General features: G+C 38.6%; 113 protein-coding genes and 2 tRNA genes (1 of these 115 running past the window's edge). 50 read left to right on the forward strand and 65 right to left on the reverse strand.

Annotated features, from left to right (window positions below; translation table 11 throughout):
* The 10 genes from B9A58_RS16655 to B9A58_RS16700 form a co-directional block, all read left to right on the forward strand.
* The coding region (locus tag B9A58_RS16655; RefSeq protein ID WP_139793951.1) for an Ig-like domain-containing protein at window positions 1–1,280 on the forward strand (1,280 nt) is incomplete at its 5' end.
* Between the two features lie 334 nt (window positions 1,281–1,614).
* Window positions 1,615–1,929, forward strand: coding sequence for a helix-turn-helix domain-containing protein (locus B9A58_RS16660; RefSeq protein WP_084374029.1), 315 nt, complete (start codon window positions 1,615–1,617; stop codon window positions 1,927–1,929).
* Between the two features lie 228 nt (window positions 1,930–2,157).
* Window positions 2,158–2,355, forward strand: coding sequence for a hypothetical protein (locus B9A58_RS16665; RefSeq protein ID WP_084374030.1), 198 nt, complete (start codon window positions 2,158–2,160; stop codon window positions 2,353–2,355).
* Window positions 2,352–2,861, forward strand: a complete 510-nt coding sequence (locus B9A58_RS16670) for a hypothetical protein (RefSeq protein ID WP_084374031.1) — start codon at window positions 2,352–2,354, stop codon at window positions 2,859–2,861. The genes B9A58_RS16665 and B9A58_RS16670 overlap by 4 nt, the downstream gene beginning before the upstream one ends.
* Entirely contained in the window at window positions 2,854–4,104 is a 1,251-nt protein-coding gene (locus B9A58_RS16675; protein WP_084374032.1) for a VapE domain-containing protein, read from the forward strand. Before B9A58_RS16670 ends, B9A58_RS16675 begins: the two co-directional genes overlap by 8 nt.
* A gap of 446 nt (window positions 4,105–4,550) precedes the next feature.
* Complete coding sequence (locus B9A58_RS16680; protein WP_084374033.1) at window positions 4,551–5,315, forward strand: hypothetical protein; 765 nt, start codon at window positions 4,551–4,553, stop codon at window positions 5,313–5,315.
* An 11-nt stretch (window positions 5,316–5,326) separates the two neighbouring features.
* Complete coding sequence (locus tag B9A58_RS16685) at window positions 5,327–5,734, forward strand: DUF5675 family protein (RefSeq protein WP_084374034.1); 408 nt, start codon at window positions 5,327–5,329, stop codon at window positions 5,732–5,734.
* Window positions 5,721–5,969, forward strand: a complete 249-nt coding sequence (locus B9A58_RS16690; protein ID WP_084374035.1) for a hypothetical protein — start codon at window positions 5,721–5,723, stop codon at window positions 5,967–5,969. The genes B9A58_RS16685 and B9A58_RS16690 overlap by 14 nt, the downstream gene beginning before the upstream one ends.
* 35 nt (window positions 5,970–6,004) lie before the next feature.
* A complete protein-coding gene (locus B9A58_RS16695) occupies window positions 6,005–6,226 on the forward strand; it encodes a hypothetical protein (protein ID WP_317042075.1) in 222 nt (73 codons plus the stop codon).
* 2 nt (window positions 6,227–6,228) lie between these two features.
* A complete protein-coding gene (locus B9A58_RS16700; protein WP_084374037.1) occupies window positions 6,229–6,420 on the forward strand; it encodes a hypothetical protein in 192 nt (63 codons plus the stop codon).
* Between the two features lie 98 nt (window positions 6,421–6,518).
* Here the strand turns inward: B9A58_RS16700 and B9A58_RS16705 are convergent, their stop codons facing one another.
* The 23 genes from B9A58_RS16705 to B9A58_RS16825 all read right to left on the reverse strand — a co-directional run bounded on the left by B9A58_RS16705 (window position 6,519) and on the right by B9A58_RS16825 (window position 27,059).
* Entirely contained in the window at window positions 6,519–7,136 is a 618-nt protein-coding gene (locus B9A58_RS16705) for a hypothetical protein (protein ID WP_084374038.1), read from the reverse strand.
* A gap of 915 nt (window positions 7,137–8,051) precedes the next feature.
* Complete coding sequence (locus tag B9A58_RS16715; protein WP_139793952.1) at window positions 8,052–11,171, reverse strand: hypothetical protein; 3,120 nt, start codon at window positions 11,169–11,171, stop codon at window positions 8,052–8,054.
* A gap of 949 nt (window positions 11,172–12,120) precedes the next feature.
* A complete protein-coding gene (locus B9A58_RS16720; protein WP_084374041.1) occupies window positions 12,121–12,768 on the reverse strand; it encodes an HNH endonuclease in 648 nt (215 codons plus the stop codon).
* Window positions 12,769–12,773: 5 nt separating this feature from the next.
* A complete protein-coding gene (locus tag B9A58_RS16725) occupies window positions 12,774–13,562 on the reverse strand; it encodes a hypothetical protein (RefSeq protein ID WP_084374042.1) in 789 nt (262 codons plus the stop codon).
* Between the two features lies 1 nt (window position 13,563).
* Window positions 13,564–16,407, reverse strand: a complete 2,844-nt coding sequence (locus tag B9A58_RS16730; RefSeq protein ID WP_084374043.1) for an ATP-dependent helicase — start codon at window positions 16,405–16,407, stop codon at window positions 13,564–13,566.
* Window positions 16,408–16,466: 59 nt separating this feature from the next.
* Window positions 16,467–17,786, reverse strand: a complete 1,320-nt coding sequence (locus B9A58_RS16735) for a hypothetical protein (protein WP_084374044.1) — start codon at window positions 17,784–17,786, stop codon at window positions 16,467–16,469.
* The gene (locus B9A58_RS16740; protein ID WP_084374045.1) at window positions 17,783–17,998 is read right to left on the reverse strand and encodes a helix-turn-helix transcriptional regulator; all 216 of its coding nucleotides are present in this window, start codon (window positions 17,996–17,998) and stop codon (window positions 17,783–17,785) included. Before B9A58_RS16740 ends, B9A58_RS16735 begins: the two co-directional genes overlap by 4 nt.
* Window positions 17,999–18,146: 148 nt before the next feature.
* Window positions 18,147–18,410: a helix-turn-helix domain-containing protein gene (locus tag B9A58_RS16745; RefSeq protein ID WP_084374046.1), complete on the reverse strand. Its 264-nt coding sequence runs from the start codon at window positions 18,408–18,410 to the stop codon at window positions 18,147–18,149.
* A 265-nt stretch (window positions 18,411–18,675) separates the two neighbouring features.
* The gene (locus B9A58_RS16750; RefSeq protein ID WP_084374047.1) at window positions 18,676–18,921 is read right to left on the reverse strand and encodes a helix-turn-helix domain-containing protein; all 246 of its coding nucleotides are present in this window, start codon (window positions 18,919–18,921) and stop codon (window positions 18,676–18,678) included.
* A 382-nt stretch (window positions 18,922–19,303) separates the two neighbouring features.
* Window positions 19,304–20,410, reverse strand: a complete 1,107-nt coding sequence (locus B9A58_RS16760) for a hypothetical protein (protein WP_084374049.1) — start codon at window positions 20,408–20,410, stop codon at window positions 19,304–19,306.
* A 22-nt stretch (window positions 20,411–20,432) separates the two neighbouring features.
* Complete coding sequence (locus tag B9A58_RS16765) at window positions 20,433–20,888, reverse strand: hypothetical protein (protein ID WP_084374050.1); 456 nt, start codon at window positions 20,886–20,888, stop codon at window positions 20,433–20,435.
* A 217-nt stretch (window positions 20,889–21,105) separates the two neighbouring features.
* The gene (locus tag B9A58_RS16770; protein ID WP_245827102.1) at window positions 21,106–21,570 is read right to left on the reverse strand and encodes a VOC family protein; all 465 of its coding nucleotides are present in this window, start codon (window positions 21,568–21,570) and stop codon (window positions 21,106–21,108) included.
* Window positions 21,571–21,624: 54 nt separating this feature from the next.
* Complete coding sequence (locus B9A58_RS16775; protein ID WP_084374052.1) at window positions 21,625–22,362, reverse strand: hypothetical protein; 738 nt, start codon at window positions 22,360–22,362, stop codon at window positions 21,625–21,627.
* Window positions 22,363–22,485: 123 nt separating this feature from the next.
* Entirely contained in the window at window positions 22,486–23,052 is a 567-nt protein-coding gene (locus B9A58_RS16780) for a dihydrofolate reductase family protein (protein WP_084374053.1), read from the reverse strand.
* Between the two features lie 2 nt (window positions 23,053–23,054).
* Window positions 23,055–23,438, reverse strand: a complete 384-nt coding sequence (locus B9A58_RS16785) for a DoxX family protein (protein ID WP_084374054.1) — start codon at window positions 23,436–23,438, stop codon at window positions 23,055–23,057.
* 12 nt (window positions 23,439–23,450) lie between these two features.
* A complete protein-coding gene (locus tag B9A58_RS16790; protein ID WP_084374055.1) occupies window positions 23,451–23,963 on the reverse strand; it encodes an SRPBCC family protein in 513 nt (170 codons plus the stop codon).
* Window positions 23,960–24,292, reverse strand: a complete 333-nt coding sequence (locus B9A58_RS16795; RefSeq protein WP_084374056.1) for an ArsR/SmtB family transcription factor — start codon at window positions 24,290–24,292, stop codon at window positions 23,960–23,962. Before B9A58_RS16795 ends, B9A58_RS16790 begins: the two co-directional genes overlap by 4 nt.
* Window positions 24,293–24,596: 304 nt before the next feature.
* Window positions 24,597–25,034 carry an NUDIX domain-containing protein gene (locus B9A58_RS16800; RefSeq protein ID WP_084374057.1) on the reverse strand — a complete coding sequence of 146 codons (438 nt, stop codon included), beginning with the start codon at window positions 25,032–25,034 and terminating at the stop codon, window positions 24,597–24,599.
* A gap of 86 nt (window positions 25,035–25,120) precedes the next feature.
* A complete protein-coding gene (locus tag B9A58_RS16805; RefSeq protein ID WP_449421175.1) occupies window positions 25,121–25,351 on the reverse strand; it encodes a tyrosine-type recombinase/integrase in 231 nt (76 codons plus the stop codon).
* Entirely contained in the window at window positions 25,348–25,806 is a 459-nt protein-coding gene (locus B9A58_RS16810; protein ID WP_084374059.1) for a hypothetical protein, read from the reverse strand. Before B9A58_RS16810 ends, B9A58_RS16805 begins: the two co-directional genes overlap by 4 nt.
* A gap of 54 nt (window positions 25,807–25,860) precedes the next feature.
* Entirely contained in the window at window positions 25,861–26,238 is a 378-nt protein-coding gene (locus B9A58_RS16815) for a DoxX family protein (RefSeq protein ID WP_084374060.1), read from the reverse strand.
* Window positions 26,239–26,249: 11 nt separating this feature from the next.
* On the reverse strand, window positions 26,250–26,729 hold the full coding sequence (locus B9A58_RS16820; RefSeq protein WP_317042076.1) for an SRPBCC family protein: 480 nt from the start codon (window positions 26,727–26,729) through the stop codon (window positions 26,250–26,252).
* 12 nt (window positions 26,730–26,741) lie between these two features.
* Window positions 26,742–27,059 (reverse strand): ArsR/SmtB family transcription factor, encoded by a 318-nt coding sequence (locus B9A58_RS16825; protein WP_084374062.1) that lies wholly within the window; start codon window positions 27,057–27,059, stop codon window positions 26,742–26,744.
* Window positions 27,060–27,375: 316 nt separating this feature from the next.
* Here B9A58_RS16825 and B9A58_RS16835 point away from each other — a divergent pair, with 316 nt between their 5' ends.
* The 4 genes from B9A58_RS16835 (at window position 27,376) to B9A58_RS16845 (ending at window position 29,362) form a co-directional block, all read left to right on the forward strand.
* Window positions 27,376–28,230, forward strand: coding sequence for a sigma-70 family RNA polymerase sigma factor (locus tag B9A58_RS16835; RefSeq protein WP_084374064.1), 855 nt, complete (start codon window positions 27,376–27,378; stop codon window positions 28,228–28,230).
* Between the two features lie 82 nt (window positions 28,231–28,312).
* A complete protein-coding gene (locus B9A58_RS16840) occupies window positions 28,313–28,774 on the forward strand; it encodes a carboxymuconolactone decarboxylase family protein (protein WP_084374065.1) in 462 nt (153 codons plus the stop codon).
* A gap of 17 nt (window positions 28,775–28,791) precedes the next feature.
* Entirely contained in the window at window positions 28,792–29,028 is a 237-nt protein-coding gene (locus tag B9A58_RS20240; protein WP_139793954.1) for a putative antibiotic biosynthesis monooxygenase, read from the forward strand.
* Window positions 29,029–29,050: 22 nt separating this feature from the next.
* Window positions 29,051–29,362, forward strand: coding sequence for a hypothetical protein (locus B9A58_RS16845; protein ID WP_084374066.1), 312 nt, complete (start codon window positions 29,051–29,053; stop codon window positions 29,360–29,362).
* A gap of 54 nt (window positions 29,363–29,416) precedes the next feature.
* Here B9A58_RS16845 and B9A58_RS16850 read toward each other — a convergent pair whose 3' ends face one another.
* The 3 genes from B9A58_RS16850 to mnmE all read right to left on the reverse strand — a co-directional run bounded on the left by B9A58_RS16850 (window position 29,417) and on the right by mnmE (window position 32,522).
* Window positions 29,417–30,565 carry a site-specific integrase gene (locus tag B9A58_RS16850; protein WP_084374067.1) on the reverse strand — a complete coding sequence of 383 codons (1,149 nt, stop codon included), beginning with the start codon at window positions 30,563–30,565 and terminating at the stop codon, window positions 29,417–29,419.
* Window positions 30,562–30,921: a helix-turn-helix domain-containing protein gene (locus tag B9A58_RS16855; RefSeq protein ID WP_084374068.1), complete on the reverse strand. Its 360-nt coding sequence runs from the start codon at window positions 30,919–30,921 to the stop codon at window positions 30,562–30,564. The genes B9A58_RS16850 and B9A58_RS16855 overlap by 4 nt, the downstream gene beginning before the upstream one ends.
* Window positions 30,922–31,166: 245 nt before the next feature.
* Window positions 31,167–32,522 (reverse strand): tRNA uridine-5-carboxymethylaminomethyl(34) synthesis GTPase MnmE, encoded by a 1,356-nt coding sequence (gene mnmE / locus B9A58_RS16860; protein ID WP_245827103.1) that lies wholly within the window; start codon window positions 32,520–32,522, stop codon window positions 31,167–31,169.
* 135 nt (window positions 32,523–32,657) lie between these two features.
* On the opposite strand from mnmE, the gene B9A58_RS16865 reads away from it, so the two are divergent.
* Window positions 32,658–33,614 (forward strand): FKBP-type peptidyl-prolyl cis-trans isomerase, encoded by a 957-nt coding sequence (locus B9A58_RS16865; protein WP_084374070.1) that lies wholly within the window; start codon window positions 32,658–32,660, stop codon window positions 33,612–33,614.
* A 79-nt stretch (window positions 33,615–33,693) separates the two neighbouring features.
* On the opposite strand, the gene thrS is transcribed toward B9A58_RS16865, so the two are convergent.
* Complete coding sequence (gene thrS, locus B9A58_RS16870; protein ID WP_084374071.1) at window positions 33,694–35,631, reverse strand: threonine--tRNA ligase; 1,938 nt, start codon at window positions 35,629–35,631, stop codon at window positions 33,694–33,696.
* A 3-nt stretch (window positions 35,632–35,634) separates the two neighbouring features.
* Window positions 35,635–36,777, reverse strand: a complete 1,143-nt coding sequence (locus tag B9A58_RS16875) for a tetratricopeptide repeat protein (protein WP_084374072.1) — start codon at window positions 36,775–36,777, stop codon at window positions 35,635–35,637.
* A 472-nt stretch (window positions 36,778–37,249) separates the two neighbouring features.
* Between B9A58_RS16875 and B9A58_RS16880 the strand changes: the two genes are divergently transcribed.
* From B9A58_RS16880 to B9A58_RS20425, 5 genes are all read left to right on the forward strand, one after another.
* Complete coding sequence (locus B9A58_RS16880) at window positions 37,250–37,831, forward strand: SiaB family protein kinase (RefSeq protein ID WP_084374073.1); 582 nt, start codon at window positions 37,250–37,252, stop codon at window positions 37,829–37,831.
* Window positions 37,832–37,937: 106 nt separating this feature from the next.
* On the forward strand, window positions 37,938–38,501 hold the full coding sequence (locus B9A58_RS16885; RefSeq protein WP_084374074.1) for a hypothetical protein: 564 nt from the start codon (window positions 37,938–37,940) through the stop codon (window positions 38,499–38,501).
* Window positions 38,502–38,527: 26 nt separating this feature from the next.
* Window positions 38,528–40,426, forward strand: a complete 1,899-nt coding sequence (locus tag B9A58_RS20750) for a sensor histidine kinase (protein WP_084374075.1) — start codon at window positions 38,528–38,530, stop codon at window positions 40,424–40,426.
* A gap of 20 nt (window positions 40,427–40,446) precedes the next feature.
* Window positions 40,447–41,727, forward strand: a complete 1,281-nt coding sequence (locus B9A58_RS16895; RefSeq protein ID WP_084374076.1) for a response regulator — start codon at window positions 40,447–40,449, stop codon at window positions 41,725–41,727.
* 34 nt (window positions 41,728–41,761) lie between these two features.
* Window positions 41,762–42,004 (forward strand): hypothetical protein, encoded by a 243-nt coding sequence (locus B9A58_RS20425; protein WP_084374077.1) that lies wholly within the window; start codon window positions 41,762–41,764, stop codon window positions 42,002–42,004.
* A gap of 294 nt (window positions 42,005–42,298) precedes the next feature.
* On the opposite strand, the gene B9A58_RS16905 is transcribed toward B9A58_RS20425, so the two are convergent.
* On the reverse strand, window positions 42,299–44,098 hold the full coding sequence (locus tag B9A58_RS16905; RefSeq protein WP_084374078.1) for an acyl-CoA dehydrogenase: 1,800 nt from the start codon (window positions 44,096–44,098) through the stop codon (window positions 42,299–42,301).
* Window positions 44,099–44,370: 272 nt separating this feature from the next.
* Between B9A58_RS16905 and B9A58_RS16910 the strand changes: the two genes are divergently transcribed.
* From B9A58_RS16910 to B9A58_RS16920, 3 genes are all read left to right on the forward strand, one after another.
* Window positions 44,371–44,444: transfer RNA gene (locus B9A58_RS16910), tRNA-Asp, on the forward strand.
* Between the two features lie 113 nt (window positions 44,445–44,557).
* Complete coding sequence (locus tag B9A58_RS16915) at window positions 44,558–44,965, forward strand: hypothetical protein (RefSeq protein WP_139793955.1); 408 nt, start codon at window positions 44,558–44,560, stop codon at window positions 44,963–44,965.
* A gap of 135 nt (window positions 44,966–45,100) precedes the next feature.
* Complete coding sequence (locus tag B9A58_RS16920) at window positions 45,101–46,048, forward strand: polysaccharide pyruvyl transferase family protein (protein ID WP_084374080.1); 948 nt, start codon at window positions 45,101–45,103, stop codon at window positions 46,046–46,048.
* Between the two features lie 11 nt (window positions 46,049–46,059).
* Here the strand turns inward: B9A58_RS16920 and B9A58_RS16925 are convergent, their stop codons facing one another.
* Window positions 46,060–46,908 carry a glycosyltransferase domain-containing protein gene (locus B9A58_RS16925; RefSeq protein WP_084374081.1) on the reverse strand — a complete coding sequence of 283 codons (849 nt, stop codon included), beginning with the start codon at window positions 46,906–46,908 and terminating at the stop codon, window positions 46,060–46,062.
* A 136-nt stretch (window positions 46,909–47,044) separates the two neighbouring features.
* Here B9A58_RS16925 and B9A58_RS16930 point away from each other — a divergent pair, with 136 nt between their 5' ends.
* From B9A58_RS16930 to B9A58_RS16945, 4 genes are all read left to right on the forward strand, one after another.
* Complete coding sequence (locus B9A58_RS16930) at window positions 47,045–47,839, forward strand: glycosyltransferase family 92 protein (RefSeq protein ID WP_084374082.1); 795 nt, start codon at window positions 47,045–47,047, stop codon at window positions 47,837–47,839.
* A 192-nt stretch (window positions 47,840–48,031) separates the two neighbouring features.
* Window positions 48,032–49,447 (forward strand): FAD-dependent oxidoreductase, encoded by a 1,416-nt coding sequence (locus tag B9A58_RS16935; protein WP_176214825.1) that lies wholly within the window; start codon window positions 48,032–48,034, stop codon window positions 49,445–49,447.
* A gap of 149 nt (window positions 49,448–49,596) precedes the next feature.
* Window positions 49,597–50,013, forward strand: a complete 417-nt coding sequence (locus B9A58_RS16940) for a hypothetical protein (protein WP_084374084.1) — start codon at window positions 49,597–49,599, stop codon at window positions 50,011–50,013.
* A gap of 71 nt (window positions 50,014–50,084) precedes the next feature.
* A complete protein-coding gene (locus B9A58_RS16945) occupies window positions 50,085–51,677 on the forward strand; it encodes a capsule assembly Wzi family protein (protein ID WP_084374085.1) in 1,593 nt (530 codons plus the stop codon).
* A gap of 9 nt (window positions 51,678–51,686) precedes the next feature.
* On the opposite strand, the gene B9A58_RS16950 is transcribed toward B9A58_RS16945, so the two are convergent.
* From B9A58_RS16950 to B9A58_RS16970, 5 genes are read right to left on the reverse strand one after another with little or no spacing between them, the layout of a single operon-like run.
* Entirely contained in the window at window positions 51,687–53,054 is a 1,368-nt protein-coding gene (locus B9A58_RS16950) for an ArnT family glycosyltransferase (protein WP_084374086.1), read from the reverse strand.
* An 18-nt stretch (window positions 53,055–53,072) separates the two neighbouring features.
* Complete coding sequence (locus tag B9A58_RS20545) at window positions 53,073–54,086, reverse strand: hypothetical protein (RefSeq protein ID WP_084374087.1); 1,014 nt, start codon at window positions 54,084–54,086, stop codon at window positions 53,073–53,075.
* A complete protein-coding gene (locus B9A58_RS16960; RefSeq protein ID WP_084374088.1) occupies window positions 54,083–54,913 on the reverse strand; it encodes a DUF1647 domain-containing protein in 831 nt (276 codons plus the stop codon). Before B9A58_RS16960 ends, B9A58_RS20545 begins: the two co-directional genes overlap by 4 nt.
* Window positions 54,914–54,915: 2 nt before the next feature.
* Window positions 54,916–56,523 carry a cyclic peptide export ABC transporter gene (locus B9A58_RS16965; RefSeq protein WP_084374089.1) on the reverse strand — a complete coding sequence of 536 codons (1,608 nt, stop codon included), beginning with the start codon at window positions 56,521–56,523 and terminating at the stop codon, window positions 54,916–54,918.
* Between the two features lie 21 nt (window positions 56,524–56,544).
* Window positions 56,545–57,453 carry a Stealth CR1 domain-containing protein gene (locus B9A58_RS16970; RefSeq protein ID WP_176214826.1) on the reverse strand — a complete coding sequence of 303 codons (909 nt, stop codon included), beginning with the start codon at window positions 57,451–57,453 and terminating at the stop codon, window positions 56,545–56,547.
* Between the two features lie 40 nt (window positions 57,454–57,493).
* Here B9A58_RS16970 and B9A58_RS16975 point away from each other — a divergent pair, with 40 nt between their 5' ends.
* Window positions 57,494–58,096, forward strand: a complete 603-nt coding sequence (locus tag B9A58_RS16975) for a hypothetical protein (protein ID WP_084374091.1) — start codon at window positions 57,494–57,496, stop codon at window positions 58,094–58,096.
* Here B9A58_RS16975 and B9A58_RS16980 read toward each other — a convergent pair.
* Window positions 58,093–58,809: a phosphocholine cytidylyltransferase family protein gene (locus B9A58_RS16980; RefSeq protein WP_084374092.1), complete on the reverse strand. Its 717-nt coding sequence runs from the start codon at window positions 58,807–58,809 to the stop codon at window positions 58,093–58,095. The genes B9A58_RS16975 and B9A58_RS16980 overlap by 4 nt on opposite strands.
* A 171-nt stretch (window positions 58,810–58,980) precedes the next feature.
* On the opposite strand from B9A58_RS16980, the gene aepX reads away from it, so the two are divergent.
* The 4 genes from aepX to B9A58_RS17000 all read left to right on the forward strand — a co-directional run bounded on the left by aepX (window position 58,981) and on the right by B9A58_RS17000 (window position 63,506).
* Window positions 58,981–60,273, forward strand: a complete 1,293-nt coding sequence (gene aepX / locus B9A58_RS16985) for a phosphoenolpyruvate mutase (RefSeq protein ID WP_084374093.1) — start codon at window positions 58,981–58,983, stop codon at window positions 60,271–60,273.
* A gap of 4 nt (window positions 60,274–60,277) precedes the next feature.
* Complete coding sequence (aepY, locus tag B9A58_RS16990) at window positions 60,278–61,396, forward strand: phosphonopyruvate decarboxylase (protein WP_084374094.1); 1,119 nt, start codon at window positions 60,278–60,280, stop codon at window positions 61,394–61,396.
* Window positions 61,397–61,481: 85 nt separating this feature from the next.
* Complete coding sequence (locus B9A58_RS16995; protein ID WP_084374095.1) at window positions 61,482–62,561, forward strand: 2-aminoethylphosphonate aminotransferase; 1,080 nt, start codon at window positions 61,482–61,484, stop codon at window positions 62,559–62,561.
* 138 nt (window positions 62,562–62,699) lie between these two features.
* A complete protein-coding gene (locus tag B9A58_RS17000) occupies window positions 62,700–63,506 on the forward strand; it encodes a phytanoyl-CoA dioxygenase family protein (protein ID WP_084374096.1) in 807 nt (268 codons plus the stop codon).
* 84 nt (window positions 63,507–63,590) lie between these two features.
* Here B9A58_RS17000 and B9A58_RS17005 read toward each other — a convergent pair whose 3' ends face one another.
* Window positions 63,591–65,321: a hypothetical protein gene (locus B9A58_RS17005; RefSeq protein WP_139793957.1), complete on the reverse strand. Its 1,731-nt coding sequence runs from the start codon at window positions 65,319–65,321 to the stop codon at window positions 63,591–63,593.
* Between the two features lie 251 nt (window positions 65,322–65,572).
* On the opposite strand from B9A58_RS17005, the gene B9A58_RS17010 reads away from it, so the two are divergent.
* On the forward strand, window positions 65,573–66,883 hold the full coding sequence (locus B9A58_RS17010) for an LPP20 family lipoprotein (RefSeq protein WP_176214827.1): 1,311 nt from the start codon (window positions 65,573–65,575) through the stop codon (window positions 66,881–66,883).
* 16 nt (window positions 66,884–66,899) lie between these two features.
* Window positions 66,900–67,472, forward strand: coding sequence for an LPP20 family lipoprotein (locus tag B9A58_RS17015; protein ID WP_084374099.1), 573 nt, complete (start codon window positions 66,900–66,902; stop codon window positions 67,470–67,472).
* A 67-nt stretch (window positions 67,473–67,539) separates the two neighbouring features.
* On the opposite strand, the gene B9A58_RS17020 is transcribed toward B9A58_RS17015, so the two are convergent.
* Entirely contained in the window at window positions 67,540–68,301 is a 762-nt protein-coding gene (locus B9A58_RS17020; protein ID WP_139793958.1) for a hypothetical protein, read from the reverse strand.
* A gap of 244 nt (window positions 68,302–68,545) precedes the next feature.
* The gene (locus B9A58_RS17025) at window positions 68,546–69,184 is read right to left on the reverse strand and encodes a toxin-antitoxin system YwqK family antitoxin (RefSeq protein ID WP_084374101.1); all 639 of its coding nucleotides are present in this window, start codon (window positions 69,182–69,184) and stop codon (window positions 68,546–68,548) included.
* A 151-nt stretch (window positions 69,185–69,335) separates the two neighbouring features.
* On the opposite strand from B9A58_RS17025, the gene B9A58_RS20430 reads away from it, so the two are divergent.
* The 3 genes from B9A58_RS20430 to B9A58_RS17040 all read left to right on the forward strand — a co-directional run bounded on the left by B9A58_RS20430 (window position 69,336) and on the right by B9A58_RS17040 (window position 74,160).
* Window positions 69,336–70,241, forward strand: coding sequence for a hypothetical protein (locus tag B9A58_RS20430; protein ID WP_084374102.1), 906 nt, complete (start codon window positions 69,336–69,338; stop codon window positions 70,239–70,241).
* A gap of 117 nt (window positions 70,242–70,358) precedes the next feature.
* Window positions 70,359–73,394 (forward strand): ATP-binding cassette domain-containing protein, encoded by a 3,036-nt coding sequence (locus B9A58_RS17035; protein WP_084374103.1) that lies wholly within the window; start codon window positions 70,359–70,361, stop codon window positions 73,392–73,394.
* Between the two features lie 7 nt (window positions 73,395–73,401).
* Window positions 73,402–74,160, forward strand: coding sequence for a YdcF family protein (locus tag B9A58_RS17040; RefSeq protein ID WP_084374104.1), 759 nt, complete (start codon window positions 73,402–73,404; stop codon window positions 74,158–74,160).
* On the opposite strand, the gene B9A58_RS17045 is transcribed toward B9A58_RS17040, so the two are convergent.
* The 9 genes from B9A58_RS17045 to B9A58_RS17085 form a co-directional block, all read right to left on the reverse strand.
* Window positions 74,157–74,954, reverse strand: coding sequence for an SDR family NAD(P)-dependent oxidoreductase (locus B9A58_RS17045; protein ID WP_084374105.1), 798 nt, complete (start codon window positions 74,952–74,954; stop codon window positions 74,157–74,159). The two genes, B9A58_RS17040 and B9A58_RS17045, sit on opposite strands and share 4 nt — an antisense overlap.
* Window positions 74,951–75,457, reverse strand: coding sequence for a dihydrofolate reductase (locus B9A58_RS17050; protein ID WP_084374106.1), 507 nt, complete (start codon window positions 75,455–75,457; stop codon window positions 74,951–74,953). The genes B9A58_RS17045 and B9A58_RS17050 overlap by 4 nt, the downstream gene beginning before the upstream one ends.
* A gap of 1 nt (window position 75,458) precedes the next feature.
* Window positions 75,459–76,370: a methionyl-tRNA formyltransferase gene (fmt, locus tag B9A58_RS17055; protein WP_245827104.1), complete on the reverse strand. Its 912-nt coding sequence runs from the start codon at window positions 76,368–76,370 to the stop codon at window positions 75,459–75,461.
* A gap of 66 nt (window positions 76,371–76,436) precedes the next feature.
* Window positions 76,437–77,378 (reverse strand): fatty acid desaturase, encoded by a 942-nt coding sequence (locus tag B9A58_RS17060; protein WP_084374108.1) that lies wholly within the window; start codon window positions 77,376–77,378, stop codon window positions 76,437–76,439.
* An 84-nt stretch (window positions 77,379–77,462) separates the two neighbouring features.
* Window positions 77,463–77,684, reverse strand: coding sequence for a membrane protein insertion efficiency factor YidD (yidD, locus tag B9A58_RS17065; RefSeq protein WP_084374109.1), 222 nt, complete (start codon window positions 77,682–77,684; stop codon window positions 77,463–77,465).
* A gap of 1 nt (window position 77,685) precedes the next feature.
* Window positions 77,686–77,904, reverse strand: coding sequence for a hypothetical protein (locus tag B9A58_RS17070; RefSeq protein WP_084374110.1), 219 nt, complete (start codon window positions 77,902–77,904; stop codon window positions 77,686–77,688).
* 26 nt (window positions 77,905–77,930) lie between these two features.
* Window positions 77,931–78,485 (reverse strand): 1-acyl-sn-glycerol-3-phosphate acyltransferase, encoded by a 555-nt coding sequence (locus B9A58_RS17075; protein WP_084374111.1) that lies wholly within the window; start codon window positions 78,483–78,485, stop codon window positions 77,931–77,933.
* A gap of 9 nt (window positions 78,486–78,494) precedes the next feature.
* Window positions 78,495–79,442 (reverse strand): acetyl-CoA carboxylase carboxyltransferase subunit alpha, encoded by a 948-nt coding sequence (locus B9A58_RS17080; protein WP_084374112.1) that lies wholly within the window; start codon window positions 79,440–79,442, stop codon window positions 78,495–78,497.
* 104 nt (window positions 79,443–79,546) lie between these two features.
* A complete protein-coding gene (locus B9A58_RS17085; RefSeq protein WP_084374113.1) occupies window positions 79,547–79,762 on the reverse strand; it encodes a PspC domain-containing protein in 216 nt (71 codons plus the stop codon).
* Between the two features lie 140 nt (window positions 79,763–79,902).
* Between B9A58_RS17085 and B9A58_RS17090 the strand changes: the two genes are divergently transcribed.
* Together B9A58_RS17090 and B9A58_RS17095 are read left to right on the forward strand one after the other, a co-directional pair.
* Complete coding sequence (locus tag B9A58_RS17090) at window positions 79,903–81,681, forward strand: OmpA family protein (protein ID WP_084374114.1); 1,779 nt, start codon at window positions 79,903–79,905, stop codon at window positions 81,679–81,681.
* A gap of 203 nt (window positions 81,682–81,884) precedes the next feature.
* Entirely contained in the window at window positions 81,885–82,868 is a 984-nt protein-coding gene (locus B9A58_RS17095; RefSeq protein ID WP_084374115.1) for a pyruvate dehydrogenase complex E1 component subunit beta, read from the forward strand.
* Here the strand turns inward: B9A58_RS17095 and scpA are convergent, their stop codons facing one another.
* A complete protein-coding gene (gene scpA, locus B9A58_RS17100; RefSeq protein WP_139793959.1) occupies window positions 82,869–85,010 on the reverse strand; it encodes a methylmalonyl-CoA mutase in 2,142 nt (713 codons plus the stop codon).
* The gene (locus B9A58_RS17105; protein WP_084374116.1) at window positions 85,007–86,710 is read right to left on the reverse strand and encodes a methylmalonyl-CoA mutase family protein; all 1,704 of its coding nucleotides are present in this window, start codon (window positions 86,708–86,710) and stop codon (window positions 85,007–85,009) included. The genes scpA and B9A58_RS17105 overlap by 4 nt, the downstream gene beginning before the upstream one ends.
* A 303-nt stretch (window positions 86,711–87,013) precedes the next feature.
* Between B9A58_RS17105 and dnaA the strand changes: the two genes are divergently transcribed.
* Complete coding sequence (gene dnaA / locus B9A58_RS17110) at window positions 87,014–88,423, forward strand: chromosomal replication initiator protein DnaA (RefSeq protein WP_394334436.1); 1,410 nt, start codon at window positions 87,014–87,016, stop codon at window positions 88,421–88,423.
* Between the two features lie 27 nt (window positions 88,424–88,450).
* Here the strand turns inward: dnaA and B9A58_RS17115 are convergent, their stop codons facing one another.
* The 5 genes from B9A58_RS17115 to mce all read right to left on the reverse strand — a co-directional run bounded on the left by B9A58_RS17115 (window position 88,451) and on the right by mce (window position 92,850).
* Window positions 88,451–89,896: a S1C family serine protease gene (locus B9A58_RS17115; RefSeq protein WP_084374117.1), complete on the reverse strand. Its 1,446-nt coding sequence runs from the start codon at window positions 89,894–89,896 to the stop codon at window positions 88,451–88,453.
* A gap of 83 nt (window positions 89,897–89,979) precedes the next feature.
* Entirely contained in the window at window positions 89,980–90,408 is a 429-nt protein-coding gene (locus B9A58_RS17120) for an STAS/SEC14 domain-containing protein (RefSeq protein WP_139793960.1), read from the reverse strand.
* A gap of 120 nt (window positions 90,409–90,528) precedes the next feature.
* A complete protein-coding gene (locus B9A58_RS17125) occupies window positions 90,529–90,993 on the reverse strand; it encodes a hypothetical protein (RefSeq protein WP_084374119.1) in 465 nt (154 codons plus the stop codon).
* Between the two features lie 418 nt (window positions 90,994–91,411).
* On the reverse strand, window positions 91,412–92,446 hold the full coding sequence (gene thiL / locus B9A58_RS17130; RefSeq protein WP_084374411.1) for a thiamine-phosphate kinase: 1,035 nt from the start codon (window positions 92,444–92,446) through the stop codon (window positions 91,412–91,414).
* Between the two features lie 2 nt (window positions 92,447–92,448).
* Window positions 92,449–92,850: a methylmalonyl-CoA epimerase gene (gene mce, locus B9A58_RS17135; RefSeq protein WP_084374120.1), complete on the reverse strand. Its 402-nt coding sequence runs from the start codon at window positions 92,848–92,850 to the stop codon at window positions 92,449–92,451.
* A 147-nt stretch (window positions 92,851–92,997) separates the two neighbouring features.
* On the opposite strand from mce, the gene B9A58_RS17140 reads away from it, so the two are divergent.
* Complete coding sequence (locus tag B9A58_RS17140) at window positions 92,998–93,327, forward strand: HesB/IscA family protein (protein WP_084374121.1); 330 nt, start codon at window positions 92,998–93,000, stop codon at window positions 93,325–93,327.
* 47 nt (window positions 93,328–93,374) lie between these two features.
* Here B9A58_RS17140 and B9A58_RS17145 read toward each other — a convergent pair whose 3' ends face one another.
* The 3 genes from B9A58_RS17145 to B9A58_RS17155 all read right to left on the reverse strand — a co-directional run bounded on the left by B9A58_RS17145 (window position 93,375) and on the right by B9A58_RS17155 (window position 97,341).
* A complete protein-coding gene (locus B9A58_RS17145) occupies window positions 93,375–95,174 on the reverse strand; it encodes a 4Fe-4S binding protein (protein ID WP_084374122.1) in 1,800 nt (599 codons plus the stop codon).
* On the reverse strand, window positions 95,171–96,511 hold the full coding sequence (locus tag B9A58_RS17150) for an NAD(P)/FAD-dependent oxidoreductase (protein WP_084374123.1): 1,341 nt from the start codon (window positions 96,509–96,511) through the stop codon (window positions 95,171–95,173). Before B9A58_RS17150 ends, B9A58_RS17145 begins: the two co-directional genes overlap by 4 nt.
* 347 nt (window positions 96,512–96,858) lie before the next feature.
* Window positions 96,859–97,341, reverse strand: coding sequence for a deoxycytidylate deaminase (locus B9A58_RS17155; RefSeq protein WP_084374124.1), 483 nt, complete (start codon window positions 97,339–97,341; stop codon window positions 96,859–96,861).
* Between the two features lie 140 nt (window positions 97,342–97,481).
* On the opposite strand from B9A58_RS17155, the gene ggt reads away from it, so the two are divergent.
* Window positions 97,482–99,179 (forward strand): gamma-glutamyltransferase, encoded by a 1,698-nt coding sequence (gene ggt, locus B9A58_RS17160; RefSeq protein ID WP_084374125.1) that lies wholly within the window; start codon window positions 97,482–97,484, stop codon window positions 99,177–99,179.
* A gap of 261 nt (window positions 99,180–99,440) precedes the next feature.
* Window positions 99,441–99,809 (forward strand): hypothetical protein, encoded by a 369-nt coding sequence (locus B9A58_RS17165; RefSeq protein WP_084374126.1) that lies wholly within the window; start codon window positions 99,441–99,443, stop codon window positions 99,807–99,809.
* Between the two features lie 4 nt (window positions 99,810–99,813).
* On the opposite strand, the gene guaA is transcribed toward B9A58_RS17165, so the two are convergent.
* From guaA to B9A58_RS17180, 3 genes are all read right to left on the reverse strand, one after another.
* Window positions 99,814–101,343 (reverse strand): glutamine-hydrolyzing GMP synthase, encoded by a 1,530-nt coding sequence (gene guaA / locus B9A58_RS17170; RefSeq protein ID WP_084374127.1) that lies wholly within the window; start codon window positions 101,341–101,343, stop codon window positions 99,814–99,816.
* Between the two features lie 96 nt (window positions 101,344–101,439).
* Window positions 101,440–102,105, reverse strand: a complete 666-nt coding sequence (locus tag B9A58_RS17175) for a DUF6048 family protein (RefSeq protein ID WP_084374128.1) — start codon at window positions 102,103–102,105, stop codon at window positions 101,440–101,442.
* Entirely contained in the window at window positions 102,092–102,829 is a 738-nt protein-coding gene (locus tag B9A58_RS17180; RefSeq protein WP_084374129.1) for a hypothetical protein, read from the reverse strand. The genes B9A58_RS17175 and B9A58_RS17180 overlap by 14 nt, the downstream gene beginning before the upstream one ends.
* A 152-nt stretch (window positions 102,830–102,981) precedes the next feature.
* Here B9A58_RS17180 and B9A58_RS17185 point away from each other — a divergent pair, with 152 nt between their 5' ends.
* On the forward strand, window positions 102,982–104,733 hold the full coding sequence (locus B9A58_RS17185; protein ID WP_176214828.1) for a hypothetical protein: 1,752 nt from the start codon (window positions 102,982–102,984) through the stop codon (window positions 104,731–104,733).
* Between the two features lie 48 nt (window positions 104,734–104,781).
* The gene (locus B9A58_RS17190) at window positions 104,782–105,975 is read left to right on the forward strand and encodes an OmpA family protein (protein ID WP_084374130.1); all 1,194 of its coding nucleotides are present in this window, start codon (window positions 104,782–104,784) and stop codon (window positions 105,973–105,975) included.
* Here B9A58_RS17190 and B9A58_RS17195 read toward each other — a convergent pair.
* Window positions 105,972–106,970 (reverse strand): zinc-binding dehydrogenase, encoded by a 999-nt coding sequence (locus B9A58_RS17195; protein WP_084374131.1) that lies wholly within the window; start codon window positions 106,968–106,970, stop codon window positions 105,972–105,974. The genes B9A58_RS17190 and B9A58_RS17195 overlap by 4 nt on opposite strands.
* Before the next feature lie 15 nt (window positions 106,971–106,985).
* Window positions 106,986–108,563 carry a replicative DNA helicase gene (gene dnaB / locus B9A58_RS17200; RefSeq protein ID WP_084374132.1) on the reverse strand — a complete coding sequence of 526 codons (1,578 nt, stop codon included), beginning with the start codon at window positions 108,561–108,563 and terminating at the stop codon, window positions 106,986–106,988.
* Between the two features lie 246 nt (window positions 108,564–108,809).
* Between dnaB and B9A58_RS17205 the strand changes: the two genes are divergently transcribed.
* Window positions 108,810–110,171: a UDP-N-acetylmuramate--L-alanine ligase gene (locus tag B9A58_RS17205; RefSeq protein WP_084374133.1), complete on the forward strand. Its 1,362-nt coding sequence runs from the start codon at window positions 108,810–108,812 to the stop codon at window positions 110,169–110,171.
* A 35-nt stretch (window positions 110,172–110,206) separates the two neighbouring features.
* Complete coding sequence (locus tag B9A58_RS17210) at window positions 110,207–111,013, forward strand: 3'-5' exonuclease (RefSeq protein WP_084374134.1); 807 nt, start codon at window positions 110,207–110,209, stop codon at window positions 111,011–111,013.
* A gap of 2 nt (window positions 111,014–111,015) precedes the next feature.
* Here B9A58_RS17210 and B9A58_RS17215 read toward each other — a convergent pair whose 3' ends face one another.
* Window positions 111,016–111,543, reverse strand: a complete 528-nt coding sequence (locus tag B9A58_RS17215; protein WP_084374135.1) for a thioredoxin family protein — start codon at window positions 111,541–111,543, stop codon at window positions 111,016–111,018.
* Window positions 111,544–111,729: 186 nt separating this feature from the next.
* On the opposite strand from B9A58_RS17215, the gene B9A58_RS20820 reads away from it, so the two are divergent.
* A complete protein-coding gene (locus tag B9A58_RS20820; RefSeq protein WP_221407879.1) occupies window positions 111,730–111,897 on the forward strand; it encodes a hypothetical protein in 168 nt (55 codons plus the stop codon).
* Here the strand turns inward: B9A58_RS20820 and B9A58_RS17220 are convergent.
* Window positions 111,894–112,277 carry an START-like domain-containing protein gene (locus tag B9A58_RS17220; RefSeq protein ID WP_084374136.1) on the reverse strand — a complete coding sequence of 128 codons (384 nt, stop codon included), beginning with the start codon at window positions 112,275–112,277 and terminating at the stop codon, window positions 111,894–111,896. The two genes, B9A58_RS20820 and B9A58_RS17220, sit on opposite strands and share 4 nt — an antisense overlap.
* Window positions 112,278–112,398: 121 nt before the next feature.
* Between B9A58_RS17220 and B9A58_RS17225 the strand changes: the two genes are divergently transcribed.
* Together B9A58_RS17225 and leuS are read left to right on the forward strand one after the other, a co-directional pair.
* A tRNA-Met gene (locus B9A58_RS17225) sits at window positions 112,399–112,472 on the forward strand.
* A 174-nt stretch (window positions 112,473–112,646) separates the two neighbouring features.
* On the forward strand, window positions 112,647–115,343 hold the 5' portion of the coding sequence (gene leuS / locus B9A58_RS17230) for a leucine--tRNA ligase (protein ID WP_084374137.1). It continues 87 nt past the right edge of the window; the window shows 2,697 of its 2,784 coding nt (coding positions 1–2,697); its start codon is at window positions 112,647–112,649; its stop codon lies off the right edge, out of view.

Here is a 115,343-nt window from a genome sequence, read left to right on the forward strand (position 1 = left end):
CACAAGAAATCACGATTACCGCAGATGCTACTGGGCTCAATGGCGGCGAGTATTCTGCAGATATAGTCATAGAAAGTAATGACCCAGAAAATCCTACTTTAACTATTCCTTACACACTCACTGTGACTGGATCACCAAATATGGAAGTCAATACGAGCGAACTTGACTTTGGAGATGTATTCGTAGGTCGTGAAGTCAGTCTATTACTGCAGATTACCAATACTGGAACAGAAACCCTTGAGGTTTCCAATTTGATCATTAATGATGCAAATTATAGTACTGATGAAAATTCATTTTCTGTTGCTCCTGGTGAGTCCAGTATGATTGAAATATTTTATGAACCACAATCAGAGGGGAGCCATAGTGCCATTTTGAATATTGAGAGTAATGATCCTAATCAAGAAACTCTCACTGTCGAGTTATCAGCTTCAGGAGTTGTTCCTCCAGAAATAGTGGTGCAAACCACAGTGATAGAGACAGTAATATTACCAGGTGACTACAAAGCAAAATATTTAACCTTTTCAAATGTTGGACAAGCTGATCTTGAATGGACGGCAACTTTAGACTTCCTTAGTGATGATACTTCATGGTTATATTTATTTGAGCAAACGGGTTCATTATCTCCAGGTAGCGACAAGAGCATTGGTATCGGGATAGAGGCTCGATATTTGATTAATGGATTCTATCATGCCTCAATTTTAATTTATTCTAATGACCCAAGCAATCCACTAGAAGTGATCAACCTGGAATTAGAAGTGACAAACCAGAATATATTACGTCTAGGATATGAGCAAGTTGAAGTAGAGGCATCCGTCACAAACGTAACCATACCTATAGAAACGAATCAATATGACGTTCAGGTCTCATCAGTTAGCAACTGGATAGCGTACGAAAATCATCAGGATGAAGTAATTGTATCTTTTACAATAAATTCCTCTACTTCATCTAGAAATGCGAGTATTGAAGTGACTGCTGGTGAAGCTTCAGCCACTTGTACAATTATACAGAAGGCAAACACTGTATTGGATGTCAGTCCAGAAAACAGTTCTAATCTTAATTTATTTCCTAACCCAAACTATGGAGAGTTGAATATTTCATCAACAGAGATAGCTTCGCTTGAGTTAATGGACGTATCTGGAAAGAGCTATGAGCTGGATTATGTCAAAGATGCTGAAGTAATCAGAGTGAATCTCACCCAATTGAACAACGGGATCTATTATGTTAAAATAGCTATGAATGATGGGACTGTGGAAATCAAAAAAGTGATTCTTCAGAAGTAATCAATACAAGATCACTTCCCGATACAGAAAGTTCTTTCTTTTGATTATCAATTAGTTAAGAGTCTTAGGGTACAAATGAGGTACAAGCGAACTCCTATTTTTGACTATTTTTCTTTGTTTTTGCCTCGATTTGGCCGATTTCAGCCGTTTTTTGGCACAATATATGAAATCTGTGTTTTTGGCTAAAATCATGGTGCCTGATTATCCTTTATTAATAGCCAAGATAAGCTAATTCAAGCTGTCTTTTTCCTTCCTTTTCCCAAACCTACCCAAACTAGGAACCTATAAAAATCAAGTTCGAAATATTGCAAACAGAATCTAAAATAAGTATGCAATGGATAACCCTTTTCAAGAATTGTATGAGCGCCTCGATAGGATCGAAGGCCTCCTGGTAATTGTCAAAGACAACAAAGCTTCTGAGTCGGAAGACGAAGAAGAGCGCCTGTTGAATGTTCGGGAGGCAGCACGCTACCTGGGCGATGCAGTGGCCACACTCTATGGCCGGACCAGCAAGAATGAAATCCCATTTTATAAGCGTGGTAAGAAGGTCTATTTCAAAAAATCTGAGCTATTGGCATGGATCGAGGAAGGCAGAGTCAAGAGCCAATCTCAAATCATGGATGAGACTGCACTCCGGACGAATAAATGATTTGGTACTAAATGAATACTGAAAGTCATGAGCTTGCAAATGGTTTGAAGGTATTTGTAATGGTTTGAATCTGGATGAAAGGATTTGAATCTAATGAACCACTCAGTTTACCAAATCATTAAGCTTTAGCCGCTTTCAGAACGGTTTTTACTGTAATGTGTAAGGATGAAATCAAGTGGTTGAAACGATCCTTTTCATTTCCTAACCTTACCAAAAGCGCATATAACTATGGACGAAATAATAGCAACCCCTATGAGCTTATCAGAGTTGGCCAACGCCTATGATATCAGCAATAAGATTATGAAAAAGTGGCTCGCTCCCTATCAAAAAGAGATTGGCAAAAGAGTAGGTATTCTTTACACGCCAAAACAAGTCATGAAGATCTACGAATGCCTGGGCTACCCTCCATATCTCGATGTGAAATGAAAAGCTTCGATCAGGCAAACGAACACTTTGAAAAAGCAGTGAGGAAGCTCCAGGAAAACCTACAGTACCTGGCCGACCAGGGCAAGGTCAGCGATCGATTTCTAAACATGCAAAATAACATTTTGAAAACACTCATCAACTACCAACATGAAGTAATGAATACTCTGAATGCCTATGAGCAGCTGGCCATTGATCTATCCTTGAAAAACTCAATGGAATACAAGAAGCTACTTGATGCAAAAGAAAGCTTTGAAGCGATTTGTATTATCCATGGTATCATGGATTTTCCATGTTGGTTGGCGAAAGGAAAGAGGTACTTGATTTGCGAGGCAGTAAGTCATTATCGCAATGGTGAAACACAACTCTCCTCCACTGTTATGGAGTTGGTCAATGAGCTCCCAGCTCATGAACGTGATCTCCTGTGGAGTATTTTAAATAAGAAGGCTGAGGCCAAATGGGAAAGTGAGCTCCGCGCGCTTGGTATTGAAATCAAAGCCTATGCTTGAGCATCAGGAAGTCCAAAAGAATGTCAATGGCAAAAAGAAGAAACACCAGATTCTTGAAGTCAAGGATTACCTTGATCTGAAATATGAGTTTCGAAGAAACGACCTCACATTGGAGGTAGAATACCGAAAAGTTGAGGATAAGAAATTTCAGGTACTTGATGAAGCACGGATCAATTCGATCTGGATAGAGCTGCAGGTAGATGGTTTCAAAATATCGGATGCAGTGCTTATCAAAATATTAAACTCGCATCTGGTTAACAATCATCATCCGCTAAAGTCCTATTTTGATAGCTTGCCTAAACATGACGGAATAGATTACATTCAGAAACTTGCAGATAGCATTGAAATAGATGACGCTGCAGTCGAGAATATTCATCTGAAGGATCTCTGGAAACCTTATCTTGAAAAGTGGCTGGTAGGAAGCGTAGCGACTGTACTAGGTAAAGGAACGAACCAACTCTGTTTGATTCTGGCCGGAGGTCAGGGAGTTGGGAAAACGACCTGGCTCAATAAGCTCTGTCCTAAAGGGCTTGAAGACTTTCTCGTCTGTTCGCATATCAATCCTTCTCTCACTGATAACACTACAGCCAATTACCTGGCCGAAAAATGGTTTGTGAATATTGATGACCAGCTGGAAACGATCTTTGGCAAGGACTTCAACAGTATGAAGGCCATCATCACCGCTCCATTTGTGACAAATCGGAAGACCTGGCACAAGTTCAGCCGAAAGCGTGATCGGGTCTGCAGCTTTATGGGTAGTGTGAACAATACCCAATTTCTAACAGATACTGAGAATAGAAGATACCTAGTCTTTAAAGTTAGAAAGGTTCATTTTGAGCATAAAGTGGAAATGGTCAAAGTCTGGTCACAGGCCTTGCATTTACTGGAGCAAGGATTTACCTATTGGTTCCAGCAAGAGGAAATGCGAGTACTCAATGTGGTCAACAATATGTTCAGGCAAAGCTCTCCGGAGGAGGACTGGCTGATCCGATTGTATGAACCTTGCACAGCTGATAATCCACAAGCTACTTTTCTAATGCCCTCCGAAATCCTCACCAAACTCAATGCCTACTCCAATATGAAGCTTTCGATCAGAAAGCTGAACATGGCCATGGAAAAGCTAGGCTTTACCAACAAAGTATCTAAGCGGATCCACGGGCAACCTCGATACGTCCATCCTGTTATCGAACACCTGACTGGCTCAGACACGCAATATCAACACGATCTTCGCTCAGAAGTCTAGTAGTTGCTTCGACTCCATTTTACTACCATTTCATAGCTGTCATTCCTCCATATGAGTAAATCAGTTGCTTTTTGTAAGTGATTGATTATTAGCATATTTACACGATTAGGAGGTTCTCCTTTTAAGATTCTTGAAATCTCTTTACTACAATACTACTTTTTATATTAAATAATTGAATATCAATAGATTGAATGTAGTAGTAAGTGTAGTTGAAACGTAGTAGCAGTAGTTGTTGTAGTTATGTAGTTGGATCGATTTTGAAATACTGCAATCATGCACTATCCATGCCTAGTATATGGCTTTGGTATGCTTCTACTATACCTCACATAGCGTAGGTAGACAGCTTCTTTTGTCTATGTTGAGCCTCCTCATTCCCAAAGTGTACCAAAGTGGGAACCATGGTTTCTGGACTTCCGCATCTTGCCTGAAATCTAAATATTTTCAAAATGGCAAGACAAAAAGGAATTGTAAAACTGGAAGGAACCATCGGAGATGTTTCTTTCTACAAAACCTCCGATGGTTTTCTCGCTAGAGAAAAAGGAGGTGTGGACAAAGAGCGGATCAAGAATGATCCAGCTTTTCAACGTACCAGAGAAAACGGCAGTGAGTTTGGCAGAGCCGGACGAGCTGGGCGTGTGCTTCGAACGGCCTTTAGGTTGTTGCTGCAGAATGCAGCTGACAAGAAGGTGACTAGTCGCCTGACAAAGGAGATGATTAAGGTGATCCAATCAGATCCTACAAATGAGCGTGGCAAAAGAACTGTCACTGATGGGGATATGGGCTTACTGAGAGGATTCGATTTCAATATTAATGGTAAACTGAGTGCAACACTCTTTACTCCGTATCAGGTGAATGTGGATAGAGTCGCTGGTGAACTTTCTTTGAATGTTCCGGCATTCGTGCCAGGCAATACGATCATTGGTCCTCAGGGAGCGACCCATGTTAAGATTGTATCAGCTGGTGCCGCCATTGACTATGAAGCGGAGACCTTTGAAGTGAGCGTCACCAAGACCAATGATATTGCACTGAGTAATCAACAAGAAGAGGCTATTGATTTGGTCAATGCTGTTCCGGCTAACAGCGAATTGGGCTTATTCATGGTATTGGGCTTGGAATTCGTCCAGGAGGTGAACGGTGAAATGTATCCTTTGAAAACTGGGAGTTTCAACCCGTTGGCATTAGTGGCCATCGATCAGGTTCCAGCTGCTTAATCATTTGTTTTATGGAACTGGTACTGACACGCAAGTATTTCCCGAAAGGAACAAATGGCAGGTTGACTTTTGGTACAGCTATCATTTGCTATACAATAGAACTTCCCTGGTGGGATAACCAACGGAATATCTCTTGTATCCCTGAAGGGGATTACGTGTTGGCTAAGAGACATTCAGAAAAGCATGGTTTTCATATTATCGTCAAAGATGTTCCTGGAAGAGATGGAATTTTATTTCACCCTGCAAACAATGCTTTGAAAGAATTGGAAGGATGTATTGCTCCAGTCAGTGTGCTGACTGGTCCAGGTACTGGAGATTCTTCCCGAATCGCCTGTGACAAATTGAATGCTCATGTTTTTAGTGCCAAGCACTTGCGTGAAGATGTGTTCCTAAAAATTATTAGTGATGGAGGTAGTTAAGCTGGAAATCATTCTGAGTGGGGCTCTTACTGTTATGGTTGGACTGGTTGCTTATTTTCTAAAGCAATTGGTTTCCGATTTTAAGAAAGTGGAAAGTGACCTCACTCAAGTGAAGAATACAACAGAGATCATCCGAACTGAAAGTAAGGGGATGAATGATCTCATACATCAGCGGATTGACTTTCTGGAAAGAAGGGTCAATCGATTAGAAAATCAAACTTTTAATGAATCATGAAAAAATCAATTAAAGACTTAGGGATCGTCCAAAGGATGAAATCCCCAACTCCAAAATTCTTCCGGGTACTAAGGAATATTGGTCTTGCATTGGCAGCAGCTAGTGGTGCAGTGTTAGCCGCTCCGATTGCTTTGCCTGCTGCTTTAGTTACGGCAGCTACTTATGTGGCGGTCGCTGGTGGAGTGCTTACAGCTGTAAGTCAGGCCACGGTGGATGAGGAGGAGTTCAATCTTGATCAGGCCGTCAAGAATTTGTAAGGGTGGTCACAGCATTGCATCAAGGCAGGATTCGAAAGGGTTCTGCCTTTTTTATTCCCTATCATTATTATTTCCCAAAAGAGAAGAAAGAAAAAGAACCCACCGAAGCAGGCAAGAAAAAGAAAAAAGAGAAAGCGATTGCCCAGGCTGGAAGGAAGAAATGCAAGGAGGAACGGAATAAATGGATTGTGTGATGGGTTGAGGGTTTATGCCGTAGTTCCTTGCTTTTCTATGCGGGTTGGTTTGTGTGACAGCCTAACTTGGCGGCCTCTTTTTTGTTTGACATTCATCATCAGCCAATGTGGTTCTCCATTTTATGATCATTTAAATACTGATTTAATCGATCATATTTAAGGTCTTTCAGCTTATTCTTCTGCCTTAAAGTGTCGATCATTTGTCTTAATGATCTGTTCAACCCGTCTTTAGAAACCATATTGTTAAACCATTCTAGACCGTTTGTATTGGGGGTATCAGAAAACTTCTTGGTGTAGGTTATAATATCAACCAATCCGGATTCTGGAATTATATCCCAGGTAATGCATAGCATATTTATGGCTGATAGTAGTTCCTGGTTAAAAGGGTTGAGTTTACCAAAATTATCTGAGCCTTTGGATAAGCCTGTACTTGATGAAGAACCATTGCTATCAATAGCTAACGGATTAAAAAGAGTAAGAGCTTTGTGATTAATGATGTCCAAAAATTCATTGGCACAGTGAGTACCGACAAAGAAGTACTTCGGTTTAATATTGTAGTCTCCTCTTGGTCGATACGAAAAAATGTAGTATTTGTCATCCAAAGGCCCGCAACAACCTTCTTTGGTTTGACCTTCCAGAAGTTGAATGTAGTTTACTGGCTGGATATAGTACTGACTACAAATTTCTTCCTTTCTTTTTCTAGTTCTGCAATTCATATTGATTGATAATTCCTGTATGTATTAAGTTAGGTCGGGAACGCAGGAAAACCAAAAACGGCTGGGCGAAGGCTGTGGAACGTAGTGTAATAGACGAACGACCAAGCCAGCCGGAGAGAGCCTTTGGTTGGGGATGTGGGCAGGAAGGTGAACGTAGGCTTGCGAGCCGCCTGCGAGTGGAGCAAGGGTGCCAGGCCGAGAATTCCGCTTATGGCGGATGAAGGACTGGCTATGTGTGAAGTGGAATGCAGGGCTTTTGTAATTTTTTCAATCTTCACAAAAGCCCGGAGTGGAACGGAACTACACAAAGGCTGGCGTGATTTTTTGCCTTTTGCGCATTGGCCTGGTATAAGCGATGGATTGTGCCATGGATACCATAGGGTTGATGCAAAAAGCATGACAGCCTGCAGCCCGCAGCGACCCGCAGGCGAGCACAAACACTGGCAGCCGGTGGATGCGTTGCGGCTGAACGGAACGAAGCGTAGCGAAGAGTAGAGAGGCGGCAAAAGCAGACAGAGTAGGCTGCCGTGAGGATGACAACCGAGATGCAAGCAGCATGACAGGCTCGGAGCTTCAGCAGAGACCTGCAAGGCGGCATAGCTTATTTTCTGTCCTTTTAAAAAGATAACTCTTCCAGAAAATGTGCTGTGATGGCCTGGAATGATGCTATGCCGAGGGCGAAAGACGAACACCGCTTTTCCTGCGTGTTGGGGTGCGGTGGGAAAAAGTAAGTGTGGCACGGTATGGAATGCATCCCGATAAAGATCGGGAGGAATGGAGTAACGGGCTACTCTTGCTGTGGGTTCCTGGAGGCTTGTAAGTGCAGCGCAGCGGAATGAGCAGGCTGGAGGATGGGAATGGGCGGACTGTCAATCTCCTTAAAAAGGGATAACCTTAATATCCGATCTTAATAGTTTATGCTGCAAAGTAATTTATATTAACAAACACGTGATGAATCACAGTTTCATTTTCATGTACAGATCGTGCAATCCTAATGGCTGAATTCTGATAATTGAACAATGAAGTTACGTTCTCACAAGCTTCATACTCATACCCGATTGGATATTCTGCACTAGGTATTATGCTACTGATATATTTTTGCCAATTCTTTTTAGACTTATCCTTTGGATCTAAATCATAAACTAGAATAATGAAATTTTCTCTTTGGTGGTAATAATTAAAAATCTTTTCTAAATGACTTTTTGCAGGAGCTGGAGTTCTATATACAAAAGCTTCACAGACACAAAACAGTTCTTTATTAGCATCATGAATTGGCAAATCCCTTTCTCCTGGTTGCTTTTTTGTAGTCTTGTTTTTAGGATCGGAAAATGCTCCTCTAGATTGTGCTCCAACATACCAACCCCATGGATTTATTCTTGAATCCAAACCCAGCTCAATTATATCGTTGTACTTGTCTTCACTTCCTATATCAGATATAGAAACAACCTTGTCGAGCATTCTACTGGCAGCTCTCGCAACTTCTTTAGTCAGAAATGCTCCAAGAGTCCTATTACCATTTACATATTCCGGAAATATCTCAATTAGCTTAGAGGGAGGACTGGTAAAAATTCTTTTGTAGTATGCATTGAGTAATTGAACATCGTCAATACCTCCAACTTTAGCTTTAAGTGTTTTAATGAACTCAATTCCTTCATCTCCTGAAAATTGATGATAATTTTCAGCTTCATCCAGAATCATTGAAGCCTCTTCTATTTTTTTTCTTTCAATGAGGCTTTCAATTTTCACTTCAAGGACATCCGGTAACAATTGATATGGCATCTCCAATTCAGAAAAAACGCTATCCAATTCATCATGCTCGTCCAGTTTGAGCAGTATATATAATTTATTAGTAAAGAATGTTGCCCCTAAAGCCTCTATGTCTAGTTCTTGTTGTTGGGAGGAATATACTTTCCACTCTTCTAGAGCTTCTTTATAGATTTTTGAATCATCGCTGACTTTAGCTATATTAATTTTAGCTGCCATCTGATTTAATGCAAAAACAGCAAATTGAGGATATTGTTCACTCAATTGTTTGAATATGACATATGAGGATTTCGGATCTTTTTCCAGCCTTATTAATGCCCTGTAAAACTGCTTGTGATCACGATAGGACAGTCCTCTTACTGAATGGATTGGTGAGTCCGGTTCTTTAATGCTATTCAGTTCCTGTTCCTCATTCTGAAAGTAAGCCAACAGCATCTTGGTTTGATAAAGCTGAACCTCATATTCCCTGTTCTTTTTTGATACTTTCTTTTCCCAAAACTCAACTACCTGATTAATCTCATTAATCAATTGGGGATATTTGCTTATTTCAAGGAGGGTCTGTTGAACCTCTGGAATCCAACGAGTCTCTTCTAAAAAGGCTTTAATATCTGATTGTTGTATCTTCTCTATAAGTTTTTGTTTTACCCCTTCTGAAGTTACCCATTCTGCAATTGTTAATATTTTGACAATATCCTGCGTTTCTATGATGGCCTGAATAATTTGTTCTTTTCCGGAAAACCAATTTAACGCCCTGGCTACTTGTGGAAGTAACGCTTCTTTTTCAGAGTTCTTAAAAGCCAACTCTTTGTTATAATCAAACAGATCAACACGCCCTTCTTCCGGCACATCCTTGATATGACTTTTTAAATAATCAATAATCTGCTGTTCTACTCTTGATTTTATTTCCTGAATTTCATCTTTTTCAAAGCCGTAAGGAATGCTTGGCAACACCAATTGTCGAAGGACTTGAAGCAATACCCCAATGTGAGTTCTTAATTTATCAGCGGTGAAATGATTCTCTTTATTGTAGAATTCCGAAGTGGAGTCAAAATAAAATCGAGGTTCAAGAAAACTATTCAGCTTCTGTTGTTTATAAATGAAGTAAATAGGATAAATCCATTCAATGTATTCCAGTCTTTCAATTTTCTCGCTCCATAGGGGTAGCCCCTTTTCTTCTTTCTTCTCGAAGAAATTGTATTTTTCTATTTTTGTAACCTCTACGCGTTCAATATAAAGCTTGAAAAAAGAATTAGTGAGTGTATTTAAATCTGGAGGCTTGATCTCAAACTGACTTTTGTACTTCCAGTAAGTAGAGCATTTCATCAACCATGACAGCCCACCCCACTGAAGCATAGGAAAATTCACTGTTCCATTATTATGCCGTGTTTTGGATGGTAGATTGATGAAAAGTTGTACCAGCTCATTAAACAATCTGGGGAATAGAAATTGATTACTTACTCCGTGCACTCTATAATTATGTAGGGAGCTATCTTCAATCAAAGAAAGCACTGCTTTTTCTTTTTCTACTTTCTGTTTTTGACTTAATTTTTCTGCATGCTTCTGTCGGTTGTATGGTATATCATATTTTTGGGAATTAAGTTGTCTGTAAATCTGAAAGATTAACATAGAAGCAACACCATTCTTCACAACTGAACGAATTGAAAAAAGAGCCAGTTCCATGGATTTTGACCAGAGCTTTTTGTGGATTGTTTCTTTGTCTTCATGCAGTAGGTACTCGCCAATTCTATCAATGAATTGAAAAGCTAAGGAGGTGTATTGAGCGTCTTTTATTAGATAGGGTATAAACTCCCTTCGACACATGATAACAAAACATTTTATTTCCCAAAGCAGAGTTGGCTTGGTCAATGATTTTTCGAGAAGTTCGAAAATTCTTCGACAATGATAAATATTAGGATTGTCCTGATCTTCTGTATCCTCTCTCTCCAATTCATAATCATGAGTAACAATTACCTTTATTAGAAAAGAAAGTTCATCTCTTGAACTTTGCCCATGCAGATAGGTAGTATGAGCTTTTTCTTCCCAGTTGGCTAAACTTTCGAATAATTCAAAGTGATCTGTATTGTTTAGTGAAAAATCATCGTACTCTTCACGGCTATGGAATAAAGTTTGAACTTCACGTGAACCAATGTCTCCATCAATATTAACCTTTTTGAACTCTGATTCCGTTCCATCCAAATCGGACTCACTAATCACAAGATTACAAGCTGCATCTAAGAACTTCTTTTTTGATTGATCAATTACATGACTCAAAAAATTCGAGGACCATTCCCAATAGAGTATTTGTCTGAGAAGTCTTTTTACTCTTTCTTGGTCGTCAGAAAAACCATCATCCTCAACTAATAATTGCCAGTAAAAAGCAGTGATATGATCACTTAAGGTTGACCAGTAGCTGATCTTGACATTATGAAAATTTAAATAGTAGAACTCTCCCTTTTCTTTAATAAGTTGTTCTTCAACTAATTTTTTAATCGAGGCTGTTTTTGTATAAAATTGTTTATAAGTCTGGTGAAGCTCTTGAAAATCACTTTTAATAATTTTCAGTCCCTTGTCCTCATGGACAGATATACTTTCCTTGTATGCGGCAAGGAATTGAAAATCCTCCCAGTGCTCAAGGTAAGGCTTGAAGTAATAGTTGATATTGGAAATTTCTACATGATCATCAGATAAAGAAAGCCATCTGGATTCGAATAATCCCTTTTCGTCTAAAACCAGATTGTTTCGTTTTTCATATTCACTTCTTATTTCGTCAAATTCTGTTTTAGGTAATTTCTCTTTGCCTTCTTTACCTTCAGCAAATTCTTCAAACAGAAACTTTAATTCATTCTTGAAATCGGATATTCCACTAAAAGTGTGACAAGCAGAAGATACTGTCCCAGCTATTTTTATATTGCCCAGGACATTTCTCAACCAGTATTTTTGAAAGAGGGTGTCTATATCGATTTGTTTACCACTTCGCTCTTCATAGTCTTTTTTGAACTGGTTGAATTCTTCTAATGTAAGCTCTTGTTCCTTGGGTTTTGCCAGATGAATAGCTTTTGCAAAGAACAATGAGGCGTTCCATTTAAAATTTTCTTCTATAGCCTTTTGATCTGCATGATTAATACTTCTATCAATGGTATGGGTTGATATATAACTTATTAATTCCTTGAACTTTTCCTGTTGATCATAATTCATATTCTAAGCTATTTACAGTGTTGAATCAAATGCCATTTTTAACATTGAATAAGGAATTGTGGTGATTTATGAAATCATTTGAAAGTTCATGCCTTTTCAATTTAAGTGAATTGCGTTCTAATCGAATTGCTTTTAAGTCTAACTGAACATGATGATTGGGGCAAACACATATCATATTGTCAAGTCGATCTTTCCCATTATACGGTTTTCCTAGTGGCACTATGTGGTGTGCTTCTGAATAGAATCGTTTGTTACCTAAAGCTATCTTAGTGCCACATATTTGGCATGTATTGTCATAAAGCTTTTTAAGTCGATCGACTAAAGGCTTTTTCCTGAGAATGGTATTGACTTCTCTCAAAACTCTTACAGTTTCTTCAAAGCTGTCCTTAATTGTATCTTGAGAATCAATTCCTATAATTAACCTCTGTTCAAATGCGGTGAACTTTCGATATTCATCTAAGCTCTCTATACCATCTTTAATAAACAGATCTTTATTCGATTGCAAGTAGCGATGACTTGAATAGAGTTTTTCATTTTGGAATACTATATATCCGTTTTTATCAAAAAGAACTCCGGGGAATTTTTTCAGATTATGGTACCACTTTCCACTTTCATGATACAAAGCATGTTTGGCCTCTATTCTTAGGAGTTTGTTAAGATACTTTCCATCCATGTAGATTACTTGAATATGGAATATAATGCTAGAATCAAGCCTCCAAGAGTCGCTACCCAGCCAATTAAGTTGAATACGGGATGAGAGATGACATCCAAAAACATAGCATATCGATTTTTGTTCTGTATCGTAAGTTTCCTATTAATAAGTTTTTTAACTGCCTTCTTTAGGAATTCTACTTTACAATCCACTGAATCAATCACAGATTTAAAGTTCTTAGATTCAAATTCACTTGATTCAATCTCCTTAGCGAGATAAACAGGTTGTTCTACCCCTGAATTGTTGGAAGTCATCAGTTCCTTAAATTGATCTGGTCCATTGACGAATCCTTCTCCATACATGCCTTCTAAGATTATGTATAGGCTGTGTTTACTATGTGAAGGGATTTCATGGTAATCATTTAGCCCTTCAAATAATTTCTCATACCTATGCTTTATAGCCTCAAACCCAAAATGAATGTTTTTCATATCCCAGTGAACCCAAATGCAGTGATCATGTCTTTTGACAAAATCATTGAAGGATTTAAGAATGCGAAGTTCCAACTCTCTGTAAGAGTCCTGAATCTGATCTTTAGGAATTCCAGCTTTATCTGCTTCGAAATGAATAGCAAATTGTTTATCTATCTTGTCATCAAGTGATTTAATTACAATTGAGGTGATTATTGGAGAAATGTTGCCGTAATCATCATCATATGTTTGACTCTGAGAGTAGTGGACACAAAGAACTTTGGAAGGATCTTCAACCAGTTTCCCCAAATTCTTTAAAGCAATTTTTCGGTCTTTATATGCTCCCATACTATCTCTTGACCTTTATATCGTGCTGAACCCTATTGGAGCACAAACGAACCTGGAAGCATTCTTGACAAGTTTTCTTTTCTTCTGTCCTAAGAAATCTTTCTGACCAAATCAAGTCGACTGCATCCCTAATTTTACTCTCAATTGAATTCAGATCAGATTCATATAATTTTTCAGGGGTTTTAACCTTGTTTTCACCTATTACATAGGTCATGATGTAATCCGCTATTTCTCCTGTCAATTCTCTGTGACCCAGAGCATAAAGCTTCAATTGATCTTTCGTAATTGGTAAATCGGCACTTTCTTCATCACTTTTAAACTCAATAATGGTAGTCTCATATTTCCCATCACTACCCACTTTCTTTATCAAGTCAATTCTGCCTAAAACCAAAATGCTGTCATCGACTTTATATTGGATATCCTGCTCAACGAATTCTATATGAGAAAAATCATCCTTAGTATCCTCATAGTACTCTGTTACATTTTTTCTCACCTTATCCCATAGACGTGGTTTCAAAATAGTAGAGTTAGTCAAATAGGGGAAGTGTGTTTGTCTATCTACTACCTCGTTGACTTCTTCTTTACTCATTGATTCACCTTCCTTACCTCTCTTATGAAGCTCCATCAGGCAATTATGAAAAGATCGTCCTACTCCCATACGCTGATTTAATGGATAACGAAATCCAAAAACAGAAATAAGCTTGAACCGGTAAGGGCATTCAAAAATATCTTTGAGTGTGGTAAAATCTAAAGCAATATTTTTAACCTTTTCCTTGGACTGCTGATCGATTTTAGTAAAGCTCGAGAAGTCTTGCTTGTGATCTGAGATCAGAATTGGAAAAGAACCAATTTTTGCTCGAGTTAACTCCTGTATATAATCAGACTCTACTTTGTAGAGCCTATTATTAAGATCAGGTGCTTGAGATAAGAGAAGGAACTTTTGACTTCTAGTTAGAGCTACATAAAGGAGCCTTCTTTCGTCTTCCTTGTCTGGATCACCCTCATATCTAGATTGCTCTTCAATTAATTCTCTATCCAAGAAATGCCAAACATTTAAACCTCCTCTTTTTTTAGAAGGCAAGTAGTTATTATTTAAACCAGGTATTAATACTACCGGAAATTCCAATCCTTTTGCCTGATGGATGGTCATTATTTGAACGGCATTTGGTGTGGTATAAGGATTGTTTAGCCACCCCTCAGGATAGTAGTCTCTGGCTACATAATTGATAAAACTTAAAAAGCTGAACAAGTGAAAGCTTGGACTAGAGCTATTGAAATTAATCTCTTCAAAATCATTTATTACTTGACTGAATTTTCCAAGATTAAAGAACATGATTTCAGCCCTTTCTTTAGTTCTCTTATGAAGATCAGGGTCTGTATGATCAATGAATGAGTCTTCATATATTTCAGCAAGGCTTATGAAGTCCCAAAGAATATTTTGAAGTGAATATTCCCAATTAGTTTCGACTTCTGGCAGCTTCGGAAATTTTGTATCTAGGTCATTTAAGGCTATTTCAAGTCTATCATTATCAATATTGTTATTGGGAAGCTTTTGCCATAATTCCTTCAATTCCGATCTCTCCAAATCGCCATACAAGTAAGTAAATAAACCAAGGGCAGCTTCTATTTCTCTTGTTTCAAAGAGCTGGTTAACTCCAGCTGTGATATATGGAATATTATGCCTTTCAAGTGCCTCAACTATAGTTTCAGCCTTACTCCAAGTCCTTAGAAGGATACTGATATCAGAAAATGTAATACCACGAGTCTCTTCGTCATCCGTAAATGGCACACCTAAAATATTATCTATATAATTAGCTATAGCTTCATTTTCATCAGTCACAGAATCGTAACGGTTATAAAGAATGTCTTGACCTTTAGTGAAATTTTGTAGGCCGCCAGACTTCATCTCTTTATTTGGTATTCTCTTTTGGTTATTTGAAATTAGAGTCTCAGCTATCTTTGTTATACCATCGGAACTTCGATAATTGGTAGATAGTGGGATGCTTTTAGTCGCAGAATTGTCAAATTTCGATTCAAAATCAATGATGTAGCGATTATTACTTCCTCTCCATTGATAAATGTTTTGATCATCATCCCCAACTACAACGAGCTTACATTGACTTACTTCTTGAATCCTATTTATTAACCGTTCTTGGATTGGATTAATGTCCTGATATTCATCTACGATAAGGAATTTTAAATCACTCTTTATTCTAGCTGATAGGTTAGAGCTTGCCTCCATGCATTCCATGGCCTTTTCCATTATCATGGAAAAATCAAAGTACTTTTTGCTTTTAAGAGTCTTTTCGTACTGAGCCTTAGCTCGAGTTAGGTTTTCAGGAAGTTCCTGTCTATCGGACTCTCTGATGATGTCCATTATTTGGACAAATAAAGAAGTATCAATAAACCTCCTTAATGGAACAGTCGAGTTAGAGAGTTTCTTGACTTCTTTCATCCCAATTGTATCATAGTGCTTATCTATGAAAAGCTTGAGCTTTATTTCGTCAAGAACTGAGAAGCTCTGGTATTCATATTCATTTTCTTGAAGTGCCTTTAGACACCAACCATGAATTGTACCGATGTACATATTTGCCATACCCCGGTGATTCCCAACATTATTCAGAATTTTATTCTTTAATTCTGCTGCTGCTTTTTCAGTATAGGTAAATGCTATAATATTCTCAGGAGCAACATCGAATCCATTTATAGGATCAAGTAAATAAGCCACTTTACCTGCTACTGTAGTAGTCTTACCAGACCCTGCACAAGCAACAATTCTTAAATGCTTATCATTTGTGAGAATAGCATCTTGTTGATTTGGTGAATATTTGGATAAGTCTATCATTGAGTAGCGAATTATGGTATGCTAAGTGATCATGATAAGAACTCAGCAAACTGCTATGGTTAAGGAGTCTTAAAAATCAGTATTTTCTCTTTGCTCATTAGATCTGAAAAGTTGTTTCTACCAGGCATCCGTTTGCTTAATATGTCTCTTTCAAGGTCGGTGATAAGTTCTACCTCTTTTGTTCTCATAAGGTCTATTAGAATCAAGTCATTTTTGACGAGTCTTTTGTTGACATTGCGGTTACCAATTGTCCAAACCATAAAGGCTCCTTTGTGAAGCTTTGTCATCATGGTGTCTATTGACTTATCTAAGTCATGAAAGAAGTTGATAATTTTTCTGGCTTTCTTTTTTTCATCACTATCGAATAGCTCAAACAGTTGTTTCAGTGTTGGTGATGCTTTGAATAAACTCTCTTGTGTTTCCAGGAAATTAGGAATCATTTTGCCACCTAGACTATTTGAATCGATTTCCATTGTGGTCTTGAGGTAATTGAACTCAATATTTGGATCGATATCCTCGGAAGGAATCCATTGTAAGGGCAAAAAAGAGAATTGCCCATAAGTAACTGTAGTTTGATTGTCACCGTATGGCGGTGAAGTAACCAGCAAGTTGAATTTTTTATCAGTGTTCAGCTTTTTATGAGAATCCCCCCATACAACTTCGGCAGATTTCTTGTAATTATCATGTTCTATCAGATCATTTTCGAATAAAACGGAGCAATAATCATTGACATCTTTTATACTTCTTGTCACTATTGAGAAAAACATATCAATAGCGGACAAATCTCTGCTTTGGATCTCATCCAAAGACCTCATATGCAGTTTGAAAGTTGATGTTCTGTCATTACTTACCAAACGAACTACTTCAGCAAGTGCAACCCAAAAAAACTTTCTAATCTTCAAGGTAGGTTCCTGACAAATAGCTTGGTGAATTTTTGAGAGTTCAATCTGAACCTCCTCTTTGAACCATTTATCAATATTGTAAAAATGGACTTCACTAGAATTTGAAGTGTCAACATCTACTCTTACTCTTAACAACTCCTTTGCGTTTTCCAATTCAGCTAATGAATAATAACTGATTTTTACCTGGCTAATAAGAAGTGACAATGGGTTGATGTCTTGACCAAAAACGTTTAATCCATATTTCATGCCGGTGACAAGAGTGTTCGATGCTCCCATAAAAGGATCAATGAGAGACACTTCACCTGGAAAGGTTTCTGAAAGACTTTTGATAATAGGCTCTTGCACAGATGGCACCATCATAGCTGGATAATTCAGAATGCTTCGAGCGAAATCACCTCTATTATAGTTCTGGCCATTAAGCACTTCACTGCTTATTGCTCCTAATGTTTCTTTTATGTTTATATCAGATATTATCACCTTTGGTTAATTGTTGAAACGATCAGTTCCTTTACATCTACATTCAATGTATCCGCAATTTCTACTAAAGCTTCAAGCGAAGGTTGTCTTCTATTGGTACACCAAGTGGAAATCGTAGAAACATTCTTATTCATATTTTCAGCTAACCATTTATTCGTCTTGCCCTTCTCCGCTAAGACAGCCTTGAGTCTATTAATTGTCTTTTCAGCCATTTTAATTTGGATATTAAGCAAATATATCAATTAATGAAGGCGATAGCAAGCAGTTATTAAATGGGCGTTTGATTAATGATGGATCAAGTTTCTATTTACAAAAAGATACACAATTCATCCCCTTTTGAAAACGAAAACTACTGGCATTTCATACCTTATTCCTCCTAATCACCTCCACAATATCTTCGTACTCATAAAGGATCACGCCTGAAATTTTGGAGTGGGGTAGTATTCCTTTGTCACGGAGGTTGTGGAGAGTACCGGCACTTATACAGAGGAGGTCTTGTACGTCCTGGCTTCTGAGCCATTTGCGTTTTGGGGTTCCGTGGGTTTCGAATAAGTTCTTAATCTCCTGCAGGAGCTCTTCTTTGAAGAAGTATAGGTCTTCTGTGGTGACAACATTAGCTGGCATAGTCGGTTCATTTAAAAATAGCTATTAATGGTAAGTTCAAAAAAATGTTAAAATAATAACAGAAAGTGGGGTAAGTGCTTGGGGTGGTTGGGTTTGAGTAGAAGTCTTTTAAAATCAGGGAGTTACTTCTAAGCAAATTGAGACAAAAAAAGTAGAGGTGTGAAGGTGTCTGGATCCTGTATTCTTCCGGCATAGGTCAGCCAAGCAGGAATGACGGATGGAATTTAGAGGATGAACCCACCCCTTGCCCCTCCGAGGAGGGGAATTAGTCAAAGCCTTCTGAGAAAAATTCAGATGGAGTCATATCAAGTGCTTTGATGACTTTGAGTAGTGTGGTGTAACGGAGATCATTCCCTTTTTCATATCTGCCATATTGTACTCTATTGATACTGTTTTCGAAGGCAAATACTTCGTAACTGGTATAGCCTTTGGCTACTCTTAGGCTTTTGATGCGTTTTGCTAGTTTGTCTAACTCTATATCGAAATCAATTTCATTTTTGTCTCCTGGCATTATACAAAGCAAAGAGAGCAACCGCTCAAATGTTACCGCTATTTACATACCGCTTATTAGCATCATTGATGTACTATATTTATCTTTATATTGTGAAAAAGCTTCTTTCATTGACTCCTGAGTTACTTACTCGACCGGTTGTTGATTTACCCATTTCCGATAGACTCAGACGGTTTTTCGAGATTATGGATTTTGATAACCTCAAAGATCTTCTAGCAGCATACTCTGGTTCTCAGTTATTAAGCTTGAACGGTTTTGATTACCATTGTCTTACTGAAGTTTATTGGATGTTAGAAGAGGGTGGATGTGAGGAGATGTTGAGGGAGTAGATCCTTTGACAAGCTCCCCCCAAAGACGGATAAGCCAGGATGACATTGAAATGTCATTTACGATTGAGGTGATTGAGGAGGTGAATCACAATATCTTTGAGTGGCTCTTTGTTGCTGTGCTTTTCAAAGAACTTTCTTTGGATGCTTTGCTGAGAAATGCTGGGTTGGTTTTTAGAAGAGATATTCTGTGTGATCCACCTTACTGTTTGGTTCGCTCCCGTATTGATTACACCAGCATCATGTAGCAAACGAAAGAATCCAGAGACTACTTCAACTGAGTAGTTGAATTTGAGTTTGGTGCCGTTACCTTCAGATTTCTCTTTTGCGTTTTTCTTAATGGCCTTTTTTACATTGACAATTTCTTCCTGGATCCAGGTTTGCACCTGAACCTTTAAGTCATTCATATCTACATTATAAGGTCTCCTTGTACTTTGCGGAATGCTATTTAGTTGGTTTTTGGAGTGATATAGATGATCCAAAAGGCTTCTTTCATCGTCTATTTCTCCTTTCAAATTTTTGTAGTGTTCACAGATATAACAGAGCAGGGCGATGTTGTTGAAATTGAGTACATACAAGTATTGGAGGAGCTGCTGCTCTTCCACTTGCTGTAGGCTTTCCAGAAACTGGATTAGTTCATCGATAAATATAGTAAGGTACTCAACCCTTTGCTGGGACACTTCACCGTTTGATGTACTGGTAATGTTTTGGATCGGATGCAGGATCACACCTTTCAATTTCCTAGTAATTTTGTTTTTATCCAGTAGGGCTTCCAATCTCTCTTCTTTCACTTTTATGTCCTTGGATACTTGTAAGCGTGTTTTCAGAGAAACGGGTCTTGTACCATCTCGATAAACTGAATAGGTGGTTTCAAGATGATGTCTGATAGTATCGAGACTAGACAGACAATACTGGAGGTTCTTTGCTCTGGCTATACTGTCATTACTTTGAAGATCATTCTTTATTGAAAATTCATAATTTGCAATGGCCAATTCTACTTTCTGAATGTAAAATTCTGCCTGCGTTTGGGACTGCATAGCAAACAACTCTCTGTCAATTATTTGTATAATGGCAGTAACCTCCTCTTTAAGTTTTCCTTCCAAGCAGTCCTTACCTATCGCATCTCTGGTAAGTTGATTAAATGATTTGAAGAGATAGGGCATATAATATGGTTACCCACTTTCACTAATGGATTTCATAGGTCTTCTTTTTGACAATGAAAGTCAGTGGTAAACTGATCATGAAAATCAATATTAATACTGCTTTAATGGCAGTCCAGAAATTGAAAGGTATCGGAGGGGTTTCGCTCATCGGCACGATAACCAGGACTGTAATTATCCACATGAAAACACCATAAATGACGGCTGTAGTGATGGGATATGTAGACACAAGAGTTACTTTTTTATGCAGCCAAAAGAACAGGATGGTGAATGAGTAGGCTAATACATAATGAAAAAACAACCCCCACACGATCATTACACTGCCTCCAGTAAATGCCGCACTACCAAAAACACCACTTGCGATGTACCGTAATACACCTGTAGGGTCATTGCCGATAACAATGTAGAAATCAATGAAGGCGGCTAAAATATCTAAAGTACCCACTAAGAGTCCTGCCAAAAGTATTATTTTAGTTTTCATGTTTAATCGGTTAGGTATTTAAGCTATCCTGATATAATAGGATCTCTATTATCCGGACAACATATTTTACCAGTTCTACTTTTTGAATGTAAAATTCTGCCTGTGTTTGGGACTGCATTTCAAACAACTCCCGGTTGAATGTTTTGAATAGGTAGGGCATATGACTCTGCTATCCGAATTTTCCACTTTTATCAAAGGCTCGAATCATTCATTTTTTTCAGTCTGTAGGTATAAGTTCAGGATTGTAAACAACTTCCCAAAGGTGTCCATCAAGGTCTTGGAAATATCCGGCATAACCGCCCCAAAAAGTATCAATTGCAGGTTTGACGATTTTAGCCCCAGCTTTTTTTGCCATTTCCATTACTTCATCTACTTCTTTTTTATTTACAACATTGTGTCCGATAGTAAATTCCAATGCGGAAATATTCTGATCAGCTAACCCAGTATCATTGGCAATACTTTTTCTTGGCCACAGCGCCAATTTCAATCCGCTTTGAAGGTTAAAAAAAGCTACTGCTCCAAATTCAAATTCCTTTCCTATAATTCCCTGGGTCGGCAGTCCAAGTCCATCCCGATAAAATTCAACTGCCTTTTCCAGGTCAGATACCCCTAATGTTATTACTGAAATACTTGGTTTCATTTTTTTTTTAATTTTATACGTTTGCACAAAGTTTGCTCTCAATGACCGCCAATTTTAAATGATTAAGAACTCGTTCCATGTCCTAACATTGGATTTCTATTTACCATTTTCTCCATATTGACTCAAATAAGCATTGTAGCTCCATAATTCTTCAAAGGTTGACTTCACGCATAATTTGTATGTGTTTATTGATTGCTCCTTTAGTTTGGGTAATGACTCACTAAAATTAGTCTCGATTACACCAAGCTCTTCATACGAATTAGCACATAGAAATAAAACATAATTACCTGGACCTCCTGTAGAAGTTCTCATCCAGGCAAATGTTGCATTGGGCTGCTGCTTTTCCATTATGGGAGTTATCTCATTCAGCAGTTCAGAAAATTGAACCACCCGATCAGAGTAAACATCAAAATAGATCACCTTAAGTAGTTTTGATTTATACCAGTCTGGTCCGATGTTGCTTAATTTACTCAGAAGCACTCTGAAGGAGCCATTAGGATCACTAACATAGGGTAACCAATGAATGATATTGTGCTTTAGGTTTTCGGCTCCATTAATGTTCCATTCGTCAAAATCCTTCCATAAATGATTGGGTGTGGCATCAATAAAATTTCCTCTTCGATCACCGGTCATTACAAACCATCCTACCCAATCCCATGAATCATTCTTCTCTGCGTGCCATTCCAGATCCCTCTTGTAGCCATTGATAAAGTTCGTGAGTTGATACCCCTCCACTTTATACTCATAAAATGCAAAGACCGTTTTACCATTTTGAGCCTCTGAATCAAAATTGATTATGAAAAAGACGAGGAGTCCAATAATAAGTCTATTCATTGTTCTGTATTTTTATTAAGAAAAAATTAAAAGGTATAAATGTATTACTTGACCTATTTAACCCTGCAAAAAGTATGGTCTTGATTTCTATACCGTTATTTTCTATCGGAGGGTTTAGGCAATTTACCCCTTCTCATAGTGAAGTATGATAATCCCACTTTTGCAGGTTATTGACTTGATCAGCTTCAGTGGCTGCCATTGCTCTAGCATCGAGAAGGCAGATTCTCCCTTGCCAATCGCTATTGGGTTTACCATGAAATGAAATTCGTCAATAAGCCCTTCTTTGATTAATGAAGAAACAAAAGAACTTCCACCGTATACAATAATATCCTTGCCACTTTGATTTTTCAATTTGATAATTTCGTCCTTCAAATTGCCTTTTGCCAGCTTAGTATTCTCCCATTGCGACTTTTCCAGCGTTTTTGTAAATACTATCTTTTTCTGGTTTGCTTTAATCCTGGCAGCCTCATACAATTGCGATTCTGGTTGTGAAAGAGTTTCAGACCAAAAAGGGATATAATCAACAGCTAGTTTTCTTCCAATCAACTCAGTGTCACACGAATTGGCTAGATCGATGACATAATCTTTGATTTCTTCCCACGTCCATGTTACCCATTTTTGTTCATCATTTGGCCCGGTAGAATTAAACCCATCAAGGGATATCTGCATTTGTAATTTTAATTTTCTCATCTCTATGATATTTTGATTTCAGTTTGGTTTGATATTTTTTTATGATAATGATATGATACTAACAAGGAGGCCAGCACAAAGAAGGGAAAGGCAAGATCAGAACCCCAACCATATACTGACCAATAACTTATCACGGCAAATGCAGTGTTAATGAAAAAACCAGCATAAGCCCATTCCTTTACCCATAAGGGTATCTTTGGGGTAATAAGAATTAGAACCCCCACTAGTTTAAAAACAGACATAGCAACCCTAAAATATTCGGGGTAACCTAAATTGTACACAATGTCCTTAGCATACTGCTGATTGACTGTTGCCACATTGCCAATCCCCTCTACGAAAATGATGACGGAGGTGGCAATCCAAAAAATGAGTTTATCCTTTTTCATAATTTATTCTGTCTACAATGATTTTTCAAGATATGATTGAAGTTTGTCCCATGTCTTAGCGAATCCTTCATTCATACTAGGCATCAATGAATTGAATGCCTCTAATTCGCCTGATGTAGGATCTAAAGGTTCACCAGTAAGGTTAAGGGTGGTTTTACCTTTTTCTTTTTCTATGAACTCCAGTCTGTACAAGACCTCAAGCGGGAAGTTTTTGTCAAATGGAGCAGGTACCACGTTCGCATGTTCATCTGCAAAGGCATTTGTGAATTCCAGGTAATCATGTGGTTCTATTTTTTTGTAAAGGAACCGGCCATACATAATGTTACCTTGAAAGTTCATTTTAAAATGAAAAACCCCACCGGGTCTGAAGTCAAGACCCATGACCGTGTTTTCGCTTTCTGCCGGACCCCACCATTCGTTCAATGCTTCGGAGGTACTAAATGCATTAAATATGAGTTCTTTCGGAGCGTTGAACTCACGACTAAGCACCAGCCTGTCAGTTTGTTTAGATGGTTGTTTTTTCATTTGTCACTTTTGTTCTTTTGAATCTTTTCCAAATAGTTGTCCAGTGAATTGAATCTTTCAGTCCAGAACTGCTTGAACTGTTCAACCCATTGTGACACTTCTTTTAAGTTGTCAAATTTTGCTTCACAATATCTTTCCCTGCCTTGCTTGTTGATCGTGATAAGCCCACAATCCTGAAGGAATTTGACATGTTGGGATATGGTAGGCCTGCTCGTATCAAAATGATCCGCAATAGCATTCAAATTAAGGGATTTGTGTGCCAGCATATTGATTATTTCCCTTCTTGTAGGGTCGGCAATGGCCATGAATACGTCTCTTCGTTTTTCCATATATGTAGGTACTTACCTACAAATGTAATGAACATGTAGGTAAGTACCTACGTATTTGTTTAAATTTTTTTAACAGGAAATATCAATGACCCATTTTTGCCTCAAAATCGACATAAATATATGAATTGTCAGTATTCCAATTTTTCTCATTGGAAACAAGTCTAGGCGGAACATGACTCATGGTGGCCATCGGGCAGAATTTCTTCGAATACGGTTGATCCAGACTTTTCCTTGTCAGAAGGATTTGACCAAGGATGAAAGCTCATCGGGTCTATTGCTTGAATCAAAGATTATTGATCATTTGCTACCGAATGAATGCGCTTGGATCGGGATCTAAAGCGTCAGCCAGCCAGTTCGGATTGATAAGGTCTAAATCCAGAGGTAAATTATCAAGAGAAAAATACGCTATTTCTTCACTTTCAGCATTCTTAAATCCATCAGGAATTTGCTGCAACAATCTCACTTCAAAGAAGGTAACCACATATTGTACGTCTCTTTCAGGATAGTAGTAAGTGGTAAACTCCGGTACCGAGTAAACGCCAATCAATCGTTGCACCTGACTTTCCACTTCTATTTCTTCACGAACCTCTCTGACTATGGCTTCTTCAACTGTTTCACCAAATTCGACATGGCCGGATATGATGCACCATTTTTTCGTATCGGCTCTTCTTTGCATTAAAATGTCTCCCTCCTCATTAAAAATCACGGCTGAAACGGCTGGAAGTATTTCTTTCTTTTTCATGTCTTGTGTATTAATTCATTCACCAAGGTCATAACCATCCTAAGCTAACAAAATAAATATAAAGGATTAAGCAATACATTAACGTGTTATGCAATTTTCATCCCTTTATTCCCAAGTCCCAAATCAGGAATTCTCTCTGCAGCCTCCTTCCTTCGCTGATCAATCACTTTAGCATAGATCTGAGTGGTCTTGACATTCTTATGATTAAGCAATTTAGAAACGGTGTAGATATCTGTGCCCAATGAAAGTTGCAGCGTGGCATAAGTATGTCGGAAGCAATGAAAAGTGATAATTTTCGCATTTTTTATTTTTATCAAGGGCTCCAATCGTTCGTTCTTTTTCGAGCAACGATAACCAGTGGTAAACTGATCATGAAAATCAATATCAAAATGGCTTTAATAGCTCTCAAGAAAGTAAGTGGTACTGGAGGTGTGTTGCTTATTGGTACGATAATCAGGACTGTGATTATCCACATGAAAATACCGTATAGGATCACGGTGGTGATTGGATAGGTAGATAACCATCTTACATGCCGGTATAACCAAAAGAACAGTATGCTAAATGAATAGGCAATTAGATAATGGAAGAACAGTCCCCACAAAATCATGAAACTACCTCCTGAGAATGCCTCATTTCCAAAAGCACCACTGGCGATGTAGCGAAGTACACCTGCAGGGCCATTGCCAGTAGTGATGTAGAAATCAATGAAGGCAGCCAGGATGTCCAGGCTACCTATTAAGAGACCTGATAAAAGTATTGTTTTGATTTTCATTCAATTCTTATCAATTACTCGAATCGCCAGTCATTACTCTAAGTTTAATCTTATCTAATTAGGGCTAACCTGTATTTTCTGGTTGTAGATATACGATGTAGCCAATACGATACCCACTACAACCGGCATTACGATATAGCTGATGTTTTTGTCTACTATAATATGACTATATGTAGCAAAAATCAGGTTGAATGATAAGCCAGCGTATGCCCACTCTCGTAATTTTTGAGGCAGTTTTGGTACCATGATTGCTGTTGCACCCACTATTTTGCAAATGATCAAAGCATAAGCGAAATAGTCGGGATATCCCAGAGGTTTTGTTCCCGCATTGAAATATTCGTGAGCAAATAGTAGAGTGCCTAATGGCATTACAGCTTCCAATAGGAAGATGATAGTGGTGGTTATCCAAAAGATGATCTTGTATTTTTTCATGGTTTTATTTTTTATCGTTTAGTTAATAATTTGGCCAATGCTTCCAATGTGGCTGAGAACCCTTCTTTGAAGCCCATTTTTATATGCATTTCCAAATCATCTAATGTTTTGTGCTTGATCTGAACTTGTACGGTGGTAGTTCCATTGGACTCGGTAAAATTCACATTCCAATTTGAGCGAGACATACTTTGGTTTAGGTTTCCTTGTTCGTCACAAAAACCATCCAATAATTTAAAATTGGTTTTCGGAGTGATGGATGTATAATCAGCCAATGACCAATGTTCTTCTCCGTTTGGTCCTACCATTGCGTATAATCGTCTTCCACCTTCTTTAAACTCCATGGATTTGGTCACTGATTTCCATGGAAGAGGTGCCCACCATTGGTCAAGGATCTCAGGTTCCGTCCATGCGGCCCAAACATCTGATTGTGAAGCGTCAAACTCACGAGTTACATGAACTGTGCTGTTTTCTTTGTCTACTGTAAATTCCATAGTCATTTAATTTTATTTTTTAGATTTTAAATTTTTAAGTACGCTATCGAGTTGACTGAACCGGCCTTCCCAGATCTTTCGGAACTGCTCGAGCCAGTGGTCTATTTCTTTCATTTTGTCATGGTTTAGGTAATAGTGTATCTCCCGACCATCTTTTTGTTGCCTCAGCAATTCACACTCAGTTAAGATCTTAATGTGATTCGAAACAGCCTGTCGGGTTGTGTCAAAATGCTCAGCTATTGCATTTGGCGTCAATGCTTGTGCTGCAATCAAGACCAGTATTGCTCTTCTTGTTGGGTCTGCTATAGCGTGAAATGGATCTCTTCTCATGATTATATGCAAATGATTGATTGCAAATATATATGCAAATGATCGTTTGCGCAAAATGATTTCCGGATTTTTTTCACTGGGTATTTGTTCAAGAAGAGCAACTTATTGCCGAGTAGGATGGCATTATAGTCTGTGGTGGTGCTTACGCCTTTCCCAATCTGATTTTCTATATGGTAGAAAAGTTTGGCGGATGGGAGCTCCCCAAAAATGGCAGAATCGTTTTGCAGTAAACGCAATACATAAAAAAATAACCCACTCTTGTCACGGATTACCAGAGTCAATTGTTAAGATTAATATTAGAGTCTGATATTTGCTAATGGAGTTTCTCAATGAGTACCAAAAGAAGTTATTTCCGTATGCCTACAACATTCTAGGTTCCGTAGATGATGCACTTGATGCAGTGCAAGATGTAATGTCTAAGTTTGAAGCGATCGCGCAGAAAGGTTTTCAAAACGAGATTGGATATTTGATCAGGAGTGTTGTAAATACTGCCATTAACATTAAGCAGAGGAATCAAAGACTTAGGCACGGTGTTTGGTTGCCGGAACCAATTTCCACTGATCGCGCTGACAAGAATATCGAGCGTGAGGAAATCATAGGGTACTCTATGATGGTGTTGTTGGAACACCTTAACCCTAAGGAGAGAGCTGTATTTATCCTTAAAGAAACGTTTGATTACGCACACGAAGAGATCGCAGATGTTCTGTCAATTACAGTTAATAACTCTCGAAAGCTACTAAGCCGTGCAAAAAGCACTCTCCAAACTCATAATCTCCAACGGTCTCCTACCGAATACTCTTTTAATAATTCTATTGATTTGCAGGAATACATCGACATAATTAAAGTGGGCGATGTCAAGGCTCTGGAATCCAAGCTTAACAAAGATATAGTCCTAATTGCAGATGGGGGAAAGAATGTATCCGTAGTACGTCAGTTCACGTCAGGAATTGAAAATGTCATAAAATTGATAACGCACTTATATGACACCTATCACAAAAACTACTCTTACAAGACTGGTATCGTTAACCACCAGTCAGCAATTCTCTTCTACCAACGACAACTGCTTGTCAATTGCCAAGTGTTTGAGGTAAATGGTGATCAGATAACTGGAATTTACTCCATTGTAGATCCTGCCAAATTGAAGAAGTTGGCAGCAACGTTTCCTGGATAGACAAATATTTGCAAAAAGTGGTCACGTTCAGCTTCAGTTGATTGTTTTCTAATCATAACAATCAAAATAAAAAACAAATATTATGAATGAGAGAATGACATTTAAAGATTCGCCTAAAGGTCTGCTGGACGGTATGTTGGTTACAGAAATGTTTATCAAAAAGTCCGGTTTCGACCTGAGACTTGCGGAACTAATTAAATACCGTGTCTCACAGATCAACGGATGCCTATACTGCCTGGTGTTGCACCACAAAGATTCGGTAAGCCTTGGCGAGACAGAAGTAAGATTACACTCACTGGCCGCCTGGAAGGAGGCCCAATACTTCAACGACAAAGAAAAAGCTGCGTTGCTGTACGCAGAGGTGCTTACCAATTCGAGCCAGGAAGATGTCTCAGACGAGGTGTTTGAGAATTTGACCCATCATTTTACAAAAAGTGAAATTGCTGTTCTCACAATTGTCGTAACACAAATTAATGTCTGGAACAGAATCAATAAAGCATTCAGAAGATCTCCAGAAGTTTCATTGTCACCTTCCCTCGTATAACCTTAAACTGAACTACAATGAACACAAAACAAAGTAACAAATCGGAAAAGCACAAAAGAGCGTTTATCATTTGGTTGGCGATCTATCCCCTGATAACTGGCCTATATTATTGTCTGGGAAATCTGATTGCTCAGCTACCTCTTCCAGTCAAAACGCTTATTCTAACCAGCATAGCAGTACCAATTATGTTTTATCTGTTGGTACCAGGGTTGAATCAATTGCTCCGGAGCTGGCTGGGAAAAACATCGAATTAAGTAACACTAAAAAAGTCATCAAATGAAAACTGTTAAAGTAACATATAAAGTAAGTTCCAACTTTGCTGTTCAGAATATGGATAACATCAAAGCTTTTATTGAGGACATTAAAAAAATGAATGATCCTGCTATCCGATATGTTAGTTATCTCGGAAGTGACAAGCAAACATTTACTCACATTGCCAGCTTTGAGAACGATGAGGCACAAAAAAGATTCCTTTCTCTTCCCTCATTCAAATCATTTCAAGTCAAACGTGATGAGAGCGGGTTGGAAATAGGTCAAGATATTGATGAACTATCTCTTGTCGCAGCGACTTATAAACTCTTCGACTAGTAAATCGGTAACGATTCCAGGTTAGAATAAAGGATTAAGCATATCATTAACGTGTTATGCAATCCTCATTCCTTTGTCTCCGGGTCCCAGGTCTGGAATCCTTTCTGCAGCCTCCTTCCTTCGCTGATCAATCACTTTTGCATAGATCTGTGTGGTCTTGACGTTCTTGTGGTTGAGAAGTTTGGAAACGGTGTAGATGTCTGTGCCCAGGGACAACTGCAGTGTTGCGTAAGTGTGACGGAAACAATGGAAGGTGATCTTCTTTGTGATGCCGGCACGCATGACCCATTCGGAGAGCTTGAGGTTTGTCCATGCTGAATACTTCAGTCCCTGAAAGATCTTGTCTTCCTTGTTCCTGGGATAGCCCAGGATGTCAACGGCCTGTTGCGCGATGTTTAAAGTCTGTGGTCGATCTGTCTTTTCATGGATGAACCGGATAAAGTGGCCGTTGATTTCAGAGTATTGTATTTCACCCCACGTCAGATTGGTTAAGTCGCTCCAACGAAGGCCTGTCAAGGCCGAGAAGATAGCTGCTACCTTCAGGACAGGGAATTCACATTCGGTACTAAACAGAGCTCTGAGTTCTTCTAATGTGAGAAACTCACGCTCTGTTTCTTTTTGCCTGATAGCATCCACCCGGAGCATGTAGTTCTCTTTGAGATAGCCTTTCTTGAATGCCTCCTCAACAGCCACTGAGAATTTGCTGAAATAGGAGGCTTGGCTATTTTGTGAGAGCTTCCTGGATTCGCTCTTGATGCTGGTAGTGGTTTGAAGGTAATTTTTGAAGTCTTCACAAAACGCCTTGTCAATATCCGTGGTAGAGCACTGGCCATGGGTAAATCGCTCCAGGTAATTGTATGTGCTGAGCCAGTTTCCATGGTTGCCATCACTTTTCCATCGCTGGCCAGTGAGCTTTTTGAAGAACGCCAAAAAGTCTATTTGCTTGGTGTCCTTGAAGATGAAATCAAACCGGTTGGCCTGGATATCCAATTGCCTGGATGAACGGATGCTATCGGCCTGGATCTTCGTCTCCTTGTTGTGGTTCTTTTCGAGTACTCCACGTGGCTTTTCGTAAAGGTAGAGTTTTAGGAATTCTCTTCGGGTGGATTTCTTCGTTTCTGGATCCACAAGAGGAGGATAGAAGTCCAGGTAAAGACTAATCATGCCTTTGGATATTTTCTTTTGGCGTAGGGTGACTTTCATGGCTCTGGGTTAAAAAGGTGGTCAATGTGTTTTCTTGAGATTACCTTTTTTCTCCCAATAGTGGCGAATGCCAGCGCACCTTCTTTTCTCATTCTGTATAGGGTGGTTCTGCTTACGCCAAGTAGCGTTGCTGCCTCCTCTAAAGAGAGGAAGTCTTTTTCCTGGACAGCAAGAAACGGCTTGGCTACAATGGCTTGCGTCTCCTGGTCGGACTTTCCGATCTTCTCTTCTTTCTTACGCTTCTTGTAGGCCTTTTTAGCACAATCATCACCACAGTATTTGGTCACAGTTGTTTTAGCTGTGAACTCAATTCCACAATGCTGGCAAATCCTTTGTACCCTAATGTTTGAACTCATAGTAATCTCTGCTTTTCAAATTGGGTCTTGAAGTTTCAATATGATTCATTTTGTTTCAAAATGTTTCATTATCTCACCAATTTTGTACCTCATATAAAGATAAACAATTAGGTACAAATAAGGTACAAAAAGCAGCAAAATATCGCTAAAAAAGGATAGTGAGAAATAATCTAAAAACATGAATAAAGGTGAAATTAGGCTGTTTTTTAGGTTTGTTTATGGGTGCTTATCGGTTGTTTGTGAGGTTATTTCCCGATACAAAACTTCGAAAAGATATTCGCCAGTAGATCATCTGTGGTGATTTCGCCTGTAATCTCTCCTAAGAAGTGCAGGGCATGACGGATATCCTGAGCCAGAAAGTCGTTGGTGATTTGATTATCGATACCACGGAGTACATCATGCAGAGCGTTTTGGGTATTGACCAGGCTTTGGTAATGACGGGCGTTGGTGACTACCACATTGCCGGGTTTGAAATTATCCATTTGGCTCTTGGACCAAATCAAATCTTTGAGTGGCTCTACTCCTGCCTTGGATTTGGCAGATATAGATACGTAATGTTCATTGTTCGTAAGGGGTGATTGTTGGCTTAACACTTTATCCAATTTGTTACCAACCAAAATATAAGGCTTACCCTTTTCAATCAGCATTTGTTCTGTAGATTGAATAACCTCAAGGGACTCAGTAGACAAATCAAACAAATACATAATCAAAGAAGACTCCTGCATCTTTTGTTCGGCACGCTCTACACCTATGGCTTCTATCTGATCCTTGGTTTCACGCAAGCCAGCTGTATCAATAAAGCGAAATTTTACTCCTCTGATATTCAACTCATCCTCAATGATGTCTCTTGTGGTTCCAGCAATATCAGATACGATAGCTTTTTCTTCTTCTAGTAGTGCATTGAGCAAAGTGGATTTACCAGCATTTGGCTTACCTACAATAACCACTGGTACGCCATTTTTAATCACATTGCCTAGCTGAAAACTGTCAATGAGTTGGATCAAGACCACATCAATTTTTTCAATCAAAAGTTTGAGTTCTTGCCTACTCGCAAACTCCACGTCCTCTTCTGAAAAATCGAGCTCTAGCTCAATCATTGATGCAAAATGAACCAGTTTCTCTCTCAGGTTTTTAATCTCATTTGAAATACCCCCGCGCATCTGATTCAAGGCTGTAGCATGTGCAGCTTCGTTTTCTGAGGCAATCAGGTCTGCCACTGCCTCGGCTTGTGCCAAATCAAATCGGTCATTGAGGTATGCTCGTTGTGTGAACTCTCCTGGTTCTGCCAGTCTAGCCCCTGACCTTACCAGAAGCTGAATGATACGATTGACTATGTATGACGAACCATGGCAGGATATCTCCAAACTATTTTCTTTGGTAAAAGAATGTGGAGCTATGAACAATGAAATAAGTACCTCGTCTACAATCGAATCTCCGTCTATCAAATGGCCAAAGTGTACAGTGTGAGTTTTTTGCTTGGTCAAATCCTTTCCAGAAAATAAAGGAGACACCACTGAAACACACGCTTGCCCTGATAAGCGAATAACGGCTATGGCTCCTACTCCTGGTGCTGTGGCCAATGCCACTATTGTATCATTCATTCCCATATCGCAAAGATAGTCTCATCGTTCACATGAAAAACTCGGGAGCAGAATAAAATAAGCACCTATTGGCTCCAACCAATTTCGAACTTTCTGTGTCCTACCAGCAATAAACAAATATTAAACTAAGCAGTTATGAATAATCACAGTTATCAAATTCTATCTAACATCAAAACAATTGCGCTCGCTATTGTTTTGATTCCTTTGGCAACTAGTTGTTTCGAAGAATCTGAATATGAAAAACAGCAAAAAGAAAGTGATTTACAAATCAAGACATACCTCCAAGACAACAATATAGAGGCCAAGCAAGCTGACAATGGCATATTCTACGAAATGATCTCAAGCAATGAATCAGGAACCAAGCCAAAATTGGGAGAAGTGGTAATGGTAAAATATGAAATGAGCACTTTAGATGGCAAAGTGCTTGAGTCCTTCTCCTCTGATTCTAGCTTGGTTAAATTCAGCAACAATTCTGTGATTCCCGTGGGCTTCAATTATGGTATTGACATCATGCGAAAAGGTGAAAGCATTAGAGTTTATATCCCATCCTATCTGGCCTATGATTCATTTTCCAGCAAAGATGAGTTTGGACCCAACACAAATTTCATACTGGAAATCAAATTGATTGACATTACCACAGATCAGCAAGTTTATCAAAATCAAATTGATCAAATAGAAGAATATTTGATTGAAGAGGATTTAGGGGAAATTACACCAACCACCTCGGGATTGTATTACAAACAAGTGTCGCCTGGTGAAGGAACAGAAGCAAAAGCTTATCACACTGCTACCCTCCACTATACCAGAAAATATCTTGACGGAACAGTAATTCAAAAAACCGAAGACGATGCCCCCTTGGTAGTCAATCTGAGTACCAATCAGCTAGTGGAAGGATTTCGAGAAGGTGTGCTCAAAATGAAAGCAGGCGAAAAAGCACTCCTCATTATGCCTGCAGATATTGCATTTGGTGCTAGTGTGAAAATCATTCCATCTACCGTTAGGGAAGAATTGTATGAAGAAGGGTACATATTTTCATTGGTAGATGCTTACCAAATCGTACAATACGAAGTAGAGCTTCTCAAGTTGAAGTAAACTAAAACGGGTGTTGAATAAAAAAGCCCTGACAGATGTGATTCTATCAGGGCTTTTGCTTTTCTAGTTATTCTCTTAATTAAATAGTTGCTGCCTTTCTGAACAGCTCGATAAATTCTTGCTGACTAAAGCTACCTAAGTCACCTTCACCATGTCTTCGGGCACTGACCTTCCCATCTTCTTGCTCCTTCTCTCCTACGATCAGCATGAATGGAATCTTTTTAGTCTCTGCATCTCTGATCTTTCTTCCTATTTTTTCATCACGATGATCAATAAACCCTCTGATATCATTCTCTTCCATTAGTGAGAATACTTCCTGAGCATAATCAGCATATTTTTCAGAAATCGGTAAGACTGCAATTTGATCAGGAGTCAACCATAGTGGGTAGTTTCCACCACAGTGCTCTGTTAATACTGCCACAAATCTTTCTAATGAACCAAATGGTGCTCTATGAAGCATTACAGGACGGTGACGTGCATTATCAGCACCTATATACTCCAATTCAAACCTTTCTGGTAAATTGTAATCCACCTGAATCGTACCCAACTGCCAACTTCTGCGTAAGGCATCCTTTACCATAAAGTCTAACTTAGGGCCATAAAAGGCAGCTTCTCCATATTCAGTCACAGTATTGAGTCCTTTTTCTTCAGCTGCTTCTACTATGGCTCGCTCTGCTTTCTCCCAATTTTCATCACTGCCAATATATTTGGCTTTGTTCTCTGGATCTCTAAGTGAGATCTGTGCCGTATAGTCCTCAAAACCCAAAGCTTTAAATGTGTAGAGCACCAAGTCTATCACTTTGGTGAATTCCTCTTTGACCTGATCAGGTGTGCAGAAGATATGAGCATCATCCTGAGTAAATCCTCTCACTCTAGTCAAACCATGTAATTCTCCACTTTGCTCATATCTATACACGGTACCAAACTCAGCAAAGCGAATGGGTAAGTCTTTATATGAGTGAGGTTTCGACTTATAAATTTCGCAGTGATGAGGGCAGTTCATTGGCTTTAGAAAAAATTCTTCCCCCTCGTGTGGCGTGGCAATTGGCTGGAACGAATCTTCTCCATACTTTTCATAGTGGCCAGAAGTCACATATAATTCTTTGTTTCCGATATGTGGCGTGATCACAGGGCTATAACCTGCTTTGATCTGGGCTTTACGCATGAACTGCTCCAAACGCTCACGGAGCATAGTTCCCTTTGGCAGCCAAAGTGGCAGACCTTGACCTACCTTTTCAGAAAAAGTAAATAGCTCAAGCTCCTTACCCAATTTTCTATGATCTCGCTTTTTAGCTTCTTCGAGCAATTCTAAATGCTCTTTGAGTTCTTTTTGCTTTGGAAATGATACCGCATACAGCCTGGTCAACTGTTTGTTCTTTTCATCACCTCTCCAATAGGCTCCAGCCACATTCAGCACCTTTACTGCCTTAATAAATCCTGTATTGGGGATGTGAGGGCCTCGGCATAAGTCAGTGAAGTTACCTTGTTCGTAAAAAGTAATGGTGCCATCTTCTAAGCCTTCAAGCAAATCCAATTTATACTCATCTCCTTTTTCCTTGAAATACGCAACTGCGTCTGCCTTAGAAATATCTTTTCTGACGTACTCGTTTTTCTCACGAGCCAATTCCAACATTTTATTTTCTAAAACATCAAGGTTTTCAGAATCAAAAGTATGATCACCAAAATCAATGTCATAGTAGAAACCACCTTCAATGGCAGGGCCAATTCCCAACTTAATTCCAGGATACAACGCTTCAAGTGCCTCTGCCATTAAATGTGCTGATGAGTGCCAGAATGTGGACTTCCCCCCTTCATTTTGCCAGGTAAGCAAACTAACCGTGGCATCGTCATTTATGGGACGATTAGCATCCCAAATTTCACCATCCACTTCAGCTGCCAGCACGTTTCTGGCCAGTCCTTCACTAATGCTCAGCGCGACATCCATGCCAGTCGCTCCTTTATGCATTGATTTTACGCTACCATCAGGAAGAGTAATGTTAATTTTAATGTCACTCATCAATTAATTCGTTTCTTTTCTTGGGGACGCAAAATCAAAAGTTGGTATAGCTTCTCTTCGCTCCCTTAATTTGCGCAAATATGCGATTTTTCCATTGACTTTCCTTATTCCTTCCCGGGCTTCTTCATTCAATGAATCAATTGCCAGCATTTGATTATAGTACATCAATGAACTGGTGAAATATCCTTTATGGTCAAAAGAAAATGCCTTAGCCTCCAATGCTCGCATGTTAAGACTGTCCTTGTCCAAGACTTGCATGGCATAAAAAATTGTGGAATCATACTCACTTTGCTTTTCAAAATAATCGATCAAAGCTATGCCTGCTTCAACCTGCCCTGAATCAAGCATCTTCTTCAATAAGCGATTGGCCTCTTGAAACTTGAGCTCCTTTCTAAGCACCTCTACTTTCAACTCATTCATTTCACTGACATTATATCCATTAGCAATAAGCAAATCCGCAAAGTGATGTGCATTTTCGTGTTGTTTTGTGCTTGCATATAAATAAGCAAGATCAGCAGCAATATCTTGTCTACTCGAATCATTTCTGAAGGCCTGCTCCTTATACTGGAGTGCAGAAGTGGAATCCCCGAGTTTCATGTACACTTCCCCTTTTGTCAAATAAATATCTGGATCGTTTCCATTAATCATTACTGCCTTATTTATATAATCCACAGCCAAGCCATATTGCCCCAGATCAGCATATATTCTCGCTCTTTTCTTATAGAACTCTGTACTACTCGCTCCATTATTTTCTGCTTCAGTATTGTATTTAAGAGCTTCCTCTAGGCTCCCTCTAGTAAGATAAAAGTCTGAGATTAATTCTAGAACCTCTGCGTTTTCACCTGACAATTCAAGGCTCTTTAATATTTCGTTCTCAGCGGCATTTGCCCAATGCGCCTTTTCATGAATTTTTAAATATTGTATCAACTCATCTGTACTAAATTCATTTAACTGATCACTAGAAATCAGGGTAGACTCTTCAGGTGTTTCAGCATAAGAATCCCAATCGCTAACTAGCGTCTTGCCAAACCTTTTTTCGCAGCTTTGAAAGCCTAAGGAAAGCGCCAAAAAAGCAATACATAAACCATTTCGTTTGCAAACTTTCATAAGCACCTTCAAATATTGGTTTAGTTCAATTATTTTCATTTAATCAAAGTTCTATTTTTCAATGCATCAGATATCAGATAAACACATCAGGTAATGACTGTAAAAAAAAATACTTTTTCATTGGCAATACTTATTTTCCAAATTAAAAATTTTAAGTTAGGTAATACTCCTACGAACGATCACCAAATCTCTTAAAAAAACGATAATTGAAAATCAAAATTTGGTTATCTCGACAAAACTTGGTAAAATTCAAGATTGATTTTTAATCAATTAATGGGTTGGATAGTTATGAGAAAGGAATTGAAACTCAATTCAAAAATTGTTGCTCACAAAAATGTAAGTGCATTTTATCTTGGGTGAGCAAATAGCAGTTATTTTCTTTGAATAATCCAATTTATGTTTGTAAATTATTGAATTACTGAATGATCAGGTATCTTTACTTTTGGAAACTTGATAGTAGCTCGGTGTTTTAACGAGATGCTGACTTATTTCTGAGAGACAATTTGAAAGAATGGATTTATTAAAGAGATATAAAAACATATACGACACTAACATTATTCTGATGTATAAAGGTGAGGTCACTTTTGATCTAGTCACCTCTATCATAGAGACATTAGATGGGAGGATTACTGAAATGGAATCTGACCGAATAATTAAGAAGAAGTTTTATGGTGCCGCCACTGAGTGTATTCAAAATCTCTATCATCATATGGATGAGGTCGCTGATGAAACCAATCAAATTGATACCTACGATTCCAAATCGGGGTTATTGTTAGTGACTGCCAGAAAAAAGTTCTATAATATTATGACTGGCAACTTTATCCCAAACTCGAAAATCAACACCATCAAATCCAAACTGGATAACATTAATGCGTTGGATAAAGATGGGTTAAAAAAACTATATAAGGAGATACTATATAACGGTGAATTTTCTGACAAGGGAACTGCTGGGCTCGGCTTTGTCGAAATTGCGAGAAAAACAGGGCAAAAGTTGTCTTATGAATTTCACCAGGTAAACGATGAGTATTCATACTTTACTTTTCAAATAAGGGTATCCAGAGAAGTAGAAAAAAAACTAGCTGAGGCTTCCTAAGTCTTAATCAAATGAACAATTTTAATTCACATATTAAACATTCATTACATACGTCAGACTTGGGACTGGGATTTAGTGAGGGAGAATGTAGTAACGTTAAACTGAAATGAAAGAACTTTATCACGAAGAACAAAAGATACTTTCGGAGTATGTAGGAAAAGTTAAAAAGAAGGATGTGAACCTTGAGGACGCAGTGGGTATAGCTATGCATTACAAAGACCTACTCGACCAAAGCAAGGTGATCACCCGTATCAGTGACCGACTTCAAAAAAAATTAGACCATGCCAACCAAAAAATTAAATCTCAAAATGTTGAGATTCAAAAGAAAAATGGAGAATTAGAAATTACCATTGATCAGTTAGATAAAATGACAATGGGTAAAAAGGCGACCAGAATTCTTTTTGGTGTGTTTGTGTTTTTATTTATTTCTGAGCAAATATTCCTTGAGCCAATTATTGACGATTGGGCCAATGGTAGTAATTATGTAGGCATAGGAGTAATGCTGATCATAGCTCTTTCTCTAAAATTCTTTGAATCAAAATTAGAGCATTACTTTACTAAGCAACGCAAAAACAAAATATTAGGCTCCAGTCATTCAGGAGCAGCATTGCAAAAAAGTACTGAGGAAAAAAGCCAGTTTTCTTTTCTGAAAAGTAAAGGAGCAGCTTAAATTAATTAAACAAAAGCACACTTGCTATGAAAAAGGATAACCTGATACGATCGTATATATTGACCTTGATACTTGCGATACTTGGCTTGTTTATTGGTCAATTTATTGTTCAAAATGCCATTAGGGTAAATCGCGATGATGCAGTGATGGTAAATCTGGCCCAAAGAATGGCCACGCTCAGTGAAGAAATTTCCAAGAATATTGCTCAAATCAATCTCGAAAAGATAAAAAATAGCGAAACCAACTTCAATGTAGTAAAAAGGCGTTTGAAGCCTGCAGTGGATGAGTTTAATGAAATACACAGAGCTTTAACAAGAGGAGATGCCAAGTACGGACTGAATGGAACGGAAAACTCAGAAGAAGCCAATAAAATGCTTGCCGATATGGAGCTGTCCTTTCGGGAAATTAGAGATGTAGGAAACGAAGTTTTAGGTGTGAGTTTTACTGATCCAGTGGATGACAAAAATCTCATTTTGTCTAGAGCAGTTGATAACGTAGATGACCAAAGAAGATTTGCAGAAGATGCCAGTAAACTAGCTGCACTTTATCAAACAGAATCAAAAACTAACAAAAGTGGTTTTTCTCAATTTGAGTACGTAATTACGGCAGCTATCATAGCCATCCTGTTGATTCAGGCATCCTTTATCTTTCGACCTGCAGTAAACTTGGCGTACAAAAACTTCCTGACAGCGAATGAAGCATTCGTCAAGCTACAAAGATCCGAGGAAGAATTAAGAAGCAGTGCTGAAAAGCAACTAGAAGTAAATGAGAAGCTCATACTCTCCCAGCGTGCTCTGGAGCAACGCAATAAAAAATTAAAACTTTCTGAGCAGGAAATCCTTAAGAGTTCAAGAAAACAAATTGAGGTAAACGAAAAACTGATCCGAGTACAGGAAGAATTAAGAAAAGCCTATGACAGAGTAAAATACTCTGAGGAACGAATGAGAAATATTGCTGAAGAGCAGTTGGAAGCTACTGAAAGACTGATGATTGCTGAAAACAAACTAAAGTCAGCGTTGACAGTTGAACAAGACAGTAAGCAAGAACTGACTCAAACACTAGAAAACCTCAAAAGTACGCAATCACAATTGGTACAATCTGAAAAAATGGCATCACTTGGTCAGTTGACTGCTGGTATTGCCCATGAGATCAATAACCCAATCAACTTTGTATACAATGGCATTGACACCTTAAAAGTATCGTTAGACGATTTAATCACTATAGTAGAAAAGTACGACGATATTGAAAAAAGTGGCGACTATGAGGCTACCATGGCTGAAATTAGGGAAATGAAAGATGAGTATGCTTACGAAGATTTGCTGAGCGATCTTAAAGAACTAGTTTCGGATATCAAAAAAGGTGCGGTAAGAACCATTGAAATTGTGAAGGGATTAAGAGTCTTCTCTAGACTAGATGAGGAAGAAATGAAGCCGGCCAACGTGAACGACGCATTGGATGCGACACTTGTCCTTCTTCGTAACAAAACGAAAAACAAAATCAATATCAAGAAATTTTATGATGATTCCATTCAGGACATCAACTGCTTCCCAGGTCAGTTGAATCAGGTATTCATGAATATTCTTAACAATGGCATTCAGGCAATCCCTGACGACAGAAAAGATGGTGAAGTACAGCTTTACACAGAGAATCAGGATCAGCATGTTATGATCAAGATAAAGGATAATGGTGCTGGTATGTCAGAACAGGTGAAACGAAGAATTTTCGAACCATTTTTCACCACCAAACCAGTTGGCATTGGCACTGGTCTTGGAATGTCCATTACCTTTGGTATCGTAGAAAAGCATGGCGGAAACATCTATTGCAATAGTGAAGAAGGTAAAGGAACTGAGTTCTCTATCTTAATCCCTAAACACATGGATAAGTCCTCAGAGGAAGAAAAGGTTTCCGAATCTCAAAAAGCATAATTTTAGAAGTAAGATAACACATGGAAGAAGTTCAAACTCCAGTTGAAGATACAGCCGCAAAGAGCAAAAAGAAGTACACCATTCTTTATGTAGATGACGAGGAAAGTAATCTCAGAATCTTTAGAATGGCCTTTAAAAGAGAGTACAATGTACTCACAGCTCCTGGAGGCAATGAAGCTATAGAGATGCTTCGCGAACACGACATACAGTGCCTGATTACTGATCAGAAAATGCCAGAAATGACAGGCACAGAATTACTTGAAAAAGTACTTCCTGAGTTTCCTGATGTCATCCGAATGATATTAACTGGATTTGCCGACATTGAGGCTATTGTAAAAGCAGTAAACAAATGTGGCATTTACAAGTACATCACTAAACCTTGGGACAAAGGTGAGATGAAACTCACAATTGACAAGGCACTTGAAGCTTATGAGCTGAAAAGTGATAAAATGAAATTGATTCGCCAATTGGAAAAGGCCAACAGCGGCCTGGAAGAAAAGGTTGAACTCAGGACTAAGGAATTGGCAGAAGTAAATAAGCGACTGATGGACAGCATTAAATATGCTATGACCATTCAAAATGCCATGCTCATGTCTCCTGAAACTATTAAAGAAGCCTTCACAGATTTCTTTATTTTATTCAAACCACTAGATGTAGTAAGTGGAGACTTCTACTGGTTTGCCGACTTCGAATCCGAAGATGTGAACTATAAATTTATTGCTTCAGTCGATTGTACTGGACATGGTGTAGCAGGTGCTTTGATGAGTATGATTGGAGAATCACTGCTAAATCAAATCGTCTATGAGCATGAAATCACTGATGCTGGCGAAATTCTTGACAATCTCAACATTGGCATCCAGGACATTCTGAACCAGTCGGAAAACAATAACCATCATGGAATGGATGCAAGTATTATGATTATTGACGAGGACAATTCAGAACTGTACTTTGCAGGTGCTCAGCAGAATCTTCTCTATTCAGATAAAGAAAAAATAAAAACTGTAAAAGGTGATAGAATATCTTTAGGTGGTTATTTAGACCAAGAAAGAAATTATACCACACATAAATTACCTTACGTCAAAGGAGAAACATCATTCTATATGTTCTCAGATGGATTTCAAGATCAGTTTGGTGGTCCTGACAACAAGAAATTTACTGTTGCCAGACTGACAGAAAGTATTGAAACAGGTCTAGATAAACCTATGGACAAACAAAGAGATCTGCTAGAAAAGGTATTAACTGAGTGGAAAGGTGAAGAAAAACAGACTGATGACATTATGGTCATGGGAATTAAGATATAATTTGACAATATTTGCAAAATAAAAGCGGCTCCGTATGAAGATTAAGGTTTTGACATTGAAGAATTGGTGCAATAAGAGCATAACGCCTTTAGCATGGCAAAGAATCATTATAAAAATTCTCCCAGAAATGAGAGACAGAGGGTTCGAGCTGAATGCCCTAGAGGATCCTGCACCAGACCTTACATTCGGAGAAGAAGAATTTCAATTGTTTACTAATTCTTTGGATACCGTTTATAAAATTACATTTCCCAAAGAGGTATTAGAGAAAATTTCATAATTTCAACTTGACTGTGAGATTGACTCACACAAAATATTTTAAGCTTCAATTTTTGAAGCTTTTTTTATGCACCTTAAATCCCCACTATTCCATTGAAGAATAAAATAACTACTCTATCATTTTTGATAGGTTTAATGATTACCATCTCGACAACCAGCTGTATCACTCCCAAGAATCCTTCAACAGGAACCATGGTCAAACCGAAGAAAAGAATATTTGCATATAACCCCAAAAGAGATAAGTACAAAAAAAGAGTGAAGAATGTGAAATATCGGCTGAGATGATATTATTTATCTACAAAATTTCTTTGCTGTCAATTTCTAATAGTAGTCTATCTGAGCTATTCAGTCTTGCAATAATTGCCTCTGTTTTTGGTAATTCATACTCAAAATAATAGCGCATTGTGTGTAGTTTACTGTTGTAGAATTCATCTCCCCTATTTTCGTTGACAGCTATCTGACAAGGTATCGCCTGCAGCAGCCACTGCCAACCAATTGCTACTACCCCAAAGAGTTCTAAATACAGGGTTGCATCCATTAGGAAAACTTCCTTCTTCTCCTTCATGGCTATAGTAGACAACTTCATGGTGATGTTTTGAAGCCTAAATAGCGCGTCATTAAGCTTTTCGCCATATTTAGAGAGTTCTATTACTTCGAGCTTCACTTTTTTTATCGTCTTGGAAACCTCTTCCGTAAATGCCCTGAAAGCAATACCACCACCCATGATTATTTTTCTACCCAAAAGATCTATTCCATGAATGCCTGTGGTTCCTTCGTGAATAGTGTGAATTCTCATTTCTCTGAAATATTGCTCTATTGGAAAGTCTTTGCAATAACCTGCACCACCTAAAATCTGAATCGCAGCTGATGTGGACAGAATACCCATTTCGCTAGGATAACTTTTTGCAACTGGCGTCAACAAATCCAGCGTAAGCCTATAAATCTCCTTGATTTCTTCCTTCCCAGCTTTTGCCATATCTGCATAGTGAGCACATTGCAACAATAGTGAAAGTGAACCTTCAACTACAGATTTCTGAAAGAACAACATTCTTCGAACATCAGCATGTTCAATAATATTGATCTGAGGAGCATTTGGATCCTTCTCATCTGGCCTTCTTCCCTGGGGTCGCTCTTTGGCATAATTAAGCGATCCATAATACGCAGCAGAACCAATGGATGCTGCACTTAGTCCAACCCCAATCCTAGCCTCATTCATCATTTGAAACATATAGGATAGTCCCTCATTTGGCTTACCAATCAGATAACCAAAACAACGTTTCTTCTCTCCAAAACTCAAGTGTACGATTGGTGCAGCCTTGTAACCCATTTTATGGTACATGCCTGTGGTTGTCACATCGTTCATGACTACTTGATCGTCTTCAGTAAAACGTTTCTGTGGCACCACAAAAAGAGACAATCCTTTTGTTCCTTCTGGAGAGCCCTTTATCCTGGCCAACATCAGGTGTACTACATTACCAACAGCGTCATGATCTCCAGCAGAAATAAATATCTTTTGGCCTTGAATACTATATACAGTACCATGATCATCAAGCGGCTCAGCCGTTGTCCTTACATCGGACAAAGAACTCCCTGCATCTGGTTCGGTCATCGCCATGGTACCTTGCCATGATCCATTGTATAGCTTAGGCACATAGGTGCTCTTCAATTGCTCTGATCCATGTTCTTCTATTAATCTAGCTGCACCAGCAGTTAAAAAAGGGTAAACACTAGCAGAGTAATTGGCTGCACCAAAAATAAATTGCGCACATGAAGAAACAATAATTGGAAGTTGTTGCCCGCCCACCTCTTCACTAGCATTTGCAGAAATCCATCCACCTTCTCCAAACTTTTTAAGTAGTTTCCGGATTTGTGGATGCACCTTTACTTTTCCTTCTTCAAATTTCGGATCATTTCTATCCATCTCTTCATTGAAGGGTCTCATTTCCGTGTCAGCCAACTGTCCAGCAGTGTCTAGCATCAACTTGACACCGTCAAGATCATGTTTCTTGTAGATATCGAGTTTTAAAAGAGATTCAAGATCAAACACCTCTTTGAGCAAAAAATCAAGGTTACGACGAGAGTAATATTCTGACATGGTATTCTTAGGTAATTATTATTCTTTACAATTCAGATTGAAGATAATTGAATGGTCGTTTATATTCAAATTAATAACGAAACTTCGCATACAAATTAGCTAAAGCATCTGATTCATAACCTCTTAGATAAGGTCAAAAATCAGCCTCATACCTTCGATAAAAATTGGCTTAAAAATATTTTGAAATATTCTCAACTAGATGTTGGATAATAGATTTATTGCCTCTACTTTTGCATCGCATTTGAGGGAAACAAAGCCCGAAATTGTAATCAGGAGCGGTAGTTCAGCTGGTTAGAATGCCTGCCTGTCACGCAGGAGGTCGCGGGTTCGAATCCCGTCCGTTCCGCTGATTATCAAGCACTTACATTAAATTGTAAGTGCTTTTTTTTATGCCCTTACAATTATGGAATAGTATTTGTTACTTCGTGGTAAATTCGTAACTACATTAAAATTTATATTATGAAATTTTCATATCAGAGGCTCCTTACAGTTATTGTTATTATGATAGCAATAGTGAATATATCTCAAGCACAACCTAAAAGAAATTCAATACTATTTTTCTCTATTGACAATTGGGTTGAAGTGTATGTAGAAGGAGAAATGGTTTTCAAGAAGGCCTCAGATGCTGGAAATTTAAAGCAACCAGTCGAGTTCGATTTGAACCCGTTTATTCAAGGAATTGAAGAGCCTCTGGTTGAGATCAAGCTTATAAATGCTAAATGTACTACTTGCGACACTTCTAATGGCTGGATAATTGAGTTTGAGGTTTTTCAAGATGGCGAATCTGTCGACTACATGCTGGAAAAAGGTGACAGCATGGGTGGAGACACTGTATTCACAATGATCTATGAATGGGGTTACATATAACAGTGAGGGATCGTGCGATTACCACGAAAAGCTAACACCATTCGGCTAAAATTGAGGTCTTATATATTCAAGAATATAATTATCGTAATTTTTTCTGTTTTATGTTTGCACCAAAATTAATGAAATCAATATAGCATGGCAGAAGCAATTGTTGCTTATTACAAAAGCAGAAATATAGGGGATGAAGTACAAACTATAGCTGCGAAAAAATTACTCAACAAGGAAAACATTCTAATACTCGATCGTGAAAACCTTGATTCACACGACTCCGAAGAAGACATAAAACTTCTTTGTAATGGATGGTTCATGCATGAACCCAACAATTGGCCACCTAAAGACAACATTAATCCGTATTTCATCTCTTTTCATATTGCAAAGTTCAAAGAGGTAAGAAAAGCAATGCTGGCAGATGCTGTCATTCCTTATTACAAAAAATTTGAGCCTATAGGCTGTAGAGACTACAATACCATGAGGCTTTTTCAGGCGGCGGGAGTTGATGCCTATTACTCTGGTTGCCTCACTTTAACCTTGCCAAAATATGAAGGTGAGAGAAACAACAATATCATAATTAGTGACTTATTTTATGACAACATCCTGAAGGAAGGATATGCTAATAAAGTCATTCATAAACTAGTGCCTAAAAAATATCATGAGCGGCTACAGTTTGTGACTCATACCAGAGAAAACACTGACTTGTCCATTGAAGAGAAAATGCAGGAGGCACAGCAATTGTTAGACACTTATGCTAAAGCTGAGTTAGTCATTACTTCTCGAATTCATTGTGCATTGCCATGTTTAGCCATGGGAACACCTGTACTGTTCTTTGATTTTGGCTATGCCAATAAAATTGACAAATATAGATTTGAAGGTATTATTGATTTCTTCAATACCGTGAGGCCAAATTTACCTTTTCATGAAAACAGAAAGATTGATAAATTTTTTAAATTCTTTGGTCTTCACCGTTTATTCTTCCCGTTCATAAAGCCATTAAATATAGACTGGGAGAATCCTCCAAAAAACAAAGACAATCATATTCCGATTGCAGAAGAGATTAGGAAGAAGGTAACGCAAGCCTTTTCTTAAAACAGGATTTCCTAATTGAAGATCAGACCAAGAATTAAAGCAATTGTAGCCATTCCTAAAATGGCTACAATTATTTTCAACCAAAGGTGGAATAGATAATTATCAGCTGTAGTCCAAGCAGTAAGAGTATTCCAGAATTTGGATTTTTTATATTGATTAATTTCTTCATCAGAAAATTTTTCTTCTGGGAAAAAACCTAATTTCCTGGTGACTTTATAGAGACCATAAAAATTCTTCCCAGCAGCATGAAGTATAGCTGGATTACTACCCGTATTGGTGTTTTTTATTCTACCATTGTCATCCAGCACATAGTCGCGATCCTCCATACCAGTTCTCCCTGCCATACAACTGAAAATTCGCTGTTCGATATCATGGCCAATGGCAGTCTTATTCTTTGTAATGTATTTCAGAAGCAATGACTGATCATCCCCTCCTACCACCTTGCTCAGTATTTCCCTGGCATACCCAGCTCGCCCGATCCATCCCCCAGCATTGATATAGCGATAAGGTTTTTTGCCTTTTGGATACTTGAGAAAGTAGCCAATTTTCCCAAAGAATGAGGACATACAGTTAAAATTTTGTTCGGTACCAAAAACCATAGGGTGGTTGAATTTCAAAAATTCTTCCTCGATATAACTCGTATCGTTCAAAAGCACGCTATCATAACCATCTGTGTAGAGCACAATCTCGTTATCATCCAAACCTTCCAAGTATTCAAGCAGCCAATCCGTTTTAATATAATGATCTATATATTCACGTCCTATCCCAATCAACTCTACCTCTATATTAAATTTCCTAGCAGAAATTAACAATCTTTCCAAATCATCGTTGTGATGGGTGGCGACAGTAACTATTTTCATATAAAAAATGAGCTTTAAAGCTTTCTCAAAAAAACTATTCAAAGCTAAGTCAGTAGAAAATAATAATTAGTAATTTGGCCTTTTTTATATCGCATTTGTGCCTTTAATCAGATTACTTTGCACCACACTTGATACGATGATGAACAAAAAACATTTCCTAACTTTTGCTGTAAATTTCAAGAACGAAAATCCTTACTTAAAGGACTGGTTGGAGTACCATATAAAGGTTGGTGTAAATCACTTTTACCTTTATGATCAAGATGGCAGTGAAGAAGCAAAGGACATTTTAAAACCTTATGAAGAAAAAGGTTTCGTTACCCGTCATCCTTGGACAAAATGGGATGGTACAAAATATGATGGAGCCACTAAATGGTATCAGAGAAATAAGAATCACATGGGGTTTGCTCATGCAGCTAAAAACTACAGAAAGGAGTTCCAGTGGTTAATGAAAATTGATGTAGATGAATTTCTTTTCCCAATGAATGGGGAAGACAATTTACTTGATTGGCTCAAAACCGTAGATACAAAAAAAATCAAAGGAATAAAAGTACCAAGAATCAATTTTGGCAATAATGGGTTTGACACTAAACCAGAAAAATCAGTTTTAGAAGCATACACAAAAAGAGAGGAAACTTATTCTGATCACAAAGATTTGGGCAATGGTGATTTTCTTTCAAGCAACAGATTTGCCTATAGTGCACATTGGTGGAACTATAAATGGTACAAATCCGGCCGTATGATAAAAGAAGAAGATGAGATAGGCTGGAGGATCAATCATTACTATACGAAATCTCTGGAAGAATACATGTCAAGACAAAATGTCTCTGGAGGTAGACCTGTTGGAAGAGCTGGCTTTGATGAAAAAAATTCAAGATGCAATGACATTGTGGATGAGAGCATGCTAGATCTACTGAAGAAAATTAGCTGGTAGTCCAAAGTTAATAATCAAACCCAGCTAAAAATCATTCAAAGGATGCACCAAGTATTGAAATTTCATCACTTTAATTATAGTCCATTTCACCAATAATGTCATTCTTGGGAGTCTCGGCACTTAGCTATACCTTTACAATTTTACAAGCCTTAAGAGCAAGCAATCATCGATTTCCACCCTACAAAAAAAAACGTGAAAGTAATAATAATTGGAGCTGGTCCTGCAGGATTAAGTTGTGCACATGAATTATCAAAAAGTGGTGTGGAAACAGAACTGTTTGAAGCAACCGAATTTGTAGGAGGTATGTCCAGAAGTTTTGATCTTTGGGGGCAACGTGTCGATTTAGGCCCTCACAGGTTTTTCTCCAAAGAAAAAAGAATTAATCATTTTTTCGCTGAAGTGTTAGAAGGTGAATATACGACTGTAAATAGACTGACAAGAATCTACTATAAGAATAGATTTTTTCAATACCCCTTAAAATTCAGCAATGTCCTTCTCAACCTAAACCCTTTCACTATCATCAGAATTCTTTGGGATTATCTGATCCAACGAATCAATCCAATAAAGAATCCAACCACATTTGAAGCATGGGTGACTAATAGGTTCGGCAATAAACTTTATGAAATATTTTTTAAAAGTTATTCTGAAAAACTCTGGGGTATACCGTGTTCTAAAATTGATGCAGATTGGGCTGCACAAAGAATTAAGACATTGTCTTTGATTGGAGCCGTTTGGTCAGCCATAAAAGGCAACGCTGGCAACAAACACAAAACCCTGGTTGATGAATTCTCCTACCCCAAACATGGGACAGGCTTGCTTTATGAAAAATGCGCTCAACAGATTCAAAATAATGGTGGCACCATCCACCTCAATGCACCAGTGAAAAGAGTGTTGATTAATGAGTCCAACAGAACCCAAGGAATTGAATTAGCTGATGGCACACGGGTTGATGCAGATTTTGTCATTTCAACGATGCCATTGACTACTTTAATAAAGGGAATAGAAAATGTGCCTACTGAAATTAAAAATGCCGCCAGTCAACTTTATTTTAGAAATACAATTTTGGTGTATTTAGAAGTAGACGGGATTGATCTATTCAAGGACAACTGGATTTATGTACACTCACCTGATGTCAAGCATGGGCGAATAACCAATTTCAGAAACTGGTGCCCTACCCTATATGGAAACAAAAAAACATCAATCTTATGTTTAGAGTTTTGGGCATTTGAGGAAGATGACGTTTGGAGTATGCCAGATGAAAACTTGGCAAAGGTTGCAATAAGTGAATTAGAAAAATTAAAACTGGTACCCTCTTCTATGGGTATTCTAAATTCAAAGGTCATTAAAATACCAAAATGCTACCCTGTCTATGAAACTGGCTATCAAAAACCGCTAAAAATGCTTGAGAACTATGCTGACTGTATTGATCAATTAATTCCGATTGGCAGATATGGGTCATTCAAATATAACAATCAAGATCACTCTATTTTGATGGGATTATTGGCTGCAGAAAATATACTTGGCAACAATTCTACCAACCTTTGGGAAATCAACACAGACACAGAGTATCAGGAAGAGGGAGAAATCAAAGATATTTTAAATCAGTAAATTAAAAACTGTAGAATATTATGCAACGCCCAAATTTCCTTCTATAAAAACTCACACTAGCAAAAACGAAACGAGCACTTTATATTTTAGCAAAAAAAAATTTGGAATGGCATTTGCATATCGAGTCATTCAAATATTGAACCTCAGCAATGAATAATTTTATACAAAAATCCTTATATATCGCAATTTTTTTCTTCGGAATAAATACTGCTTCTCAAGCTCAAGCTCAAACAGATCTTAAGAATTCTATTTTATTTTTGGCTATAGATGATTGGGCAGAGGTATATATAAATGGTGAAATGGTTTTCAACAAAATGGCATCTAGCGGGCACTTAGCTAGCGAAGTGGAATTTGACTTAAATCCATTTATTAAAGGAAAGCAAGATCCAATTGTCGAAATTAGGCTGATCAATGCCGTTTGTGCAACCTGCGAAGCGGGCAATGGCTGGATTATAGAGTTTGAAGTATTCCAAAATGGAGAATCTGTTGACTACATCATTGAAGAAGGCGATAGCATGGGAGGTGACACCGTTTTCACTATCAGCTATGAATGGGGATATATTTAATAATTCCAGGGAACAAATAGTTAATAGACTCCCTGAAGGACTAAAACTATCCTGCTACTAACATATTAAAAATGAAAAAATCTACATTACTGATTGTTAGCTCCTTACTTTTTCTGAGTCTAATCAATTCTGCACTTGCTCAAGTCTTGTATCCTGGGGATTACACAGAAAATTATTACCGAACCCTACAACTAAAAAACCCAGAGCTGCTGCCAAAGCCTATAATGATTCGGCCTTCCATTATTGAACCATATTCTTCTGATAGAAGCTTGAACTGGAATCTTTGGGAGGGAAATTTCAAAACCAAATTTAAGGAAGACAGCAATAACAATTTTTATATCCTCAATCCTAGAATTTCATACGTCTACAACCACAAATATCCTCGCGGATATAACAATGGTGCCGTTTGGAGCGGCAGAGGTTCCAATACCTCATTAACTGCAGGATTTGGTGGTAATATTGGCATTTTACACTACACATTTGCTCCTATAGTTTGGTATGCTCAAAACCGAGAATATAACATTCCTTCATCTCAGTATAATAAGAACCCTTACTCCTATCCAGCAGAAGGTAAAATTGACTGGGTCATGCGATACGGAGATGACTCATATAGTGACTTCGACTGGGGGCAATCTGAAATAAGAATTATTTACAAAAACGTTACTTTAGGTTTTTCGACTGCCAATTTCTCATGGGGCCCCTCTAGATACAACCCCATCATCATGAGCAAAAATGCAGCTGGTTTTCCACATATAGATCTAGGCACTGCCAGGCCTGCCAAAACTAAAATTGGGCTCATGGAATTCAAGTGGTACTGGGGAGCGATGTACGAATCTGATTATTTCGATGACAATTCAGAAAATGACAGGAAATACATCACAGGTTTCACTTTAGGCTACCAACCAAGTTTTGTAAAAGGATTGTCCTTAGGAGTCAATCGCATCATGTACACACGTTGGGCAGATGGTGATTTGGTTACTGAAGACTTCTTCAATGCTTTCGTTAGAAACACCCATAAAGGGTTTATGAAAAATGACGAATATGATCAAATGTTTTCATTGGTAATGGAATATGCATTCCCAAATGTAGGCCTGAATTTATATGTGGAATGGGCCAGAAATGATTTTTTTGGTAGCATTATGGATTTGGCCGAACATCCTGACAGAACGAGAGCAATAACCATTGGCTTGACTAAAACTTTCGATCTGGACAATGGGAACCTATTAGAAATAAATTATGAAAAAACTACGCTGAGTAGCAACCAAATACAAATTTCATCTCCAGGGATTAGTGCAACATACTATGTTCACGGTGTGGTAGATAATGGTTACACTAACAACGGACAAATCGTTGGTGCTGGAATTGGACCTGGCTCTAATTCTGATATTTTTTGGGTAAATCTTTACAATCCCAATGGGAAAATGGGATTCACATTTCAAAGGATAAGATTTAATGATGACTATTTGGTAAACGCTTATGCAGGCGTACAAGATGAACCAACAGATTATGAGATCACTATAGGCACAGATTATCTAAGAATGTTTAATAATTTCAGTATCAATCCAGAGTTTTTATTGATCTATAGAAACAACTTGCTTTTCGAAGATAATGAGCAGAACAATTTTGTATTCAATCTATCTGTTTCCTATTTCCTCAATCGCTAATCCCAGATTCTACTTCACTCTTATGTATAACTCTGGATATTGGGTAGTCTGAATATAATTATTTCTAATTACATCATTCTCAAGATTCTCTACGAAAGTATCAGAGATTACTTTAGGCTGATATTTTCTAATTGCATCATAAATATTATATGTGTAAGGTCGTAGACTCTGGTAAGTACCCAATCCACCTCGCCCAGGTTCAGTGCTAAACCAAAAATAATCAATATCCTTTCTATAAAGATTAAAATAAATATCCCCATCATAAACATAATCAGAAGGGTCTGTCTGATTTAAAACCCATTCTATCTTTTCTAATTGTGGCTGATTAGGATATACAATTACAGTTCTTATTAGATACAGCATTGGAACTATTGCGGACAGAGAGACAACAATTAACAAATGTTTGCGCCTAAGTACTTCAATCATGGCATAAGCCGCCGTGATGCATAATATTGGTACAAAAGGCATGAAATATTGCCTGTATGGTGCTTTAACCGCGAAAACAGTCAGGAATAAAAAAACACCCAAAAGTGAAATATCTGACAGGCCTCTTTTTAAACAAAAACCAATTCCTACGGCACCAAATATCCATATAAAATGATTGTAATAAAATGAATCAACTATCGTATTAAAAGGTGAAAAACAACCTTCAAAATGCATATTAATTATCCAGTTGTAGAGTAAATATGTTTCGAATTGATCCGTGTAGAATAAATAGAAATAATATGGGCTAATGGTAAATCCGAAAATCAACCAATACTGGATTAATTGATAAAAATTCAAGCGCCTATGATATAGCCAAAACAATTGAACAAGTCCTATTGCCGCAACAATAAAAACTGCTTTTTGTAGGAATAGATAAGACAAGGCAAGGCACATTGCACTTAAGAAATATTTGAAAAGAGTGCTATGTTTTTTGAATTGTAATAAAAAGAGTATTCCCAACAGTCCAAAGAGCACTTGTGGCACATCAGGTCTAATCTCAATAGCCTTTTGACTAAACATAGCCATGAAGAGCAAAAATGCAATACTGAGCCAGGCTACTTTTTTATTATTGAAAACAACTATGGCTAGCTGGTACACACACAAAACTATCCCCATATACATGGCTAACATCAGTAACCTTAGTACTATCAGTGTAGTAATAGAATCTCCTAGAAGATAAATAACAGGGGCTATCAAATAATAAAAGAATGGATGGTGATGCTGGAAAAAATCCAAATAGATGGATTCCCCATTTATCATTTTCCAGGAGGTGTGAACAGCCTCAAATTCGTCATGGTCAAATTCCCTAGCAACAGAGAGGTATGCCACCACCAGAAGCATGGTGGCAAATAGCGTTTTATAATACTGAATGCTATTATAGCCTTGTTCCATACTGAAGGGTATAATGTATTATCTATTCCACTTTTCCTTAAAGTATCTCAAGGCAATTGAGTTGTTTCTGTCTTCATCCAACTCTTTGCCGTGGTTGTTTATAGAAGCCAGACTATTACTTTTGAAAAAGTCCAATTTCCAGAAGGGGGTATAACAAAACCTGTTGGATGGAAATACATATTTTGATACCTGAGCATGGGCACTTATCCATACATCATCCACAAATTTTAGTGCAACTGGTTCATCTGGATAATTGGTTAATTCCTGTAAACAAAAAAAACGTGGTTTGATCAAAAAACCTGAATAACCCTGTACAATATCGATTTCGTAGAAGTCATTCACTCTGGTGGTGGGCACGGGTGCAGGAGCTTGTAATTTCACATTAGTCCAAAATGTTGTATCTCTATCCACCAAATCCTCTGGTACTCTCCACCCACTTGACGCCACAATCCAGTCCGGTTTCTCATCAGATGCTTTATCAAAATCACCCAACATGACCCTAGGGTACATATTATCATCATCTACTACCAGTATTTTTTGATCAGGGGAAAGAGTCTCCACTGCTGGAATAAATTTAGTGCTTGGACCCCAATCTTTTTTCGTCCGAATAATTTCTAGGCATTTTAAACCTTCAATTTCTTTAGGAATATCATAACCCACCTGCTCACGCATTGAAAGTTGAGGAACATAAAGATGGATTTTTTTGGGTGCTCTTTTTTGAGAAAGCAAACTTTTGAGTGTAGGAATGATCTCCGATATTCTACTCGGAATGGTAGACAAAGATATTATGACGTCCGATTTATTCTGGTTTGCTTCGCAATAATCATCCCAAAATTGTAATGAACGGCTGGTTGTCGAATAATAATGCCAGATATCCAATAAGAAATTCTTCCCAGATAAGTAATTAAAGGTATTCAACCACAGAGCCAAGAAAAACACCGCTCCAAAAGTTAAAACCAGTGTACTAAAGGTAGTGAACCATAAAATGGAGAGAAAGATTATTCCTATTATCGTTATGTGTGTGATTTTCATGAAATAATCCTATGCGCAAGGATATCTATTTTTCTGCGAAGATTGAAATAAAAAATGGATAACCCATTCAGGTTGTATGGAAAGTTTGGATTTAGTTTGTTCCTAACGCTCAGAAAGTCAATTGGGTATCTAGAACTGATATTTACTTCATCTTTTGTGAGATAAATATTTTTTGACTCTTTGTACTTGTATAGCAGAATAGTCAGCAATGACTGGTCATCTCTGTGATTTTCACGGTTGGCTCCCTCTGGTTTTATGCATTCCTTAATCAAAGAATATCGCTCCCATTCAGAAACCAATTCTCTTACATCAGAATTGTGATGGCCAAAACCACACATACACCCACAAATGTTGCGATTAAGATAAAATGATTCCGGCACCTTCATATAATCCAGGGTGTCTTGAACTGTCCATTCTTTGAGTGTGCCCGACCCGCCTATTGGTGCGTAAATACCATAAGTTTCGATTTGGTTCCACACATAGTTCAGGGGTTGATTCAGAATCGTTGCACTATCTAGCCACAGAAGGCTCCCTTTTCTTTCCTCAAAGATTGTTTTTACTATTATTGGTTTAAATGAATATGTTTTATGCCTAAGCTGAACAAATTCTGGATAGGCTGAAAAATCAAATGTGCTAACAGACACGTTAGGCACCTTTAGAATTAGTTGATCAAGAAGTTGTTTTTGACTATCAGTCAATCCCAAATCAAAAAGAATCAATTCGCTATTTTCATATTCTCTTTGTCTCTTGAAGGAATATAAAAATTGACAAAAAGTACGAAAATAAGTTGAATCTGCCGCAGTAAGTATTGTATTGTTTTTAGCCATCCTTACACCAACTGACCCTCCATAAGTTTAATCACACGATCGCCTTTATCAAAATATTGTTCGTCGTGAGAAATCACTATTATCGTCTTGCCAGCTTTTTTCAAATCTTGAAGGATGATTTCATAAAATATCTTCTTGAAATGAGGATCTTGATTGGCTGCCCACTCATCAAACAAATAAATCTCTGTGTCTTTCAATATGGCATTGATTAGACCCAAACGTTTTTTCTGTCCTTCTGAAAGTCGCGTGGTAGAAAATTTTCCATTCTCAATTTTAACTTTTTTAGTCATCTCAAGAGTCTTTAGCAATTGCTCACTTCTCTTGATCACAGATTCATCATCTATTAAAGTGACATTGTCAAACAGATATGAATCTACAAATGTGGCTGAAAATTTATTTCTGTAATCCTCTCTATTAGAATCATCTACTTTTTGATCCTTATAATAAAGAGCACCCTCTTTAGGAGGGTAAAGACCAATAATCATTTTGGCTAAGGTAGTTTTTCCACTTCCATTTCCACCTAATAGGAAAATAAGCTCACCTTTTTTTATGGTGGTGTTTATTGGCCCTAATTCAAAATGCTCGTCTTCATCTGGATTATAATACTCGTGCCTGGCATTTTTCAACTCTATGATAGAATCATACGATTCTGGCTCAAGCAAATCTACTGGTTCAACCAGCTGAGTGGCCTCTTCAAGATCTATGCCCGTACTGCTGATTTGCTCTAGCGCTACTTCTATCCGCTTTAAGTTACTAAACCACCCTGCGACTGTAGAAAGTGGGGCTATTATAAACAGAACTAGCGTTAGAAATTCCCCAAAGACTGAAGGCTCTACAAAACCGCTCGCATAGATATACACTACCAAACTTGCCATTCCAAATAGCAAGACCATATCGCTCGACTTTGAAGCAATCGCAACAACAACACTCTCCTTTACTAAATATTGATTTTGTTTTTTACTGGTTTTCTCTATGACTTCGCTCAAATAAAAATTCTTAAATTTTTTATTGATTGTCAACTCTTTAATCCCATAAGTTAGGCCTTCAAACATTTTGAAAATATCATTCCACAATACCCTTGACTTTTCTTGATAACGTCGTATGAATTTTAAAGAAAGCTTGGTAAGAACAAACACCGAGGCAAACAACACCAGTACGGCTAAGCTCAACGTTGGATGCTCATAGGCTATGTAGCCTAAAACCCCTAATACAGTAGCCAGTCCAGTAGTAACACTTGGCATTCTGTCTATTCCATGATAAATAGACTTGATGTCTTCTGTAAGAATAGGAAAAATCTTGCCTTGATTAAATTCAATCTCCTGAAAACTTGCTTGTAATATTTTGGTGGATAGAGAAACTCTAAGTTTGTGAATGATTCCCTGAGAAAGTTTGGAAACTACAAATGAAGAAACAACAGCCAGAACACCATAGCCAAGCCAAAGTAGGAAAAACTGAACTTTAAATGTTTCCGCATCAAAATCAGTTTGATTGATAGACTCAACCACCATTTTGATCAAAAATGAAGAGCATATACCTGTAAGCGCACTAGCCACTACAGCTACTAAAAAAAGTAATTTAGATGACTGGATTAGGAGTTTTAGTATTTTCATATTAGAGACTTGAGTGCCAACCTACTTCTCAAAGGAAGACTTGTCAGGGTAATAATTCTTTAAAAATTCTTGGACCAATTCAACCACTTTTTGATTAGGGTTGTCTTTTTGGTCATCGTTTAGACAATAAAAATTAGGGCGCACCCTAACCATACGATCAAAAGCTTTTTGTTGTCTGGAAAAATTATTGGTGATCTTATGAAAGATTTGCCACTTTTTTAACTCAAACACATTGACAGGTCGGCAGGTTTGACGTTGATACTTGAGCATATAGTACTTATACAGCTTATAAGCCATGAAATCGTCATCTTGTCTAAATCTATGCAAGCGCTTCTCGTGTGTCCTTTCAGGCCATAGCTTGTACATCGCATTCCAGTGTTCTTTCTTAACCAGTAATGGGCAGTGCTCCACCAACCCTAAGCCTACGATATCATTTTTAGCCTCATAAATTCTCCAGCTTGGGTTCTCCCCAAAAAGTGTCCCAAAAACATTGATCTTCCCTTCTTTAGAAATAAATGCCTCCAATGGGGTTTCTTTTCCGAATAGAAAATCATCATTCATATAAAGAAAGTGCTCTGACAATTCAGGAATCTTATCCAAATAACTCTCAATTACACTAGAACTATATGTTGGCAAATACGCTTCATCAAAAATGTCTTCATGATGAACGACCTTTATTCTGGGGTGATCAGTATTTAGCCAATCTGGTACTTGAGGCTTTTGAGTAAGGATATATATATTGCCCGACCAGGGTACAAATTGCTCAATCGAGCGCAAACTGTACTTAATCATATCGTACACATCCCTAAACCTTTCAGGGTTGACGTCATCTAGATTTTCAGCAAATTTTTGACATTTTTTGATGTAAACTGGATCATCTCCATTCACCCAAGTGTAAACAATATCAATTGTCTGATTCGAATTGCTCAAATTTTGTTTGATTTGCACGATTAAAATTGAGCGCAAAACTATGAATCTTTCATCCATCATACAAAAACTTCAACGCTTTATCAATGTGTTCTTTACTGCGCTACCTGGGAACTACACAAATAAGAAGCTTGAGATCCTGGAAAGGCTTTTTGAGGTCACTAATGACTATATGAAAAAGACAGGAGCAATGTACTGGATAGACTTTGGGACGCTGCTTGGATACCATAGAGAAGAAGGGATTCTTCCACATGACATTGATGTGGATTTTGGTGCGCATGAAGAAGAATTTGATAAAATCTGGAGCAAACGCGATAGTTTGCCCAAGGGCTTCAAGCTTTATGATACTTCTTTTAGGCATCGTGGCCACAAACTTTACTTTAACTACAAGGGGTTTGATGCAGACGTTTATTTTTATGAAGACAAAGAAGGTACTTTGACCTCCTATGAAAACAGTCACTACCCTAGCGAACGCACTCCATACCCAAAGGAACTTGCCATGCCAGTTAAACCAGCTCAATTTTTAGGACAAGATACTTTCGTACCAGCAGAGCCAAAAAAATATCTGGAACACATATACAATTACCTAGGTAGCAATGGTCGCAGAGATAGCACAACTGGTTATTGGTATGAAAAAGAGGATTAACTGCTGAGCTTAGGAAGCACTAAAGTAAGTGCTCTCTTAAGATGATCTTCATCGTCGATCTCGCACCACACCAAATCAGATTGTTTTTCAACGAAAATATCCTCCTGAGGAGAAAGTACGTTGAAACCATATTCATACTTCATCTTTTTGATCGTAGGCAAGGCAATCATCTTCTTATAGAAGTCTTGACTAAGTTTACAGATACCTACTAATTCAGCGTAAGCATTGATTTTGTCGTTGCCATCTTGTGAAAGGTAACGAAAATCTCCACTTTCAAAGGCATGCAGATAAACCTCATCCCCAGAGTCAGTAAAACCGCTTCCAAGAATTACATTAGATTCTTCAGAATTAAGAATGGTTTCCAAAGCAGAATTATCATAAAGCAAATCAGATTCTAACAACAAGAAGTCATCGCTCACATGTGGAGCAGCACATACCAAAGTGTACATACTTTCTGTGGTTGAGTATTCATCGTTATAGAAAATAGTAAGTCCATACTGCTCTTGAATATCTTCATACGCAGTCCCCTTATGTCCTACCCCAACAACAATTTTTTCTATACCATTGGCTTTGAGCAAACGAATAGATCGTTCGATTAGCGTTTCACCCCCTACTTCCAAAAAACCTTTAGGCATTTCCTTTGTTCTATCACCTAAGCGGGTACCTCTACCTGCTGCTAAAATGACTGCTGTTTTGATATTCTGGTTGCTCATACCTTCTTTTCTATTTCACAATTGATGAAGTGGCGAAGATAGATAAAAATTGCTTTGGGGGTAAAGGCAATTTTATGAGTCATAATAAATGATTGCAAAATATATCTTTTAGTTTTGCACCCCGACCCAAAATGAATTTCAAAATAATTAAGACGTAAAATCAAGTTTAGCATGAAAAAAGTGTATGTCGGTATGGGTACTGATTTGGTGCACCACGGCCACATCAACATCATTGAAAAAGCACGTGAATTAGGTGAAGTAACTATTGGGTTACTGTCAGATGAGGCAGTTTCAAAATTCGCACGTGTACCTTTCCTTTCTTTCGATGAAAGAAAAACAATATTGGAAAACATCAAAGGCGTACACGAGGTAATTCCACAGGAAGAACTTGATTACGAAAAGAATTTAAAAGCTTTGAAGCCTGACTATGTTGTCCATGGAGACGACTGGAAAACGGGTCCTCAAAGACACATCAGAGAGAAGGTGATCAAAACGCTTCAAGAATGGGGTGGTGAATTGGTAGAACCTGAGTACACTTCAGGTATTTCATCTACTGGTTTGAGACAAGCCTTGAAAGAAATTGGCAACACACCAGACATCAGAAGAAGAATGTTGAGAAGAATGCTCGACAACAATCATTTGGTGAAAGTGATGGAAACACACAATGGTATTTCTGGTCTGATTGTAGAAGACACAAAAGTGGAACTTGACGGTGAAATCCGTGAATTTGATGCCATGTGGTTGAGTAGTTTGACTGACTCTACTGCCAAAGGTAAGCCTGATACTGAATATGTAGATAGGACATCAAGGTTCGCCACAATCAATGACATCTTGGACGTAACTACCAAGCCAATGATCCTTGATGGCGATACGGGTGGCGTTGCAGAGCATTTTGCGATGTTAGTTAGAAACATTGAGAGATTGGGACTTTCTGCTGTTGTGATTGAAGATAAAGTAGGCTTGAAAAGAAACTCACTGTTTGGAACTGAAGTTGAGCAGACTTTGGACACGATCGAGGGATTCTGTGAAAAAATCCAAGCTGGTAAAAAAGCTCAAGTGACAGACGAATTTATGATCTTCTCTAGATTGGAGAGCTTAATTGCCGATAAAGGAATGGAAGATGCCTTGACAAGAGCTAAAGCTTATATTGCAGCAGGAACAGATGGTATTATGATTCACTCACGTCACAAAGACGGGAAAGAAATCATGGAATTCATGAAAGAATATCAAAAATTCGAAGTGAAAGTACCTGTAATTTCTGTGCCTTCTTCATACAATCAGTTTACTGAAGATGAATTGAAAGCAGCTGGTTTCAGCATTGTGATATATGCGAATCATTTGTTGAGAACTGCATTCCCTGCCATGAAGAAAACGGCTGAGTCCATTTTGACTCATAAGCGATCTAAAGAAGTAGATGGAGATTGTATGTCCATCAAAGAGATATTGACCATTTTACCTAATTAATTGCATGCTGAATACTGCAGAGTTTTTTGATTTCGTAACGGCTAAAGGTGTAGATTTTTCGACAGGGGTTCCAGATTCTCTACTGAAAGATTTTTGCGCCTATGTGGCTGACAATAGCAATGATATTATTGCAGCCAATGAAGGGGCATGTATCGGCATTGCTGCTGGCTATCACTTGGCCACTGGCAAAATTCCATTAGTGTACATGCAAAACTCAGGTTTTGGCAATACAATCAATCCGTTGACTTCTTTGACCGATCCAGACGTCTATTCTATCCCCATGCTATTGATGGTAGGCTGGAGAGGACGCCCTGGCGTAAAAGATGAACCACAGCATGTGAAGATGGGTAGAATCAATGAGGCTATGATCCAATCATTGGAGATTCCTTATTGTATTTTATCGAAAGACATGGCTGAAGCTCAGAAACAGATTGATACTGCTTTTGAATTCATGCAAAAAGAAAAGGCACCTTACATCTTATTGATAGAAAAGGAAACTTTTGAACCATACAAGTTGCAAAGTGCTAAGCCTGACATCTATCCAATGTCTAGAGAGCGTGCCATTGAAGTTTTGCTAGAAGAACTGAATGATGATGACGTAATGGTTTCAACAACAGGTAAAACTTCTCGTGAAGTTTTCGAAGTAAGAGAAGCTCGGAGTGAACCTCATTATAAAGATTTTCTTTGTGTAGGCAATATGGGGCACACTTCTCAGATTGCATTGGGTATTGCGTTAGGCAAACCAGACAGAAGAGTAGTTTGTTTGGATGGTGACGGTTCGTTCCTTATGCACATGGGATCAGCTGCTATTGTTGGAGATCAGGCACCAGACAACCTTAAGTATATTTTGGTTAATAATGGCGCACACGAATCAGTTGGGGGACAGCCTACTGTCGGCTTCACTACTGACTTCAAAAAGATTGCTGAGGCATGTAACTATAAATCAACATTTACCGCTTCATCTGAGGACGAATTAAAGGAAACCATGCCTAAATTCTTAGAAAGTGCTGGGCCATCTATGTTGGAGATCAATGTGAAAAAAGGTTCAAGAAAAGACCTTGGCAGGCCAACTGTAAAACCAGTTGACAATAAAGTAGATTTTATGAAAAATCTAGGTAACTAAATTTTACCTCGATTTAATGAAAATATATAAAGTCGTTCTGATCTAATCGGAATGACTTTATTTTTGCACCTATAATTCCAAACCAATGACAAGAAAGATACTCCTAAATCCAGGCCCAGCTACTACTACACAAAATGTAAAAAATGCTTTGGTCGTAGAAGATATATGCCCAAGAGAAACTGAATTTGGCGATTTGATGCACGACATCTGTGATGGGTTACTTGAGATTGGCAACGGACAAAAAGATTATAATGTAGCACTCTTTGGAGCAAGTGGGACTGGCGCCATGGAAGCCACTATTACCTCGGCAATTGGCAAAGAGGATAAAGTACTCATTTTGACCAATGGCGCCTATGGCATTCGCATGACTCAAATATGTGAAAACTACGACATCAGCTACGGGTCGCTTTTCGAATATGGCGACTATACAGAACCAGCTAAAGTAAAGGAGGCTTTGACAACAAAGCAATACACGCACCTGGCCTTCATTCATCACGAAACTTCAACGGGCATGATGGATCCAGTGGATGAACTGGTCGCTATCTGCAAAGCGCTGAATATAGTCTCTATCGTGGATGCAATGAGCACATTTGGAGCTTTCCCTTACAACCTTTCTGATCTAGGTGTGGATTATATATTCAGTTCATCCAACAAATGCATACATGGCATGGCGGGTCTTTCCTTTGTTTTGTTTCATAACAATCAAAAGGAGGCTTTAATGGCAAACGGGAGAAGCTATTACTTTGATGTATATAAGCAATGGGAAAATCTACAGAAGAAAAATCAATTAAGATTCACCCCACCAGTTCAGATTTGCTATTCATTTATGGCGGCTATCAGAGAAACCTTGGCCGAAGGAGTAGAAACAAGATGGGAAAGATATAAAGCCAACTGGCAAATCCTATATGATGGCCTGTTGGATCTGGGATTTAAGCCTTTACTACCATTGGATCAGGAATCCAAGATTCTATTAGCACTAAAATTAGATGGCAAAGAGGGTTTTGATTTCGATCACTTTCATGATTATCTTTATAAAAGAGACATCACTATTTATCCAGGCGTAATGCCCGAAAAGGCCACATTTAGAGTTGCAATTATTGGAGATTTGTATCCAGACGATATGCACAGAGTGATGGAAGAAATGACTGGCTATTTTAGCTCGTAAAAACATTGAAAATTGGTAGTGGTTTTACATCCAAATTTGTACGGATTTCGTAATACTACAAATTGACTATAAATTCAATCGGCTGCATTTTGATCACTACACCATCTAGTCAATGGCGTGCATATATTACACACTAAAATGTCACAAGTAACTACTAGAACACTAACCGAAGATCAGCTTAAATTCTGGAGAGAAAACTCTTACGTTCATATCCCAGGACTGTTCAGAGATAGAGCAAACGAAATGTCAAATTGGATAGATGAAATATCCAATTGGGGGGCTAATATGGATAAGTGGATGTGCTATTATGAAATGGCTAATCCAAATCAGCTTTCTCGTGTTGAGAATTTCATCCCTTATCATGATGGTATGAAAGAAATATTTACTGGAGAGGCGATCATTAGTTTGATCTCTGAGCTGATGGAAGAGCAAGCTGTTCTCTATAAAGAACGAATCAACTTCAAATCGCCTGGTGGTGGTCCACATGCAGCACATCAAGATGGTGTAGCTTATGAACAGGGTGCCAATGCGTCATTTGACCCCAACATCAAACCCTATCTATCTATACTGGTAAGTATAGATGAAGCCACTGAAGAAAATGGTTGCCTTCAGGTAGTGCCTGATTGGCGGCTCGACAATTTAGAGATTCTCCCCATGGAGGCTCCCTACCCAGACAGGCCTATTTACATGAAAATCAAGCAGAGCATTGAGGATGATTTGCCATGGAAGAAGCTTCCTACGCAACCTGGAGATGCTTTGATCTTCACAGAAAGGTTGCCACATAGATCCGAGCCTAACCACTCTGACAAGACCAGAAGGATAATCTATGGCGTGTATAATCCGTTGTCTGACGGAGATAAAAGAGAAAAGTACTATGCCGATAAACGGAAAAACCCAAACGATGCTAGATATATGGTTGGAAATCCACACGCACCTAGCAACTGAATCAAATTAAAAAAGGTCTCAAAATTGGGACCTTTTTTAATTTTGCCAGATACTGCACCAGATATAGCACAGCTTGATGAGGTTTTATTTTTCCTCTTTTAATACCGTGATACCCCACGATTCTTGATCATTTGGGGGGTCGTCATTCCATCTACGGTATGAATGTGAACCATCAGTTTCGAAATAGACTCTATATGTTCCTTTTTCTAAAACGAATGTCTCATTAAATTCTCTATTCTTTCTGGCTCCTCCGCCATGTTCGGAATTGCGATAATCCATCTCCCACACAATTTTGCCAGTATCCATGTTCTTAATAAAGCCATAATCATACATTTCTCCGCCACTACCTTCCCCTAGTCCAATGACTCTCACTTTGGTATCTGTATTGATTGAAAAGGTTTTCTTTACCAACGCACGATCACCTACCATAGTAATTACCGCAAGTTCATTTTTGTTTTTGTATTCCTCAGGATGAAATGGCACCACGTTCTTAATATCTGACTCATTGGTAGCCCATACAGTAATGCCCCACATCTCAGGTTCATATGGCTGGCTAGAATTCCAGTCCCCATAGGCATGAGAATCATCCGTAGCATAATATACAATGTAGTCTCCTGGATCAAGCGTAATTACTTCCTCCACATATCTATTTTTGTCTGCTCCTCCTCCATGTCTGGCTTTGTAGGGCTTCATTCTCCAAACTCTTTGACGCGTACTCGCATCAACTATCCAACCAAAATCGGCCATATCATCTCCTCCAGTTATTTCACCAAGACAATAGATTCTTACATCCATCGATTTTTTAATAGTTATTCCCTTAGCCAACATTTCGTCATCACGAGCCTTTGTCAATGCCACCAAAGGTTTGAGTGTTTTAGGCTCTTGATAAGCCACTACATTCTTTTGATTACTAGCATCTGCCCATAAAGTGACTCCCCAAAATTGAATATCATCTGGTGGTAATGCATTCCACTTCTCGAATGAATGTGAATCATCTGAGCTATAATTAACCAAATAGCTTCCAGCAGGCAAGGAGATTTTTTCATTGACCATGAGGTTTTTTCTGGCCCCACCTGCAAATCGAGCATCTCGGTTATCCATTTCGAATACACGTTCTCTTGTATTGGCATCTATAATCCAAGCATAATCGAACATTTCACCATCTCTTCCTTCACCCAATGCATACACTTGCAATTCCGTAGAACCCGTTAAAGTAAACCCCTCACTATACCTTTCATTATCTCTTGTTTTCACCAATGACACCACGGCATTTTTAGTTTTATTATCCAAAAACTGCTTGGCGTCAGCCGCCTTTATTCCTGAGGCATCAAGTTTAATAAACAGATCATCCTGTGCACTTCTTCTATAGCTTTCTCGATCTCTCGACCCAAACAACCAGTCCATGGTGTCACCTAATCCGCTGAAATGCCAATCATTGTCTCTATCGCGATTCCAACTTCTGCTGTCATACATACCAGCAAAATACAGTTCGTAATTACCTTCTTTGAGGTTGACTTTGGAGTCAAATTCAAATGGTCCATCCACATCATCTACGTCTTCGTGCTTCATGAAATCGAAAAGATGCCAAACAACTTCCCTACTGTCTGCATCAATAATCCATCCGTAATAAATCAAGAGTTTCCAATCATCCTCGAAAACAGCACCTGTACCTGTAATTTTTACATCACCATTTTGTGCTAGAGTAAAACCTTGGATTTTCACTTCTTTCGGATAGACATCTCCCAGAGTAACTGATTGCGCAAAACTTGTAGAACACATGAGTATAGCAAGCGCAAGTGCATTTATTATTTTCATAATCATAATGAGTTTTTTCTTTCACAACTAAGATGTAGCTCACCCAAAAAAAGTTCTACCTTTCCAAAAAGAAATTTTAATCTTTAGAATTCCATCTTGCAACTCACTATTCAAAACAGAATATTTTTTAGCACTTTAATTTTCTTGGCAACAAATTTGTTATCACTCGTAAGAAAAGAATTATTTTTAACTTGAACTCAAAGACAAACCTTATGCGACATCTTGTCAATTCCATCTTACTTGTTATGCTTATGAACACTACAGGTTGTCTAGTAGCAAAGACACCTAGCTGGATTAAGAAGCGTCCACTTTCTGACGAATACTATATAGGAATCTCTAGGGTCTCTACTTCTGCACCAGATTTCAATCAACTTGCCAAGAACAAGGCTTTAGCAGATATAATTTCAGAAATTTCTGTGGAATTGTCTTCTACCTCTGTGTTTCACCAATTAGAAGAGAATGACATACTAAAGGACACATACGAATCCTGGACTAAAACCAAGATTGAAGACGAATTGGAAGGTTATGAATTGGTTGACACCTACAATAAAAAAGGCGAGTACTGGGTTTATTACAGATTGAATATTGCAGATTATAAAAGAATCAAAAAAGAGAAGCTCGATAAAGCTAAAAAGCTATCCATATCACTTTTAGAAAAGGCTCATGAAGAACGGAATTTGGGAGAAATTGGAACAGCATTACAGCTGTATAGACAATCTTTTGACGCCATAACGCCTCATCTAAAAGAAGACCTGTCAGCTTTTATCCATGAATACGGGCGTATAGATTTGGCCAATCACAACTATCAATCTATAGCAGAAATATTTGCCAACTTATCATTTAAGGCCATGGAAGATCCTATTCTATTTATGCCTTTGAGCAATGGGACTGCCCCCACTTTCACTGCCCGCTATAAAGACATACCAGCCAAAGACGTCCCATTATTGATTGGAGCCTATGGAGAACCCATGGATACCTTTCAAGGAGCGAAAAGTGATGATAATGGTGTGATCCAATTACCCATTGTTGGCGCACAATTAAACAGTACCACGTCAATAGAAGTTGAGCTTGATTTGCTGAAGGTATTTGGAAAGAAGGCCACTGACAATATTATAGGTGCTATGTTTTCTCAGAAGCACGATGCACCTACAGACAGAATAAATGTCAAAATCGTACCGCAAACAGCCAACTTTAAGATCATACAAGGCCAATCAGGTGAAGATCAGGATTTGATCTTGAACAAAGCAGAATCTGTCTTGACCAACTATTTGTTTAATAAAGTATCTGACCCAGAAGATGCTGCTTTTACAGTAGAGATTGGTGGAAGATGGCTCGAAAGCACACATGACGAGAGGTATAACCTATTTCGAGAGACGCTAAATTATTCCATTAAGATTACAAACTTATCTGCTCAATCCGTGATTTATCAAACCACCAAATCCGACCTAAAAGGAATGAAGTCCGGATCGCAAATGAAAGCAAGAGAAGAGGCGCTTGGCCAAATGGAATCTCAGCTGAAAAACGATATCATACCCGAAATAAATCTTATTAAAATAGACTAATTAAAAACACACGATTATGAAAATCAATTACATCAACACAATAGCCATCATTGGCATCATTGGGCTAATGGTAGGTTGCAAAGGAAGTCCTAAACCAACTTATACAAAAGGTGAAAGCGATGTGGTATTACATTGTTCTGGTTCAGAATATAGAAGTGATAAGAAAAATTTCCGCGCATATGCGACAGGAGAAAGTAGTGATTTAGAAATTGCGCGTAAAAAAGCTTCTAGCAACGCCAAGGCAGCTCTTGCAGCCCAGGTAGAAACGACAGTGAAAAGCACAACAGACAACTATGTAAATTCAAGAGAGTTTAATAATGTCGAGGAAATTGAAGAGCGTTTCGAATCACTCAACAGAGAAGTGGTAGATCAACAACTCAATGATGTAAAAGTGATCTGCGAAAAACTAACCGAAAACAATAAAACAGGCAAATACAAATGCTATATGGCAGTTGAAATGGGTGCGGATGCAATTCAAAATGCTATTGAAACACGTATCAAAAATGACGATCGTCTAAAAATCGATTACGACTACGAAAAATTCAAAGAGACTTTTGAAAAGGAAATGGAAAAAATGAGTAACAGATAAATGCTGTGCTCAATTTAGCAAAAAGCGGCTGTTTTGTACAATACGAAACAGCCGCTTTTTGTTTTGACTAATTCGTTCGCATCTTATTGGCACTTTTGACCCTGTGCTTAGCATTACTCGTCAAAATCAAGGAGCCGGTCAATAGGCCACCAGAAGCTATAAAATACCCAGTACCTGGATAGTTACTAGATTTATTTGGATCTTCGGAAAGTGCATGCACCAAGTTAGCTAACAATCCTAAGACTGTTATTGGTATGGCTGCTATCAAGAGTCCTTGCCCTGCTGATCTACTCTTCAATGCTTTATTCAACTGTAGATTGGTATTTTCATTTTGCCAATCGTAACCTTGAATGTCAAATCCATTATTATTCAAATACCTGTTTTGGGATACCTTATAAGGGCTTTTCAGATGAAAATTTCTGTCTATGGTTAATTGACTTATATCTTCGAATGCTGCAAAATTCGGATTACCCTCTTCCTCCTCGTAACCATTTTTCTGCATGCTCTGAAATGCATGAGACATTGATTTTGTTTCACTCGAATCATACCAATGGATACTTTCTTTCCAGATATTAATCTGTTGAATTCGTTTCCGTGTCTTATTCAACTTGATTTGAGAGATCAAACCAGAGGTTAATGAAAAAGTAATGAAAAAACCTCTACCCTCTTCATCTCTGATATATTTATCAATTGCCAGAACACCGCTGGTTACGGCCAAAACTCTCCATATCTTCACTCCAGATTTTTGATCCAAGACTCCCTCCAATTGCTTATTGATCATGTAATTACCCCAGTTGTAACTGGTGGTATCAAATCCATTTTTAGTCAACCATTTAGATTGGTGCTTTGTGAATGGACTTTGATTCTTATCTAATTTGAGAATTGTATTTTCTGCTCGTTTCCTGTTGCTCTGTCCTTGAGCCTGTTGAACTAGCCATAAAAAAACAAAAAGACAAATTAGTTTAGCTTGTTGTTGCATTAATTAATTGGGTTCTTAGCCATTTCATGGTAATATGTCAACTAAAAATTAATTCTCCCCTAATGACTATTTTATTGCAGTCTTTGCAATGATACTACTTCCTATAATCAAAATACAGCCTTTTCTTTCCTTTTCTGGAGTACTCAAACCACTCCCCTATTTCCTTTCCATTTTTGTAGTTTCCTGAAAAGTTGATTTTACCATCTCTATCAAAAAATTCCCAGTAGCCTTCCTCTTTCCCTTCTTTGTAACTGCCCTTTTGAAATAAGATACCACCTTCGCTGAACACCTCCCACAATCCATCAGGCAATCCTATACGGTATGATCCTTTGCTCTTCAATTCCCCATTTTGATGATATGATTGCCAAATACCCAAATATAATCCTGATTTGTACAAGCCCTTTCGCTTCAGTTGACCTGAATCATAGTAGTATGATGCACTATCTTCAAGCAAGCCCAATTCCCAATTTTCGTTGCTTTTCAATTGTCCATTTGGGTAGTAGCTTAAGCGCTGCCCGCTCAATTCATCATTAGAATATTTTTCAATAACATTGATTTTTCCATCTGGATAGAAGTAAGACCATTTTCCCAATTTTCCATTTTCATTCTGGACGCCTTCTGACTTCAATTGCCCATTTGCATAGAATTCTTGGGTAATATGCTGGGCTTTCAAACTATTAAAAATAGCAACACAGAACGCTAGCAACAAGAAGATGACTTTTTGATTATTCATAGGTAGATATACGAGTATTTCTCAAATTATGACAATAATCTGGCAAAATTGCTCCAATCGGACGCGACGGTTCAAATTATTTCAAACAGTGCTTTATATCCATTCAAAAATATATTAAAATTGGCATTGAGAAATTCATAAAACACAAACTATGATCAACTATAAACAAACCATCAACCTATGCTTTGCCATTGCGTTGACTGTTTTCATTTGTTCTTGCGGAGGCAATTCCAAAAAAGTAGCCGCGGAAATAGAGGCTGAAGCTTTTGAAGAAGCTGAAAATCAACTTATAGAAGAAATTGACAAAGTGGTGCATGATATGCCACCACCATCCGAAGTACCCTACCTTCTTCAGGCTACAGGATCTGATTTCAATACAGATTTGATCAATGACCTGAACAATGTAACTAAATACGAAAATTCAACTGACAAGGCAGCAATGAATCTTGGAGCTTACGCCACAGATATCGGATACCTTTCTGCGTACGATCAAGTACAAGACGCCTTGAAATATATGGAAACTTGCCAAAAGTTGGCAGATCAAATTGGTATCGCTTCTGCGTTCGAATTGGAGTTGATGGAAAGATTTGAAAGAAACCTTGGCAACAGAGATTCTTTAGCTAATCTGATCAATTACGCCATGGACGTAGCTGAGGAAAAATTAGAAGCTACTGACCGACTTCAGACCATTGCTTTGGTGCTTTCAGGCAGTTACATTGAGGGACTTTACCTTTCTGTAATGGTGATTGATACATACCCTGACGATCTACTGCCAGAGGCAAGTAGAAACTTGATTCTAGAGCCATTGGTTAAAATTATCATAGACCAAAAAGAGCCATTGAATGACGTAGTAAGATTATTGAAAGACTTGAAAAGTGATGACACAATTGCTGAAGTAGTAGCTGAGTTTGACATCTTAAGGGTACTGTATCAAGAAGATCTTGCTGAAATCGACAAGAAGATAGCTGAAGGGGATCCTAACTTTATGTTGAATAAAGATATGCTAGTTGATATCATCTCTGAAGTGAAAAGAATTAGAAGTGAAATGGTGAAATAACCCACCTTCACTTCACATGAAAAAGCATTGAATCTATTGTTCAATGCTTTTTTTATTTCTGCTCCAATTTAACCTATATTTAAAGATCAATACCATCTGTAAATCTCGATCTAAACTATGAGTGAACAACTGTTAAAAGCCATCATCCATCTATTGGCAATCGTGGCAAAAGAAGACGATGTAACTGAAGATGAAAGAAACGCCATTGAAGATTTTTTACTTGAAAACCTAAGTAAAGACGAGAGTCTCAAATACATGCATCTCTTCGATCAAATGACCAACCAAATGTCAGGTGATCGAGCGGTTTCATTCGGCGAACAAAAGGAAATTACCATCCTTGCCAAGCAAGTCAACCAAGAACTTACTCAACAGCAAAAAATAGTAGTTATCCTCAAAGTCCTTGAGGTGATCATGGCAGATGGTGAAATCTCTGATCGGGAATTGGAGCTGCTGCATTTAATAGGAGAATCGTTCAATTTCTCAACCAAAGCAGTTGATCACATCAAAGCATTTGTAGTGAATAAAGAGCGCTCCCAACTAGATGCTGACAATATATTGATCATTGATGATAGTAATGGGGCTGGCGCTAACACGGCTGCTAGACATCTGAAAAGATCATTTCTTTCTGGTTATATTGCCTTTTTCAGATTGCCAGCTTTGGAAATGTATTTCATGAAATACATGGGTGAATCGGCTCTTACCTTAAATGGGGTGCCTGTAAGGAAAAATAAAATCATTGTTTTCTCATCAGGAAGTACCATCCGAGGCACTAAAATTGACCCCATCTATTATAGTGATGTGGTTTCTACATTTCGTGAAGAAAGTAGTGATTCAAAAATATCATTCGTAGCCGAAAACATTGGATTCACTTTCCCTAATGGCCACCAAGGACTTAGAGACATAACCATAGCAGAGAGCTCAGGCAAATTGGTAGGCCTGATGGGTGGTAGTGGTGCTGGTAAGTCCACTCTTCTTAATGTATTGAATGGTAATGAAATACCTTCACAAGGTACTGTTCGGATTAATGGAATTGACATCAACAAAGACAAAAGCAAAGTTGAGGGGGTTATAGGATATGTCCCTCAGGATGACCTTTTGGTAGAGGAGCTTACAGTTGCCGAAAATCTTTACTACGCTGCAAAACTTTGTTTTGCAGACATGAGCAATGAAGAACTACACCAGCTTGTAGATAAGACATTGGCAGCCCTAGGACTCAGCGAAACAAGAAATCTGAAAGTAGGGTCTCCACTTCAAAAAACCATAAGTGGTGGTCAGAGAAAACGAGTGAATATAGGACTTGAATTGCTTAGAGAGCCATCAGTACTCTTCGTAGACGAACCAACATCAGGGCTTTCCTCACGTGACTCTGAAAACATCATGGATCTCTTGAAAGAACTATCTCTCAAGGGAAAAATGGTTTTTGTGGTTATTCACCAGCCGTCATCTGAAATATTTAAGATGTTTGATAAGCTTGTAATCCTGGATGTAGGGGGCTATCAAATTTACTATGGCAATCCAGTTGAAGCAGTGATCTACTTCAAGAACATAGTTGATCTGATCGACAAGGATGCCGGATCCTGTATAGAATGTGGAAATGTAAACTCAGAGCAAATATTCAATATCATCGAAACCAAGGTGGTTGATGAATACGGCAAACTCACTGATCAGCGTAAAATATCTCCACAGGATTGGAATAGCTACTTCACGGAAAGAGTCACCATCAAACCCGCTACGGAATCTGATGATCAGCCTGAAAAGACACTCAAGATACCCAACAGAATCAAACAGTTGACGATTTTTGCGAGCAGAGACATAGCTTCAAAAATCAGCAATAAACAATATCTGGCGATCAATTTATTAGAAGCCCCTCTTCTCGCGATCATTTTGGCTTTCATCATAAGGTATGTGCCTGAAGGTTCGAATGAATACGTTTTTAGGGAGAACCCTAATATTCCTGCTTTCTTCTTTATGGCAATTATTGTTTCCTTGTTTATGGGTCTCACAGTGAGTGCAGAGGAAATATTCAAGGATAGGAAAATACTAAAACGAGAGTCATTCTTGAATTTGAGCAGGCTCAGTTACTTGGTCTCCAAAATGGCAATCCTATTCGGTTTGTCTGCTTTACAAACTTTGATGTTTGTATTGATTGGTGATTTCGTTTTGGGTATCAATGGAATGACAACCTCTTTTTGGCTCGTCATGTTTAGCGTTTCATGCTTTGCCAATATTATGGGATTAAACATCTCTTCTGCCTTCAACTCTGCTGTTACGATTTATATCTTAATCCCACTATTAATTATCCCACAACTTATATTAAGTGGTATAGTGGTAAATTTTGATAAACTACACCCATGGTTGAGTAATTCCAAAAAGGTGCCAATCATTGGAGAATTGATGGCATCAAAATGGGGATATGAAGCTCTGGCAGTGACACAATTCAAAGACAATGAATTCGAGAAGAACTTCTTCTCATACGATCAAACAATAGCCAATTCCGAATTTAAGAGTGTTTATTATTACTCTGCAATGGAGGCAAATCTGGATTATGTCCATTCTAATTTTGGATCTGATGATGCAGGCAAGAAACAGAAGGTAACAGAAAAACTAAAACTTATCCAAAACGAGCTTACCAAAGAAATGGAACTGGGTGGTATACCCAAAAGCAAATTCGAAGCCATCGACAATCTAACTCCTGGCAAATTCAACAAGGCCACATTTGATGAAACTGAAAAATTCATTCAAATTATGCGCAAAATTTATAATAATCGCTTAAAACGGGCTACAGAAGAACGTGACAAACTCACTAAAACCATGACGGATAGTGAGGAAAAATTATCAGCTTTTGCGGAACTGAGAAAAGATAATGAAAATGAAGCCATAGTGTTTTTCTTGAAAAATAGTACGGCTGAAAACAGATTGCTGGAAACCAAGAAGGAGCTGATTCAAAAGATCTATCCGATCTACAATGTACCTATTCCTCAACATGCATTGGATATCAGATCGCATTTCTACGCTCCTCAAAAACATTTTTTGGGAAATTATTATGATACCTTATATTTCAACGTGGTCGTCATTTGGATGATGTCTCTATTATTAGTGGTTTCTTTATATTTTGACTGGTTTAGGAAAGTAGTAAATAGTTTCGGGAAGTAAGGGAGTTATGTTTTTTGTCCTATCCAAGATTGTCTATTGGCTGGTGATGCCTACCAGTCTAATAGCTTGGTTAGTTATAGCATCCATCCTGATCAGAAAATCTAAGCTCAAGAGAGCGAGTCGCATCCTGGCTATCTCTTTATTTTTTGTTTTTACCAATCCATTGATTACCACTTTGGTGATTAATGTTTGGGAGCCTGATCCGATACCCTATCATGAAGTAAATGAAACGTACAGATTTGGTGTCGTACTATCAGGTATCACCAACCCGAACCGTCCTCCTTTTGACCGTGTGCAATTCAACAAAGGAGCGGATCGAATAGTGCACGCCATAGACCTTTACAGATTAGGTGTGATTGAAAAAATTTTAATCACAGGTGGTTCGGGAACGCTGACATTTGAAGGAAAAAAAGAAAGTCATGCACTTCGAGAATTCGCTATGAACTGTGGTGTGGCGCAAGAAGATTTGCTGATTGAAGATCAAGCCAGAAACACCAGAGAAAATGCTTTGTTTGCAGCTGAAATAATAGACAACTCAAATCAAGCTTTGTTGATCACGTCAGCATTTCACATGTACCGTGCGGAAAAATGCTTTCAAAAAGTCGGATTTGACATAAAACCATTCCCTACAGATCATTACGGGAATATGTTGCATTATACGCCTGATGAAGTGCTCATGCCATCTGTACATAGCCTGCAAATCTGGACTACACTAACAAAGGAATGGATCGGAACAGTTGCCTATTCGGCTGCAGGATACATTTAGGTTACAGCCATTTTTCTGACTAGAATAGAGAATATACCAGGAAAGAATCGTTTCATATAAATGCCCATCACTTCTTTGAACCCTCCAATATAGCTTTCCTCCTTCTGAGCAGCAACACTTTTGAGCATCCTAGTTACCAACTGATCCACAGTCAATCCAGCAGCCTGAGCCTTATCCAGTGTGTTTTGTTTGGAGCCATCACCCATTAGTGCATTGTATGATATTTTTGTATTTACATATCCTGGCAATATCAAGGTCACTTTCACGCCGTCATCGTAATGCTCAGATCTCAACGCATCATAAAAACCATGAACGGCATGCTTAGAGGCAGAGTACCCAGAACGCAAGGGAGTACTAATAATCCCAACGGCACTGGTCACTGCAATATGATGGCCAAACTTTCGCTCTATCATACCTGGTAATAGATACTTTGATAAAGCAATTGTACCAAAATAATTCACTTCCATAATCTGGCGCTGCACTTCCATGGAAGTGTTCACTACCTTATCACGTTGACTAATACCGCCATTATTGAATAGAATGTCAACTCCCCCAAAAAATGCTTCCGCCTCTTTAGCCTTTCCTTCAAGTGAAGATCCATCAGCTAAATCGATTTGAAGAATTTCTATCCTAGCTGTATTTTGATTTTCCGCCTTCACACGTTCAAGTTCTTCCACACGACGTGCCGAAATGATAAGATTACATTTGATTTTGCTCAAGTGATTAACCAAACCCTCACCTATTCCACTGGAGGCTCCTGTTATCCAGATGTTCCTATTTTCGAAGTATTTCACTTTTTCTTTTTTTCATATTTAACAAAATCAAATGCATACTTGTGTCGATCATCTGCAGGGTGATGTTCGCGAGAGGTCTCCTGCCACTCATTTCCCATTTCTGGAAAAAACACTTCGCCATCATCTATATGTGCATCAATCTCAGTAAGATAAATCATATCAGCTTGTTCCATGGCCATTTGATAAATCTGTCCCCCTCCGATCACAAACAACTCCTTTTCTTTTTGATTTTTCGCATAACTATATGCCAGATCCATTTCATTGAAAACCGCACAATCAACTGCTTCAAAATCCTTTTGTCTGGTTAGAATTACATTCGTGCGATTCGGAAGTGGTTTAAATTTAGGAGGTAGCGAATCAAAATTCTTTCTTCCCATGATCACCACATGGCCTCTGGTAGTCTCCATGAAATATTTCATGTCGTCTGGTAAATGCCATGGTAAGCCATTATTAATCCCAATGACTCTGTTCTTGGACATGGCGGCTATCAATGATATTTTCATCTTAGTCAAATTTATATCCTCTGAGCAAATCATCAATTAGCATTCGCTTCTTACCTTCCATTTGAAGATCGAGCAAATCCAACCAACCACTTTTTGTTCTTACAGACAAGTAAGTTTTCTTGTCGGTTTCATATTCACCTATTGCTTTGTTAGCCTCACGCTCAGCAGGCCGAACCTTATACACTTTAAATTTCTTACCTCCAAGGATAGTCCAGGCAGCTGGATATGGAGACAAGCCTCTTACAAAGTTTCGTGTTTGTTCACTGTCCAGGTTCCAATTGATTTCGCAGGTTTCTTTATGAATTTTTGGTGCCATTTTTAAGCCCTCTGATTCCTTCTGAGGAGACAAGGTTACTTCTCCTGCATCTATCTGCTGTACTGTTTTTAATACTAACCTTGCCCCTTTTTTCATCAATCGTTCATAAAGGTCACCCACTGTGTCTTCAGAGTCAATGGGCTCCTTGTCTTGAAGAATAATACTACCAGTATCTATTTCATGTTTTAAAAAAAAGGTGGTTACCCCTGTTTCTGTTTCTCCATTCATGAGTGCCCAATTGATTGGTGCAGCGCCTCGATACTGAGGTAGCAGTGACCCGTGCAAATTGAAGGTGCCGTCATCAGGCATATTCCATACCACTTCTGGCAACATTCTAAATGCTACAACTATTTGTAAATCTGCTTTAAGCGATCGAAGTTCAGATAAAAATTCTTCGGATTTGAGATTGGTTGGTTGCAAAACATGAAGCCCTGCTCTTTCAGCATATTCTTTTACAGGCGTACCCTGAAGCTTTTTACCACGACCTTTGGGTTTATCCGGCGCAGTAATTACGCCTACTATTTCGAAGCCATTTTCATGTAAAATCTTAAGACTAGGTACCGCAAACTCTGGCGTACCCATAAAAACTATCCGCATATACTTTCGCTTTTTTACAAGCTCGAAATTAATCGGATTAGAGGAGAGATTCTATTCTCCTTTCGACTAAATACTATTGTTTCTTTTGATTCTACTGTTCAAACTTATTTTAGGATTGGCGATGAATTGCACGATCACATTCACCCATGATTTATGAACAAAAAGATTGTCGTAAAAACTTGGGGCCGTCTCCTTCAGTTTCGGCAGCCTCGTGCCCGGGATATTCGGAAAATCGTGATGTTCGTTATGATAGCCTACATTCAAGGAAAATTTGTTTAAAATACCATAGTAGCTATAGGTCTCCTGCCCTTCTTTGAATACATAATGCTCCGCAATAAAATGACCTGCCAAGGGATGTAAACTTCCAGCCAGAAAAAGAGATACAAGGAGGTAAAGAATAGCTCCAAACCCTATGAAATACCAATAAACAGCTACTGTGATCAGTTGGAATATAATGTTGTAAAAGTGCCACTTTTCCAATTTGATCGGATGCACAAACATTGGACGAAATGCATAAAATAGAATTTGATTAGTTGCCCACAATAGTTTGCCCATAAATCCTCTAAAGAGCTTAGCTTCTCCTGAAGTAGGCAAATCAGTATCGTTATACTCATCACCTTGCTCCCAATGGTGCTTTAGATGATAGGTTTTAAATGAAATGGCATAAGGTACTACAATTGGAATATTAGCCACCAAGGCCAACCATTGATTATAGACTTTCTTTTTGAATGCCAAGTCGTGACTCAGTTCATGAATAGCCAAAGACAAAGTATGAGTCACAGATGCACCAAAAATGTAAGCAATTGGAAAATACCAATACCAAGCCAACTCAGCAATAAAAGGTGCAGTGATCAGTTGAAAAAGAACCATCCCTAATGTCTTATATTTCAAGCCTTTATCTATACCATAAAGTTCTTTCACCTCTGGATGATGTGCTATAATTTCCTTCCTTCTTTTGAAGTGCGGCTCTCTTTCATCCGACCAATAAAACCCGTCTTTTTTTTCCAATGTGCTTCGGTTTATTTAAAACACAAAGATAAGGTTGTTTTTACTTTTGAAAAGAATTGGGTGATTATAATTCAGATCATCCGATCAAGGTACCGGATCGTAGCCACTCGAACCCCAAGGATGGCATTTTGTTATTCTTTTAATCCCAAGACTTATTCCTTTTCTTATCCCATGTTTTTCTATAGCCTCTTTGGTGTATTGAGAACAAGTCGGAGAAAAGCGACAAGATGATGGGAACAATGGTGATATGCTATACTGGTATATCCAAATGGGAATCAGGAATATTTTCTTTATAAATGACCTCATATTAATCCTCTTGACCGCTATAGATGTCATTAAGCTTAATAACATCTTCTTCTGGGATATCCTGACGATTCAATGTAGCAAACAGCTCACTTCTTGATTTTATGTCGTATTTGAGGAGGACGTCTTCCTTTTTCCACTTCTTTTTCAAGTTTCTCGAATAAAGAAAAATACCTACCTGAAGTCCTGCTGCAATAATCAACAATATAATAATTAGAGTCATACCAGTAATTTTGGTATTAAACTGAATTAGTCCACTCCGAGTTCTGGGAATTTCCCTGGCACACCTACAAACTTACTCCTGATGTACGCGACCTCTTCTTCCATGTTTCCCGTGGGATGAAACTCCTCCATAAAGTGAACCACTCTATTTTTGAAATCAAAACTGCACGGAACAATAGGTACATTCGTTGCCATAGCTATTCTATAAAAACCAGTTTTCCACTCACTCACTTTCGAACGTGTACCTTCGGGTGTAATAGCCAGTCTCATCACTTCTCTTTCTTTGAAGATTCGTAAGACTTGGTCCATTAAATTGCTGGAATTTCTACCTCTATCTACTGGAATTCCACCCATATAGGTCAATAGCCAACCAAGTGGAGGGAATTTATACAGCTCCTTTTTAACTAAAAATGAGGATCTTAGATTTTTAATCGGGCGGACAATTATACCAATAAAAAAATCCCAATTGCTCGTATGAGGAGCAATAGCGATTACACACTTTTTAGTAGTTTTAGGGATATCACCTTTGATCTCCCAACCTAGAATTTTTAAGAAAATGAGCTCTGCAAGTAGCTTAGTCATAAGCTAAAATTATGAAGCGACTACACCCATTTTTGAGAACTTGTCAATGCGTTGATCAATTCTTTCCTCAGGAGAAATCTTATCCAATTCTTTCAGATGGGTTACCAAAACTTTTTTCAGTTCTTTGGCAGCTGCTGAAGTATCCACATGTGCGCCACCAACAGGTTCTTTTATGACACCGTCCACCATGCCGTTAGTCATCATGTCCTTAGCTGTAGGTTTAAGTGCCTCTGCAGCTTGTTCTTTGTAGTCCCAGCTTCTCCACAAGATAGTAGAACAGTTCTCAGGTGAAATCACAGAATACCATGAATTTTCCATCATCAACACTCGATCTCCTATTCCAATACCAAGTGCTCCACCAGAAGCTCCTTCTCCAATGATCACGCAAATCACTGGCACTTTTAGCATGAACATCTCTTTAAGGTTTCTTGCAATAGCTTCCCCCTGACCTCTTTCTTCTGCTTCTAACCCCGGGTAAGCTCCAGGAGTATCAATCAAACAAACAATGGGTTTGTTGAATTTTTCTGCCATTTTCATAAGTCGTAAGGCTTTTCTATAACCCTCAGGGTTGGCCATACCAAAATTCCTCATTTGACGTTGCTTGGTATTTCTCCCCTTTTGTTGACCAATGATCATGATGGTCTGTCCGTCCAAAGAGGCAAATCCACCAACCATGGCTTTGTCATCCTTAACGGTTCTATCACCATGAATCTCTATAAACTCATCAGTGATTTCGTAGATGTAATCGAGCGTATAAGGTCGCTCAGGATGACGAGACAACTGCACACGCTGCCAGCGAGTCAAATTATCGAAAGTATCCTTTTTAAGTTTTTTAATTTTCTTCTCCAATGTCTTGACTGCTTCGTTTACATCCACATCGTTGTTAGATGCAAGCATTTTCATGTCAGCCAATTTTTCTTCAAGCTCTGCAATAGGCTTTTCAAATTCTAATAGCATAGATTAATGATGAAATTTGAAATGCAAACCTAAAAATAAATTCCTATTTAACGGCCAGCAATAATCAGTTTATCTCAAGAGAGTTGTAAACAATCAAAACAAAATCAATGATACCAAAGAGAATGCCTTCTTCTGATGTGTTTTCTAAAATTCATAACAAAGGCCAACATCAAATACACCAGGACTGGTGATCCGAAAGTCAAAAATGACGTATAGATAAAGAATAGTCTGATACTAGACGATGGAATTCTCAACTTCTCACCAAGTCTGGTACAAACGCCGAAAGCATATTTCTCAAAAAATTCCTGTATTCCTTTCATAACCCTGCAAAATTAACGTAAAACGCTGAATTTATTTGTGTTCTATATGTTTAGGATATATTTATTTTTTCCGTATTATTGCAATTATTCCGAAAATAAGTACAAAAAGTTATATCAATTTTAATAAAACAATTATTCAAATGAGAAAATCGAATATTGTAATAGCCTTTTTTGTAGGCTTAACAATGTTATCAGGCTGTAGCGCTCTGAACAACATGGTGAAGCTTGCTGCCACCCAGCAAGTAGATGTAGTACCTAATCCACTTGAACTCCATGGTGACTCTGTGAAAGTTGACATGTCAGTGGTACTACCAGCGAAAATGCTTCCACAAAAATATGTATATAATCTAACCACTTACTACAAGTCTGGTGAGAACGACGTAGAAGTCGGCACAATGGTATTTGATGCTACTGACTTTCCAGATAGCAAGACTACTACATCTAGAAAAAGTGATACATATAGCTTCCTATACAACCCAGCTGCTAGCCAGGGGGTATTAGAGGTGAAAGGTGTTGCTGCTGATCAAAACGGCAAAACCAAAGAAGCTCCAAGAATGGAGGTAGCTAAAGGTATCATTACTACTTCACAGCTTGTAGAAGATGAATTCTACAGTGCTTATGCATTCAGTGGTTATAATGACCAAGAAGAATTAGTGCCAACTAACGTTGATTTCTTCTTCGACCAAGGTAGCTCTGTATTGAGAAGCTCTGAAACCAGAAGTGAAAAAGGTAAAGAGTTTGCAGCCTTCATTGCTGACAAAAACGTAACCAAAACTGTAACAATTACAGGAACTCACTCTCCAGAAGGTACCGAGACTATTAACTCTGGCTTATCTGAAGCAAGAGCTAAGGCTATTGAAAAGTACTACAGATCTCAAATGAGAAAGTACGACTATAAGGACATGGCTGATTCTATCAACTTTATCCTTAAGCCTGTTGTTGAAGATTGGACTGCTTTCAAAGATGCTTTGAGCGCTTATGAAGGAGTTTCTGACGCTCAGAAGTCTGAAATTCTTAAAGTAGTAAATGGAGCAGGTGTATTCGAAGACAAAGAAAAAGCTTTACAGAAACTAGATTCATACAAAGCTATTTTCAAAGATATTTATCCAGGTTTGAGAGCTGCTAAAACAGAAGTTCTCACTGTAAAAGATAAGAAAACAAATGCTGAGATTGCTGTATTGGCTAAGCAAGTATCTGAAGGTACTGCAAGTGCAGATACGCTTTCTAGTGCTGAATTGCTATTTGCAGGTACATTGACTCCGTCATTGACTGAGAAAGAAGCTATTTACAAAGCAGCTACTAAGAAAGATGGTAGTTGGGAATCTCACAACAACTTAGGAGCTGTTTACTTAGAGATGGCTGCTGCTGCTGAAGGTGCTGAAAGAACTTCAAACGTTGAAATGGCGATTACTCAATTGGAAATTGCTGCTAACAAAAACAACACGGCTGAAGTATTAGCTAACATGGCTACTGCTTATGCATTGCAAGGAGACAAAGCACAGGCTTATGATGCAGTTGTAGCTGGATTGGAAAAAAGTCCATCATCTGATCATGCTTCTGGAATGAACGCGGTTAAAGGTTCATTGGAAATCAAAAATGGTGAGTATGATGCTGCTTTTGAATCTTTGAAAACTGCTAAGGAATCTACTAGTGTAGCTTTCAATAGAGGTTTAGCTTTATTGCTTAACAAGGATTATGAGAATGCAGTTACTGGCTTTGGCAACGCTGCGGAGCAAGATGCTGAGTTCGCTAAAGCTTACTATGCTTCTGCTGTAGCTTCTGCAAGATTAAAAAACGATGCAGACATGCTTGCTAGCCTAAAAACGGCTATTGAAAAAGATCCTGAATTGAAAGAAAAGGCATTGAATGACCTTGAATTTTCAAACTATGCTGCACAAGTTGCTGAAGCATTGAATTAAGATTTCGAATCATTTGAATGGAAAGTCTCACTTCTTCATGGAAGTGAGACTTTTTTATTTATTGTCTCGCCTATTTATTACTGTTTGATTGCGATATTGAGCCCTTTATGATAATTTAGCGCTCTCGAAATTCACATCTGTGGAATATCCGAGCGAATTCAAGAACGACGCACCCAAGCTATAAAACGTTAAATTAATTTCCGATGAAAGAATTACAATTCAGAGAAGCCCTAAGAGAGGCCATGAGTGAAGAAATGCGAAGAGACGAATCCGTATATCTCATGGGAGAAGAAGTAGCAGAATATAACGGTGCGTATAAAGTGAGTCAAGGCATGCTTGATGAGTTTGGAGCAAAAAGAGTGATCGATACTCCTATTGCAGAACTTGGGTTTGCTGGAATTGGCGTTGGATCAGCAATGAACGGATTGCGACCAATTATTGAGTTCATGACTTTCAATTTTTCTCTTGTAGCTATTGATCAGGTAATCAATGGTGCAGCCAAGATGATGTCCATGTCTGGCGGACAATTCAATGTTCCAATTGTATTTAGAGGCCCTACGGGTAATGCTGGCATGCTGAGTTCGCAGCACTCTCAAAACTTTGAAAACTGGTTTGCTAACTGCCCTGGACTAAAAGTAGTCATTCCATCAAACCCTGCTGATGCCAAAGGCCTTTTGAAATCTTCAATCAGAGATAATGATCCTGTAATTTTTATGGAATCAGAGTTGATGTATGGAGAGAAAGGGCAAGTACCTGAAGGGGAATACTTGACTCCAATTGGCGTGGCAGAAGTTGTAAAACAGGGTTCTGATGTAACTATTGTTTCTTTTGGCAAGTTTATGAAAGTAGCCCATGCTTCAGCTGAGGCTCTATCCAAAGAAGGAATCAACGCCGAAGTTATTGACTTAAAAACTGTGAGACCAATCGATTATAACACGATCATTGAGTCCGTGAAGAAAACAAACAGATTGGTAATTGTTGAAGAAGCTTGGCCTCTGGCATCTATTTCTTCGGAAATCAGTCATATCGTTCAGAAAAGAGCATTTGATCATTTGGACGCGCCTATTCATAGAATTACAAATAGGGATGTGCCGTTGCCTTACGCTCCAACATTGATAGAAGAGATTCTACCAAATGTAGAAAGAACTGTAAAGGCAGTAAAAGAAATTATGTACGTACAGCGATAGTTATCGCTGTACTTCTTCAATAAGTTTTTCAAGAATTTCTGTTGCAGCTTCTGATATTTTGGTACCCGGACCAAAAACTCCTGAAACTCCAGCATCAAATAGAAATTGGTAATCATTTGGAGGAATTACTCCTCCTGCAATTACCATGATATCTTCTCTATTCAGTCGCTTCAATTCGGCTATAAGTGCAGGTATCAAGCTTTTGTGACCTGCTGCCAAACTCGAAGCTCCAATGATGTGCACGTCATTTTCTGTTGCTTGCTTAGCTACTTCCTCTGGTGTTTGGAATAGTGGCCCGATATCTACATCAAAGCCTAGATCAGCAAAACTAGTAGCAATTACCTTGGCACCACGATCATGGCCATCTTGCCCCATTTTGGCTACCATAATTCTTGGTCTTCTTCCATCAAGCTCTTCAAATTGCTCTACTAAGCTCATTACCTTTTTTATTTCTTGATTGTCTTTCACTTCTTTTGCAAATACACCTGAAACTGCCGAGGTTTTAGGAATATGCCTTCCAAACTCAACTTCCATTGCCGAAGAAATCTCCCCTAATGTGGCTCGCACTCTGGCTGCCTTTACAGATAAGTCCAACAAGTTGCCCTCACCAGTTTGAGCGCTTTCTGTCAGCGCCTTCAATGCTTTCTGAACAGCATCTGGATCACGATTAGCCCTGAGTTTTCTCAATCGCTCAATCTGCGAATTCCGAACCGCATCGTTGTCTACCTCTAAGAGTTCAATCTCAGTTTCTTCTTTGGTAATATATTTATTTACTCCAACAATCACTTCTTTGTTGGTATCAATTCTGGCTTGCTTTCTAGCTGCCGCTTCTTCTATTTTTAATTTAGGCATGCCAGTCTCTATCGCTTTGGCCATACCACCCATTTCCTCAATCTCGTTGATTATGTCCCAGGCCTTTCTAGCCAATTGATCTGTGAGATACTCTACATAATATGAACCAGCCCAAGGATCTACCACTTTAGTAATATCCGTTTCCTCTTGAAGATATATCTGAGTGTTTCTAGCTATTCTTGCAGAAAAATCAGTAGGCAAAGCAATAGCCTCATCCAATGCATTGGTATGCAACGACTGCGTATGACCAAATGCTGCGGCCATGGCTTCAATACAAGTTCGCGCTACATTGTTATAGGGATCCTGAGCAGTCAAACTCCATCCTGATGTTTGGCTATGTGTTCTCAGTGCCATAGACTTTGGGTTTTTAGGATTAAATGTTTTCACCATTTTCGCCCATAAAATCCTTGCAGCTCTCATCTTAGCAATTTCCATAAAGTGATTCATGCCCACTGCCCAGAAAAAGGATAACCTTGGAGCCAACACATCCACATCAATACCAGCGTCTACCCCCGTTCTTAAATACTCTAGACCATCCGCCAAAGTAAAGGCCAATTCCAAATCTGCCGTGGCGCCAGCTTCTTGCATATGATAGCCACTGATGCTAATGGAATTGAATTTGGGCATGTGCTCGGAAGTGTATTTGAAAATATCAGAGATGATCCGCATAGAAGGTTTAGGAGGATATACAAAAGTATTCCGCACCATAAACTCTTTCAAAATATCATTTTGAATGGTTCCACTCAACAGTGACTGATCAACCCCCTGCTCTTCGGCAGCCACAATATAAAAGGCCATGATTGGAAGCACAGCACCATTCATAGTCATTGACACAGACATTTGATCTAAAGGAATCTGATCAAAAAGGATCTCCATATCCAAAATAGAATCCACAGCTACACCTGCTTTACCTACATCACCTGTAACCCGTTCGTGATCCGAATCATACCCTCGATGGGTTGCTAAATCAAAAGCAATCGACAGTCCTTTTTGCCCAGAAGCTAAATTTCTTCTATAAAAAGCATTAGATTCTTCTGCTGTTGAAAACCCTGCGTACTGTCTAACTGTCCAAGGTCTAGATGCGTACATGGCAGCATAAGGGCCACGTAGAAATGGAGGTAAGCCTGCAGAAAAGCCCAGTTGCTTGGCATTCTTTATGTCGTCTGAATCATAGTTTGCCTTCACAGGAATTCCCTCAGGCGTTATAAACGATTCTTTCTCGTTTGTATGCACATCAATTTGCCAATCTAATTGATCAAAATTAATTTTTGAAAAGTCAGGCTTAATCATGATAAAGATGGATTTTGAGTGATACCCAAATGGGACAACATATTTTTTACTATTACTAATCGATTAGATTTTGTATTCACCCAACCTGTTATTTGATTTGAGGTTTCTACACTCTTTTTACCAGCGGCCAACATCAAAGCAGATGTCACCTGCCCATTAAGTGCCTTTTGAATATTAGCCTCTGTATAATCTTCATCTGCTCCACAGCAAACAATTATATGCTGCTGATTTAAGTTTTGACCTGAATTGACCTTCTCCACTTTGACGCCAGCCCAATTGAAGAAATTGGTTACAAAAGTATATCTAGCATTGATCATCTTAGCATTGGATCCAATACCGAGCAAATATGCAGTAGGCCTTGAGGCTTCCCCATGATCCTTCACATAAGATTCAACATCCTTTCTAACCACTTCAAAATTATCTGCCAATGACAAATGAGCGTGAGTCAATTGATCAGGGAAAATTTTCTCATCTTGATTACCAAAGTCATTCACCCCTACCATTTTTTGAAGACCAGAAGTTATTCTCTCTGCTTGAAAAGCAAAATCATCTTTTATCTTCTTTTTAAATATTTTATTTTTCACAGCAACTTCAAACCCTCCCTCTGCTTCTACTTGTTGAAACGTACTCCACGCATCTTTCATTAATTCACCTGAAAGACTCTCCATATAATAAGACCCTGCAGCAGGATCTGATATCTTGTTAAAGTAAGATTCTTCTTTTAATAAGTTGGAAATATTCCTTGCAATACGATCGGCTGATGGGAGAGAATGATGAGGTGCAATACTCAAATAATCTGCTCCTCCCAATATCGCTGACATGGCTTCAGACGTGCACCTTAAAAAGTTGGTATTCGCATCCAAGGCAGATTTAGTGATGGGTGAGGTTTCTACATGAATAGAAATAGAGACATTTCTAAGCCCGTATTGTTTAAACAATTGATTCAACAATAAACGCATCCCTCTAACCTTCACCAGTTCTAAAAAATAGCTAGAACCCACAGAAGTACTTACAAAGATACTTTGTGCAATCTCTTCCAATTTATGTCCTGCATCAAGGAAATTATTAATGTAGTGAACAGTTTGGGATAGCATAAATGCTAATTCAAGAGATGCAGAGCCTCCATTTTTTTGAACCCAGCCACCATCTACATGAAGCGTCTTGTGTCCTAACCCATGCCCGAGCTCGAAAGATTGAGAAATAAAAGAAATTAAATCAGTATCAAATCTTCCAACTAACTCATCAGTGGCATGAAACAGCAAGACTTCTCCATTACCTCCTGAAGGGTGTTTCTCTTTCCACCACTCCACAAACTTCAGATATTCGCTAAAATTAGAGGTTCGCAAACCTATCGTGCAGTATTGAGGCGCTACTTTTTCAAGCAACTTATCCAGACTATCCATTGGAGCATCAGACAAAATCAGTCCATCAGCACCATTCATTAAGCCATCCATGGCTTGGGTATTAGAACTAGATGATCCCAGGGGCTGTAAGTATTTCCAATCAGGCCTGGACTGTGGTACGCTATAACTTCTGACTAAATCATCTTCATCATAATAAGAAGATAAATTCAATTCTCTTTCGCATTGCCAAGTTAAAATTCTCTGTGCTGCATCATCACCCAGATCCTTTTTTAGCTTATCCAACCATTGTGCTTTGGAGGACGTAGCAAACTCGTCAAAGTTGTATGCTTTTATCATAATTTTTGAGTTGTAATCGCAATTTAAGGTGTTAGGAACGAAGAAGAAAAAAATAAGAACCAACAATCATAAATCTGCCATTCTGGCCTGCAATCGCTCATATTAGCAATTTATTATAAATTGCATTTTTCAAAGAATATTCAAAAAAAAGAAGCAGCTATTCATGATAGAACAATATTTCAAAAAGTCAATACTGATTTGATTTTTTTGTTAACTATTTTTTCTTCAAATTTGATATCCGCTTTAGAGAAAGATGTTGAAAATAATCAGTTTTTAACCACCAACAATTTTAAACGAATGCACTTGAAAATATGGGATAAATGCCTGGAATTTATTGGGTCAAAAATACCTGAACAAAGCTTCAAAACTTGGTTTGAACCAATTATTCCAATAAAATTCACACATCCTGTACTAACTATTCAAGTACCATCTCAATTCTTTTATGAGTGGCTTGAAGACAATTATGTGCAAGTACTTAAAGCAGCTATTCAATCAGAAATAGGCGGAGAAGGCAAATTAGAGTATTCTGTAATTGTTGATAAAGGCAATTCTACGAATCAGCCCTACACAGTCAATTTGGCTCAAAAAAACGGCATTTCTAAATTTGGACAAATCAAGGGGGATCAAAATCAGCGTTTCGCGAGCCCTTTCGCCCTTCAAGCAGTTGATGGATGTTATCAAAAGTCCAATCTGAACCCAGAAAACACATTCGAGACGTATATAGAAGGAGATTGTAATAGACTAGCAAGATCTGCTGGTTTTGCCGTAGCTACAAAACCTGGAGTTACTTCTTTCAATCCACTCATGATATATGGTGGGGTTGGGCTAGGGAAAACACATTTGGTGCAGGCTATAGGCAACAAAATCAAGGAGGAAACACCTGATAACTTCGTGTTGTATGTTGCTTCCGAAAAATTTGCCAATCAATTTATTGAAGCATTAAAAAACAACAACCTTCAAGACTTTACGAACTACTACCTCAATGTTGATACATTAATAATTGATGATGTTCAATTTTTTAAGGACAAAGTAAAAACTCAAGAAATCTTCTTTCATATCTTCAATCACTTGCATCAAAATGGTAAGCAGATTGTGATGTCTAGTGATAGGCCCCCTACTGAGTTGCAAGGACTTCAGGAAAGATTGGTTTCCAGGTTCAAATGGGGATTGACAGCAGATTTGCAAAATCCAGATTTTGAAACCAGATTGGCCATTATACAGAGAAAACTTCAAGACGATGGATTGGTCATAGACGACAAGGTGCTTGAATACTTGGCCTACAGCGTGGATACCAATATTAGAGAACTGGAAGGTGTGCTTATCTCTTTAGTGGCCCACTCTTCATTGAATAAAACAGACATTGATCTGGAATTAGCTAAGCAGACGCTGAAATCTATCGTTAAAAACATTGAATCAGAAGTTGGCATAGATTACATCCAAAAAACAGTTTCTGAATATTTCAATGTATCGTCTGACGACTTGAAAGCCAAAACGCGCAAGAAAGAAATTGTGATTGCCAGACAATTGGCCATGTACTTTTCAAAAGACTATACTAATCACTCACTGAAAAGTATTGGAAGCCATTTTGGAGGAAGAGATCATAGTACAGTGATTCATGCCCTACAGTCAGTCAATGACATGCTGGATACTGATGCCAGGTTTAGGTCATCATTTTCTGAATTAAAAAAGAAATTTAAAATGAAAGCCATATAAGCTTTCATTTTTTTTGTCTTTACTCTCTTAGAATAGAAATGGATAATAGACTCTTCTGCCTGAAGTAGTTATTCCTGACACTATTACTTTTCCTCTGATCTTGTTCAGAACATCTTCCAACTCCTGAGGAGACTCAATATTGCTATGATTAATTTCAGTAATAATAAAACCTTCTGGTATATCCAACTTCCTAAAAAATCCGTTCCCAACTTCAATCACGCGAATTCCAGATTTTATTCCAATAAGATCTCGTTCCGCTTTTGAAATTGATTCAAATGAAGCTTGCAATGACTGAGACGTGTATATATTTCTTTTCAGTATTTCTGTAGTGCCTTCGCGATTGCTAAATTCAAGTGTTTTCGAGACACTTTTATTTCCCCTTTTCAAGGTCAATTGAATTAAATCACCTGGGTACTTATAACCTATCATCTCCTCTAACTGGGCTTTATCATAAAGTGGTTCGCCATTGACCTCAGTCACTATATCACCTTTTTCCAAATCAGCTTTGTCGGCTGCCCAGCCCTTTTGTACGTGGGTAATAATCACTCCATTCAAACTATTGATTTGAAGCTCCTCAGCCACTTCATTGTCAATATCTGCAAATTCAGCTCCAAAGAAGGCTTTTTGCACTTCTCCATATTGTACAATATCATTAAAAACCTTCTTGACAATATCAACTGGTACCGCAAATCCATATCCAGCATAAGAGCCAGTCCGGGATAAAATAGCTGTATTGATCCCTATCAGCTCTCCCTTTCTATTCACTAAAGCTCCTCCACTGTTTCCAGGATTGATGGCGGCATCAGTTTGGATAAAAGATTCAATAGGGAACTTATCTTTTAATATGTTGATATTACGCCCCTTGGCAGATACAATTCCTGCTGTAACTGTTGATGTCAGGTTGAATGGATTTCCCACGGCAAGAACCCACTCTCCCACCTTTACCTCTCCAGAATTTCCAAGTGCAATAGCAGGAAAATCGTTAACATCAATTTTGATAACTGCTAAATCCGTGGAGGGGTCTGTCCCAACAATATGACCTTTGTAGCTTCTCTTTTTATGGACTACCTCAATCTCATCGGCATCTTCAATCACATGGTTATTGGTAATGATATAACCATCATGCGAAAGAATAACTCCAGAACCTGTACTCATTCTTTGCGAAGTTCTTGGTTCAAAAAACCAATCCATCCAATGCCCTGTTCTGTAATTGATGACACTTAAGTTTTTAATGAAAACCACACTATTAGTGGAGTGTTCTGAAGCATCCACAAAATCTTCTACTGGCAGCAGATTTGAATTGGCGATCTGGCTATTTGAAATGAAATTGGATTTTTCGAATTCGTGCAAGTCATCTACGCTACGCTCATGTTTCTCCTTAAGATCCATAAACTCCGAATAGTCAAGCACAAACCACACGCCCATTCCCGCAGATAAAAAAGCTATTATTCCTGTTTTAAGATAATTCGACATAGACATTAATCCGTTTTTCTTGAATGAAAATTACGAAGTAATGGGCTAGAAGTTGAAAGTGAAGGTGTTAAAGATTGTTAAGCTTATTTGCTCAATAGCCAGTTGAACGCTTCATCAACATCCTGAAAGAATTTGTTTTTAGAAGCTTCTGCTATTTTGATGGCACTTTGGATATCGTCTAAAGAGAACTTGGCAAAAACATCCGTGGGCGAAACTGTGGCTGAGTATTCAATACCTACTTTAATCATTTCTTTTGTAAAGTCGCCAGCAATGTACTTCTGAGATTGCTCATCGAGCACTTCTATTTCCCTGGCATCATAAAGCACCTTTCGAGCCCCTTCAAAAGTCACTGCATCAATGATCCGCTGTGCTACTGCTATGATCTCATCATAGGTACAAAATCCAGTCCAACGACTGGTTAAAATTTTATTAATCGGGCTCCAAAACACCTGAACATAAGGTTTATTCAAATAAACCTTTGCATCTTTTGGTATCTCAATTGATGTATGCATTTTCTCCCTTTGATCAAAATAACTCAGTGTTAACAAAGTTAAGATCATTTTAAAAAAATTGCAGAATTATGCTGCTATTTTATTAGAATAGAAAAACGTTTAGGGTTTTCAAATTGAAAATTAGCGATATTGATAGCGAGCAGGGTTATCCAGCATAGGGAGATTCAACAAGGCAGCTTCTTCTTTACTGATTTTATTAGACTTAAAAATACTACCAGAAGCATCTGCTACTTTCTCTGACAATTGCAGTAAAAAATCATAATATCTTACAGCGTCTTTTACATCCACTTTTGATAGTATACTATTTAATTGCCTTAGCGTCACCGTTATTTTAGCCATGGTGACGTCCATTTCTTTTGATGCTTCTACCATCCACCTGTTTAGTAACACTGGCATTCTCTCTCCAACCTCTAAAAAATATGAGACCCAAAAATCTTTTGGTTCAGTAACAAATTTGGTAGCCGCCTTTAGCTCTTTACTGCCTATTTTACTATCTGCTCCTGCAATAAGTATGGCAACTAAGGCAGGTGCCTCATACAACATTTCCACCTCATCGTCTCTTAGGTTCAAAAATTCGCTATTCATAGTATTTCCAAATTTTAGTGTGCGAAAAAGAATCTATCCTCTAGATTATCAAATTGTATGAAGCAAAAATATCCTTCAAATGACTGAGAAGTAATCCCTACAAATGACCAATTTTCAATGTCACTAGTTTTGGTGATAAATTCCCAAACGCCACGCACTTATGAGACAATTCCAGTTAATTTTGTCCGTAATCTTTAAGCTCAACTTTGCGTATTGTTTTACTCATTTCTCTTTAGGAAATTCATTTTCCTAAAAGGTCTTGCTTGTATTCAACCTGCTCCATCTCATACTGAAGAAATAGATGCTCTGTTTCAACAGTATGACGGCCAAATCGACAAAAACCCTAAAATAGCATTAGATAATACAAAAAAACACTTGATCTCCTGAATAGAGGCGATCAAGCATGACCTGGGGTGACCTAAAAGTGCTTCCAACCTTGAGCTTGTAGCGCTACTGTATTGTTATTTTTAGTTACCATTTTAAGCCCATTGGCTCTTTTGTCTACATAGCCAATAGTTGCTATGTCAGCGTGATTTTTAATCTTCTCAAAATCGTTTTGACCTATAGTAAATAGCAATTCATAATCCTCTCCCCCGTTCAAAGCACATGTCATTGGATCCATATTGAACTCCACAGCTGTGTCGTAGGTCATTTTGGCAATAGGTAGTTTGTCCTCGTATATAGTCACACCCACTTCTGAGTTTTTCGCAATATGAAAAAGCTCTGAAGCCAGTCCATCAGATATATCAATCATGGAAGTAGGAACTAAGCCCAGATCACCTAATTCATGAATCACGTCCATTCTAGCTGAAGGTTTTAGCTGACGCTTCACAATGAAATCGTATTTCTCCAAATCAGGTTGCATCTCTGGATTCTCTTTGAATACTGCTTTTTCTCTTTCTAGTACTTGTAATCCTAAGAAAGCTCCACCCAAATCACCAGTGACACAAATGATGTCATTTTCCTTTGCATTTTTTCGGTAAACCACTTTTTCCTTTTGCACTTCACCTATGACAGCAACAGAAATAACCAAGCCCGAAGGTGAGGAAGTGGTATCCCCACCTACCAAATCCACGGAATAGTCTTCGCAAGCAAACTGAATTCCTTTATACAATTCTTCTATGGCTTCCACTGAGAATCGATTGCTCAAACCCAGACTAACTGTAATTTGCTTTGGTAAACCATTCATAGCAGCAATGTCAGATACATTTACAGCCACGGCCTTATAGCCCAAATGCTGCAGTGGCATATAAGATAGATCGAAATGCACCCCCTCCAACAGCATGTCAGTAGATAGCAACTGTAGCAAATCACCAGACCCAAATACAGCCGCATCGTCTCCTATTCCCTTTAAGGTAGAGCTATTTTTGTTGGTGAATTTTGAGCTGATTTGATCAATCAATCCAAATTCACCTATTTCTCCTATCTCTGTTCTCTTTTGCTGCTCTGACATTGTTATTCTTTGATTTCCTGACATAACTCTACTAGCACCCCATTGCTTGATTTTGGATGAAGGAAGCAAACCAATTTATTGTCTGCACCTTTCTTTGGCTCCTTGTTGATCAACTGAAAGCCTTCTCCTTCCAATCGCTTCATTTCGGATAAAATATCTTCTACCTCAAAAGCCAAATGATGGATACCTTCACCTTTCTTCTCAATAAACTTGGCAATGGCGCTGTCCTCACCAGTGGCTTCCAACAATTCCACTTTGGATTCACCAACCTGAAAAAAAGAAGTAGATACATTTTCAGACTCAACTGTCTCAACTTTGTAGCTGGACTGGCCAAATAATTGTTCGAAAAGCTGATTCGAATCCTTTAGGTTCTTTACAGCAATGCCTATGTGCTCTAACTTCATTTTGGGGATTAATTATTCAAAACGATTCTAAATAAATCGTTAGATTTGCAAAAAAAGTGAAACTTTTCTGGATGAGGAAGGGTTTTCTACTATTAAAAGTTTGACATTCAAATCGGTATTCAAAATACCATTAGATATAAATAAAATATGTTGACCGTATCAGAAAAAGCGCAAATCAGAATCGTAGAGTTGAAGAAAGCTGAAGGCCATACTGAAAACCATAATTTAAGGGTTTCTGTGAAAGGTGGTGGATGCTCTGGGCTGATGTACGATTTATCATTCGATGATCAAATCACTGAAAAAGATGATGTGTTCGAAGGAGAGAATGGAGTAAGAGTAATTGTGGATAAAAAGAGTCTATTCTACCTATTAGATACTACTTTGGATTTCTCAGATGGATTGAATGGCAAAGGCTTTCAATTTGTAAACCCTAACGCTACACGAACTTGTGGTTGTGGCGAGAGTTTCGCAGTATAGGCAAGTGTACCTTAAAGATATTGGATAGCCGTGGATTACCTCTACGGCTATTTTTTTATCTCAGGAAAGCTATTGTTCCCAATCAGTCCAGCTGACTCAAAACGATTATCATCCGCACGATTTTCTAAATTGAGCACTCCCCGTGGACAAACTGCCGAACAAACCCCACATCCTACACAGGATGAACGCACTATATTTTCTCCTCGTTGAGCATACCACCTCACATCAATTCCCATTTCACAATAGGTAGAACAATTGCCACAAGAAATGCATTGTCCTCCGTTGGTGGTAATCCTAAATCTAGACTTGAATCGCTGAACTAATCCCAGATAGGCAGCCAATGGACAACCAAATCTGCACCACACCCTATTGCCCATTAACGGATAAAAACCGGTACCTACAACACCTGCAAAGCCTGCACCAATCCATCCTCCATAAATCGAGCGCAGCTGATAGGAACTCACACCAAGTACTTCACTCTCACCAGTCCAGTAGGTGTACAAGACAGCCATGGTCATGACAATGGCAAAAACCAGCACGCCATGAATGGAAACCCTTTCAAATTTCCAAGCCTTCAGCGACTTATCAGACAATTGGCGAAAAGGATCACCAGCAGTCTCTGCGAGCCCTCCACATCCACAGACCCATGAGCAATACCATCTTTTACCAAAGAAATAAACCATAACAGGGACTCCAATTAGCGTAAGGCCGATTCCCCAGCCCAGCATAAACCATCCAATGCCTCCGTGATTGATCAACGTATTCAATTCGTTATCAAAAAAGAAATCATAATCCAGGGGCCAAATGTTCTTAAAGTCAAAATAAGGTTGATTCAGTCTAATCAGTATTTCAGGAATAAGAAAGGCGAAGGCCAATTGAAAGAACATCACAGAAGCAGTTCTCCAAAGTTGATACCTGCTATGACGATACTTGATCATCATTCTTACACCCATGACCAAAATGGCCAGCGTGTAAATAAACCCATAGAGGAAAAATCGTCCCGCATCATCACCTTTGAGCCATTGACTGACAGGATCTACCATCAAAATCCAGCTGGTCATATACTCTGGGTAGAAATACAAAACGATGTAAAAAAGGATCAAAAAACTTCCTAGTAATATCCCTATCCACCCAACATTTTGGGTTTTGCTATGAAACGTTCCATCATTTTTTATTCCTGGAGGGCCCAATATTTTCTTGTTAGGCAGTATATAAAGTAAGGCTCCCAATAATGTCAAACCATACACCAGCATGAGTGAAAGACCTTTGTTTTGCGACACCCAGCCAAAGGACGATCCCTTTGTCAGGGAGTACTTCAAGTCTTTTATCTCATATTCGTTAAAACCTTTTTGATTGACAATTCCATATTTAGCCATATTGTCTTGAACTATGAGTAGTGACTTGCGCATTTCATTTTCGTTTTCGAAAGTACGACCATCTAGCCATCCCCCAAAAGACTGAAAAGCTTCCCATTGAAAAGAAGTGATTGCATCCTTCGTCTTAAAAGCCAATTGAGTCTTTTCCAAAGAAAAGGCCCCCACCTTATTTATTGCCAAAATTTGATCAATCTTCTGATCATTGATTCCAAAACGTTCGAGTTGATATTTATTGATCTCAGTGAATAAACCATCCAACATCAAATTGTAACTGAACGAATGGTGATAGACCTCGCCCAACTCTTTTTCACCAAATGACTTTATCAAGCCAGATTTAGCAGAATTTTCTACCTGATCGTCAATAGTGTCTTCAGTGAGCTTATAACTTTCACTTCCGAAACTCATCACAAACGTTCCAAAACCTATCAAGAAAACAACCAAGCCAATATTTTGTATCAGTTTATAATTCATGCAAAAAATCTTTTAATCAATGAAGGTTTTCCATTTTCTATTGGCATATAGTCGAATTCTTGATTGAATTTCTCTCGAATGCTATATTCATGGGTCTTGTAAAATTCAGGATCAAAATTGGCCTGTTCTAGATTTGCCAATACAAAATTCATCTTACAACCATTTGCAATCCAGCCATCCCACACTTCATGTCGCATTCTCATTCCCATAACATTTACACCCACAACAGTCATATATTTTTCATTAAAAACAATCCTCAATGACTTCTTGCTGTCTTCAGATTGCCATAAGAATTGTTCCTGACCAGTTTCTAATTGAGGTTTTACCTGACCATAGGTTTGATACTCGATATTGAAGAATTTGGCTGAATTAAACCAAATTCCAGGACTGTAAGCAGTTTTATCACCTGTAATAGTTCTCGCCACTGTCTCTCCCATCATACGCCCCGTGTACCAGACTTGCTCAACTGGCCGCCTGCCTGCTGGAGGATTCTGATGCTCAGCACAATCTCCTATGGCATAGACATCAGGAATGTTAGTTTCTAAAAATTCGTTCACGCATACACCTTTACGAATGACCAACCCAGAGTCTTCTAACCACTTGACGTTGGGAGAAACACCCACTGTAAGTCCTACAAATTGACAATCAATTTCTTCACCCTTGTTAGTAACAATTCCTGTCACACAATTATTAGTATCGGTTATTATATTCTTCAATTCTGTTTCTAGCCTTAAATCTATCTGGTGATCTCGAATCTCCTGATTGATCATTTCAGACTCCTCTTTTGGCAATACAAGGTTCCAAAAGCTAGTTTCTCTAACTAAAAAAGTGACTTGAATTTTCCTTGAATGAAGCATTTCGGCCAATTCGATACCAATGAGTCCTCCCCCTACAATCACTGCACGTTTAATTGATCGAGTTTGCTCACTTATGTAGTCCAAATCTTGCTTGCTATACAACCCACTCACTCCAACAGCCTCTTGTCCTGGCCACCCGAACTTATTGGATATAGAACCAGTAGCAATAATTAAAGTATCATAGACAACACTGGCTTGATCTTTAATAGTGAGTTTTTTGGATTCAAAGTCTATGGATTTCACCCAACCTTTAATCAAATTAATCTTGTTCTTTACCCAAAACCAATTCTCATAGGGTTGTGTATGTTCAAACTCCATGTGGCCCATATAAACATACATCAGAGCAGTACGAGAGAAAAAATAATCCGTTTCCCCTGAAATAATAGTGATTTCGCAATTGCTCTTTTTTCTAATGTGGCGTGCTGCTGTAATCCCAGCTACCCCATTTCCAATGATTACGACGTGTTTTTGTTCTTGCATTGAGTGTCAAACAGACATTTAGGCCCATTTCAAGTCTAAAATACAACTAACAGGCATAAAGTTCCTTTGATATAGGTAATTCCCCTAATAAATAGTGAATACCCGTAATTTTCACATTTTTTCTAAGAATAGTTTTGTGTGTTGCAACAGCTTATTATCTTTGTATCACAATTTCGAAAGAAAGAAAAATATTTCGGATGTCTATATCTTTTTGGCACAGAAATCGTTATATTAGAATAGCATTCAATTACAACATTTAAGGTTGTTGAGGTAAGTTTAGGTTAGGTTGGTTTAGGGGTTGCACGTCAAAAGGCAGCCCCTTCCTTTTTTTAGCCCTTTTCAACTTACTAGATCAAAGCAGTCAAATTTGCTATTTCACCTTCATACTTCTTGCAAGTCACTCCAAATTTTTGAAGAAAGTCTATACCTTCATCTGAACTCAACCCCTTGTACTCAGCATACGATTTCAAATACATCACCTCTGCTATTCCCATGGAATAGATAATTCTGGCACAAGAAAGACAAGGTGAGAGTGTCACATACAACTTAGAACCTTCGACAGAGGCATTATTCTTAACTGCATAGAGTATGGCATTTTGTTCAGCATGAATGGCCAAAGTGCAACTGCCCTTGGAATCACGATCACATCCAGTCTCAGGAAACTCCTCATCACAATTGTGGGTATGGGCTGGTGGCCCATTATATCCAATGGATATAATTCTAGTCTCTTTTACTAAAACAGCTCCAACATGCCTTTTGATGCAATGCGAGCGTTTAGCGAGATTTACCGCCAATTCCATATAAATATCATCAAAATCAGGTCTCTTCATATTTCTTCATCTTAGAAAAGCAATTTACCCATTACCTTACTTTAGAAGTAGTATTTTAATAGGTAATTGCTTTCATGCTTGCTCATCAATCCTAATTCCAATTAATTATTATTGTCATTCATTAATCACATATATAGTCCATGACTGCTCGCCTAGTACTCATCACTCTTTCCTTCCTTATGGTCTGTTGCCATGCACCACAATCCATAAATAAGTCAAATAAAGGGCTTCTCGGAAATCAATGTATGGTTGTATCTGCACATGAGTTGGCCTCAGAAGCAGGTAAGCAAATCCTGTCACAAGGTGGTAATGCATTTGATGCTGCCGTAACTGTTCACTTTGTACTCGCAGTAGTCTATCCCCAGGCTGGAAATATTGGTGGTGGTGGTTTTGCTATTTTCCGAGAGTCAAATGGAACCTCAGGATCTCTGGACTTTAGAGAAAAGGCTCCACTGCAAGCAACAAAAAACATGTACTTAAACGATGACGGAAATGTAATCCCAGGAAAAAGTTTGATGGGTCATCTAGCTGTTGGGGTGCCTGGGTCTGTTGATGGCCTATTCACTTTACATAAAAAATATGGCTCTCTTCCTTGGTCACAATTGCTACAGCCAGCCGTTGATCTTGCTGAAAATGGACATACAATAAATGAATCCTTGGCTAAAGAACTCAATAGATTTCATGATGATTTTTTAGAAGTGAACAAGAGACAAACTGCATATACAAAAGATGGGGTTTGGAAAAAAGGAGATACTCTGATCAATACCAATTTGGCAAAAACTCTCACAGCAATACAAGCCCAAGGGAGAGACGGATTCTACATGGGATGGGTAGCTCAAAAACTCATTAATGAAAGCACAAATGGTCATGGGTTAATTACTATGACTGACCTAAATTTATACAAGTCCAAGTGGAGAAAACCACTGACTGGCTTTTACAAAAAACATCAGATTATTACCATGGCACCGCCTTCTGCTGGTGGCGTGACACTGCTACAAATGCTACAAGGTTCGGAGCAGTTTGACTTTCAAAAATCAGGACATAACACGGCTGCTACCATTCATCAAATGATTGAAATAGAAAGACGCGCATATGCTGACCGCGCCACCTATCTGGGTGATCCAGATTTCGTGAAAATACCCCTGGACTCTCTACTTAGTCGTGCATACAATTCTCAAAAATTTTCTAGCATAAACACTTCCCAAGCCACCCCCTCTTCCTCGATAAAAAAGGGGCAGGTCGAAGTAATCGAAAGCATGGAGACGACACACTTTTCCATTCTTGATACACAAGGAAATGCCGTCGCCATCACTACTACTTTGAATAGCTATTTTGGATCCAAAGTCATAGTAGAGGGGGCTGGCTTTTTTCTCAATAATGAGATGGATGATTTCAGTGCGCAGTCAGGTGTCCCTAACCAATTCGGACTAATCAGTACAGAGGTAAATTCGATCCAACCTGAGAAGAGGATGCTGAGTTCTATGACTCCCACAATTGTAGAAAAAGATGGTCAAGTCAAAATGATTATAGGGACTCCCGGTGGGTCTACCATTATTACTTCCGTCTACCAAACCATACTCAATATAATTGATCACAACATGACCATGCAGGAAGCAGTAAATGCTCCAAAATTTCACAGCCAATGGCTACCTGACAAGGTATACTTTGAGAAAGAAAAATTTGCTAAGAGCCTACTCGATTCGCTTACAAAACTGGGACATCAGACACAACTTAGAGCAGCAATTGGGAAACTCGAATGCATTTTAGTTTATGACGACGGCACCATTGAAGGAGCAGCTGATGTCACTAGAAATGAAAGTGCTGCGGCAGGCTTTTAAAAGAAATATGCACCTTCTTTGGAGCAATGCTCAACTTCCCAATCGGGATTTATTCATCAGAAAATAATTGAAACTTATTGTTTAAGTAGAATATTATAATAATCTGATTTATAAATAATTAAATATCAATGATAGATTTTATCTATCAACAAAATAAATTCAATATTTCTTATTCATTTATTGATTGTGTGTAATCAAATGAGGATTTCTATTTATTATTGGAACTTTGTTTTTTACCACTGTCTTAAAACGCATCAGTCCATGGCCTCTGACAAAATTGAACTTCCTTTAGATCTCTCCTATCTCTATGAAATTAGTGATCATGACAGAGAATTCATTTACGAAATGATCATGACTATTGTCAAGAATACACCTGACATGGTGAGCGACATTGAACGCGAAGGAAAGGCTGAAAATTGGGAGCAGGTAGGTAGGCTTATGCACAAGCTCAAACCTTCCCTTTTGCTCCTGAATATCGACAACTTATCTGCCCATATCAGAGCACTTGAAGGCAATGCAAAAGCATCTATAAATGTAGAGGTGATACCAAAACAAATCGCAGAGCTACGAGAACTCTGCGATATTATTTTGAAAGAATTAAACGACCTGATAAAATCAGATCAATTCTAAAATTTTATTCCCACTCAATGGTAGCTGGCGGCTTCGAACTGATGTCATAAACCACGCGATTCACGCCTTTTACTTTGTTGATAATTTGGTTCGAAATATCGGCCAAAAAGTCATAAGGTAAGTGACACCAATCAGCTGTCATACCATCTACACTTGAGACTGCTCGTAGTGCTACTACTCGCTCATAAGTTCGCTCATCTCCCATCACGCCAACTGACTGAATAGGGAGCAACATAGCACCTGCTTGCCACACGTCATTATAGAGTCCTTTGTCTTTCAAACCATTGATAAATATGTGATCAACTTCTTGCAAAATCTCAACTTTTTCAGCTGTGATATCACCAAGAATTCTGATCCCCAATCCTGGCCCTGGGAATGGGTGGCGACCCAATATTTTTTCATCAATGTCAAGTGATCTTCCGACCCTTCTTACCTCATCTTTGAAGAGTGTATTGAGTGGCTCAACTACTTTCAAATTCATTTTTGCAGGAAGTCCTCCAACGTTGTGATGAGACTTGATCGTAACGGATGGTCCGTTGACAGAAACAGACTCAATCACATCAGGATAAATGGTGCCTTGACCCAGCCATTTCACGTTCTTAATTTTCTTAGCTTCAGCATCAAATATTTCAATAAATACTCGTCCAATGGCCTTGCGCTTGTCCTCAGGATCAGTCAGTCCTTCTAGTGCTTTATAAAACTCTTTGGCCGCGTTTACTCCTTTTACATTGAGTCCCATTCCTTCATAGGATTTCAATACATCTGAGAATTCATTTTTTCTCAGCAAGCCATTATCTACAAAGATGCAATGCAGGTTCTTTCCGATTGCATGATGGATGAGCATAGCCGCTACAGAAGAGTCTACTCCACCTGACAATCCAAGTACTACTTGATCATCTCCCAGCTGATCCTTTAGGTCAGAGACTGTCGCATCTACAAAAATATCTGGTGTCCAATCTTGACTGCACCTACAGATGTGTACGACGAAATTTCTTAGGATGATTTTGCCTTGACTGGAGTGTGTCACTTCAGGGTGAAATTGAATACACCAAACAGGGTGCGACTTACTATGGAATGCTGCTACTTCTACCTGTGGCGTGCTAGCTATTATTTCAAAATTGTCTGGAATACTCTTGATTGTATCGCTGTGTGACATCCATACTTGCGAGTCCAAGTCGACCTCTTTGAGCAATTCATTAGTAGAATCTACCTTGGAAAGATTAGCTCGTCCATATTCACGAATTTTGGATGGCGTGATCTCACCACCAGATTTATGAGCAATCAGTTGAGCACCATAACAAACGCCCAAAATCGGTACTTCACCAATCAAAGCACCTAAATTAATATCTGGATGATCTTCTTGTCTGACTGAGCAAGGACTACCTGAAAGGATCAGGCCTTTCACAGAATCGTCTAACTCAGGTATTTTACTAAAAGGGTGAATTTCACAATAAACATTCAGCTCTCTCACGCGACGTGCGATCAGTTGTGTATACTGAGAACCAAAATCGAGGATGATAATCTTTTCTGCCATGCGCAAAATTAACACAGCCAACCTGACCTGCAAGTGGTCTGGTCAATTAAGTTTAGGAAATTTAGAGTCTTTTAAAGAAAGGGACGAAAAGAAGGATTATAAGCGCTCCAGTGCATATTTAAGATAAAGATTCAGTGCTGGAATTGTTCGATCAAAAGTTCGTCCATAGCCAGGGATACTATAGACATCCAAAGGCTCTTGCTTATCATATTTATCCATAATTCTAAGTCTAAGATGAAAACCTGCATAAAGGCCTTTCCATAGCTTGGCCTCCGAACTCATTACAACTTCATACCATTGGGCTGAAAGCCCATTTCTGCTAAATGGCTCTATTAAATCATCATAAATGCCAGAAGCACTTGTAATATCAATTGCACCTTGATCCTTAAAATCAGCCATGGCATATCTCACAGAAAAATAAAGATTGTTCTTCGCCGTGAAATCAATTTTGTATCCAAGTCCTACCCTGAAATAATTCCCTTCAGATTGATAATTCGTATTTTGATAAGCTCCATTTGGAGTCAAAGTTGAAAAACCATATTCCCCAATTACCACTACTTTATCCTTAAACTCTGCTTGCCCACCAAACTCGTATTTTGATTCTGTACTTAAAAATTGACCAACTAGTTTTCCATAGTCTACTGAAGCGGCTATTGATGACAGAAAAGGCTTTTGTTCTGAAATAACGTTCAAAGAATCCTGGCCAATGGCTTGATAAGATGCAATCATCAGAAAGAGGACAAAACATTTAAAATTCAACATAGATGGTGGTTTTTGTATTGTCGCAATCGTCACAGGAAAGACTAGGATTATTAAAGTCCGTAGAGGTTATTTTGAAGTTGCTTGTTTTGATCACGACTTTGTTTTTTTCATTGGCCGTAGTAGATCTAACATAAGTCAACTTCAAATTATATATCGCGTCTGAAATGGCAATATCAACATCAATATCATCCGCCTGCATATCCAGTGGTAGCTTCCATGAAGTACTACTGTCCTCATAAGCGATAGCTTGCCCATTTTTTAAATTTTGTATTGATGAAATTTTTAGGGAGCCGGAAGAAATCGTACTTGCCGTGTCGGCCCATATAGATCGTGTAGCCTTCGCTACAGAATCTTCATATTCAAGAATTTCAAGATTCTCATTCAGTTCTTCTAAATTATTTGCAATAACTGTGCTGTCACCGCTCTTATCCCAACCCTCTGCAATCGAGTCCAACACATCTATTAACCTATCCACAAGAATATCAGCATCATCTTCAAGGTTTTCAATTGTGGTATCATACCCTACTAACTCCTCATCCAATGCTTCCAACTCTAAATTAACCTCATCCAATTTTGTTTTGTTCAAAAAAAAGATACTCACTGAAGGATCGCTTACAGTTGGTTCCACCTCTTCTTCACACGCCCAAATAGCAGCAAAGACACCCGTATAGAGAACCAAAAGTCTCAACGCCCTGCCATTTTTAAAAAAGTTTGTGTTTGCCATTATGCAAATCTAAATGATAACAGATATTTTAAATGCATTAATTTCAGTTCTTCTAATTAAGAAATATTCAATTGTTCACCTCTTGTACACCTAACTAAATTCGTCTGGACAGGTGAGGAACTTAGATTTGCTTCAAATCAAATTCATTAATCATGTTTCGACAAACATTACTCATTTTAAATATCTTTTTAGGTTTGACACTGCTTTCATGCAGTCAAACAGAGAAGGCACCAAAATTTGAAGCTCCATTGTTTGATAATCTTGGAGACAACCACCTGAAAATTACCACATCCAATATATGGAGCCAGAAATTCTTTGATCAGGGTTTGACCCTCACTTACGGGCTCAATCATGCAGAAGCCATGCGGTCGTTCAAAGAAGCAGCTCGTCTGGATAAAGAATGTGCGATGTGCTATTGGGGTATGGCGTACGTGCTTGGTCCTAATATCAACAGTGCAATGGACTCTACTCAAGTTGAAGAAGCTAATACTTATATCGCCCAAGCAAAGCAATATGCTGATCAAGTAAGCCCATACGAGCAGCAGTTGATTCAAGCCATAGACAAGCGTTATCCAAAGAATAAGGCTCAAACTTTAGCTGCTTGTTATGAAGAATTTGCCCAAGCGATGAAAAGCACTTACCTCAATTTCAAGGACAACCATGACATAGCCACTTTATGCGCAGAAGCACTTATGGATTTACATCCATGGGATTATTGGAATACTGAAAATGGGGAGCCCAAAGTCTGGACCACTGAAATTTTAGATATTCTCGAAAGCACCTTAGCTTCAGCACCTAAACATCCAGGGGCAAATCATTATTACATCCATGCCATAGAAGCTTCAAAGAACCCTGAACGCGCCATTGAAGCTGCAAATACATTGACTGATTTGGTGCCGGGTGCAGGACATCTGGTTCATATGCCTGCACATATCTACATCCGAACTGGCAACTACCATGAAGGAAGTATGGCTGGTGAATTATCAGTATTGGCTGACAGCTTATACATCACCAATTGCAAAGCTCAAGGCATTTATCCACTGGCCTACTACCCGCATAACTACCACTTTCTAGCTGCAACTGCTACACTAGAAGGCAGAGGCCAGCTTGCTATAGCGTCAGCTTTTAAAGTAGCTCAGAATGCTGATGCACAGCTCATGTATCAGCCCGAATGGGCAACCCTGCAACATTATTACATTATCCCATATTATATCTTAGTGAAGTTCGGCCAATGGGAGAAAATTTTGCAACTACCAGAAACTGATCTAGCCTACCCAAAGGCCATACGTCATTATGCAAGAGGAATGGCCTATTTGGCAACAGATCGCTTGGAAGAGTCAATCAATGAACTCCAAGCACTCAAGCTAATCAGTACCAAAGAGGAGCTAAAGCAAATTTCAATTTGGGAATTGAATACTGTTGATCACTTGGCCAAAATTGCTTCCTTAATTCTAGAAGCTGAAATAGACAATGAATTGGGAAATGTAGAACTATCCATCAATAAGTTGAAGCAGGCCGTGGCCATTGAAGATCGTTTGAATTACAATGAGCCACCAGATTGGTTTTTCTCAGTTAGGCATATTTTAGGAGCCGTATATTTAGAAAATAAAAACTTCGAATTGGCAGAAGAAACTTATTTAGAGGATTTAGCCATCTACCCTAAAAATGGCTGGGCACTCAAAGGCTTACAATTGAGTCTAGAAGGCCAAAAAAAAGTCAATGATGCTAAAATAGTTTCAAACGAACTTGCAAAAGCCTGGCAGTATGCCGACTTCAAATTGCCATCATCCAGAATACTAGACAAATCAACACCCGTATTTGAAGGTTTAGATATAGACATACTTACTGCTCGATTGACCAACGTTCCAGAGATGCCAGTCTGTGGAACAAAGAAAAAATCTTAAATAGCCATTTGAAATATACATGCTCAAAGCCAGGAAATCGCTTTGAGCATGTATATTGCATTTATGGTCAAAAATGGTTTTTTGGTAGGGATGGTGCTCTTCTCAATTTTACAAACAGCACAAAGTCAAAACATGGTTGTCAACCCTAGTTTTGAAGAGATCTGGGAGTGTCCATTCAGTATGAATCAGCTCAAATTCACAAAATCCTGGTTTCCGTTTGGTACAGCTGATCCCTCTCCTGATTATTTCAATGCTTGTGATACAAAAAACCTAATGGGAGTGCCTAGCAGTGTTTTTGGAGAACAAGCCGCTCACGATGGCAACGGCTATATTGGAATCATTTCTTATCTAACTTCCAAAAGCGGACGTGGCTGGAGAGTGCCCGAAAACCATAGGGAATTTGCCATGGTACAATTAACCAAACCACTGGTAGCTGGTAATCAGTATTATGCCGAAATGTGGGTTAACCTGGCAGATAACTGCGAATTTGCCATCAACAATCTAGGCATGTTTTTTACCAAGGATATGCCCAATTTCGATTGGCAAGTCATGAACTTTAATCACTACAGACCTCAAGTTTCCAATCCAAAAAATCGCCTCCTAGATGACCATGAAGGCTGGACTAAGATATCAGGTATATTTACCGCCAAGGGAGATGAACTTGCCCTTACCATAGGGACTTTTGCGCCAGATTCTGCACTCATCACTAAAAAGACGAAAAGGCAATTCTCAAAAGTAAGGGACAAGAGAACTCCCAAACATTTACAACCACAAATTGCCTATTATTTCATAGACGATATAAGTGTAAGACCAGTAGATCCCAATGAATCTATTTTCCCAGATCCAGAAATAGCAAAAGTAGAACCAGAAGACGAGTATTTTGGACCAGCAGAGGTTGGCAAGAAGTTTACATTGCAAAACATCTATTTTGAATTCGATAAGGCCACATTACTTAGAACTTCCTACCTGGAACTCAACAAATTATTGGCCTACATGGAAAAACATCGTAGGGTAAAAATAGAAATTGAAGGACATACTGATAACGTAGGCTCCAGAGCATACAATCAAAAATTGTCAGAAGCACGAGCAAAAGCAGTAGTAGATTACTTGATTGCCAAAGGATTAAATGAATTCAGATTAGAATTCAAAGGGTATGGCAGCAGTCAGCCTATAGTACCTAACGATAACCCACAAAATCAGGCATTAAACAGAAGAGTAGAATTCCTGATTCTGGAAAACTAAAACGTCACTACTAATTTACCCATCTGACTGCCCACATGCATTTCATCAAAGGCAGAGATTATTTGATCAAATTCTCTGGTAGAGGACACAATAGGTCTAATTTCATACTCAGATACAAATTTGACCATCTCAACAAATTCTTTGTCAGAACCCATGGTGCTACCATGAATACTGGCCTGACTCCAGAACAGTCGAAACATATCTAAGTTCTTTGGTGCGCCCGTGGTCGATCCATAGTGCACCAATCTCCCACCTGGCTTAATTAGTTTCAGATAATCATTCATGCTGCTTCCACCAGCACTATCTATAATCACATCAAAACCGCCAGTAGCTTTGAGCGCTACTTTTGTCCAATCCTCTGCCTTATAGATAAATCCACCTGCAGCTCCTAGCTTTTCTATTTGTTTCAGTTTCTCTGGACTACCAGAAGTCACATATACTGCTGACCCAACGGCCAAAGCAAACTGAAAAGCAAATTGTGCCACACCACCTCCAATTCCTGTGACTAATACTTTTTGTCCTTCTCTTATTTGTCCTTTAGTAAAAGCCGCGCGAAACGCTGTCAAACCACCTAACGGCAAAGCAGCTGCCTCTGAGAAATCTAAATGAGAAGGTTTTTGCATCAGACGATCAGTAGGCACAGTCACAAATTCAGCAAAAGTACCATGTGTTGGCATACCCAAAATATGGTATTCAGCAGACTGAGCCTCCTCATTAGGCCCCCAGTTGATATTGGGATTGATGATTACCTCTTTTTTAAGCCAATCTCCATTTACGCCTTCGCCAACTTCTACAACTATACCTGCTCCATCAGAGCCTAACACTGTATTGTACTTTATTCCTGGATACATCCCAATTCTACACCACTGATCCCTGTGATTCAATGCAGCAGCTTTTACCTGAATTAGTACCTCTCCTTTGTTTGGAGAAGGTTTTTCAATTTCTCGAATAGCAATTTTGTCTTGACTTTCGTCAACAAGTAATAGCGCTTTCATAATGCTTTGGGTTAATTAAAATGGTGCTTCGTCTGATGAACTACCTCCTTCGCCATCATTGGCTTTAGACGGGAAAGTAACCGTATTTGGAGAGCTATCAAACTCGGCAGGTATACCTGCAGAAGGAAAACCTCCACCACTGTAATCTCCACCCATGATTGAACCATCCAGATCAGCAAATTTGGTAAACCGCCCTATAAACTTAAGTTTCACATTCTCTAGCGAACCATTTCTATGCTTGGCAATGATTACTTCCCCAGTACCAGCTGTAGGCAAACCATCTTCATCCTCAGTGATATCATAATATTCCGGGCGGTAGAGAAACATTACCATATCAGCATCCTGCTCTATAGAACCTGATTCCCTCAAATCGGAAAGCTGTGGTCGCTTATCTCCACCCCTGGTTTCGACCGCTCTACTCAGCTGAGAGAGTGCAATCACTGGCACATTTAGTTCTTTCGCAATTCCTTTTAAAGCTCTGGAAATCGACGCGATTTCTTGTTCCCTGTTTCCAGATCCACCACCAGATTTTGACGAGTCTCCAGACATCAACTGCAAATAATCTATAATGATCATTTTGATATCGTGCTGGGCCTTTAGCCTCCTGCACTTAGCCCTCAATTCCAAAATACTTAGTCCTGGCGTATCATCAATAAAAATAGGCGCCTCTGTCAAACGAGCAGTTTTGTGAACGAGTTGCTCCCACTCGTGATCTGCCAAGTTTCCTTTTTTAATCTTATCACTTTCTAATTCCGCTTCCGCTGAAATTAATCTATTGACCAATTGAATGGAGGACATCTCCAAAGAGAAAATAGCTACAGCCTCACCAAATTCTACTGCTGCATTTCTCATGGCCGAGACCACAAATGCTGTTTTACCCATTGCAGGACGAGCCGCAATAATCACTAAATCTGACGCCTGCCAACCTGCCGTCACACGATCCAATTCAGTAAATCCACTAGGTACACCCGTCAGACCATCTTTATGCTCCTTACGGGCCTCTATTTCCATGATGGCCTCATGCATCAACTGCTGCATTCCAGCATAATTCTTTTTGATATTGGATTCAGAGATTTCAAACAAAGCCTGCTCTGTCCTGTCCAACAACTCGAATACATCTTCTGTATCTTCAAAGGCATCCTCCTGAATCTTAGCAGAAATTCGAATCAAATCTCTTTTAATGGCCTGCTCGGTAATAATTCGGGCGTGATATTCAATATTGGCAGCTGAATTTACACGGGTAGTAAGATTGGCGATGTGATAAGCGCCCCCAGCTATTTCTAAAGTACCATTCTTCCTGAGCTGTGCAGTCACGGTCATAATGTCCACAGGCTCAGACTTGTTAAAAAGTTGGACTATTGCTTCGTATATTTTTGCATGGCGATCATCATAAAAGCTTTGGGGTTTCAGAATGTCTATAACAGTTGTTAACGCATCCTTTTCCAACATCAGTGCGCCTAATACAGTCTCCTCAATGTCAACAGCCTGGGGTTGCATTTTGCCTAAAGGCACAAGTGCTGCTTTTGATGGGCTCTTTCTGCCACCTACTTTGTTTTTGACATTTCCGTGATCTGGGGAATCTATATTGGCCATAATTTTATAAAGAGAAACTTAAGAATAATTTCTTTTTGAATTCAAAAACAAACTTATGAAAATGGGTGGTGTATTCTCCTTAATTCTATGGTCGTTTAATAACAATATTTCCACATTGAAATATTGAAATCAATCCTACACGTTATTAAACGATTACTAATAAGAATATTGTTGTCAAATTTTAAGCTAAGGTTTAATTTGCACACCTTACTAATTGCATTATTTTTGAAAAAATTCAATTCCCGCATGAGTCAAAAAAATCAGAAAATCTACATTATCGCTATTGGAGGTGCAGTTATGAGCAGCTTAGCTATCGCCCTAAAAAAGAAGGGAATGACCGTATCTGGCTCTGATGACAAGATTTATGATCCTGCGGCTAGTTTATTAAAATCCCATGACCTCCTTCCAACAGAAATAGGATGGGACGCCAATAGAATTGATAGCTCTATTGATGCGGTCATCGTTGGCATGCATGCCAAAGCTGACAACCCAGAACTGCTCAAGGCTCAGGAATTAGGCATCAAAATCTGGTCCTACCCAGAGTTTATCAGAGCACAGTCGGACAACAAACAAAGAATTGTAATAACTGGTAGCCATGGTAAAACTACCATCACTGGAACTATCATACATGTACTCAATTATTGGAAGCGAGATTTTGATTATGTCATTGGTGCTAAGATCAAGGGCATTGAAGAAACTATAAAGCTATCCAACGCACCCGTCATAATTATTGAGGGCGACGAGTATTTCACCTCCCCCCTTGATCCAGAGCCCAAATTTTTAAAATATGACCATCATATTGCTTTGATTAGCGGCACGGCTTGGGATCATATTAATGTGTACCCTACAGAAAACAGCTACTTACAGCAATTTGAAAAACTAGCAGATCGCACACCCAAAGCTGGCTCATTGGTGTACTGCATAGAGGATAAACAAGCTAAAAAAATAGGCTCAAAAGAGAGGGATGATGTGCGGCAAGATTCATACGAAACACCCAAATATAAAGTGAAGGATGGCGTATTTGTAATCAATGGTGACACGCCAGTAAAACTTTTCGGCAAGCACAACATGCAAAATATTGCAGGAGCTAAAACAATCCTAAAAAGGATTGGCATCACAGATGAACAATTCTATGAAGCTGTCGCATCTTTTGAAGGCGCTTTCAAAAGAAATAATCTTCTTTCTGAAAATAAGAGCACTTCAATCTATACGGATTTTGCTCATGCCCCATCTAAGCTGGCTGCGACAGCTGCTGCATTGAAGGAATTGCACCCCAAACGAAAACTAGTAGCGTGTTATGAACTTCATACGTTCAGCAGCTTAAACAAAGAATTTTTGTCGAATTATAAAGGAACGTATAAAGTGCCAGATGAAGCTATTGTTTTCTACGATCAGAAGGTAGTCATGGAAAAGAATTATGAACCAATAGCTGATGACGAGATCAAAAATGCATTTGGACGTAAGGATATTCTTGTATTCACTGACGCAGAAAAGCTACAATCTCATTTAGAAGAAAAAAACTGGGTAGATCAAGACTTGTTATTCATGAGCTCTGGAACCTTTGGCGGAATGGATCTGACCTCTTTTGCCCGATCAATCATAAGCTAATCTGCCATACTAATTCATAACTAGAAACAACATCAATGCAATTAAATTTAAAAAATCCATTAGCAGTTTTCGATCTGGAAACTACTGGAACCAACATTTCAACTGATCGCATTGTTGAGATCTCAGTGGTGAAAATCATGCCTGATGGAGAAGAAATCATCAAAACGATGAAAATCAATCCTACCATTCCTATTCCTGTAGAAACCAGTATGATTCATGGGATCTATGACAAAGATGTAAAAGACGCGCCCACTTTCAAGTCTATTGCTAAAAGCCTGGCAGAGTTTTTAAGCGGGTGTGATTTGGGAGGATTCAACTGCTTAAAGTTTGATATTCCACTTTTGGTAGAAGAATTTTTGAGGGTTGACGTTGAATTTGACACATCAAGTCGAAAGTTTGTAGATGCACAAAAGATTTTCCACATGATGGAAAAAAGAACACTAACTGCTGCTTATAAATTCTACTGTGGCAAATCACTTGAAGATGCCCATAGTGCGGAAGCAGATACGCTTGCTACTGCTGCGGTCATCAAGGCACAGGTCGAGCGATACGAAGGTCAAGAAGTCACAAATCCCATGGGCAAAGTGATTGGTACTGTAGCCAATGATATGAAAAATCTACACGAAGTATCTGCTGCAAACATGGTTGACCTGGCTGGGAGATTTGTGACAAACGAAGAGGGTGTTGAAGTGTTCAACTTTGGTAAGCACAGACACAAACCAGTAGAAGATATTTTAAAAGCCGAACCTGGCTATTATGACTGGATGATGAAAGGGGATTTCCCTCTTGACACCAAGAGAAAACTGACTCAAATAAAACTTAGGGGGTTTAACGCTAGATAAAATTAATTGACACTCTTTTCTTTGAGTTCAATCATTTTGTCGAGACTCTGAATGTATTTATTTGGGCCACCCGCTGCATAACCTGTTTTACCATAAGCCTGGATTTGAAACCTCTTTCCATCAGGCTTATCTAAATCAAACATCCAGATTGTAGGAAATCCAGTCACTCTAAAGGCTTGTTGCAGTTCTGCATTTTGTTTTTGCTGTGCTTCAGGCAAGGATGTTCTTCGTGGGTAATCCAATTCCAGAAGAATCACATTATCTTCTGCCCATGCCTTAAATTCTGGCTTATTGAATACTTCAGCCTTGAGCTTTTTACACCATCCACACCAATCACTTCCTGTGAAATTAGCAAGTATTGGCTTGTTTGTTTTTTCAGATAATTGATAAGCCTCTTCTACATTGACCATCCATCCATCATTCTCAGATGTTCGGAAACCATTTTTTACATCTTGCGCTTCGGATTGGCTAACAATCAACAAAGTCATAACTAACGTACAAATGCTAAAAAAAGAGATCTTATTCATCATTCTTAGATTTTTCTAATAATCAAATATCAAAGGTACATTTTTTTGTCATGCACTCATACTCTAATACTACTAATAACAGGTTTAGGTTCCTTTTATTACTATTTTTTACACAAGTAGAATTATTATGGGTTAGCAATAAATGATGAGTTTCTAATATTTACTATATTTAGATAAAGAAGATTAAACATGCACAATTGCAACAAATGTGAGAAAAGAGCCACCCTTCATTGCCGTGCCTGCGGAAGATACTGGTGTGTCAAATGTCAGGAAGAACATGGAAAACCAGGTTTATTCGCTGGTAAATGTGCCGTATGTGATGGGATTGTGGTTAGGCTTGAGCACCCTGATGGTTAACCACCTACTATTTCTCTCAAATTAGTCATTAGACTCTCCCAGAGTTCTTCGAGCTCTTGCGCATCATCCATGTCAGAATAATCAGTCACTCTTATAAAAACTGATTGGGTCAATTCATTCATATCAATTTTGAATTCAACGAAGTTAGGATCCTCGTCTTCAGATATAAATTCAAACTTTACTTGTGAATTCGTGCGATGAGAAACCATTTTGGCTTTATTCTCTTCTCCATCCCAAATTACAGTAAATATTTTGTCTTCATCTATATTGACATCATCAGCAAACCACTGCGCGAGTCCGCTTGCCGTTGACAAGTAAGGATAAAGCATTTTTTTTGATGCTCTGATCTCATATTCCCCTACAAATTTGAACTTGCTCATATCCTATTTATCGATTTCCTATTTGCCCAATGTATGAATTTTATATGAATGTATCAAAAGTTTTTAGAAAGACTTGTGAATAAACAAACAATGGCTAGATTTGCACCTCGAAAAATCACACGGCGAGGTAGCTCAGTTGGTTAGAGCGCAGGATTCATAACCCTGAGGTCACGGGTTCAACTCCCGTCTTCGCTACTAGATTCAGAAGGCAGTTCCTATTTTTTAGGCAACTGCCTTTTTCATTTATTGAATTTTAAGGAGTTGTACGAACATTGACTATTGACCCATTTACAACTCCTTTAATCTAACCAATAAATTCAATAAACCTATTAATTTTGCGCACTTATATCAAATAGTACCAACGAACAAATGGCATCATACGACTTCCAATCGATCGAGAAAAAATGGCAACAATACTGGCAAGAACAGCAGCCTTTTAAAGCTGAAGTAAATGCCAAAAAACCTAAATTTTATGCCTTGGATATGTTTCCATATCCCTCAGGTGCTGGACTTCACGTAGGTCATCCTTTAGGGTATATTGCCTCTGACATTGTTTGCCGATTCAAAAGAACCAAAGGGTTTAACGTCTTGCACCCCATGGGTTTTGATGCATTTGGCTTACCAGCAGAACAGTATGCCATCCAAACTGGGCAGCACCCAGCTGTTACGACAGAAGAAAACATAGCTAGATATAAGGAGCAGCTGAAAAACATAGGTTTCTCATTCGATTGGAGCAAAGAGGTACAAACCTGTGATCCTGATTACTATAAGTGGACACAATGGATTTTCATCCAGCTTTTTAATAGTTGGTACGATTATGAGGCCAACAAAGCAAAAGACATAGAAGAGCTTGTTTCTGCTTTCGCTAAAGATGGAAATACACAAATCAATGCCGCTTGCGACGAAGATATTGCACCTTTTTCCGCAGCAGATTGGAATGCATTTGATGAAGCGAAGCAACAAGAAATTTTATTGCAATACAGACTCACTTACCTTTCTGAAACCACAGTAAACTGGTGCCCAGAAATGGGAACTGTATTATCTAATGATGAAGTTAAAGACGGTTTTTCTGAAAGAGGCGGTTTTCCTGTTGTTAGGAAAAATATGAAGCAGTGGAGCATGAGAATTACTGCTTATGCAGAGAGATTGTTGGAAGGACTGGATTCAGTCAACTGGCCAGAACCTTTGAAAGAAATGCAGCGCAACTGGATTGGCAAATCCAAAGGTGCCGAGATGGATTATGCCATAGAAGAACATGAAGATAAAATCACAGTATTTACTACCCGAATTGATACGGTATGTGGGGTGACGTTTTTGGTTTTGGCACCAGAATTAGATTTGATCAAAAAAATTACTACTGACGCGCAACGCAAAGAGGTTGAGGACTATGTAGAAGTTGCCAAAAACAAATCTGAGCGTGACCGTATGACCAACGTCAAAACAGTTTCTGGTGCATTTACAGGAGCATACGCGATCAATCCATTCAATAAAGAGCGCATTCCAATCTGGATTGCTGACTATGTATTGGCAGGCTATGGCACTGGCGCTGTCATGGCCGTACCAGGTGGTGACCAGAGGGATTTTGATTTTGCCAAGCATTTTGATCTACCTATTCTGCCCGTGTATGACAGCATGGACGTGAGCAAAGAAGCAGATGCTACCAAAGAGGGCAAGATTATCAACAAAGGCATACTAGAAGGTCTATCCTTTCAAGAAGGTACGGACAAAGCCATTGCCTTCTTAGAAGAAAACAACATTGGAAGCGGTAAGATCAATTATCGCATCAGAGACGCCATCTTTGCTCGGCAGAGATATTGGGGTGAGCCAGTGCCAATTTATTTCAAGGAAGGCATTCCCTATCCGGTAGCGCAAGAAGATTTACCCATTGTATTGCCTGAAATTGACAAATATCTCCCTACAGCAGATGGGGATCCGCCACTAGCCAGAGCAGAGGGGTTTACCTACACGCCAAAAGGATCAAATGAGTCTTATCCTTTGGAACTCAGCACCATGCCAGGCTGGGCTGGGTCTAGCTGGTATTGGTACAGATATATGGATGCCAACAATGAAAACGCATTCGTATCTTCAGAAGCACAGGCGTACTGGAAAGATGTAGATCTGTACATTGGAGGAACAGAGCACGCCACTGGCCACCTCCTCTACTCCAGGTTTTGGAACAAATTCCTTTGCGACAAAGGCTTTGCCAAAGAAGAAGAACCATTCAAGAAATTGGTGAATCAGGGGATGATTCAGGGTCGTTCAAATTTTGTATATCGAATCAAGGGAACGAACAAATTTGTTTCCCTTGGATTAAGGGATAAACATGAAACTTCCCCAATGCACGTAGAGGTTAGTCTAGTAGATAATGACATTCTAGATACAGAAGCATTCAAGGCTTGGCGGCCTGACTTGAAAGATGCAGAATTCATTTTGGAAGATGGTAAATACATATGCGGCTACGAAGTAGAAAAGATGTCGAAGTCCAAGTACAATGTGGTGAATCCTGATGATATCATTGAGAAATATGGTGCGGACACGCTTCGCATGTACGAAATGTTCTTAGGGCCCTTAGAGCAATTCAAACCTTGGAGCACACATGGCATTGATGGGGTGTTTAAGTTTTTGAGAAAGTTCTGGAGGCTCTTCCACAATGGTGAAGAAACTTTCGAAGTTGCAGATGAAGCACCTACCAATGAAGAGCAGAAAGTCATTCATCGTACGATCAAGAAGGTCGAAGAGGACATCAACAACTTGTCGTTGAATACTTCTGTCAGTACACTGATGATTGCAGTCAATGAGCTTACCGCATTGAAATGCAACAAACGAGAAGTATTAGAGAAATTGGTTATTACATTGTCCCCTTTTGCGCCACATTTGGCCGAAGAGCTTTGGGAACTGCTCGGTCACAAGGGCGGGGTGAGTCTGGCTCAATTCCCTGTGTATGATGAGCGTTTTTTGACTGAAAGTACCCATGAGTATCCTATTTCCATCAATGGCAAAGTAAGAGCGAAAATTGCTTTCGCTATAGACAAACCAAAGGGGGAAATAGAAGCTGAAGTACTAGAT

Source organism: Reichenbachiella faecimaris (genome assembly GCF_900176375.1).
GTDB classification, from domain to species: domain Bacteria; phylum Bacteroidota; class Bacteroidia; order Cytophagales; family Cyclobacteriaceae; genus Reichenbachiella; species Reichenbachiella faecimaris.

Bases quoted from the DNA above. Each gene is read 5' to 3' on its own strand.
- B9A58_RS16820 (WP_317042076.1), bottom strand. From the start codon at position 26,729: ATGGAATTTACAGTAGACAAAGAAAACAGCACAGTTCATGTAACTCGT.
- B9A58_RS16880 (WP_084374073.1), top strand. From the start codon at position 37,250: ATGGATTTATTAAAGAGATATAAAAACATATACGACACTAACATTATT.
- B9A58_RS16840 (WP_084374065.1), top strand. From the start codon at position 28,313: ATGAATGAGAGAATGACATTTAAAGATTCGCCTAAAGGTCTGCTGGAC.
- B9A58_RS16795 (WP_084374056.1), bottom strand. From the start codon at position 24,292: ATGGAAAAACGAAGAGACGTATTCATGGCCATTGCCGACCCTACAAGA.
- B9A58_RS17195 (WP_084374131.1), bottom strand. From the start codon at position 106,970: ATGAAAGCGCTATTACTTGTTGACGAAAGTCAAGACAAAATTGCTATT.
- B9A58_RS17125 (WP_084374119.1), bottom strand. From the start codon at position 90,993: ATGAATAGCGAATTTTTGAACCTAAGAGACGATGAGGTGGAAATGTTG.
- B9A58_RS17050 (WP_084374106.1), bottom strand. From the start codon at position 75,457: ATGAAAATATCATTGATAGCCGCCATGTCCAAGAACAGAGTCATTGGG.
- B9A58_RS16940 (WP_084374084.1), top strand. From the start codon at position 49,597: ATGAATAATTTTATACAAAAATCCTTATATATCGCAATTTTTTTCTTC.
- B9A58_RS16660 (WP_084374029.1), top strand. From the start codon at position 1,615: ATGGATAACCCTTTTCAAGAATTGTATGAGCGCCTCGATAGGATCGAA.
- B9A58_RS16775 (WP_084374052.1), bottom strand. From the start codon at position 22,362: ATGAATAGACTTATTATTGGACTCCTCGTCTTTTTCATAATCAATTTT.
- mce (WP_084374120.1), bottom strand. From the start codon at position 92,850: ATGAAGTTAGAGCACATAGGCATTGCTGTAAAGAACCTAAAGGATTCG.
- B9A58_RS17115 (WP_084374117.1), bottom strand. From the start codon at position 89,896: ATGTCGAATTATCTTAAAACAGGAATAATAGCTTTTTTATCTGCGGGA.
- B9A58_RS16730 (WP_084374043.1), bottom strand. From the start codon at position 16,407: ATGATAGACTTATCCAAATATTCACCAAATCAACAAGATGCTATTCTC.
- ggt (WP_084374125.1), top strand. From the start codon at position 97,482: ATGACTGCTCGCCTAGTACTCATCACTCTTTCCTTCCTTATGGTCTGT.
- B9A58_RS16685 (WP_084374034.1), top strand. From the start codon at position 5,327: ATGGAACTGGTACTGACACGCAAGTATTTCCCGAAAGGAACAAATGGC.
- scpA (WP_139793959.1), bottom strand. From the start codon at position 85,010: ATGATTAAGCCTGACTTTTCAAAAATTAATTTTGATCAATTAGATTGG.
- B9A58_RS16905 (WP_084374078.1), bottom strand. From the start codon at position 44,098: ATGTCAGAATATTACTCTCGTCGTAACCTTGATTTTTTGCTCAAAGAG.
- B9A58_RS16925 (WP_084374081.1), bottom strand. From the start codon at position 46,908: ATGAAAATAGTTACTGTCGCCACCCATCACAACGATGATTTGGAAAGA.
- B9A58_RS16885 (WP_084374074.1), top strand. From the start codon at position 37,938: ATGAAAGAACTTTATCACGAAGAACAAAAGATACTTTCGGAGTATGTA.
- B9A58_RS17210 (WP_084374134.1), top strand. From the start codon at position 110,207: ATGCAATTAAATTTAAAAAATCCATTAGCAGTTTTCGATCTGGAAACT.
- B9A58_RS16835 (WP_084374064.1), top strand. From the start codon at position 27,376: ATGGAGTTTCTCAATGAGTACCAAAAGAAGTTATTTCCGTATGCCTAC.
- B9A58_RS16705 (WP_084374038.1), bottom strand. From the start codon at position 7,136: ATGAATTGCAGAACTAGAAAAAGAAAGGAAGAAATTTGTAGTCAGTAC.
- B9A58_RS16915 (WP_139793955.1), top strand. From the start codon at position 44,558: ATGAAATTTTCATATCAGAGGCTCCTTACAGTTATTGTTATTATGATA.
- B9A58_RS16865 (WP_084374070.1), top strand. From the start codon at position 32,658: ATGAATAATCACAGTTATCAAATTCTATCTAACATCAAAACAATTGCG.
- B9A58_RS16750 (WP_084374047.1), bottom strand. From the start codon at position 18,921: ATGCCAGGAGACAAAAATGAAATTGATTTCGATATAGAGTTAGACAAA.
- B9A58_RS16760 (WP_084374049.1), bottom strand. From the start codon at position 20,410: ATGCCCTATCTCTTCAAATCATTTAATCAACTTACCAGAGATGCGATA.
- B9A58_RS17190 (WP_084374130.1), top strand. From the start codon at position 104,782: ATGTATATTGCATTTATGGTCAAAAATGGTTTTTTGGTAGGGATGGTG.
- B9A58_RS17220 (WP_084374136.1), bottom strand. From the start codon at position 112,277: ATGAGCAAGTTCAAATTTGTAGGGGAATATGAGATCAGAGCATCAAAA.
- B9A58_RS17040 (WP_084374104.1), top strand. From the start codon at position 73,402: ATGTTTTTTGTCCTATCCAAGATTGTCTATTGGCTGGTGATGCCTACC.
- yidD (WP_084374109.1), bottom strand. From the start codon at position 77,684: ATGAGGTCATTTATAAAGAAAATATTCCTGATTCCCATTTGGATATAC.
- B9A58_RS16815 (WP_084374060.1), bottom strand. From the start codon at position 26,238: ATGAAAAAATACAAGATCATCTTTTGGATAACCACCACTATCATCTTC.
- B9A58_RS17155 (WP_084374124.1), bottom strand. From the start codon at position 97,341: ATGAAGAGACCTGATTTTGATGATATTTATATGGAATTGGCGGTAAAT.
- B9A58_RS17105 (WP_084374116.1), bottom strand. From the start codon at position 86,710: ATGATAAAAGCATACAACTTTGACGAGTTTGCTACGTCCTCCAAAGCA.
- B9A58_RS17165 (WP_084374126.1), top strand. From the start codon at position 99,441: ATGGCCTCTGACAAAATTGAACTTCCTTTAGATCTCTCCTATCTCTAT.
- B9A58_RS20545 (WP_084374087.1), bottom strand. From the start codon at position 54,086: ATGAAAATCACACACATAACGATAATAGGAATAATCTTTCTCTCCATT.
- guaA (WP_084374127.1), bottom strand. From the start codon at position 101,343: ATGGCAGAAAAGATTATCATCCTCGATTTTGGTTCTCAGTATACACAA.
- B9A58_RS16720 (WP_084374041.1), bottom strand. From the start codon at position 12,768: ATGGATGGAAAGTATCTTAACAAACTCCTAAGAATAGAGGCCAAACAT.
- aepX (WP_084374093.1), top strand. From the start codon at position 58,981: ATGAAAAAAGTGTATGTCGGTATGGGTACTGATTTGGTGCACCACGGC.
- B9A58_RS16895 (WP_084374076.1), top strand. From the start codon at position 40,447: ATGGAAGAAGTTCAAACTCCAGTTGAAGATACAGCCGCAAAGAGCAAA.
- B9A58_RS17075 (WP_084374111.1), bottom strand. From the start codon at position 78,485: ATGACTAAGCTACTTGCAGAGCTCATTTTCTTAAAAATTCTAGGTTGG.
- B9A58_RS16810 (WP_084374059.1), bottom strand. From the start codon at position 25,806: ATGAAAATCAAAACAATACTTTTATCAGGTCTCTTAATAGGTAGCCTG.
- B9A58_RS17000 (WP_084374096.1), top strand. From the start codon at position 62,700: ATGTCACAAGTAACTACTAGAACACTAACCGAAGATCAGCTTAAATTC.
- B9A58_RS17215 (WP_084374135.1), bottom strand. From the start codon at position 111,543: ATGATGAATAAGATCTCTTTTTTTAGCATTTGTACGTTAGTTATGACT.
- B9A58_RS20240 (WP_139793954.1), top strand. From the start codon at position 28,792: ATGAACACAAAACAAAGTAACAAATCGGAAAAGCACAAAAGAGCGTTT.
- B9A58_RS20430 (WP_084374102.1), top strand. From the start codon at position 69,336: ATGATCAACTATAAACAAACCATCAACCTATGCTTTGCCATTGCGTTG.
- B9A58_RS16800 (WP_084374057.1), bottom strand. From the start codon at position 25,034: ATGAAAAAGAAAGAAATACTTCCAGCCGTTTCAGCCGTGATTTTTAAT.
- B9A58_RS16825 (WP_084374062.1), bottom strand. From the start codon at position 27,059: ATGAGAAGAGATCCATTTCACGCTATAGCAGACCCAACAAGAAGAGCA.
- B9A58_RS16745 (WP_084374046.1), bottom strand. From the start codon at position 18,410: ATGCCAGCTAATGTTGTCACCACAGAAGACCTATACTTCTTCAAAGAA.
- mnmE (WP_245827103.1), bottom strand. From the start codon at position 32,522: ATGAATGATACAATAGTGGCATTGGCCACAGCACCAGGAGTAGGAGCC.
- B9A58_RS17095 (WP_084374115.1), top strand. From the start codon at position 81,885: ATGAAAGAATTACAATTCAGAGAAGCCCTAAGAGAGGCCATGAGTGAA.
- B9A58_RS16695 (WP_317042075.1), top strand. From the start codon at position 6,005: ATGAAATCCCCAACTCCAAAATTCTTCCGGGTACTAAGGAATATTGGT.
- B9A58_RS17120 (WP_139793960.1), bottom strand. From the start codon at position 90,408: ATGCATACATCAATTGAGATACCAAAAGATGCAAAGGTTTATTTGAAT.
- B9A58_RS16845 (WP_084374066.1), top strand. From the start codon at position 29,051: ATGAAAACTGTTAAAGTAACATATAAAGTAAGTTCCAACTTTGCTGTT.
- B9A58_RS17080 (WP_084374112.1), bottom strand. From the start codon at position 79,442: ATGCTATTAGAATTTGAAAAGCCTATTGCAGAGCTTGAAGAAAAATTG.
- B9A58_RS17185 (WP_176214828.1), top strand. From the start codon at position 102,982: ATGTTTCGACAAACATTACTCATTTTAAATATCTTTTTAGGTTTGACA.
- B9A58_RS16780 (WP_084374053.1), bottom strand. From the start codon at position 23,052: ATGAGAAAATTAAAATTACAAATGCAGATATCCCTTGATGGGTTTAAT.
- B9A58_RS16995 (WP_084374095.1), top strand. From the start codon at position 61,482: ATGACAAGAAAGATACTCCTAAATCCAGGCCCAGCTACTACTACACAA.
- B9A58_RS17175 (WP_084374128.1), bottom strand. From the start codon at position 102,105: ATGTTGAATTTTAAATGTTTTGTCCTCTTTCTGATGATTGCATCTTAT.
- B9A58_RS20750 (WP_084374075.1), top strand. From the start codon at position 38,528: ATGAAAAAGGATAACCTGATACGATCGTATATATTGACCTTGATACTT.
- B9A58_RS16740 (WP_084374045.1), bottom strand. From the start codon at position 17,998: ATGGCTGAAAAGACAATTAATAGACTCAAGGCTGTCTTAGCGGAGAAG.
- B9A58_RS17150 (WP_084374123.1), bottom strand. From the start codon at position 96,511: ATGCAAGAACAAAAACACGTCGTAATCATTGGAAATGGGGTAGCTGGG.
- B9A58_RS16765 (WP_084374050.1), bottom strand. From the start codon at position 20,888: ATGAAAACTAAAATAATACTTTTGGCAGGACTCTTAGTGGGTACTTTA.
- B9A58_RS17015 (WP_084374099.1), top strand. From the start codon at position 66,900: ATGAAAATCAATTACATCAACACAATAGCCATCATTGGCATCATTGGG.
- B9A58_RS16965 (WP_084374089.1), bottom strand. From the start codon at position 56,523: ATGAAAATACTAAAACTCCTAATCCAGTCATCTAAATTACTTTTTTTA.
- B9A58_RS17090 (WP_084374114.1), top strand. From the start codon at position 79,903: ATGAGAAAATCGAATATTGTAATAGCCTTTTTTGTAGGCTTAACAATG.
- B9A58_RS17010 (WP_176214827.1), top strand. From the start codon at position 65,573: ATGAACACTACAGGTTGTCTAGTAGCAAAGACACCTAGCTGGATTAAG.
- B9A58_RS16960 (WP_084374088.1), bottom strand. From the start codon at position 54,913: ATGGCTAAAAACAATACAATACTTACTGCGGCAGATTCAACTTATTTT.
- B9A58_RS16875 (WP_084374072.1), bottom strand. From the start codon at position 36,777: ATGAAAATAATTGAACTAAACCAATATTTGAAGGTGCTTATGAAAGTT.
- B9A58_RS17005 (WP_139793957.1), bottom strand. From the start codon at position 65,321: ATGAAAATAATAAATGCACTTGCGCTTGCTATACTCATGTGTTCTACA.
- B9A58_RS16690 (WP_084374035.1), top strand. From the start codon at position 5,721: ATGGAGGTAGTTAAGCTGGAAATCATTCTGAGTGGGGCTCTTACTGTT.
- B9A58_RS17035 (WP_084374103.1), top strand. From the start codon at position 70,359: ATGAGTGAACAACTGTTAAAAGCCATCATCCATCTATTGGCAATCGTG.
- B9A58_RS16675 (WP_084374032.1), top strand. From the start codon at position 2,854: ATGCTTGAGCATCAGGAAGTCCAAAAGAATGTCAATGGCAAAAAGAAG.
- aepY (WP_084374094.1), top strand. From the start codon at position 60,278: ATGCTGAATACTGCAGAGTTTTTTGATTTCGTAACGGCTAAAGGTGTA.
- B9A58_RS16855 (WP_084374068.1), bottom strand. From the start codon at position 30,921: ATGAGTTCAAACATTAGGGTACAAAGGATTTGCCAGCATTGTGGAATT.
- B9A58_RS16790 (WP_084374055.1), bottom strand. From the start codon at position 23,963: ATGAAAAAACAACCATCTAAACAAACTGACAGGCTGGTGCTTAGTCGT.
- B9A58_RS16920 (WP_084374080.1), top strand. From the start codon at position 45,101: ATGGCAGAAGCAATTGTTGCTTATTACAAAAGCAGAAATATAGGGGAT.
- B9A58_RS17180 (WP_084374129.1), bottom strand. From the start codon at position 102,829: ATGGCAAACACAAACTTTTTTAAAAATGGCAGGGCGTTGAGACTTTTG.
- fmt (WP_245827104.1), bottom strand. From the start codon at position 76,370: ATGCGGATAGTTTTTATGGGTACGCCAGAGTTTGCGGTACCTAGTCTT.
- B9A58_RS16950 (WP_084374086.1), bottom strand. From the start codon at position 53,054: ATGGAACAAGGCTATAATAGCATTCAGTATTATAAAACGCTATTTGCC.
- dnaB (WP_084374132.1), bottom strand. From the start codon at position 108,563: ATGGCCAATATAGATTCCCCAGATCACGGAAATGTCAAAAACAAAGTA.
- B9A58_RS16725 (WP_084374042.1), bottom strand. From the start codon at position 13,562: ATGGGAGCATATAAAGACCGAAAAATTGCTTTAAAGAATTTGGGGAAA.
- B9A58_RS16850 (WP_084374067.1), bottom strand. From the start codon at position 30,565: ATGAAAGTCACCCTACGCCAAAAGAAAATATCCAAAGGCATGATTAGT.
- B9A58_RS16670 (WP_084374031.1), top strand. From the start codon at position 2,352: ATGAAAAGCTTCGATCAGGCAAACGAACACTTTGAAAAAGCAGTGAGG.
- B9A58_RS17205 (WP_084374133.1), top strand. From the start codon at position 108,810: ATGAGTCAAAAAAATCAGAAAATCTACATTATCGCTATTGGAGGTGCA.
- B9A58_RS16945 (WP_084374085.1), top strand. From the start codon at position 50,085: ATGAAAAAATCTACATTACTGATTGTTAGCTCCTTACTTTTTCTGAGT.
- thiL (WP_084374411.1), bottom strand. From the start codon at position 92,446: ATGTCAGAGCAGCAAAAGAGAACAGAGATAGGAGAAATAGGTGAATTT.
- B9A58_RS16785 (WP_084374054.1), bottom strand. From the start codon at position 23,438: ATGAAAAAGGATAAACTCATTTTTTGGATTGCCACCTCCGTCATCATT.
- B9A58_RS20425 (WP_084374077.1), top strand. From the start codon at position 41,762: ATGAAGATTAAGGTTTTGACATTGAAGAATTGGTGCAATAAGAGCATA.
- B9A58_RS16980 (WP_084374092.1), bottom strand. From the start codon at position 58,809: ATGAGCAACCAGAATATCAAAACAGCAGTCATTTTAGCAGCAGGTAGA.
- B9A58_RS16930 (WP_084374082.1), top strand. From the start codon at position 47,045: ATGATGAACAAAAAACATTTCCTAACTTTTGCTGTAAATTTCAAGAAC.
- B9A58_RS17085 (WP_084374113.1), bottom strand. From the start codon at position 79,762: ATGAAAGGAATACAGGAATTTTTTGAGAAATATGCTTTCGGCGTTTGT.
- B9A58_RS17025 (WP_084374101.1), bottom strand. From the start codon at position 69,184: ATGAATAATCAAAAAGTCATCTTCTTGTTGCTAGCGTTCTGTGTTGCT.
- B9A58_RS17070 (WP_084374110.1), bottom strand. From the start codon at position 77,904: ATGACTCTAATTATTATATTGTTGATTATTGCAGCAGGACTTCAGGTA.
- B9A58_RS17145 (WP_084374122.1), bottom strand. From the start codon at position 95,174: ATGAATTATAAACTGATACAAAATATTGGCTTGGTTGTTTTCTTGATA.
- B9A58_RS16680 (WP_084374033.1), top strand. From the start codon at position 4,551: ATGGCAAGACAAAAAGGAATTGTAAAACTGGAAGGAACCATCGGAGAT.
- B9A58_RS16975 (WP_084374091.1), top strand. From the start codon at position 57,494: ATGAATCTTTCATCCATCATACAAAAACTTCAACGCTTTATCAATGTG.
- B9A58_RS17140 (WP_084374121.1), top strand. From the start codon at position 92,998: ATGTTGACCGTATCAGAAAAAGCGCAAATCAGAATCGTAGAGTTGAAG.
- thrS (WP_084374071.1), bottom strand. From the start codon at position 35,631: ATGAGTGACATTAAAATTAACATTACTCTTCCTGATGGTAGCGTAAAA.
- B9A58_RS20820 (WP_221407879.1), top strand. From the start codon at position 111,730: ATGCACAATTGCAACAAATGTGAGAAAAGAGCCACCCTTCATTGCCGT.
- B9A58_RS16665 (WP_084374030.1), top strand. From the start codon at position 2,158: ATGGACGAAATAATAGCAACCCCTATGAGCTTATCAGAGTTGGCCAAC.